Source organism: Rhodococcus sp. 05-339-2, assembly GCF_002258965.1.
GTDB lineage: Bacteria > Actinomycetota > Actinomycetes > Mycobacteriales > Mycobacteriaceae > Rhodococcoides.
In genome coordinates this window covers 57,375-171,469 of sequence record NZ_NOYW01000002.1, presented here as the reverse complement: position 1 = coordinate 171,469, position 114,095 = coordinate 57,375, and the positions used below count along the sequence as shown (strand labels likewise).

At 61.7% G+C, this 114,095-nt stretch carries 114 protein-coding genes and 4 pseudogenes (2 of these 118 cut by a window edge); 58 read left to right on the top strand and 60 right to left on the bottom strand.

Translation table 11 applies throughout. The features are described from left to right. The 3 genes from CH273_RS27520 to CH273_RS00875 form a co-directional block, all read left to right on the top strand. Positions 1-117, top strand: the final stretch of a protein-coding gene (locus CH273_RS27520) for an ATP dependent DNA ligase (RefSeq protein ID WP_052049167.1). It extends 354 nt beyond the left edge of the window; 117 of the gene's 471 nt are visible here — the last part of the coding sequence; its start codon lies off the left edge, out of view; it ends in the stop codon at positions 115-117. 88 nt (positions 118-205) lie between these two features. Continuing rightward, on the top strand, positions 206-574 hold the full coding sequence (locus CH273_RS00880) for a histone-like nucleoid-structuring protein Lsr2 (RefSeq protein WP_032393550.1): 369 nt from the start codon (positions 206-208) through the stop codon (positions 572-574). Positions 575-580: 6 nt separating this feature from the next. Then, on the top strand, positions 581-901 hold the full coding sequence (locus CH273_RS00875) for a hypothetical protein (protein WP_032393549.1): 321 nt from the start codon (positions 581-583) through the stop codon (positions 899-901). A 38-nt stretch (positions 902-939) separates the two neighbouring features. Here the strand turns inward: CH273_RS00875 and CH273_RS00870 are convergent, their stop codons facing one another. From CH273_RS00870 to CH273_RS00860, 3 genes are all read right to left on the bottom strand, one after another. After that, complete coding sequence (locus CH273_RS00870; protein WP_052049166.1) at positions 940-2,664, bottom strand: ParB/RepB/Spo0J family partition protein; 1,725 nt, start codon at positions 2,662-2,664, stop codon at positions 940-942. A gap of 99 nt (positions 2,665-2,763) precedes the next feature. Next, positions 2,764-3,051, bottom strand: coding sequence for a hypothetical protein (locus tag CH273_RS00865; protein WP_032393548.1), 288 nt, complete (start codon positions 3,049-3,051; stop codon positions 2,764-2,766). 365 nt (positions 3,052-3,416) lie between these two features. Further along, on the bottom strand, positions 3,417-4,343 hold the full coding sequence (locus CH273_RS00860) for an ArdC-like ssDNA-binding domain-containing protein (RefSeq protein ID WP_032393673.1): 927 nt from the start codon (positions 4,341-4,343) through the stop codon (positions 3,417-3,419). Between the two features lie 875 nt (positions 4,344-5,218). Between CH273_RS00860 and CH273_RS00855 the strand changes: the two genes are divergently transcribed. After that, a complete protein-coding gene (locus CH273_RS00855) occupies positions 5,219-5,422 on the top strand; it encodes a hypothetical protein (protein WP_094634685.1) in 204 nt (67 codons plus the stop codon). A gap of 69 nt (positions 5,423-5,491) precedes the next feature. Here the strand turns inward: CH273_RS00855 and CH273_RS27515 are convergent, their stop codons facing one another. The 3 genes from CH273_RS27515 to CH273_RS00845 form a co-directional block, all read right to left on the bottom strand. Beyond that, positions 5,492-5,647, bottom strand: a complete 156-nt coding sequence (locus tag CH273_RS27515; protein WP_155290773.1) for a hypothetical protein — start codon at positions 5,645-5,647, stop codon at positions 5,492-5,494. A 71-nt stretch (positions 5,648-5,718) separates the two neighbouring features. Continuing rightward, complete coding sequence (locus tag CH273_RS00850; RefSeq protein WP_032393547.1) at positions 5,719-6,024, bottom strand: hypothetical protein; 306 nt, start codon at positions 6,022-6,024, stop codon at positions 5,719-5,721. A gap of 195 nt (positions 6,025-6,219) precedes the next feature. Next, positions 6,220-6,828: a hypothetical protein gene (locus CH273_RS00845; RefSeq protein WP_052049165.1), complete on the bottom strand. Its 609-nt coding sequence runs from the start codon at positions 6,826-6,828 to the stop codon at positions 6,220-6,222. 370 nt (positions 6,829-7,198) lie between these two features. Between CH273_RS00845 and CH273_RS00840 the strand changes: the two genes are divergently transcribed. Together CH273_RS00840 and CH273_RS00835 are read left to right on the top strand one after the other, a co-directional pair. Beyond that, positions 7,199-7,774 carry a TetR/AcrR family transcriptional regulator gene (locus tag CH273_RS00840; RefSeq protein WP_032393546.1) on the top strand — a complete coding sequence of 192 codons (576 nt, stop codon included), beginning with the start codon at positions 7,199-7,201 and terminating at the stop codon, positions 7,772-7,774. After that, positions 7,771-8,745: a DMT family transporter gene (locus CH273_RS00835; protein ID WP_032393545.1), complete on the top strand. Its 975-nt coding sequence runs from the start codon at positions 7,771-7,773 to the stop codon at positions 8,743-8,745. The genes CH273_RS00840 and CH273_RS00835 overlap by 4 nt, the downstream gene beginning before the upstream one ends. A gap of 48 nt (positions 8,746-8,793) precedes the next feature. Here the strand turns inward: CH273_RS00835 and CH273_RS00830 are convergent. The 8 genes and pseudogenes from CH273_RS00830 to CH273_RS00800 form a co-directional block, all read right to left on the bottom strand. After that, a pseudogene (locus CH273_RS00830) lies at positions 8,794-9,192 on the bottom strand (IS110 family transposase); the annotation flags it as partial. Positions 9,193-9,321: 129 nt separating this feature from the next. Beyond that, positions 9,322-9,486 (bottom strand): hypothetical protein, encoded by a 165-nt coding sequence (locus CH273_RS27510; protein ID WP_155288773.1) that lies wholly within the window; start codon positions 9,484-9,486, stop codon positions 9,322-9,324. Continuing rightward, entirely contained in the window at positions 9,483-9,812 is a 330-nt protein-coding gene (locus tag CH273_RS00825; protein WP_032393544.1) for a hypothetical protein, read from the bottom strand. The genes CH273_RS27510 and CH273_RS00825 overlap by 4 nt, the downstream gene beginning before the upstream one ends. A 67-nt stretch (positions 9,813-9,879) precedes the next feature. Further along, positions 9,880-10,179, bottom strand: coding sequence for a hypothetical protein (locus tag CH273_RS00820; protein WP_032393543.1), 300 nt, complete (start codon positions 10,177-10,179; stop codon positions 9,880-9,882). Positions 10,180-10,232: 53 nt separating this feature from the next. Next, entirely contained in the window at positions 10,233-10,469 is a 237-nt protein-coding gene (locus CH273_RS00815; protein WP_032393542.1) for a hypothetical protein, read from the bottom strand. Between the two features lie 576 nt (positions 10,470-11,045). After that, on the bottom strand, positions 11,046-11,387 hold the full coding sequence (locus tag CH273_RS00810) for a hypothetical protein (protein WP_032393541.1): 342 nt from the start codon (positions 11,385-11,387) through the stop codon (positions 11,046-11,048). A 3-nt stretch (positions 11,388-11,390) separates the two neighbouring features. Continuing rightward, entirely contained in the window at positions 11,391-11,660 is a 270-nt protein-coding gene (locus CH273_RS00805; protein WP_032393540.1) for a hypothetical protein, read from the bottom strand. Positions 11,661-11,933: 273 nt separating this feature from the next. Beyond that, complete coding sequence (locus CH273_RS00800) at positions 11,934-12,845, bottom strand: DUF2637 domain-containing protein (RefSeq protein WP_082322322.1); 912 nt, start codon at positions 12,843-12,845, stop codon at positions 11,934-11,936. Here CH273_RS00800 and CH273_RS28030 point away from each other — a divergent pair. Next, on the top strand, positions 12,845-13,594 hold the full coding sequence (locus CH273_RS28030; RefSeq protein WP_230596585.1) for a tyrosine-type recombinase/integrase: 750 nt from the start codon (positions 12,845-12,847) through the stop codon (positions 13,592-13,594). The genes CH273_RS00800 and CH273_RS28030 overlap by 1 nt on opposite strands. A 442-nt stretch (positions 13,595-14,036) precedes the next feature. On the opposite strand, the gene CH273_RS00790 is transcribed toward CH273_RS28030, so the two are convergent. From CH273_RS00790 to CH273_RS00780, 3 genes are all read right to left on the bottom strand, one after another. Then, the gene (locus CH273_RS00790; RefSeq protein WP_052049164.1) at positions 14,037-14,915 is read right to left on the bottom strand and encodes an alpha/beta fold hydrolase; all 879 of its coding nucleotides are present in this window, start codon (positions 14,913-14,915) and stop codon (positions 14,037-14,039) included. An 85-nt stretch (positions 14,916-15,000) separates the two neighbouring features. Then, positions 15,001-16,188, bottom strand: coding sequence for an MFS transporter (locus CH273_RS00785; protein ID WP_052049163.1), 1,188 nt, complete (start codon positions 16,186-16,188; stop codon positions 15,001-15,003). Positions 16,189-16,210: 22 nt separating this feature from the next. After that, the gene (locus CH273_RS00780; protein ID WP_032393539.1) at positions 16,211-16,579 is read right to left on the bottom strand and encodes a Rid family hydrolase; all 369 of its coding nucleotides are present in this window, start codon (positions 16,577-16,579) and stop codon (positions 16,211-16,213) included. 84 nt (positions 16,580-16,663) lie between these two features. Here CH273_RS00780 and CH273_RS00775 point away from each other — a divergent pair, with 84 nt between their 5' ends. Then, a complete protein-coding gene (locus CH273_RS00775) occupies positions 16,664-17,479 on the top strand; it encodes a TrmB family transcriptional regulator (RefSeq protein ID WP_032393538.1) in 816 nt (271 codons plus the stop codon). Positions 17,480-17,657: 178 nt separating this feature from the next. On the opposite strand, the gene CH273_RS00770 is transcribed toward CH273_RS00775, so the two are convergent. Further along, positions 17,658-19,130 (bottom strand): MFS transporter, encoded by a 1,473-nt coding sequence (locus tag CH273_RS00770; protein WP_094618290.1) that lies wholly within the window; start codon positions 19,128-19,130, stop codon positions 17,658-17,660. A gap of 86 nt (positions 19,131-19,216) precedes the next feature. After that, positions 19,217-19,429 carry a hypothetical protein gene (locus CH273_RS00765; protein ID WP_094618289.1) on the bottom strand — a complete coding sequence of 71 codons (213 nt, stop codon included), beginning with the start codon at positions 19,427-19,429 and terminating at the stop codon, positions 19,217-19,219. A gap of 403 nt (positions 19,430-19,832) precedes the next feature. On the opposite strand from CH273_RS00765, the gene CH273_RS27305 reads away from it, so the two are divergent. Both CH273_RS27305 and CH273_RS00760 read left to right on the top strand, forming a co-directional pair. After that, complete coding sequence (locus CH273_RS27305) at positions 19,833-20,093, top strand: hypothetical protein (RefSeq protein ID WP_141216014.1); 261 nt, start codon at positions 19,833-19,835, stop codon at positions 20,091-20,093. Between the two features lie 913 nt (positions 20,094-21,006). Beyond that, positions 21,007-21,375 carry a histone-like nucleoid-structuring protein Lsr2 gene (locus tag CH273_RS00760; RefSeq protein ID WP_032393735.1) on the top strand — a complete coding sequence of 123 codons (369 nt, stop codon included), beginning with the start codon at positions 21,007-21,009 and terminating at the stop codon, positions 21,373-21,375. A gap of 158 nt (positions 21,376-21,533) precedes the next feature. Here CH273_RS00760 and CH273_RS00755 read toward each other — a convergent pair whose 3' ends face one another. Then, positions 21,534-22,016 (bottom strand): hypothetical protein, encoded by a 483-nt coding sequence (locus CH273_RS00755; protein ID WP_032393665.1) that lies wholly within the window; start codon positions 22,014-22,016, stop codon positions 21,534-21,536. Positions 22,017-23,111: 1,095 nt separating this feature from the next. Here CH273_RS00755 and CH273_RS00745 point away from each other — a divergent pair. From CH273_RS00745 to CH273_RS00705, 8 genes are all read left to right on the top strand, one after another. Continuing rightward, complete coding sequence (locus CH273_RS00745) at positions 23,112-23,480, top strand: hypothetical protein (RefSeq protein ID WP_141216013.1); 369 nt, start codon at positions 23,112-23,114, stop codon at positions 23,478-23,480. Positions 23,481-23,591: 111 nt separating this feature from the next. Further along, the gene (locus CH273_RS00740) at positions 23,592-24,440 is read left to right on the top strand and encodes a hypothetical protein (RefSeq protein ID WP_032393662.1); all 849 of its coding nucleotides are present in this window, start codon (positions 23,592-23,594) and stop codon (positions 24,438-24,440) included. 167 nt (positions 24,441-24,607) lie between these two features. Next, a complete protein-coding gene (locus tag CH273_RS00735; RefSeq protein ID WP_032393661.1) occupies positions 24,608-26,365 on the top strand; it encodes an Eco57I restriction-modification methylase domain-containing protein in 1,758 nt (585 codons plus the stop codon). Continuing rightward, entirely contained in the window at positions 26,362-27,450 is a 1,089-nt protein-coding gene (locus CH273_RS00730; protein ID WP_032393660.1) for a BsuBI/PstI family type II restriction endonuclease, read from the top strand. The genes CH273_RS00735 and CH273_RS00730 overlap by 4 nt, the downstream gene beginning before the upstream one ends. Positions 27,451-28,282: 832 nt before the next feature. Beyond that, on the top strand, positions 28,283-28,780 hold the full coding sequence (locus tag CH273_RS00720) for an NPCBM/NEW2 domain-containing protein (RefSeq protein WP_179274791.1): 498 nt from the start codon (positions 28,283-28,285) through the stop codon (positions 28,778-28,780). 77 nt (positions 28,781-28,857) lie between these two features. Further along, positions 28,858-30,144 (top strand): pentapeptide repeat-containing protein, encoded by a 1,287-nt coding sequence (locus CH273_RS00715; RefSeq protein ID WP_032393657.1) that lies wholly within the window; start codon positions 28,858-28,860, stop codon positions 30,142-30,144. 657 nt (positions 30,145-30,801) lie between these two features. Then, positions 30,802-31,971, top strand: a complete 1,170-nt coding sequence (locus CH273_RS00710; protein WP_052049216.1) for a PucR family transcriptional regulator — start codon at positions 30,802-30,804, stop codon at positions 31,969-31,971. Positions 31,972-32,028: 57 nt separating this feature from the next. After that, a complete protein-coding gene (locus tag CH273_RS00705; protein WP_052049227.1) occupies positions 32,029-33,189 on the top strand; it encodes a cytochrome P450 in 1,161 nt (386 codons plus the stop codon). 770 nt (positions 33,190-33,959) lie between these two features. Here the strand turns inward: CH273_RS00705 and CH273_RS28420 are convergent. The 10 genes and pseudogenes from CH273_RS28420 to CH273_RS00660 form a co-directional block, all read right to left on the bottom strand. Beyond that, complete coding sequence (locus CH273_RS28420; RefSeq protein WP_369679413.1) at positions 33,960-34,055, bottom strand: DUF1330 domain-containing protein; 96 nt, start codon at positions 34,053-34,055, stop codon at positions 33,960-33,962. Beyond that, positions 34,031-34,165, bottom strand: coding sequence for a DUF1330 domain-containing protein (locus CH273_RS28015; RefSeq protein WP_254925546.1), 135 nt, complete (start codon positions 34,163-34,165; stop codon positions 34,031-34,033). The genes CH273_RS28420 and CH273_RS28015 overlap by 25 nt, the downstream gene beginning before the upstream one ends. 173 nt (positions 34,166-34,338) lie before the next feature. Continuing rightward, complete coding sequence (locus CH273_RS00695) at positions 34,339-35,961, bottom strand: FAD-dependent monooxygenase (RefSeq protein WP_052049215.1); 1,623 nt, start codon at positions 35,959-35,961, stop codon at positions 34,339-34,341. Positions 35,962-37,643: 1,682 nt separating this feature from the next. After that, positions 37,644-39,137 carry an adenylate/guanylate cyclase domain-containing protein gene (locus tag CH273_RS00690; protein ID WP_179275397.1) on the bottom strand — a complete coding sequence of 498 codons (1,494 nt, stop codon included), beginning with the start codon at positions 39,135-39,137 and terminating at the stop codon, positions 37,644-37,646. Positions 39,138-40,190: 1,053 nt separating this feature from the next. Then, positions 40,191-40,472 carry a muconolactone Delta-isomerase gene (gene catC / locus CH273_RS00685; RefSeq protein WP_032393654.1) on the bottom strand — a complete coding sequence of 94 codons (282 nt, stop codon included), beginning with the start codon at positions 40,470-40,472 and terminating at the stop codon, positions 40,191-40,193. A 19-nt stretch (positions 40,473-40,491) separates the two neighbouring features. Then, positions 40,492-41,615 (bottom strand): annotated as a pseudogene (locus CH273_RS00680) (muconate/chloromuconate family cycloisomerase). A 51-nt stretch (positions 41,616-41,666) separates the two neighbouring features. Then, positions 41,667-42,418, bottom strand: a pseudogene (locus tag CH273_RS00675) (dioxygenase family protein). Between the two features lie 293 nt (positions 42,419-42,711). Beyond that, positions 42,712-43,686 carry an amidohydrolase family protein gene (locus CH273_RS00670; RefSeq protein ID WP_032393653.1) on the bottom strand — a complete coding sequence of 325 codons (975 nt, stop codon included), beginning with the start codon at positions 43,684-43,686 and terminating at the stop codon, positions 42,712-42,714. A 66-nt stretch (positions 43,687-43,752) separates the two neighbouring features. Next, positions 43,753-45,024, bottom strand: coding sequence for an FAD-dependent oxidoreductase (locus tag CH273_RS00665; protein WP_032393652.1), 1,272 nt, complete (start codon positions 45,022-45,024; stop codon positions 43,753-43,755). A 33-nt stretch (positions 45,025-45,057) separates the two neighbouring features. Then, on the bottom strand, positions 45,058-46,308 hold the full coding sequence (locus CH273_RS00660; protein WP_052049213.1) for an MFS transporter: 1,251 nt from the start codon (positions 46,306-46,308) through the stop codon (positions 45,058-45,060). 34 nt (positions 46,309-46,342) lie between these two features. Between CH273_RS00660 and CH273_RS00655 the strand changes: the two genes are divergently transcribed. After that, positions 46,343-47,362, top strand: a complete 1,020-nt coding sequence (locus tag CH273_RS00655; RefSeq protein ID WP_230596600.1) for a LysR family transcriptional regulator — start codon at positions 46,343-46,345, stop codon at positions 47,360-47,362. A 199-nt stretch (positions 47,363-47,561) separates the two neighbouring features. After that, a complete protein-coding gene (locus tag CH273_RS00650) occupies positions 47,562-48,422 on the top strand; it encodes a hypothetical protein (RefSeq protein ID WP_230596599.1) in 861 nt (286 codons plus the stop codon). Here the strand turns inward: CH273_RS00650 and CH273_RS00645 are convergent. The 4 genes and pseudogenes from CH273_RS00645 to CH273_RS00625 form a co-directional block, all read right to left on the bottom strand. Then, positions 48,419-48,886: a DUF488 domain-containing protein gene (locus CH273_RS00645; RefSeq protein WP_032393729.1), complete on the bottom strand. Its 468-nt coding sequence runs from the start codon at positions 48,884-48,886 to the stop codon at positions 48,419-48,421. The two genes, CH273_RS00650 and CH273_RS00645, sit on opposite strands and share 4 nt — an antisense overlap. A 68-nt stretch (positions 48,887-48,954) precedes the next feature. Next, positions 48,955-50,126 (bottom strand): annotated as a pseudogene (locus CH273_RS00640) (site-specific integrase). A 334-nt stretch (positions 50,127-50,460) separates the two neighbouring features. Next, positions 50,461-51,261 (bottom strand): DUF2637 domain-containing protein, encoded by an 801-nt coding sequence (locus tag CH273_RS00635; RefSeq protein WP_052049211.1) that lies wholly within the window; start codon positions 51,259-51,261, stop codon positions 50,461-50,463. A gap of 992 nt (positions 51,262-52,253) precedes the next feature. Then, positions 52,254-53,174, bottom strand: coding sequence for a ParA family protein (locus CH273_RS00625; protein WP_230596598.1), 921 nt, complete (start codon positions 53,172-53,174; stop codon positions 52,254-52,256). Positions 53,175-55,344: 2,170 nt separating this feature from the next. Here CH273_RS00625 and CH273_RS00615 point away from each other — a divergent pair. Beyond that, a complete protein-coding gene (locus CH273_RS00615) occupies positions 55,345-56,520 on the top strand; it encodes a site-specific integrase (protein WP_032393649.1) in 1,176 nt (391 codons plus the stop codon). 58 nt (positions 56,521-56,578) lie between these two features. On the opposite strand, the gene CH273_RS28415 is transcribed toward CH273_RS00615, so the two are convergent. From CH273_RS28415 to CH273_RS00600, 3 genes are all read right to left on the bottom strand, one after another. Next, entirely contained in the window at positions 56,579-56,908 is a 330-nt protein-coding gene (locus CH273_RS28415; RefSeq protein ID WP_369679412.1) for a DUF6527 family protein, read from the bottom strand. 101 nt (positions 56,909-57,009) lie between these two features. Next, a complete protein-coding gene (locus CH273_RS00605) occupies positions 57,010-58,188 on the bottom strand; it encodes a ThiF family adenylyltransferase (RefSeq protein WP_032393648.1) in 1,179 nt (392 codons plus the stop codon). After that, positions 58,163-58,432, bottom strand: a complete 270-nt coding sequence (locus CH273_RS00600; protein ID WP_032393647.1) for a multiubiquitin domain-containing protein — start codon at positions 58,430-58,432, stop codon at positions 58,163-58,165. The genes CH273_RS00605 and CH273_RS00600 overlap by 26 nt, the downstream gene beginning before the upstream one ends. Before the next feature lie 65 nt (positions 58,433-58,497). Between CH273_RS00600 and CH273_RS00595 the strand changes: the two genes are divergently transcribed. From CH273_RS00595 to CH273_RS00585, 3 genes are all read left to right on the top strand, one after another. Beyond that, the gene (locus CH273_RS00595; protein WP_082322353.1) at positions 58,498-58,938 is read left to right on the top strand and encodes a helix-turn-helix domain-containing protein; all 441 of its coding nucleotides are present in this window, start codon (positions 58,498-58,500) and stop codon (positions 58,936-58,938) included. A 37-nt stretch (positions 58,939-58,975) separates the two neighbouring features. Beyond that, positions 58,976-59,521: an ImmA/IrrE family metallo-endopeptidase gene (locus CH273_RS00590; RefSeq protein WP_032393646.1), complete on the top strand. Its 546-nt coding sequence runs from the start codon at positions 58,976-58,978 to the stop codon at positions 59,519-59,521. A 216-nt stretch (positions 59,522-59,737) separates the two neighbouring features. Continuing rightward, positions 59,738-60,247 (top strand): hypothetical protein, encoded by a 510-nt coding sequence (locus CH273_RS00585; protein ID WP_141216010.1) that lies wholly within the window; start codon positions 59,738-59,740, stop codon positions 60,245-60,247. A gap of 278 nt (positions 60,248-60,525) precedes the next feature. On the opposite strand, the gene CH273_RS00580 is transcribed toward CH273_RS00585, so the two are convergent. Beyond that, positions 60,526-61,488 (bottom strand): YVTN family beta-propeller repeat protein, encoded by a 963-nt coding sequence (locus CH273_RS00580; RefSeq protein WP_230596604.1) that lies wholly within the window; start codon positions 61,486-61,488, stop codon positions 60,526-60,528. A 455-nt stretch (positions 61,489-61,943) separates the two neighbouring features. Between CH273_RS00580 and CH273_RS00575 the strand changes: the two genes are divergently transcribed. From CH273_RS00575 to CH273_RS00565, 3 genes are all read left to right on the top strand, one after another. Continuing rightward, positions 61,944-62,855: a DUF2971 domain-containing protein gene (locus CH273_RS00575; RefSeq protein ID WP_032393644.1), complete on the top strand. Its 912-nt coding sequence runs from the start codon at positions 61,944-61,946 to the stop codon at positions 62,853-62,855. 258 nt (positions 62,856-63,113) lie between these two features. Next, on the top strand, positions 63,114-64,088 hold the full coding sequence (locus CH273_RS00570) for a hypothetical protein (RefSeq protein ID WP_094618329.1): 975 nt from the start codon (positions 63,114-63,116) through the stop codon (positions 64,086-64,088). A gap of 359 nt (positions 64,089-64,447) precedes the next feature. After that, positions 64,448-65,620, top strand: a complete 1,173-nt coding sequence (locus tag CH273_RS00565; RefSeq protein WP_032393642.1) for an ATP-binding protein — start codon at positions 64,448-64,450, stop codon at positions 65,618-65,620. 205 nt (positions 65,621-65,825) lie between these two features. Here CH273_RS00565 and CH273_RS00560 read toward each other — a convergent pair whose 3' ends face one another. Together CH273_RS00560 and CH273_RS00555 are read right to left on the bottom strand one after the other, a co-directional pair. Then, positions 65,826-67,655: a hypothetical protein gene (locus CH273_RS00560; protein ID WP_141216009.1), complete on the bottom strand. Its 1,830-nt coding sequence runs from the start codon at positions 67,653-67,655 to the stop codon at positions 65,826-65,828. Between the two features lie 213 nt (positions 67,656-67,868). Continuing rightward, positions 67,869-68,081, bottom strand: a complete 213-nt coding sequence (locus tag CH273_RS00555) for a hypothetical protein (RefSeq protein WP_032393640.1) — start codon at positions 68,079-68,081, stop codon at positions 67,869-67,871. Between the two features lie 124 nt (positions 68,082-68,205). Between CH273_RS00555 and CH273_RS00550 the strand changes: the two genes are divergently transcribed. The 4 genes from CH273_RS00550 to CH273_RS00535 all read left to right on the top strand — a co-directional run bounded on the left by CH273_RS00550 (position 68,206) and on the right by CH273_RS00535 (position 70,838). Further along, positions 68,206-68,412: a hypothetical protein gene (locus CH273_RS00550; RefSeq protein WP_176457422.1), complete on the top strand. Its 207-nt coding sequence runs from the start codon at positions 68,206-68,208 to the stop codon at positions 68,410-68,412. A 218-nt stretch (positions 68,413-68,630) separates the two neighbouring features. Next, positions 68,631-68,840, top strand: coding sequence for an allene oxide cyclase barrel-like domain-containing protein (locus CH273_RS28410; protein ID WP_176457434.1), 210 nt, complete (start codon positions 68,631-68,633; stop codon positions 68,838-68,840). Beyond that, positions 68,837-69,832 carry an aldo/keto reductase gene (locus CH273_RS00540; RefSeq protein ID WP_032393639.1) on the top strand — a complete coding sequence of 332 codons (996 nt, stop codon included), beginning with the start codon at positions 68,837-68,839 and terminating at the stop codon, positions 69,830-69,832. Before CH273_RS28410 ends, CH273_RS00540 begins: the two co-directional genes overlap by 4 nt. Positions 69,833-69,971: 139 nt before the next feature. Further along, positions 69,972-70,838 carry an AfsR/SARP family transcriptional regulator gene (locus CH273_RS00535; protein ID WP_217901726.1) on the top strand — a complete coding sequence of 289 codons (867 nt, stop codon included), beginning with the start codon at positions 69,972-69,974 and terminating at the stop codon, positions 70,836-70,838. 42 nt (positions 70,839-70,880) lie between these two features. On the opposite strand, the gene CH273_RS28405 is transcribed toward CH273_RS00535, so the two are convergent. Next, positions 70,881-71,048, bottom strand: coding sequence for an SbtR family transcriptional regulator (locus CH273_RS28405; RefSeq protein ID WP_369679411.1), 168 nt, complete (start codon positions 71,046-71,048; stop codon positions 70,881-70,883). Between the two features lie 10 nt (positions 71,049-71,058). On the opposite strand from CH273_RS28405, the gene CH273_RS00530 reads away from it, so the two are divergent. Next, positions 71,059-72,015: a cytochrome P450 gene (locus CH273_RS00530; RefSeq protein WP_052049208.1), complete on the top strand. Its 957-nt coding sequence runs from the start codon at positions 71,059-71,061 to the stop codon at positions 72,013-72,015. Positions 72,016-72,251: 236 nt separating this feature from the next. Here the strand turns inward: CH273_RS00530 and CH273_RS27290 are convergent, their stop codons facing one another. After that, positions 72,252-72,977 carry a hypothetical protein gene (locus CH273_RS27290; protein ID WP_143546154.1) on the bottom strand — a complete coding sequence of 242 codons (726 nt, stop codon included), beginning with the start codon at positions 72,975-72,977 and terminating at the stop codon, positions 72,252-72,254. 599 nt (positions 72,978-73,576) lie between these two features. Between CH273_RS27290 and CH273_RS00525 the strand changes: the two genes are divergently transcribed. Further along, positions 73,577-73,999, top strand: a complete 423-nt coding sequence (locus CH273_RS00525; RefSeq protein ID WP_032393638.1) for a hypothetical protein — start codon at positions 73,577-73,579, stop codon at positions 73,997-73,999. Positions 74,000-74,605: 606 nt separating this feature from the next. Next, the gene (locus tag CH273_RS00520) at positions 74,606-75,451 is read left to right on the top strand and encodes an alpha/beta fold hydrolase (RefSeq protein ID WP_052049207.1); all 846 of its coding nucleotides are present in this window, start codon (positions 74,606-74,608) and stop codon (positions 75,449-75,451) included. Positions 75,452-75,534: 83 nt separating this feature from the next. On the opposite strand, the gene CH273_RS00515 is transcribed toward CH273_RS00520, so the two are convergent. After that, complete coding sequence (locus tag CH273_RS00515; protein ID WP_052049206.1) at positions 75,535-75,978, bottom strand: MerR family transcriptional regulator; 444 nt, start codon at positions 75,976-75,978, stop codon at positions 75,535-75,537. A 91-nt stretch (positions 75,979-76,069) separates the two neighbouring features. Between CH273_RS00515 and CH273_RS00510 the strand changes: the two genes are divergently transcribed. Genes CH273_RS00510 through CH273_RS00500 form a run of 3 tightly spaced genes read left to right on the top strand, consistent with a single transcriptional unit; the run spans position 76,070 to position 79,844 of the window. Next, on the top strand, positions 76,070-77,302 hold the full coding sequence (locus CH273_RS00510) for an MFS transporter (protein WP_052049205.1): 1,233 nt from the start codon (positions 76,070-76,072) through the stop codon (positions 77,300-77,302). Further along, positions 77,302-78,663: an NtaA/DmoA family FMN-dependent monooxygenase gene (locus CH273_RS00505; protein ID WP_032393637.1), complete on the top strand. Its 1,362-nt coding sequence runs from the start codon at positions 77,302-77,304 to the stop codon at positions 78,661-78,663. The genes CH273_RS00510 and CH273_RS00505 overlap by 1 nt, the downstream gene beginning before the upstream one ends. After that, the gene (locus CH273_RS00500) at positions 78,642-79,844 is read left to right on the top strand and encodes an LLM class flavin-dependent oxidoreductase (protein ID WP_032393636.1); all 1,203 of its coding nucleotides are present in this window, start codon (positions 78,642-78,644) and stop codon (positions 79,842-79,844) included. Before CH273_RS00505 ends, CH273_RS00500 begins: the two co-directional genes overlap by 22 nt. Here CH273_RS00500 and CH273_RS00495 read toward each other — a convergent pair. After that, positions 79,812-80,306, bottom strand: a complete 495-nt coding sequence (locus CH273_RS00495; protein WP_052049204.1) for an aspartate racemase/maleate isomerase family protein — start codon at positions 80,304-80,306, stop codon at positions 79,812-79,814. The genes CH273_RS00500 and CH273_RS00495 overlap by 33 nt on opposite strands. A 141-nt stretch (positions 80,307-80,447) precedes the next feature. Here CH273_RS00495 and CH273_RS00490 point away from each other — a divergent pair, with 141 nt between their 5' ends. Further along, a complete protein-coding gene (locus CH273_RS00490) occupies positions 80,448-80,861 on the top strand; it encodes an NAD-glutamate dehydrogenase (protein WP_052049203.1) in 414 nt (137 codons plus the stop codon). A gap of 82 nt (positions 80,862-80,943) precedes the next feature. Here CH273_RS00490 and CH273_RS27505 read toward each other — a convergent pair whose 3' ends face one another. After that, positions 80,944-81,102: a hypothetical protein gene (locus CH273_RS27505; RefSeq protein ID WP_155290779.1), complete on the bottom strand. Its 159-nt coding sequence runs from the start codon at positions 81,100-81,102 to the stop codon at positions 80,944-80,946. 555 nt (positions 81,103-81,657) lie between these two features. On the opposite strand from CH273_RS27505, the gene CH273_RS00485 reads away from it, so the two are divergent. Further along, positions 81,658-82,098 carry a nitroreductase family deazaflavin-dependent oxidoreductase gene (locus CH273_RS00485; protein ID WP_032393634.1) on the top strand — a complete coding sequence of 147 codons (441 nt, stop codon included), beginning with the start codon at positions 81,658-81,660 and terminating at the stop codon, positions 82,096-82,098. After that, positions 82,095-83,264, top strand: a complete 1,170-nt coding sequence (locus CH273_RS00480) for an iron-containing alcohol dehydrogenase family protein (protein WP_032393633.1) — start codon at positions 82,095-82,097, stop codon at positions 83,262-83,264. The genes CH273_RS00485 and CH273_RS00480 overlap by 4 nt, the downstream gene beginning before the upstream one ends. Positions 83,265-83,609: 345 nt before the next feature. Here the strand turns inward: CH273_RS00480 and CH273_RS00475 are convergent, their stop codons facing one another. After that, on the bottom strand, positions 83,610-84,611 hold the full coding sequence (locus CH273_RS00475) for a MarR family transcriptional regulator (protein WP_179274793.1): 1,002 nt from the start codon (positions 84,609-84,611) through the stop codon (positions 83,610-83,612). Positions 84,612-84,671: 60 nt separating this feature from the next. Then, positions 84,672-85,562, bottom strand: a complete 891-nt coding sequence (locus CH273_RS00470; RefSeq protein WP_306436875.1) for an alpha/beta hydrolase — start codon at positions 85,560-85,562, stop codon at positions 84,672-84,674. A 186-nt stretch (positions 85,563-85,748) separates the two neighbouring features. Here CH273_RS00470 and CH273_RS00465 point away from each other — a divergent pair, with 186 nt between their 5' ends. Further along, the gene (locus CH273_RS00465) at positions 85,749-86,942 is read left to right on the top strand and encodes an acyl-CoA dehydrogenase family protein (RefSeq protein WP_082322339.1); all 1,194 of its coding nucleotides are present in this window, start codon (positions 85,749-85,751) and stop codon (positions 86,940-86,942) included. A gap of 116 nt (positions 86,943-87,058) precedes the next feature. Here the strand turns inward: CH273_RS00465 and CH273_RS28010 are convergent, their stop codons facing one another. Further along, complete coding sequence (locus tag CH273_RS28010; protein WP_256986476.1) at positions 87,059-87,181, bottom strand: hypothetical protein; 123 nt, start codon at positions 87,179-87,181, stop codon at positions 87,059-87,061. Between the two features lie 111 nt (positions 87,182-87,292). Between CH273_RS28010 and CH273_RS00460 the strand changes: the two genes are divergently transcribed. The 4 genes from CH273_RS00460 to CH273_RS00445 all read left to right on the top strand — a co-directional run bounded on the left by CH273_RS00460 (position 87,293) and on the right by CH273_RS00445 (position 91,324). Beyond that, on the top strand, positions 87,293-88,015 hold the full coding sequence (locus CH273_RS00460) for an acyl-CoA dehydrogenase family protein (protein WP_179275395.1): 723 nt from the start codon (positions 87,293-87,295) through the stop codon (positions 88,013-88,015). An 8-nt stretch (positions 88,016-88,023) separates the two neighbouring features. After that, complete coding sequence (locus tag CH273_RS00455; RefSeq protein ID WP_032393629.1) at positions 88,024-88,455, top strand: CoA transferase; 432 nt, start codon at positions 88,024-88,026, stop codon at positions 88,453-88,455. A gap of 118 nt (positions 88,456-88,573) precedes the next feature. Continuing rightward, positions 88,574-89,263, top strand: a complete 690-nt coding sequence (locus CH273_RS00450) for a GntR family transcriptional regulator (protein WP_254925543.1) — start codon at positions 88,574-88,576, stop codon at positions 89,261-89,263. Between the two features lie 105 nt (positions 89,264-89,368). Next, entirely contained in the window at positions 89,369-91,324 is a 1,956-nt protein-coding gene (locus tag CH273_RS00445; protein WP_052049201.1) for a flavin-containing monooxygenase, read from the top strand. Positions 91,325-91,406: 82 nt separating this feature from the next. On the opposite strand, the gene CH273_RS00440 is transcribed toward CH273_RS00445, so the two are convergent. The 3 genes from CH273_RS00440 to CH273_RS00430 are packed head-to-tail and all read right to left on the bottom strand — an operon-like array spanning position 91,407 to position 93,900. Next, positions 91,407-91,832 carry a nuclear transport factor 2 family protein gene (locus tag CH273_RS00440; protein WP_254925542.1) on the bottom strand — a complete coding sequence of 142 codons (426 nt, stop codon included), beginning with the start codon at positions 91,830-91,832 and terminating at the stop codon, positions 91,407-91,409. Beyond that, positions 91,829-93,010, bottom strand: coding sequence for a serine hydrolase domain-containing protein (locus CH273_RS00435; protein WP_032393627.1), 1,182 nt, complete (start codon positions 93,008-93,010; stop codon positions 91,829-91,831). Before CH273_RS00435 ends, CH273_RS00440 begins: the two co-directional genes overlap by 4 nt. Next, positions 93,007-93,900 (bottom strand): SDR family NAD(P)-dependent oxidoreductase, encoded by an 894-nt coding sequence (locus CH273_RS00430; RefSeq protein WP_032393626.1) that lies wholly within the window; start codon positions 93,898-93,900, stop codon positions 93,007-93,009. The genes CH273_RS00435 and CH273_RS00430 overlap by 4 nt, the downstream gene beginning before the upstream one ends. A gap of 125 nt (positions 93,901-94,025) precedes the next feature. Between CH273_RS00430 and CH273_RS00425 the strand changes: the two genes are divergently transcribed. Both CH273_RS00425 and CH273_RS00420 read left to right on the top strand, forming a co-directional pair. After that, entirely contained in the window at positions 94,026-94,784 is a 759-nt protein-coding gene (locus tag CH273_RS00425) for an SDR family NAD(P)-dependent oxidoreductase (protein ID WP_032393625.1), read from the top strand. Then, entirely contained in the window at positions 94,781-95,212 is a 432-nt protein-coding gene (locus CH273_RS00420) for a VOC family protein (RefSeq protein ID WP_052049199.1), read from the top strand. Before CH273_RS00425 ends, CH273_RS00420 begins: the two co-directional genes overlap by 4 nt. A gap of 91 nt (positions 95,213-95,303) precedes the next feature. Here CH273_RS00420 and CH273_RS00415 read toward each other — a convergent pair whose 3' ends face one another. Both CH273_RS00415 and CH273_RS00410 read right to left on the bottom strand, forming a co-directional pair. Next, positions 95,304-96,464, bottom strand: coding sequence for a CaiB/BaiF CoA transferase family protein (locus CH273_RS00415; protein WP_052049198.1), 1,161 nt, complete (start codon positions 96,462-96,464; stop codon positions 95,304-95,306). After that, a complete protein-coding gene (locus CH273_RS00410) occupies positions 96,461-97,255 on the bottom strand; it encodes an enoyl-CoA hydratase-related protein (RefSeq protein ID WP_032393624.1) in 795 nt (264 codons plus the stop codon). The genes CH273_RS00415 and CH273_RS00410 overlap by 4 nt, the downstream gene beginning before the upstream one ends. Positions 97,256-97,411: 156 nt before the next feature. Here CH273_RS00410 and CH273_RS00405 point away from each other — a divergent pair, with 156 nt between their 5' ends. From CH273_RS00405 to CH273_RS00380, 6 genes are all read left to right on the top strand, one after another. Continuing rightward, positions 97,412-97,879 (top strand): MaoC family dehydratase, encoded by a 468-nt coding sequence (locus CH273_RS00405; RefSeq protein WP_032393623.1) that lies wholly within the window; start codon positions 97,412-97,414, stop codon positions 97,877-97,879. Between the two features lie 518 nt (positions 97,880-98,397). Beyond that, the gene (locus tag CH273_RS00400) at positions 98,398-99,333 is read left to right on the top strand and encodes an SMP-30/gluconolactonase/LRE family protein (RefSeq protein ID WP_032393622.1); all 936 of its coding nucleotides are present in this window, start codon (positions 98,398-98,400) and stop codon (positions 99,331-99,333) included. Positions 99,334-99,381: 48 nt separating this feature from the next. Then, a complete protein-coding gene (locus tag CH273_RS00395; RefSeq protein WP_032393621.1) occupies positions 99,382-100,287 on the top strand; it encodes an SDR family NAD(P)-dependent oxidoreductase in 906 nt (301 codons plus the stop codon). Positions 100,288-100,324: 37 nt separating this feature from the next. Then, the gene (locus tag CH273_RS00390) at positions 100,325-101,557 is read left to right on the top strand and encodes a cytochrome P450 (protein ID WP_032393620.1); all 1,233 of its coding nucleotides are present in this window, start codon (positions 100,325-100,327) and stop codon (positions 101,555-101,557) included. 10 nt (positions 101,558-101,567) lie between these two features. Then, positions 101,568-101,888: a 2Fe-2S iron-sulfur cluster-binding protein gene (locus CH273_RS00385; protein WP_032393619.1), complete on the top strand. Its 321-nt coding sequence runs from the start codon at positions 101,568-101,570 to the stop codon at positions 101,886-101,888. Beyond that, positions 101,885-103,228 (top strand): NAD(P)/FAD-dependent oxidoreductase, encoded by a 1,344-nt coding sequence (locus tag CH273_RS00380; protein WP_032393618.1) that lies wholly within the window; start codon positions 101,885-101,887, stop codon positions 103,226-103,228. The genes CH273_RS00385 and CH273_RS00380 overlap by 4 nt, the downstream gene beginning before the upstream one ends. Before the next feature lie 195 nt (positions 103,229-103,423). Here CH273_RS00380 and CH273_RS00375 read toward each other — a convergent pair whose 3' ends face one another. Genes CH273_RS00375 through CH273_RS00365 form a run of 3 tightly spaced genes read right to left on the bottom strand, consistent with a single transcriptional unit; the run spans position 103,424 to position 106,460 of the window. Further along, complete coding sequence (locus CH273_RS00375) at positions 103,424-104,788, bottom strand: FAD-dependent oxidoreductase (protein ID WP_032393617.1); 1,365 nt, start codon at positions 104,786-104,788, stop codon at positions 103,424-103,426. Continuing rightward, entirely contained in the window at positions 104,785-104,973 is a 189-nt protein-coding gene (locus CH273_RS00370) for a ferredoxin (RefSeq protein ID WP_371828350.1), read from the bottom strand. Before CH273_RS00370 ends, CH273_RS00375 begins: the two co-directional genes overlap by 4 nt. After that, complete coding sequence (locus CH273_RS00365) at positions 104,970-106,460, bottom strand: flavin-containing monooxygenase (RefSeq protein WP_032393710.1); 1,491 nt, start codon at positions 106,458-106,460, stop codon at positions 104,970-104,972. Before CH273_RS00365 ends, CH273_RS00370 begins: the two co-directional genes overlap by 4 nt. A 236-nt stretch (positions 106,461-106,696) precedes the next feature. Here CH273_RS00365 and CH273_RS00360 point away from each other — a divergent pair, with 236 nt between their 5' ends. Then, complete coding sequence (locus CH273_RS00360) at positions 106,697-107,044, top strand: DMT family transporter (protein WP_032393615.1); 348 nt, start codon at positions 106,697-106,699, stop codon at positions 107,042-107,044. 38 nt (positions 107,045-107,082) lie between these two features. Then, a complete protein-coding gene (locus tag CH273_RS00355) occupies positions 107,083-107,361 on the top strand; it encodes a DMT family transporter (RefSeq protein WP_441347153.1) in 279 nt (92 codons plus the stop codon). Here CH273_RS00355 and CH273_RS00350 read toward each other — a convergent pair. From CH273_RS00350 to CH273_RS00335, 4 genes are read right to left on the bottom strand one after another with little or no spacing between them, the layout of a single operon-like run. Continuing rightward, entirely contained in the window at positions 107,315-108,025 is a 711-nt protein-coding gene (locus CH273_RS00350; RefSeq protein ID WP_082322337.1) for a TetR/AcrR family transcriptional regulator, read from the bottom strand. The genes CH273_RS00355 and CH273_RS00350 overlap by 47 nt on opposite strands. Positions 108,026-108,072: 47 nt before the next feature. Further along, entirely contained in the window at positions 108,073-108,873 is an 801-nt protein-coding gene (locus CH273_RS00345; RefSeq protein WP_082322336.1) for an SDR family NAD(P)-dependent oxidoreductase, read from the bottom strand. Positions 108,874-108,892: 19 nt separating this feature from the next. Further along, on the bottom strand, positions 108,893-109,816 hold the full coding sequence (locus CH273_RS00340; RefSeq protein WP_230596593.1) for an alpha/beta fold hydrolase: 924 nt from the start codon (positions 109,814-109,816) through the stop codon (positions 108,893-108,895). Continuing rightward, the gene (locus CH273_RS00335; RefSeq protein WP_032393612.1) at positions 109,813-111,180 is read right to left on the bottom strand and encodes a cytochrome P450; all 1,368 of its coding nucleotides are present in this window, start codon (positions 111,178-111,180) and stop codon (positions 109,813-109,815) included. Before CH273_RS00335 ends, CH273_RS00340 begins: the two co-directional genes overlap by 4 nt. A 123-nt stretch (positions 111,181-111,303) precedes the next feature. Here CH273_RS00335 and CH273_RS00330 point away from each other — a divergent pair, with 123 nt between their 5' ends. The 3 genes from CH273_RS00330 to CH273_RS00320 all read left to right on the top strand — a co-directional run. Then, positions 111,304-112,506, top strand: a complete 1,203-nt coding sequence (locus CH273_RS00330; RefSeq protein ID WP_032393611.1) for an MFS transporter — start codon at positions 111,304-111,306, stop codon at positions 112,504-112,506. Between the two features lie 528 nt (positions 112,507-113,034). Further along, positions 113,035-114,012: an SDR family oxidoreductase gene (locus CH273_RS00325; RefSeq protein ID WP_032393610.1), complete on the top strand. Its 978-nt coding sequence runs from the start codon at positions 113,035-113,037 to the stop codon at positions 114,010-114,012. Next, on the top strand, positions 114,009-114,095 hold the beginning of the coding sequence (locus CH273_RS00320; RefSeq protein ID WP_143546152.1) for a YceI family protein. Its footprint extends 420 nt past the window's final position; the window shows 87 of its 507 coding nt (coding positions 1-87); it begins with the start codon at positions 114,009-114,011; the stop codon falls past the right edge of the window. Before CH273_RS00325 ends, CH273_RS00320 begins: the two co-directional genes overlap by 4 nt.

Genomic DNA, 114,095 nt, shown 5'->3' with positions numbered 1-114,095 from the left:
ACACCGGAATTGGTGGCGACCGTGGAATACCGCGAACAATCAGCGACGGGACGTTTACGGCATCCCGCATTCAAAGGTATCCGATCCGATATCGCTCCCCGCGATGTCGTGACATGAAAGGGTGCAGCTCATCGCCACATTCGTTGGTTACGCTGGCTGTTACCCGAGTCCCTGACATTGCGTGTGATCGAAAGGTTTTCCGGCTGTGGCCAAACGAGTGACAACCCAATTGGTGGACGATATCGACGGGTCGGTCATCGACGACGAATCCGGCGAAACGATCGAATTCGCGGTCAACGGCGTCGAGTACGTGATCGACCTGAAAGCGAAGAACGCCAACGAGTTTCACAGGAAGCTCGACTACTACATCGAGCATTCCACTCGGGTCGGTGGCCGCAAGCGTAAGCCCTCCCCCGCCGGCGCGGCGACGCCCGCGAAGACCGGGACACCGGCCACCCGTGATCCGGCGCAGACGCGCGCGATCCGGCAGTGGGCCGCCGACGAAGGCTACGAGATCAACGATCGGGGCCGCATCCCGGCCGCCATCGAAGAGGCGTACAACGCCGCACACTGACCGTTCGTGAGCCGCCTGCCCGTCGTGAGCAGTGCGGTGGTGGGGCGTCGAGCGGGGGAGCTCGAGGGGCTGCCGCAGGCCCCCTCGACCCGGGCCAGGGACGCTCCCCTGCCTGCGCTGTGGGGCCGATACTGTCCGGCGATGGACAGGTATCGAAGTGCCGCCCTCGGCCTGTACGGGCTCGCTGTTATCGCCAGGCTGTTGACCTGGGGTGAGCTCAGCGCGCCCGAACGCAGCGAGAGCGCAGTGATGCTGCTGCTCGTCGGTGCCGCCATAGCGGCGGTGCTCAGCCTCGGCAGTACTCGCACCGACCGCAGCGACGAATGAGGGGTGGCGGGCACATGATGCCCGCCACCCCTGCTCCGTTACTGGTCGGCGGCGTTGTCCTCACTGGGCGCGGTGAGCGCGTCGTACGCCTGCTCCGGGGTGAGCATTCCGGCTGCGGCCTGCTCGACCACGGTCAGCACGTGGCCGTGCTGGTCGAGGAAGCCCAGGTAGTTGTCCTGGTTGCCCCAGGACGTGCGACGCCAGGAGTCGTTGCCCTTGCCGCTCACTCGTGCTTCGTAGGCGGCGAGGATCTGCGCGAGCAGGATCACTTGCGCGCGGGTCTCGCTGGGCGTCTTGTCGATCGTGGCGGCGAGCGCTCGCCGCGCGGCTTTGTCCGCGACACCGGGGTATCCGGCGCTGGGGCTGGTGTCGGCGGGCACGGTCACACCGAGCAGCTCTGCGAGGTACTGCGGCGCTTTGTTCTCGGTCAATAGTCCCGGCTCGTCGACGAGGGTTTCGGTGATCCACTTCCCTGCCCCCTTCGGCAGGGTCTTGCGGGTGAGGAACTTCGCCAGCCATTCCTTGCGGACGATCGTCGCGGCGGCGCTGGCCTTGTTCAGTGCGACGGTGCGCCGCCGAGTGGCCTTCTCGGCTTCCTTGGCCGCGAGCGCTGCCTGCGCTGCCTTCTTCTCGCGTGCCTTCCTCTCGGCTACGGCCTGGTCGTCGGACGCGTCGGGTTCACTCGACGCTGCGGCGAGGATCGGCCCCAGTTTCACACCGGCCGCGTCGGGGTCGGCGGTGAAGTACTCCGGCACCCACACCTGGGCGACGGTGACGTCCTTGTGGTGGTGGTAACCCTCTGCGGCGACGGCTTTCGGGGCTCCCTCGGTCGCCCAGTCGATCGACTCGGACTCGATCACCTCGCCGCTGGCGGTGAGGGTGATCTGCTCATCGGCAGTCAGCCACACCGCCCAGTGCTCGGCCGCGCCGTCGATGATGGCCTTGGTGACCGGGTCTCCGTGTGCGGTCACCAAGTCCTCAGCGGCGACGTAGGGGCTGTCGTAGTCGGGCTCGTCTACCAGGACGGTCAGGCCCTTGTCCGCGTACGGGGTACCGGCTTCGGCGCGGGCCTTGCGTTCGGCGCGGTCCGCGATCAGCTCCTGCGCCACAGAGTGGAACCACGACCCGGCGTCGAGCAGCCTCTCGACGGCCTCGGTGTCGCCGTCGGCGTCGAACACCGCGACCACTGCCGCCTGCTCGAGGTCGAGCTGCCCGGCGTCGAGCGCCTCGCGAGCTGTTTGCGAGCGACCCGCTGTCCCTGCGGCTTTGGCGGTGTCCCGGTTGTCGTACTGCATCGTCTTGGCGATCTTGGTAGCCGACAGACCCAGCTCGAACATCGCGGTCACGGCCTTCGCGCGTTGACCGTCGGTGAGCGCGATGCGGCGGTCGTTGGTGTTCACCTGCTGCGTGAGTCGTTCGATTTCACGGTCCTTGGCCTTGCTCGCAGTCGGCCGGATCAGCACCGGCACACTGTCGACCCCGGCTTCGAGAGCGGCGAGGGTGCGGACCTGGCCGTCGATGACGACGATGCGGTCCTCGTCGCGGCGCGCGAGGATCGGAAGGAGCACACCGTGTTCGGTGATGGAGGCGACGACGGCGCGGAACTCGTCCGAATCGGTGTCGACCTCGTCGCGGACGTTGGGGCCGACTTCGAGGGCGGTGGGGTGCAGGCGGGCGAACTCCTCGCCCGCCCCCACGACCGGCGTGGTGCCGGTCGTGGGGGCTTCGGTTGCGGCGGTGGTGGTTTCGATGCTTGCGGTCATGGTGGTGTCTCTCCCTGGTAGATTCTTCGGTTGGAGACACCGGGCAGTTAGGAGCTGTCCGGTGTTTTCTTGTTTTCCGGGCCTGTACGGGCCTGGGGGTTATTGCTGAGCGGTGGCTGCCTGGTGGTGGCCTGCCTGGCGTGCGGCGCGGATTTCGGCCTCACTGGCTCCGTTTTCGCGGGCGGTGCATGCCCAGAACGCGGCCCGCTCGAGGTGCGCATCGACGGTGGTCGAATTTGCATCCTCAGCAGCTCGGTTGACCTGCTCGGTGTAGGCGGTGACCTGCGCGAGCGCGTGAGCCTTGACCTGCCCCGGTACCTGACCGATCGCGGTCATGATCGCCGTGTGCAGTCCCACCGTCCTCGGTCCTGTGATGGTGTCGTGCATATCGCTACGTCCCTTCTCAACTGATGGCCGGACCCTGATGCCCTGCCACGTTTTTTCGCCGCTTCTGGCGTGAGGAGAGAAACCAGCGCACGGGGACGACGGGGCAACCCTTCGGCCGGGCAGTTTTCGTGGGAGCGCAGCGACTGCTCGACGAAAAGTGGTCGGAGCCTTGGCCGTAGCGCAGCGAAGCGAGGGGTTGAGCCGGCGGTCACGGGTGATGGATGCTCGCCGGTAGCCAGAACCGCAGTGAAAAAACGTTTTTGCTCTTTCGAGTGCGGAGCGAAGCGGAGCTCGATCCGGCGGACACCGCAGGTGGCCTGATCCGCCGGCCGGAACTCACGGCCGGCGAACCTGCCCCCACCTGGCTAGGCGGCCTCCCCGGTCCTGGTGTCCTCGCCGTCGTCCGCCGCGGCCGCGGCGGTGTCGAGGGCGTCGGCCAGCTCGTGGACTGCGGTCAGTACTGCTTTCGCGGTGGCGGTGACCTGCTCGAGGTCTCCTGCTGCCCATCCGGCGATGTAGCCGACGCTGTAGGCGCTGGTGTCGACTCCGAGCATCCCGGCCATGACGTAGGCGACGGATTCGGCTTCGACTTCCATCCGGCCCCGGTGCAGGTCTTTGCGGGCTTCGGGGCCGATGAGGTCGGGTGCGTGCATGATCGCGTGCGCTGCCTCGTGGATCATCGTTTTCGCGGCCGCTGCGGGTTCTAGGGCTGCGTCGACGACGATGCGGTGCGATCCGTCGGTGGTGGTGTAGCCGTTGGCGCTGCTGGCGATCGCCTCGCGGGTGACGGTCCAACCACGTGCGGTCATGATCGCGGCTACGCGGTCGTAGATCGCGTCCGGATCGGCGCCGGTGAGAAGCTGCGCGATCTCTTCGGGCTGGGGGTGTCCCTCGATCGGGTCGGTTTGGGAGTGGTCGAACACCGACAGAATCGGGAACGTGGGCACCTTGCGGGTTTCTTCGTCGCCGGTGGCGGGGTCGGTCTCGGTGACGGTGCGGGAGCTGTAGCCGTAGATCCGGATCGCTTTCTCGCCCTTGCGAACCTGCCGCCCGCGCTGCTGCCAGGCACGGAATCCGGCGACCTGCGTTGCCTCTGGTTTCTGACTGAGGATCAACAGGACGTTGTTGAAGCTGTAGGAGTGGAACGAGGCCACGTGGTCGAGGTACGCGCGCCAGGTGTCGGAGCTGGTCAGCTCGGCTACTTTGTCGGTGATCGAGGCGTGCAGTGATGCCGCCAGCTCGCGGCGTGCTTCGGCCTTGTCCGCTGCGCTGATCTTGGTTCGTGTGGCCATGACTGGTGCCTCCTCCGTCGTGACCGGTCCCCCGGCCTGCTCTGCCAGTTTCTTGTCGCCGTCATCTGGCGTGAGGAGAGACAGCAGCGCACGGGAACGACGGGGCAACCCTGCGGCCGGACAGTTTTCGTGGGAGCGCAGCGAGTACGGGACGAAAAGTGTTCGGAGCCTTCGGCCGTAGCGCAGCGGAGCGAGGGGTTGAGGCGGCGGGCACGGGTGATGCAGTATCGCCGGGAGCCAGATGTGCGACAAGAAACCGATGTCTTTTCGCGGTGCGGAGCGCAGCGGAGTTCGGTTTGGTGGACGCCCGCAGGGTGGCCGGCACCGCCGGCAGGCGGAATGCGAGACCGCTCGTCGACGTCGGCAGGTGACCACCTCCACCTGAGGAGCTCGCCCGGTGACTGTGCGGGAGCGACGGAGACCGGCCACGCTCGGTGTCGCGGCAGCTCGTAGACCCTGGATAGATTCTTTTGTCGAACATTTATCTATTCCACGCAATTAATCGCGAATATCCGGAAAGGAATCAGAGATATCCGCTGCTTTATTCCGGTAATAATTCGCACTTGATAAGTACGCGATTAAACTTATAAACCGGCCTTGACCTGCCGATACGGGGCCACCGTGCATTCATTTGGGGGGTTGCGGAAAGGCCCTTCGATATGGGACTCTAATGGAGGCGAAGCAACCGCTGAGCCAAGATATCGAGAATCCAACCGAAAGGCCGATATGCCACACGTGTGCGCAAATCACCCCAACAACGGGACGGAATTTCACTACGAAGGGAAAGTATTGTGGCTGCAGAGAAGAATGATGGGTCCGAGACCGGGCGAGCAGGCTGGAGAGGATGGTTCGCGAGGTTCAGGGGTTCACGACCCGTGAGGACCTTGTCGACACTGGCGCAGGTGCACTGGCGGATTCAGCTGGTGTGCAACGTGTTCGGTGTCGATGTGCCGTGGCAGGGTGACGAGGTTTCGCCTCCTGTGTGGGCAGTGCTGCTGGCGGTCTGGGATGTGGTGGGTCCGTGGGTTCACGGGGCCGTTGACGTGCTGATTGCTTTGTTGCAGTTGTTCTATGGCTGATAGGTAGAAGCGCCAGGAGCCGGTGGCCGTTCGTGGTCACCGGGCTTTTGGTTGTAGGGGTTGGCGGATTCAGGAGTGTCGCGCGTGGGGACTGCGGTCGTTGGCCGTGGCGTTCGGTTCCGGTTGGGGCCGGGCGTTGTTCAGTTCCACGAGTGCGAGGAGTCGCGCTGTGTTCGCTGCGATTTCGGCTGGCAGTGGCGGTCCGTCGAGGGTTCTGATTCGCATGACGTCGAGTGTGGCAGTGGGTACCGACAGAGTTGTTCTCTCGCAACGCTTTCAGGTCTGCAGTCCCCTGATCATAGGTAGAGCAGGTGGGTGGCGGTGCCGTCGAAGTGTTCGAGGTTGTCGAGCACGCCGGTGTAGTTGCCGGGTCGGCAGGCTCCGAGACTGACGATAAGGGCGCAGGCTTCGTCGATAGTGACGAGGTAGGTCGGTGGGGTGTTGGTGGGGCTGGCGTCTGCGTGGGCCTGGGCGTCGAGGAGGGCGTAGCGGACTGCGTCGGCGGCGGCGCGTTTCGCTGCGATGAGGCTTGGTTCTGATCCTGCGGCGGTGATGGTTTCGGGTTGGCGGTCGGGTCGTGTGGTGACGGTCCAGGTGATCATCGGTGTCGTGTTCCTTCGGGTGGGTGAGCCGGGCGGCCTGTGGTGCGTGGTTCTTCCAGCATCGCGTACCGAGCGCGAGCGAGGTCCGCGATGCGCAGGCATTTTCCGGAATCTGGGGACAGAAGATTCGCCTGTGGATGGAGATGACTCGGCCCCGGAACCGTGTCGGGTCCGGGGCCGGGGGCTGAGAGCGTCTTAGAGGCGTCGACGCCAGGGTGCAGCCATGTCTTCCTGGTGTTCGCGTTCGGCGTCGTCGAATGCGTCGGTCAGGGTGGTCGGGTCGCTCGTGTACTGGTCGCCGTCGGTGAAGATCGCGACGGCCATGCGGTGCACGTTTCGGAGCTCGTCGAGCATGGTGACGTAGCCGAGGCGGTCGATGATGCGCCAGGTGACCGGTCCCATGTGGACCTCGACCCAGTGCATGGTGCGCCGCCGGGCGGGTACGTACTGCTCGCGCGGCGTGACGGCGGTTTCCGGTGGCGCGATCCATACAACGGACATGGCGGCGCGGGCGTAGTCGTCGCCCGGCCCCCCTGGCTGGGGTGCCTGGTTGTCGATTCGACCGATAAGGGTGCGGGCGTCGGCCAGTCCAGCGATGAACGCGTGCACGGCGGCGGCAGAGCGGAAGGTCATCATCAGGCGGTTGAAGGTGACGATCATCTGGGCGTCGTCGGTGGCGGCGGCATGGACGTTGACCACGGCTTTCTGGCGTCCGACGATGGTGGCGGTGGTGTGGGTGACCACTGCGCCGTAGTTGTCGGTGTCGGTGATGCTGTGGGCTTTCTGGGCGGTGGTCTTCGACATCTCGCGCTCCTCTGCTCAACGTGGCGAACCTCGGTGGCCCGCCAATTTTTTGCCGTTCTGGCAGAGGAGAGTTGGACCGGCAGGAGGGGGCCGGAGTGCAATGGTCGGGCCGGAAAGTTTTCAGCCGCAGGCGTCTGTGAAAAGTTTCCGGAGCCCTTCGGGCCGGGAGCGCAGCGGACGCCGGCGGTTGCGCGGAGGTCACCGCCGGTCAAAATCGGAAGGCCAGAAGGGAATCTCAATAGGTTTTGTCAAGCACGGCCGCAGGCCGTTCTGCTCGGTCGCCGCCGGAGGGGGCGAAACAGTCTGGCGTGACGCTACGAGGTGCCTGTTTAGGTAGACAGGTCTACCCAATGAGTGGCATGGTTACCTCATGACATCAACTCGATCCCCGTCGGCACGCACCCGGATCCTGTCCGCTGCCGCAGAGCTGTTCTATGCCGACGGCATCGCCGCAACCGGGATCGACACCATCACCGCCGCGGCGGGTGTGGCGAAAATGAGCTTGTACAACAACTTCGAGTCGAAAAACGATCTGGTTGAGGTCTATCTCGGTGAGCGGCACGAGGAGTGGCTCCGGCTCCATGCCCGCCGACGTGCGGAAGCGACGACGTCAGATGATCGGGTGCTGGCAGTGTTCGACGCCTACCTCGATCACGCACGCATGGCGTATCCGCACGGTTTCCGCGGCTGCGGCCTTCTCAACGCCGCAGCCGAGTTGCCCGCCGACGCCCCCGGGAGGGTCGCCGTCCGCACGCACAAAGAGCAGGTCGAAAGCATCATCATCGAAGAGCTGAGCTGCGCACACCCGGTATCGACCGCCAGAACAGTGGGCGAGCAACTGTCCTTCATCCTCGAAGGCGCGATGTCGCGGGCCGGTCTCGAAGGAAAGCCGGACCGCGTCCTCGCCGCCAGGGCCATCGCCGAGAACATCCTCGCGACGCTGTGAACAGCACAATGCTCGGCTCGGCGGCCGTACTGGGTGCCTCCGTGCTGTGGGGAACCACCGGAACCGCCGCGTCGCTCGCCCCGACGATCAGCGCACTCGCGATCGGTGCTGCGGCGATGGGCATCGGCGGTCTCCTCCAAGCGGCACTGAACGTCGACGCACTCCGCCGCGCTCGCCCCACGTTGATGGCCCGATGGGCAGTCGTGCTCACGGGTGGGCTGTGCGTGGCGATCTACCCGTTGGCGTTCTATTCCTCGATGAGGATCGGAGGCATCGCGGTGGGCACTGCGGTGTCTCTGGGATCCGCTCCCCTGGCCTCGGCTGTCGTCGACCGTGTTCTCGACGGGACACGCCTGACCCGCGCCTGGATCGTCGCCGCTGCTCTCGGAATCGGCGGGACGGTGCTGATGAGCAGCGGCGTCCACTCACCCGGCGACACCTCCGCCGCTGCCGGTGTCGCTCTCGGGCTGGTCGCCGGACTCACCTACGCTGGCTACTCCCGATCACTGCGGGACCTGATGAGCGGCGGCATCAATCGCGGCGCATCGACAGGGGCCGTCTTCGGCGCCGGCGGCATCGCCTTGCTTCCCATCGTCGTCGCCGCGGCATTCACCTCTGACCTGTCGGGACGACCCCTCACGGTGATCGCCTACCTCGCGATCGTCCCGATGTTCGGCGGCTATATATTGTTCAGCCACGGCCTCGCCAGGATCAATGCCGCGACCGCCACGACACTGACACTCAGCGAACCCGTATTCGCCACCGCACTCGCGGTCATCTTCGTCGGTGAACGACCCACGACCGCGGGATGGCTCGGTGTCGCGCTGATCATGGCTGGACTCGCCGTCCTGATGAGCTCCGCCCGGCCGGCGAACGAACCGCACCCAAGGTCGATTGCCAACCGCCCCGACGTCAGCGACCGTTGGACTTCACGACAACCGGTCAACGGCGGTGACCGGTTCGCTAATTAGCGCTGCTACGCACTCCAGCTCACGCCGCAACATCTCTGTATTGCGCTGCGCAGCGGAGGATTTGGGGTGGTACGGCGTGTCGTCCCGCAGCATTGCCCAGAGCATGTTCGATCTGCGTCGGGCAAGCGCCAGAACAGCTTGGGTGTGTCGCTTGCCCTCCGCTCGTTTGCGGTCGTAGTAGATGCGGGACTCCGTGCACGATCGGATGCTGAGCTGGGCGGAGAGATAGGCCGCCCTCATTAGCCGCCGGTCATAGCGCCGCGGCCTGCGGAGGTTGCCGCTGATCCGGGCGGAGTCGCGTGGGACCGGAGCAAGACCGGCAACGGCGGCGAAACGATCCGCTGTGCCGAACACCGACACGTCGCCGCCTGCAGCGGCGAGGAGCTCGGCACCGAGCAGCGGGCCGAATCCGGGCATTGACTCGATCACCGCCGCTTTGCGGTGGCGAGTTCGATTCGGTGGACGCCCGCAGGGTGGCCCGGTCCTACGCGAGCCGCTGTGCCCCTCTTGGGCAACGGACAAGGCCCGCACCCTGTGTCGGGTGCGGGCCTTGTCGGTCTGCGGCTGGTGCCTGTGTCAGGGCTGCTCTGCCGGTGGGGTGGTCGGGCGCCCTTCGGCAGCGTCGCGGATCCACTGGGGTACCTCGAGGCCGTCACGTTCGTACAACGCGACCGATGCCCGTGCTGCGGCCCGCGCTACCTGTGGGCGGGCGGCGGTAGTGCGCTTCTCGGTGGTGGTCATCGTGGGTCCTCCTGCTCGTTCTGGTTGTCAGTGTCCTCGGTTTGTGCCGGTGACGCCAGTGCTCGCCACAACGCCCGGGTCGCGACGGCGCGCAGCACGTCTCGTTCGGTTCGGGTGATGAGCGGCGAGTCGGTCACCGGTGTGTAGATATCCCAGCCCAGTGCGGCTTCGGCCTCGTTCTCGCTGGTGGTGCGTTCTAAGCACCAGGTGATCCGTTGCCAGGCCTGGGCGCGTTTGTCGGCCACGGTGCGTTGACGGACGGTCAGGGCGACGCCGACGACGGCGAGGACGCCGACGATCAGGGTCACCCATGCTTGAGCGGGCATCAGGGGCGTTCCTTCCAGGTGGTGCGGGGTTGGTGGCCCCGGTGCCGTCTGGCACCGGGGCGGTCGGTTACCGGCGTGAGGTTCCGCGGACGATGTCGCCTTCGATGTAGGTGAATCCGTCTCCGCGGCCGTCACGGAGTGCGAAGTGGTAGTCCGCGTGGATCCAGACGGTATCGAAGTGTCCGGCGTCGGTGAGGGTGCCGAGTAGGTCTCGGTCGGCTCCGTTGGGGAAGAACGCGACTCCGGACGAGGGCGGGTAGTAGCGGTTCAGGGTGTCGATCAGGGTTTCGACGCTCCGGCATTCTGCGGCCGCGTCGAGGGCCTTGTCGTAGGTGGTCCAGTAGTCGTCGATGTCGTTGGTGGTCATGGCCTTTGCTCCTCGGTCGGTGCGGGTCGGGTGGGGGTGGTGAGCGTGGCGGGTCAGTAGTCCTCGTCCCAGTGCTCGCCTGCGTAGGTGGGGTCGAAGTCGGCGGGTGCGTGGGCCGGGTAGCGGCGGCGGATGTCGTCCTCGAGGTCGAGCCGGTCTTGCCAGTGCTTGTCGCACCTCGGATGCGATACCCCGGTTCCGGACAGTGCGTCCCGGTATTCGACGTCGCCGGTGCAATCGGGGCCGTCCGCAATGCAGGTGACGGCGTCGGTGTTCGTGGTCTCGGTCATAACTGTTGCTGCCCTTCGGAACTCGTGCCGGGTCGGTCTTGCGTCCTACCCCGCGTTCTTTCGCCGTCATCTGGCGTGGGGAGAGTAGGCGGCGCACGGGAACGTCGTCCCGCCCCTGGGCCGGGAAGTTTTCAGCCGGAGGCGTTCGTGAAAAGTTTTCGGCGCCCGCAGGGCCGGAGCGCAGCGGAGTCAGGGGTGGGTAAGGCGGGCACGGGTGACGCAGACTCGCCGGCAGCCAGATGCCCGAAAGAACGATGCTCTTCTACGGTGCGGAGCGCAGCGGAGCTCGGTTCGGGTGGACGCCCGGAGGGTGGCCGGCACCGCCGACAGGCGGACGCATGACGCTCGTCTCCGATCGCGGTGTGGCCACCTCCCGGTCGTGGAGCTCGTGCGGTGACTGTGCGGAGCGACGGGGCGTGGCCACGCTCGGTGTCGCGGTAGCGCGTCATGTCGGTGTCGCGGTACGCGCTGGGCGTCGGCCACGCCGGTTGCCGCTGCCGATCGCGGATCCGTTGACAGGCATGAAAACGGCGCACGACCCGTTGTTCTCGTGGGTCGTGCGCCGTCTCGTGGGTGTCAGATGCGGTCGAGCTCGAAGACCAGGGTTCCTGACGAGTTGTAGACGCCGAGGTGGTCGTCACCGTCGGGTTGGACGAGGTAGGTCGCCGTGTTCTCGCTCTGGCGGACCTTCATCGTGTAGTAGCCGTCGGCTTCGTCGTCCGAGAGTGTGCAGTACATCGGGCCGCCGATGTCGACGCTCATCATGCCTTCGCAGCTTCCGTCGTCGTAGAAGTAGACGGTGCTCGATGGACCGGTGGAGTCCCACATACCGGTGATCTCGGGTGCCGAGGAGCAGCCGGTGAGAAGGGCGGACCCTGCGACGGTGAGCCCTGCGAGCAGGGTGGTTGTCTTGTTCATCGGTCAGCCCTTCGCCATGCCCGCTGCGGCCTTGCCCACGAAAGTGGCCAGAGTCGCAGAAGTGTCCTGGAAGTTCACATCGGTGTAGAGGCCGTGGTACCAGCTCTTCTCGGCGGCCTCTTTCGCGTTGATGCCACCGAGGCCGACGGAGTTGAGGTCGCATACGGGATCTCCGACGATGCATGCGGACAACACGGGTGCGCCCGCAGGGTATGCCTCGCGTTTGCCGAGCGAGCCACGAACATTCCACCCCCGGCCAACTGTGGAGAACACAGTGTCATCGCTCGGATCGAAGTCGGACGAGGTCGGCGATGGACCATTGTATTGATACAAAGCCGACCGGCCAGTGACGCCGGCCTCCTTGATGACGCGGTTGAAGGCGGGGTCGGCGAGAAGGGCGGACGCTGCGAGGCGGTCGGATCCGATCGGGCCGTTGGTGGATGTGGAGTTGGCGATAATGCTGTTGATCGAAGCGCCGGCGTAGCCGCGGTCGGCGAACTCGTGTGCGGCGGCGGCGTTGACTGAGGCGCGAGTCTCGTTGCTGCGTCATCGTGTCGCCTCCGCGTACTCACCGGTGGCCGCCTGTTGTTCTACCTCGTACGGGGCATCCGAGCCGGCTGCTACTTGTGCCTCCTTCGAGCCTTCATGCAGGGCGAGGAGATGATTGGGCACTTTCGATTCCGCGACGTCTACGACGAGTTGGACCAGCTTGTCGTAGCGCCGGGTGACTGTTGAAGTTTTGACTTTCAGCATCCGAGCGACTGCTGCAAAATTTCCCTGCGCTTCGGGATGCTTGTGATAGAGGTACGCTGTTGTCCAGACGTCGTCGTGCAGGGCTCCGTGTGCGTCAAACAGGTCGCTGAGCTGCTGGGTACTGGCTTCGTCTGTAGGTTCGGCGACCGGCTTCGGAGCGCCTTCACGGCTCGGCAGACTGCCAATCACATTCTTCGGCAACGACGTTTCCAGACGGCTGGCGCGTGGTGCTCGGAGTATGACGGCGAGAACTTCGGTCATCGCCAGGAGGAAGACTAGGGCGATGGTGGCGATGCCGGCTGCAACGAAAGCGGGCATCACGGTTGAGGTCAGTGTTGCGTGGTAGGCGTTGCCTGCGATCGAGGCTCCGGCTGCGACGGCAAGAACGCAGAGGACGAAGCGGCGCCCGCGCACTGTTCGTGGGTCGGTGTGGTGAGACAGTGCGATTGCGGTGACCGTGGTGGCGACGATTGCGCCGTCGAGGACGACGGGTATCACCCAGGCTCTCCCAGGCTCGGTACCTGCCATTGTGGCGAGATCCCGCAGGGCTGCGAAGGACAGCCAGAAGGACGCCGCGGCTATACCGACGGTGAGGACGATGGCAGTGGCCAAAGCCCCGGTCAGCACTCGTGGGTGGATTAAGACCGTATTGGCGTGGCCGACGTGGTCTTCGGCCGGTTCGATAGAGGTACTAGCGTTATTCATTGATCGCAGGTCCAATCTGTGATCGACCGGCCGCGCTACTCACTGCCACCGCGTCGGTGGCGGTCGGAGAGACCTTCGAGCATCTCGGGGTGTGCTACCGCCGGTCCATCGCGCCCTCGTTCACGAAATCCAGCTACCAGCACGATCATCCACCGGTGCTCGCCGAAGTCATCGACACCGGTGAGATCATCGAAATCGAAATAGAAGAGCACGACGCATTCTGGGCATGGGCTGTGATAGAGACGTTTCGCCACACCGGAATTCGAGTGGAGGAACTCCTCGAACTCACCCACCTCGCAGTCGTGTCCTACACACTGCCATCGACCGGCGAGATCGTGCCGATGCTGCAGATTGTCCCGTCCAAAACCGGCGAAGAACGCCTTCTGCTGGTCAGTCCGGAACTCGCGAGAGTGCTGGCGACGATCATCGCGCGCCTGCGAACCACCAACGGCGGAGCAGTGCCCCTCACGGCGCGATACGACGGCCACGAGCGCATCAGAAATCCACCGCTACCGCATCTGTTCCAGCATCGAATGGGCTGGCAATGGGCGGTCCCAGCACGGACCTTGATCCAGAAGTGGCTCAACCAAACTCTCGCCGGGACACGGATCGTCGACAACGCCGGCAACCCGCTTCGGTATACCGCGCACGACTTTCGACGCATGTTTGCCACCGAGTCGGTCGGCAGCGGACTGCCCATCCACATCGTCGCAAAACTGCTGGGGCACAAGCATATTTCGACGACGTAGATCTACACCGCCGTCTTCGACGAGAAGCTCGTTCGCTCCTGTCGAACTTTTCTCGATGCCCGACGTGCGCAACGACCGGACGACGAATACCGCAGCCCCACCGACGCGGAGTGGAACGACTTCCAACATCACCCCGAGCATCGCAAGCTCGAACTCTGAACCTGCGGTCGCCCCCTACAACACTCCGTGCAAACACGAACATGCCTGCATCCGATGCCCCAGCCAGCAGGTCGATCCGACCGCTCGAACGAGGCTGACCGCCATCATTGCCAACCTCCGCGACCGCATTCACGAGGCACGAAACAACGGCTGGACCGGCGAAGCCGAAGGTCTCCAGACCAGCCTCACTGCGGCAGCAGCGAAGCTCGTCGGCCTCGACCGGACGACAGGATCCGGCACCGCGACGTCGCTTGGAATCCCAGCGATGCCGTGACGAGCTGTATCAGCGCTCAGTGAACTTGCGGCTGCCATTGTGACGCAAGGTTGGGGGCGACGCTGCCTGGTCCAGCGGCGTGAGCAAGTGCGCGAGCAGCCGAGCGGGGGCATCGTGCTGCACCATGTGTCCACTGCCTTCTATCCAGTGGAAATTACTGCGAGGCAATCGCTTACGCAGTCTCAGGGCGTATTCTGCGTCGAGCCATCGATCGCGTCGGCCCCACAGGATCGTTGTTGGGGCCGCGAGATCACCCAGTAGTTCTTGAAATTCGTCGGTGTCGGTTTCGTCGGCTTGTTCGTACTGTCGGTAAAAGGCATCCTGACCTGCAGTGCCTGTCCATGGGTCGACGAACGCGTCGAGGACACCTGCACTGAGACCGACATGGCTTCCGTCGCTGATCTTGCTGGTCACCAATTCCTTGTGTGCGTACTCGGGAAGGGCCGAGAATGCTGCCGCATCGTTTTTCACAGTGCTGAAGAATCCCCCGGAAGACCAGCTATTGACGCTAACCGCGTTGACCAGCGTCAAATCACGAAACATTCTCCCTCCCAACAGAGTTGCTCGAAGAGCGACAGCACCTCCGACGTCATGGGCCACCACGCTCGGGCTGCCCAGACCCCATTCGTCGAGCAGGTCGCCGAAGATGTCGGCTTGCTTCGCCAAACCGACGTTCTGGCTGATGTTCTTGTCGGATTGCCCGAACCCGAGCATGTCCCACACATACACTTGCCGGGTAAGGGCCAAACCGTGAGCGATGTCTTTCCAGATCAGCGACGAGAACGGTGTTCCGTGAAGTAGAACAATGGGATCACCGGTCCCGAAAGTGGACCATCGCACTGCGCCTTCGCCTGTGCGCAATTGACGATCCAGGTTCCATGCGGTCATGCTGATTCTCCTGTCTATGCCCTCGATGAACAAACCCCGGTGTCCGGAACGCGGGGCGTGGCCCCTGGGGCGAGTCGGGTTCACGTCAGGGTCGTGCGGATACCAGACGGGTGCGTGGTGAGGGGTACGTGAGCGCTGTGGCTACGGCCACAGCGGAGGTAGCGGCCACGGTCGTTGCAGGCCATTCGCCGAAGGTCGCCAGTAGGCTGGCGACGACGGTTCCCAACGCTCCTACGCTGTAATAGATCAGCATGTAGACCCCGAGGAGAGTGCCCGCGCGACGGTCGTCGACAGCGACGACCGCGGCCTGGTTCGCGACCTGGGCACTGAAGCATCCTGCGTCGAAGGCAGCGAGTGCCAGCGTCGTCCAGACCGGATTGCCGAGGGCCACGGTGAGAAGGAGCGCAGCAATGGCTGTGACACTCAGCGAAGCCAGCATGACTCGGCGGCTTCCCCAGCGGTCAGTGAGCTTGCCCGCCGGCCATGTCGCGGCCAAACCGAGAAGCCCTGCCAGGCTGTACAGACCGATAGTCCTCCCGTTCAGTGAATACGGCTCAGCCGACAGTGCCAGGGACAAGCCGACCCAGATGAGATTGAATGCGAAGAACCAGAGTGCTCCACTCGCAGCCGCCAGCCGCAACGATCGGTGACGCATCAACAGTGCCGGGGCGGTCCGCACTACCGACTGCCGACGACCTGCGCCCGACGGCACCTCTCTCGGTAGGATTGCCAAAGCTGCCGATGCAGCGACCAGACAACATCCGGCGAAGATCGCCAGCATCGCCCTCCACCCCCACGCGGATGCAAGTATTCCTCCGACGAGTCGACTGGAGACGATGCCCGCCGAGATCCCAGCCGCGACGACGCCGAGCGCGGTACCCCGCTTGACCGGGTCGGCCAAGCGGCCGACAAGTGCACTGGACTGCCCAGCCACCGAGGTCAGCACCCCGATCAGGACGAACACTGCGATCAGCACCGCAGCGCTGCGAGCCAACGCAGCACACGACAGAGCCGCTGAGAGTGCCAGCAACTGCACCGCGATCACTACAGCGGGCCGCATCCGATCGACGAGCGGAACCAGCATCAGCACACCGACGAGATACCCGACGAGCGATCCGGAGGTGACGAACCCGACGACCGTCAACGATGCGTCCAGATCGGCCGCAACCTCGCCCAACGCCGGTGCGATGGCGTAACCGTTGGCGATCGCGATCCCCGCTACTACCGCTGACACTGCAAGTTCGGCGCTGGTCAGTGGGCGATCTACGGCCACATCATCAACGCGTGCAACACTTTCAGACGGCACGGTGACGTACCGCGATGCACTCGACTTCCACGAGTGTCTCCGCGTCGACGAACGGCAGCGCGTGCACCAACGAAAATGCCGGCTTGACCTCGCCGTACACCTCGCCGTGAGCACGGGCAGCGTCTTGCCAATTCTCGAAGTCAGCGACGACGAGGCGACTCTGCACCACCTCCGACAATTCGAACCCTGACTCGGCGAGGACCGTGGCCACTGTTGCGAGCGCGGAGAGAGTCTGCCGGTACACATCCGGGCCCTCTCCCGCAGTGCCCGAGATGTAGATGGTGTCGCCTGCCATCACGGCACGTGAATAGCCCACCGATGATTCCCACGGCGATCCCGACGAAATACGTGTATGCATCAATTTCCTTTCACTACTTCGGTAGTAACATAGACAGTACTACCAGGGTAGTGAAGAGATGGGCAAGAGGAATACACTGCTCATGTGAACGACAAACCGACATCGAAGCTGCAGTCGGCCCTGATGCGGCTCGGGTTTTCCCAATACGAAGCCAAGGCCTATACCGCTTTGGTGGGGCAGTCTCCGATGAACGGCAGCGAAGTCAGTAAGCGAGCAGGTATGCCGCCGTCGAAGGTGTACGAGACCCTCGCCCGCCTCGAAACCAAAGGCGCGGTTGTGGTGAACAGATCAGAGCCTGTTCTGTACGGAGCTGTTCCGCACCGCGATCTCCTCACCGGGCTCGCTGCGCGATTCGAGGCCGATGTCGCAGCGGCGATCGACGAGCTCGATGCCATGCCCGCTGCCGACCGCGCGGGTTTGGTGTGGTCGCTCTACACGCGAGAATCGATTCTCGACGCATTCGTGCGCCTCATCGACACTGCGCACTCGCAACTGTTCGCCGGCATCTGGGACGAAGAGCTCGACGCTACAGGCCCTGCCCTCGAGCGTGCAGCACAGCGTGGGGTGCAGACGCATGTTGCAATCTACGGTCCACGTACCCTCCGCGGTCCGAAGGTCTATGACCTCTCCGAATGTGGGGCGAGCGCACGACTGAGGCTGTCCGGTCGACGCCTCGCTGTGGCCGTCGCCGACGATGTCGACACCGTCGTGGCCGAATTCGGCGACCGCTCACCAGCGGAAGCAGTGCTGACCACCAATCCGGTCACAGGCCTGCTCGCCGTCGAATACATCAAAGCCGACATCAGTGGACGGCTACTGATCAACGCAATGCCCGACGCAAACTACCGACAACTGCTCGAGACCCACGACATGCAATCGATACTCGCAACCACACCCTGATCAGATGGTGAATTCAGGAGCGCCATCGACGACACAACTACTACCGGATCAGCCGGCTCCACGCACCGCACGGCGCTGCAGTGTCGACGTCCCCGCCTAGTCCGGATAGGGCCGCGCCTGCGGGCCGTCAGGGCTCGCAAGCGCGCAGGGCGGCGGGATCGCGTCCCGGCACGGCCTTTCACGACCGACGCGCACCGATAGCCGCAACGGTCCCGAGCGCACAGAAAACCGCTCCGAGAGCTATCGGCGCTATGGGTCCGAGCACATCGATACCGACAGCACCGGCCAACGCGCCGCCGGCGATCGAGACGTTGAACACCAACACGTACAACGACGTCGCCGCTTCGCGGCAGTCCGGTGCGGCATCGAACACTGCAGTTTGCAACAGCACCGGTAGCGCCGAATACGACAGCCCCCACACACCGACCAACACGAACACGCTCAGTGCACCCATAGGAGCAGCGAGAACCAGCAACACGACGGCCAGGACGGCAACACCCACCACCAGCATCATCGGCGAGCGCGCGGACACGAACCCGGCTAGCGCGTTCCCCGCAACCCCGGCAATCCCATAGATCAACAGGTACCCGCCGACCACGTCCGAGGAGACACCCACACCGCCGAGAAGGTAGGGCGCGATATAGATATAGGCAGCGCACTTTCCGATCACCACAGCTGCGGTGATCAGAAGAACTCGTCTGATTCGACTGCGTCGCAGAACATCTCGAATGCTGCTCGCAGCCTGGGCGGATCGCGACGCGGGCAAGGCCGGTATCAGTACGACAACGGCGGCACCGGCCACCGCCGTCAGACCGGCGAGGGCCGCGAATGCACCTCTCCACCCCACCCACTCCCCCATCCAGGTTCCTGCCGGAACACCGAAGACGAGAGCAAGGGAGATGCCCGAAAAGGTCACCGCGGTAGCTCTCATCCGCTGAGGCTGCGGAACCAGAAGCACTGCTACCGCAGCGACGATCGACCACATCAACCCGTGCGCAATCCCGACCACGAACCGCACCGCCAGAAGCTGCGCATACGACGTCACCAGAGCGGTCGCAGCGTTACCGAGTACGAACACAGCGACGATGATCAGCACCACGGTGCGGCGGTCGACCGCACGCGTCCACCTGGTCGCCACAGGGGCGAGGACGCCGGCGACGATGCCGTACAGGCTGACGGACAGACCCGCGACACCGACACCGACACCCAAGTCGTCCGAGATTGCTGGTAGGACTCCGATGGGCAGCATCTCCGTAGCGGTCACCGCGAACACCGCCAGCGCGAGCACCGTGACGGCAGCCCAGGCCCGAACCGGTGTCAGCATGGACCCGGCACCGGTGACGGAGACGGCGGTTCCGCGGGTCAGGGCTCGGCGTGGGAGCAGCGCATCTAGCGGTGGGGGTACGGGGCATGGTTCGCAGGGTTTGCCGCGTACAGCGGCGCTGAGTGGTTCCGGATCGTCGGTCTTGCCCGTGAGGTCCGTACCGCTTGCGGTGGGTGGCGCTGGTTCGGGTGCGGTGATGGTGGGGAGTTCGGTGGGTGCGTGGTCGCGGCGGCCGCCGGGGACGGTGGCCATGCGGCGGCGCAGGACGTCGAGTTGGGTGGCTTTGTCGAGTCCGGTGAGGTCGGGGATGGCGTTGACGGTGGCCATGGGGATCGACCTTTCGCCGTGCCGGTAGGAACTACCGTCAGACTATCGAACGCGTGTTCGACTGTCGAATGTGCTGGTGAGCCGGTTCAGCGGGGAACGGCGTGGCCGTCGAGGTCGGCCGCGGTGAAGGTCCAGGCGAGGTGCCGATATAGCCGGAGGTCGCGTTTCACCTGGTCGAGGGCGTGGGAGACGGCCGGGTGGTCGGGGTCGTGGCCTTCCGATCGGATGGCTGCGCGCTCGTTGTGGTCCATGTCCGGTTTGGACGCACGGGGCGGTGCGGCGATTCCGGCAACAGTCATTCGTTCGAATGACTGGACGTTCGATGTTGGTGACGGTGTTCGCCAGTGCGCCTCTCGGCAGGTGGCCGCTCGTAGCGGCTGATGGTTGGTACCCGGGGCATTGGGATCGAACGCCGTCGAGTTCTACCACGACAGTGCTGTCGGTGATATTCCAGCCCGTGTGGGAGGCGAAGAAAGGGGGTCCGTTATGCGTAGACCGCACATAGACGACTTCGCTGACGCCGCCGAATTCACGCCAACCTTACCCAACTGACCGAATCCCGCGCCCGTCCACCGCGTCAGGGTGCCGTTCATTCAATCGTTCTAACTAGCTCGGCAGAGGGCTCCGATGCAAAGTCAGCGCGGTACAAATATCCGGCGGGAACCGCTCCCGTGTGCCTTGTCAGATAGTGGAGGGAATTTCATGAAGAAGCGAATCTCAACGGTCGCAGTCCTTGTGGGCCTGCTTTTCGTCCCCGCGGTGGGTGCGACCGCCAGTGGCCAGCCCGCATCACGTCCGGCCGCAACACCAAGCGTTGTGGCCGACAACGTTCACCTCGCCGCTGACAAAATCAAGTGGTGCGTGTATTCGAAGAACAACTACTCGTCGTTCCACGACTACAACTGGGCGGTCGCTGCTTACTGCTGGGCCACGGGAGGCAAGATCCAGGACCGCCGTCCGTGACGGCGGGTCATGGGGGCGGCGCTGTTTCGACAACTTGGGTTCCCTGGCCGTGTCGCCGGTACAGGGCTAGCGCGGCTCTCTAGCGCACTGCGCAGCAGTGTGTTTCGAACACGGGTTTTATCGTGTCTTCGTCGGTATCGCGCTCAGGTCGCGAGTGCGGAGGGTCGGCGTGCCCTGGCCTGGGCTCGACCGGTGCGGGGTTCCCGCGAGTCGACCTGAGCCAAGTGTCGGTCCCGTGAGGCGTTCACCGTCTCGGTTCAGCGCGACCGCGTAGTGGCTGGTCTTGCCGACGTCGATGCCGCAGAACACCTGATAACTACTGTTGTCCAACGTCTCCCCTGCCCTTCGGGTTGTGGTGGTCGGGGGCACCGTTCCCGTCACCCACGTTATGCAGACCCGTCGTTGTAGCCATGCCTCTATCAGCGGTGAATCGGTGCCTACCGATCCGGCGGCGTCACTCGCCGAGACCTGAAGTCGGCCGGTGGCCTGTAAGCCATACCGGATCAGTCGACCAGCCCCCACTGGCCAGGGGCTGGGAAGAAGATAACGGGTGGCCTGTCAACCCCGAAGAGGGAGCTTGCGACCGTGGGTTGACTGGTCGGGGTCCCCGGCATGTCAGACTCGGGCGACTCGTACGACCAAAATGGTGACCCATATGGGGCGGCCCCGAAGGGGACGTGCGGACGCGTTCACGCGACCGAATATTGTTGCACTGCAATGTCTGTGGCTGATTCAATAGCTGACCAGCGGCCCAGCTGTCTTACTTTCTCGCAGCCTGTATGTCCTTTTCCGGGAAATCGAATGCGGCTCGAATTACCGTGTCGATGAAGAATGCGGATATCGACGCTGGTTATCCTTGAGAAGACGAATGCGGTTGCGCATTGCGAATGTGTCGATGAAAGGTTTTCCGGCTGTGGCCAAACGAGTGACAACCCAATTGGTGGACGATATCGACGGGTCGGTCATCGACGACGAGTCCGGCGAAACGATCGAGTTCGCGATCGACGGCGTCGAGTACTCGATCGACCTGAAAGCGAAGAACGCCACCGAGTTTCACAAGAAGCTCGACTACTACGTCGGGCATGCGACGCGGGTCGGTGGCCGCAAGCGTAAGCCCTCCCCCGCTGCCGCGTCGACCGCGACAGCGGCCGGCGGATCGGTCAAGCGTGATCCGGAGCAGACGCGGGCGATCCGGCAGTGGGCATTCGACCAAGGTTACGAGATCAGCGAACGCGGCCGCATCCCGGCCGATATCGAAGAGGCGTACAACGCCGCACACTGACGGGCGGCGAGCCGCCTGCGTCGACGCGAGCGGGCGCCGGTGGTGGTGCGCCGAGCGGGGGAGCTCGAGGGGCCGCCGCAGGCCCCCTCGACCCGGGCCGGGGACGTCGAGCCGCCGGTGGCGGGCACCGTAGGGGTACCCGCTACCGGTTCCGATTTCTAGTCGGTGATGCTCTCCTGGGTGGGGGCGGTCAATGCGTCGTAGCCCTGCTCGGGGGTGAGCGTTCCGGCTGCGACCTGCTCGACCGGAGTTAGGTCGTAACCGTGCTCGACCAATAGGTCCAGGTAGTTGTCCTGGTTCCCGTAGCCGCTGCGCTTCCACCAATCCTTGCCGGTTCCGCTCATCCGTGCCTCGTAGGCGGCAAGGATCTGCGCGAGCAGGATCACCTGCGCGCGAGTGTCGCTGGCCTTGTCGATCACCGGTGCCAGAGCATCGCGTGCGGCGCGTTCTTTCCAGTCGCCCCACCGCTCGGTGGCGGGCTTGTCGACTGTGACACCAAGCAGCTCCGCGAGGTGCTCGGAGGCTTTGTTCTGGGTGAGCAGTCCCGGCTCTTCGACGAGAGTGTCGGTGATCCCCTTCGCGGCACCCTTCGGCAGGGTCTTGCTGGTGAGGAACTTCGACAGGAACTCCTTGCGGACCACTGTCGCGGCGAGAGATGCGACGTTGAGCGCCTTGGTGCGCCGACGCGCGGCCCTCTCGGCTTCCTTCGCTGCAGCCTCGGCGGCGAGCCGCTTCTGCTCGGCGGCCTGGGCGACTGCCTCGGCGTCGGCGGGTCCACGTCACCGGCGGGTGCGGCCAACGCGGCCGCGAGGATCGGCCCTGGCTTCACACCAGCGGCGTCGGGGTCTGAGGTGAAGTATTCCGGCACCCAGACCTCGGCGGTTCCGATGTCCTTGTGGTGGTGCAGTCCGGCCTCGGGCTCTGCCGACAGGTTGTCCTCGGTGTCCCAGTCGATGCTGTCCTCTTCGATAATTTCGCCTGTGGCGGTGAGGGTGTATCGCTCTTCCTTCGACAGCCACAACGCCCAGTGCCCCGCTGCGCCGTCGATCACGGCGTCGGTCACTGGGCCACCGTCGGCGGTCACCAGATCGTCCGCGCGCAGGTACGGGTCGCCGTAGGCCGGTTCTTCCTCGAGGACGGTGAACCCTCGTTCGGCGTAGGGGATGCCTGCTTCGGCGCGGGCTTTGCGCTCAGCGCGGTCGTTGAGCAAACGCTGCGCGGTCCACCGGAAGTCGTACCGCGCTCCTAGGAGCTTCTCGATGGCGGCGGTGTCGCCTTCGGCGTCGAACTCCGCGACGATCGCGGCCTGATCGAGGGTGAGCTGCCCGGCGTCGAGGGCCGCGCGGGCGGTCTGCGAGCGGCCCGCTGTACCTGCGGTTTTCGCGGTCTCCCGATTGTCGTAGTGCACGCAGCGGGCGAGAACGGCCTGTCGACTTCAACATCACGCTCAGCGGCTTCGCCACCATCCGGAGCGGACCAGCGGTGTCGGCGTTCGGAAAGTTGGACTGCCACCACGAGCTGGAGGTCAGACTGTCGACGAGGGCTTGGCAAGCGTCGATATTGTCGACGACTTCGCCTGAACCGACGGCTTGCTCCGCAGAACAGACTCGCCAATCGGACAACCCTCGTCAAACGGCATTCGATGATCGTAGCGATCGATCTGAGCATCGCAGTTGGTTGTGTCCGCTCAGCCAGTTCAGCGATACGTGTCGGCACCTACCTCTACGGTGTCGCGTGTGAGCGAGAGCGACGACATGGGGGTAACTCCGGTGCCCGATCGTGTGCTTGACGAGCTCGCCGACGTTCTGGTGGACAGGGTCGATCAACTGCTCGACCGGCTGACCGATCGAGCAATGTCGGCACCGGTGGCCGGATCGCGTATGTGGGAGTCGACGTGGAAGCAGCGGGACACTGCGGTGGGGCGTGCCCGCGACCAAGAAAGATCTCGCGTGCGGATTGAATTGACGCACCTGGCGGTCGCAAAACTTAGCCCGAAGCACGCTGCAGCCCTCCACGTCCCAGCTCGACAACGGCAGGTAGTCAGGCCCCGCGCTGCGAACACCGGTCGCAATCGGGTCGACGATGCACAGCTGGCCTTCTTCTGAAGATTGCTCTTGTTTCGTGAACGCATCTCGGACCCGGTCGTCAAGTAGCGCGGCATCCCATGTACTTCACTGGACTACAGCAACTTTCGAGCTCGCAACTAGACTCGCGCAATGGATACTTCCGAAGTTGCTCTCATGGTCTCGGGCGCGAGTGCTTTCATCACGCTTGGCGGACTGTTCTGGCAGCTCATGCTGTATCGATTATCAGGCGCGCGGTTGCAGGTTCGACTCATGCCCGACTACCTGGACAGACATCACACTATCTACAGAGGAGCAGGGCGGAGTGGCCTTACAGCCAACTTCGATATGTTCGACGGCCCCGAGGTGTCCAAGATAGGGGTCGAGCTGGCCCTGATCAAGGTCACCAATGTTGGCCGAATTTCCGTGTCAGTCGAGAATATCTCGCTTGATTTCGGGCGCTCCTCATCCTGGCCGTGGAAGAGGGGTCGAAGGAACACCGAGGGGGTCGTCGTCCAAGCATATGAGGGACACGATTCCACGTCGGCTCGACTGGATCCAGGTAGCACCGTTACCGTCATGTTCCCGTTCTGGTCACTCGTCAAGGGGTCCAAGCATCTGACCAGTAAGAGGAACTTCACTGTGCGCGGAAGCGCTACAGCAGCAGGCCGCAGAGCGGACCTGTCGTCGCGACGGCTGTCATGGAAGTTGACGCCGCAGTCAGCGTCGCTGTTTGCGGATTCCGGGGAACCTGACGCGGAATTGCGGGCGTATCGGATGTTATGGCACCAGACCCGAGATAATGAGGGACGCACGAAATTCGGTTCCCACTGGCACGAGATCAAGACTGCGTTGGATAACGGCGTGAGCGATGACGAGCTGGTGGAGATTTTCGATAATGCTCACCCAGAGGGGGGCGTTTACATCAGCCTCCCGTACGACGTGAGGGCTGCGTACAAGGATGCGGACTTGCGAGAACAGCTTCTACCGCTGGTCTACTAGAACAATAGGGGCAACCGGGGGCGGCCGTCAGTGGCGCGTTCGAGGGGGAACGTGACAGGGCTTCTAATCTCTTCGCAACCCGGGCGCCGGTCTTGCCACGAATTTGACGTGAGACCGTCGGCGGCGGTTGTGGGATTCCTGTGCGAGGAGCAGTTAACCTCCTTGGCATGGAACCGTCGACCGCCATCTCATCTGCGGTGTCCGCACGAACTCTCGGCGCGCGAGGTTCGCGGTCTTTGGTCGGCTCGTCCGACCCCGCCGCTGAGCTGACTCCAACAGCTGCTGCAGTGCTGGCGGCCATTCCGGCATGGTGGTCGGCCAGAGCGACGATGGCGGGTCTGAGCGGTGACTGGCTTGATGTTCACTGGGCACTGGGCACAGAACCGCCTTTGATCCTGTCCGACGCCCCGCCGCTGGAGCTGGAGTGGGGTCCGCTCACCCCCGAGGCTGTCGGTGCTGCGTACGTTGACTCGCTCGCACCGGAGACCCGGGCGCGTCATGGTCGGCATTACACCCCGCATGAACTGGCCGACCAGTTGTGGTCGATGGCGCGTTCGGCGGTCGGCTTCAAGGCACCGCTGCAGCCTCTCCCCGGGCTGGTGCTCGACCCCGCGTGCGGTGCTGGAGCGCTGTTGCTGCCAGCGCTTCGTGAGCATCTTTCAGCGAGCATTGACGGCGGCACCGACGGCCAGGCGGTCTTGAGTGGCTTGTCCAGCGTCATCGAGGGGGTCGACACTGACCCTGCCGCGGTGTGGGTGGCCAACGTGGTGATGGCAGCGGAGATGCTTCCGCTACAGGCACGAATTCCTGAGGAGCACCGACGGCCGTTCCCGCTTCTCGCAAAGACGGACGACGGTCTGAGGGAGCGCACCGACAAAGCTCGAATTATCGTGATGAACCCTCCCTACGGCCGAGTCCGACTGAGCGCGGACGATCGAGTGCGCTTTGCTGATTCGCTCTACGGCCACGCCAACCTGTACGGCATCTTCATGGCCGCAGCGGTGCAGTCGATAGACGACAAAGGTGTCGTCGCGGCACTGGTGCCGACATCGTTCACAGCCGGCCGATACTTCGAGCCGCTCCGGCGACTGTTGGCGCAGCGAACACGTCTGCAGGAGATTGCGTTCGTAGCCGACAGATCGGGCGTGTTCACCTCCGTCCTTCAGGAAACCTGCCTGGCAACGTTCACGTCGCGCAAGATTCGTCGTACGACTATTCAGACAATTGGGTCACAGACCACCTACGTCGCGACAGTCGCGACGCCCACCAGCGGTCGGCCCTGGGTACTTCCTCGACGTTCGGACCTCGCGCCCATCGCCGCCGCCGCAGCCGCACTGCCGCTGTCGGTCGCAGCCGCTGGATGGAAGGTGAGCACAGGCCCTCTGGTGTGGAATCGCAGGAAGGACGATCTTCACGCTCGTCCGGCGAACGATCGTCATGTGGTGTTGTGGGCAGCAGATATCGATGGAGGCGTGCTTCACCGCGATGCTGCTCGCGCCCACATGCGTTATCTAGCAGTCAAATCGCCCGCAGACTCGAAGACGATGCTCACCTCTGACCCTCGCATCCTGGTGCAACGAACCACTGCACCCGAGCAGGTCCGACGACTGGTCGCTGCCGAACTGACCCAGGAGCATCTCGACAGCTTCGGCGGCTCGGTGGTCGTGGAGAACCACGTCAACGTCCTCCGACCCGCTACACCGGAGCCACTACTCTCGTCGGCGCTGCTCACGCGACTACTGGCAACCGACACCATGGACAAACTGGTTCGGTGTATCTCGGGATCAGTTGCGTTGTCTGCCTACGAACTCGAATCGGTGGCGTTGCCTGCCGTAGAAGTTCTCGAGCAATGGGAGACCTTGTCCGGCGAAGCTCTCGAGTCCGCCGTCAAGGGTGTCTACGGATGTGCGGAAGCCACGCTGTGAGACCGATCATCACCGCGTCAGGCGCTACCGAACGTTTGCTGCTGATCTTCCCCCGGGAAGCATTCGATACCGTGATGTCCAGCCCGCTGGCAGGAGCCGCGGTGTCCGCGATGATCTACGTGGACTCGATCGCGACCGGCAACGATTCCACGACCTTTTGGGCCCGACCCTCGATGGTCATGTGGATGTCCGAAGAGATGCGTAGTCGCGACGCCGAAGACGATCGCATGCAGTGGCGCGAGGCAGCCGCGAAGACAAACAAGGATCTCGTGAAGGTTCTCGACGAGTGGGGAGTGCCCACAGCCCCTGGATACGCCGACAACTCACGAGAAACATTGCGTGACGAAACCTTCCGAAAGTGGCGCGAGAACAGCGCGATTCGAGAAAAAGCAGGTGTGCCGAAGAATTCGGGCAACGGCCGCTGGGCGCTCGAACCGCATTTCGCCGACCTGTTCGACCCTGGTCTATCTGGGGATCAACTCGTCTTGCAAGTTGTGCAGTGGAGGGAGCGTCACCTTTCTCCGGCCGCCAAACTGAAGGTCCAGTTCGCAGCGCAGGGACGCCAGACTGAGCACGCAGTCTCTGTCACACTCCCGAACGGGGGTGGCGTTCGCCCATTGGAGTCCGGCAAAGCGTCCTTGATCCTCAAGAGCGTGGTCGAGGAGTGGGCGGCCGTGCGACTGACGACACCGTACGTGGTCACGATCAGCGAGCCGGGTGACAAGGTGTTCACCGCCGATGCCAAGCTGCTCACCTACCTTCAGATCACGATCAATACACAGGCGCTCCTACCGGATGCGTTGATTGCCGACGTGGGCGGCGACGATGTCCAGTTCTGGTTTGTCGAAGCCGTCAACACGGACGGTGAAATCAACGAGGCGCGTAAGCAGTCGCTGCTGACGTGGGCGACCAGTCAAGGCATCAACCCTGCGCACTGTCACTTCCTGACCGCATTCACCTCCCGAACGGATCCAGCTGCCCGCAAGAGGCTCAAGGACCTTGCCTCGGGAACGTACGCATACTTCGCCGACGAGCCAGGACACGAACTGGCCTGGTACCGGCTCGTCGACGGCACGGATACGTAGGTCGCTTCCTGACGTTCACGCCGCGATCGCGGTGGGGTTTCCCGAACGGTAGGGCGTACCTCGGTGGGGCATTGCGTAGAGCACGTTGGTTCGACGCCTGGCCAGACAGATCAGTGCCGACCGGTGATCTTCGCCCTCTGCCCGTTTTCGGTCGTCGTACTCACGGGAGGCTTGATCGCGCAGCGAGGCGAACGCCGAAAGATAGAGTGCACGTTTGAGTCTGATGTTCCCACCCCGTCGTCGGTGCTCACCACGGATGGATGTCGCAGAGAAGGTCGTGAGCATGTCTGCGCGCAAGTATTCCGCCACCCTATTGATGGCTTTAGGGAGCGGACCCAACGCTGGAAGGCCAGGCCTTGAGCCTCGCCGCCCCAGCGTCTCCGACTCCGCCCCGCGCGGTGTTTGCTCCGCCGCCCAGCACGCTGATGGCGGAGGGAACCTGCGCAGTGGGTCACCACAAAAGACGCTCAGGACAAGCGCCACGAGTTCCGATTCCGAGCGCCACAGGTGCGCGGACGGCGGGTGCCTGAGATCGAGCGGAGCGGCCTGGGAACTCTCGGACATCCACTTGAGGACCGTGTCAGATTCAGAGTTGGGGGGCAACCACACACGAAACCGATTCAACAGAGCGCGCATCCGCGTTCGGGGCGGTTAACATGAGCCATGAATTCCGGGGGGGACAGAACACAAGCCGACCAAAAATCAATGGATTGCCGCGTCCATCATCATTCCTGTCGTGGCCGCTATCATCGGGGCGGGCGCGCTCATCTACGTGAACCGGGACAAGGACAACGCCGCATCGCCGGAACCAAGCCCACCAATATCGGAACCGGTGACTTCACCTGTCACACCACCCCCGACCAGCACACCCCGATCGTCTGTGCCGAGAACCTCGACAACGACGACCACACCTCGCCCACCAGCGCAGATCTATCTCGATGAGCTCAAGGCGATCGACGGCGGAGGACTCCGCACCGGATCCGCCGAAGTCAACGGCGACGTCTATCCGCACTCTCTGTACGCGAACATCGGCGGCTGCCGAACTTCCGGCCGCTACACCTACAACATCGGCCGCGACTGGACGACGTTCGAGACCACAGTCGGACTCCGCGACGACACCGAGAGCCAGACGGTCGCGCAATTCGAGATACTTGCCGACGACGTACCGGTGTACACCTCCGGCAACCTGTCCGTCGGGCAATCCGTGCCCGTCAGCGTCCCGGTCGACAACGTGCTCCAGCTCAAGATCGGCTACGTCTTCGTCGATGGCGACATGGGCCTGTGCAGCGACGCCGGGAACGTCGTCTGGGGGGACCCAACCCTGCGGTAGCAAGCGCCAAAACACACGGCGTTCGTCGCAGGCACAGCTTCGATCACACCCTGGGAACGGGTAGTAGGAGACAACTGATGGCTCTACGTAAGCACCCCGAACAACCCGAGCCATCGGAACCGTTGCTGTCGTTGATCCTGTTGGGAATCGGCGCGTCCACCCTTGTTGGCGCGACCTTCTTCTACTTGTTCGCCTGGCAGCAGCAGGGTCCGTTCGGCAATTTCTTCCTCACCGGCGTGGCCGGCCAACAACTCTTCGACGCCGCGCGAACGACGCTCACGCTCGTCGGCATCGTCGGCCTCGGCGGTGCTTCCTTCATCGCCTACCGCCGACAACGCACCACCGAGAATGCACAACAGACGGCACTGAGAGCTCTCGCACTGGGCCAGCAGCAGTTCAGTCAAGACTCCGTACGCGCATTACGAGAGCGCTATACCGCTGCAACAGAGCAGCTCGGGTCCCACTCCTTCGCTGTACGGCTTGCCGGTCTCTACGCCATCGCAGCTCTCGCAGACGACTGGCGCGCGAGCGGCGAACCCGGCGAGCAGCAGACGTGCATCGACGTCATCTGCGCATACCTACGCACACCCACCATTCCTATGAGCGAAGTCCTCGACGACGCCCGCGAGTTGATTTCCGTCGAAGACGAACAAGCCGGCTCGAAGGCCGAATACGAAGTGCGGCGCACTGCCGTTCGGATCATCGCCGAACGAACGAGACCCCGAGCGACACCGCCTGCTCCCGGCTCGTACCCAGACTTCGTCGACGGACCGTGGTCCGACCGCCGATTCGACCTCACCGGTGCCGAATTGGTCGATGCCGACTTCTCGAGCTGCACATTCGACGACCTCGATCTCACGAACGCCCAGTTGCTCGGCCAAACGACTTTCAGCGCAGCCGAGCTTCGACGGGTGCGCTTCACAAATGCCCGGTTTCGCGCGCGTGGGCAGAGGAAGGGAGGTGCCGACTTCTCGACTGCACATCTGAGGGCCGCTATTTTCGAAGACGTGCGCATGTTCGTCCCCTGCGGGTTCGAGCGAACAAAGTTCAAGGACTCCGCTACCTTCCGAGGGGCCATGTTCACCGGATCGGTCTCGTTCGTCAGCGCCCGCTTCTCGGAATCGAGCGCAACGCTGTTCGACGAGGTCAACTTCGGCACCGACCACGTCACCTTCGCCCGCGCACGTTTCGACGGCCCGGTCGATCTCTCGAAAGTTGATTTCACGTTCACAAAAAGTATCGACTTCACAGGCGCGACCGGCGGTACTCCCCCGCGCATTGCGCGGGACACCCGTGATCGATTCGGGGGCTGGCCGTGGATCGACGCCGCCGATCCCGACACCGACGAGCCAGAGCCTACGTAGAGCGAGTGTGGTGACGCCACCGATTCGATAGCGTCACCGGTGGATATCGGGCAGCCGTGCGGGCCTCGGAGTTCAGCCAGAATTCGATGAGGACTGTCAAGGACACGGGCGCGTCCATCTCGGCGGGTTGATGGTTTCAGGAGTGTCGCGCGTGGAGGCTGCGATCGTTGGCCGTGGCGTTCGGTTCCGGTTGGGGCCGGGCGATGTTCAGTTCTACGAGTGCGAGGAGTCGCGCTGTGTTCGCTGCGATTTCGGCAGGTAGTGGCGGTACGTCGAAGGTCTGATTTCACATGCTTGCCGAGTGCGGCAGTGGATACGACAGAATTGTTCTCTCGCAACGCTTTCAGGTCTACTGCTCTTGATCTGTCTTTGGGTAGAGCAGATGGGTGGCGGTGCCGTCGAAGTGTTCGAGGCGCGCCGGCCAACTTCCAGTCCGAAGTGTGTTCGACGCCGACCGAATGAGAGAATTCCTCGGTTGCAGTAGATCGATCCACTTGGGGGTGAGCGGTGGCGGAAGATGGTTCGTGGATCCTGCACCTAGGCCCGGACGTTCCCTCGGCTATAGCGGATTCTGCGCTTCCGCAGGCCTGGGTTGGTCGGCTGTCCGCAAGCATCGGGACCGGGCCAACCGGCTGGGCGGTCGAACTGAGCAAGTCGATGGCTTCTCGTATTGTCGACACATTTCCCGAGCTCGGGGCCAACGGCGTCTACCACGAACTCCGTCGAGGCTGCGAAGCTGCGACGATGCTGGGGATTTCGCTCGCTTCTGGCATGCCTGTGTCGCCGTTGGAGGAATTGCCGGCACTGCTGTCAGCACCGTCGGAATTGGTGAGCCGAGGGCTCGGCGTAGATCACATGCTCCGGAGTATTCATATCGGACACGCCGTCGCTGTGCAGGCGTTGCTCGCGGCTGTCGAAAGCAACTTACCGGTCGAGGAACGGTTCGCCGAGGCCGGCCGATTGTTGACTCTGCTGTCCGCGGTTGCCGAACAGCTCGATGCGCGCCTGGCGCGCCGATTCGAGGAAGTTCGGGCAGCCTGGGAGGCGAGCTCGACGGCGCTTCGAAGTCGGTTCGTGAACGACATTCTGAGAGGCGGCCCCGTCTCGATGGATCAGGCCGAACGAGCCTTAGGATACGACTTGGCATCGCATCATGTGGGCGTCGTCGCATGGTGGGGCGATTCGGTGGACATGACACCTAATCGAATGGTCGACCTGGTACGCACGGCATTGATTACTGCCGGGTTCGGTCCGGTACTGACGCTTCCGGTCGGGCAGCGACGGGTATGGGCGTGGGGCGCAACACAGAACATGACAGTCCAACCAGAGCTCCCGCCGAGCCACCGGACCACGGGTGTGTACTTGGCGTTGGGCGAAGGAAAATCGGGGGTCGACGGTTTTCGTCAGACGCATCGTCAGGCGGTCGAAGCCTCCAGGGTCGCGACTGCATCGAGTCGAGGACCGCGAGCATTGACTCGATTTCGAGACGTCGATCTCGTCACGATGGTCTCTGCCGATCCGGCGGCCGCTTGGGAATTCGTTAACCGTGAGCTGGGTGAGCTGGCCGCCACGGATGAGATGACGCAGACCCTGCGATCGACCCTCAAGCAGTACCTGGAGTTCGATCGGAGTCTGCAAAAGACAGCACATCACATGCACATTGCGCGCGGAACCGTGGCCCACCGTGTGTCGAGGGCGGAGCGACTTCGAGGCCGAAGTGTGGCAGAGCGTCGAATGCAGCTCGAAGCTGCTCTTTCCTTGATCGTGGATTTTCCCGCCCTACTGACCAATGCGTCGCCGAATGGAACTCGAGACCAACCGCTGTAGAAAACGCGACACGCGAGTACATTGATTGACCCGCCGCCGTCCCGAAGCATGGAACACATGCGCCCTTCGCTCGATCTCGACCTGTACGGCAGAAAAGCTCTCGAATCTCCGCTCGGGACCTACCGGTCCATCCGCGATACAGGTTCAGCCGTCTGGCTTTCGCGTCACCGCATGTGGGCTATCGGCCGATATGCCGATGTCCGTGCGGCACTGCGGAACGATGCCGTGTTCGCCAGTGGCAAGGGAATCGCAGCGAACCGGCTCGTCAACTCACAGAGCTACGACACCGTCATCTGCAGCGATGGTGAAACGCACACCCGACGACGACGAGCGATGCTCGAATACCTGGGTGCCCGCAAGGTCGCTCCGTTGGAGAACGAGCTAATTGCTCGCGCAGAAGTCTTGGTCGACGACCTCGTCTCTCGGAAAGACTTCGACGCGGTGAGCGACTTCGCATCGGTACTACCGGTGGAGATCGTAGCCGATCTTCTGGGCGTCACAGTCAAGCCGAGCAGACTGCTCAGGTGGGGAGCAAGCACCTTCGATGCGGCCGGTCCGATCAACATACGCAGCGCTAAGGGGTTGCCGAATGCACTGCGTCTGAAGCGATTCGGTAGCAAGCTCCGACCGAGCGACGTCGCTCCACACAGCTGGGCGGCGAAGATGTTCGAGGCAGCCGATGCCGGGAAACTGACCCATGTCGACGTGCGCGGTCAGGTCATCGACTTCATGGCACCCAGTCTGGACACGACCATCCTGGCATCGGCAGAAATGCTCCGACTCCTCGGCGAGCGTCCCGAGCTGTGGGACCGAATCAGAGAAGACAATGAATTGATCGGGCCGATGGTCGCCGAAGCGGTGCGTCTGTCGTCTCCGATCAGAGCTTTCACCCGTGTCACCAAAGCCGACGTGGAGGTAGGCACTCAGCTCGTTCCGGGCGGCTCGCGAGTCGTGTTGCTCTACGGATCCGCGAATCGGGACGAGCGACAATTCGAGAACCCCGACACCGTCGACCTCAGTCGCTCTCCCAACGAACAAATAGGTTGGGGCGTCGGCGCACACGCATGTGCCGGAATGCACCTCGCCCGTCTCGAAATGCGCGCCCTGCTGACTGCAATGGTCCCGCGCGTTCGGCGTGTCACCTTGACCGGTCCCGGTGTGTCGTTGGTCAACAACACGCTTCAAGGGCTCGTGTCGCAGCCCGCAGCGTTTGATTGATCTTAAGCTGACCCCTGGAATAGGTTAAAATATCGACGCTGCCGCGTAAGAACTGCCGCACACATGAGAAATGAACTCCGAACCGTTGCTGATCGACGGCGCGCAAATGTCTCGTCCAATCCGCCGATGATGGTTCCGCGGCCGGGTGACTAGTTGACGTAGGCGTAGGTCCCAGTCCCAGGCACTCGGTCTAGCGAAGCCGGGAGATCTCTTGTCGCGCCGCCCATGACTCGCCCCGGCGACGGGTGTCCGCTATCGTTTGGTTTTGCGGGCGTGGTGGAGTTCGGCGGGGCCCATTCCGGGCTGCTGACAGTGTGGCCGTATCGGATTGGCGTGGTCGAGGTGGTACGCCCGACATGCTGACCATCGGTAGCCGTTGACGAGATCTGCAATTCATGATTGCTGTTGCTCAAGTACTGGTGGAGGAGGACGACCTCCCGAAGAGAAGCTACCCCGAGGGAAGTGTTGGTAGCCCTGTTCGGTGAAGGTCCCGACAGAAGGATTGCGGGGTGGACCGCGGCGTCGATGTTAAAGATCGAAGAGTTAATTCCCGAGGCTCGTGAACTGTCTTTTTCAGTTGTGTTAGATGTCCTCTTACTTCATGAGCCACTTCGCCTGCGAAGTCCGACAGCGCAGATTGCATCTATCGGCTCGGGTAGCGCGATTCACTGTTCGACACTCGGCGGTGTGAAGCCTTCGAAGACGGCAACGTTGCTGCTCGCAGCCTTATGCCGCTGGTCAATAACGGCTTGGTAGTCTCGACCGGTGTATCAGGCGTTCGCTGCGGCGACGCTTTCGAATTCGAGTATGACGGTAACGTCGCCATGCCAGTCTCCCTCGGCTACGAGGTGTGGTGGTCCTGCGATGATCGCTTTCCCCCGGCAGCGATCACGGACGGAACTGCTGCCGCACTGTATGCGGCGAGCCCGTCCGAGTCGCTGACCTTTTCGGTGAAGACGACGTATCCCTTGGGCACGGTGTGGGCTCTCCCTGTCTGGTCGTGACGCGGTTGAATTATGCTGTCTTGAAAACCTGTGGGACGCAATTCTAGGCTGCCGGCAGTGGAGTTGCCCTTGATATCTCTTGTCGGTGTCCAGGTGCCCTCCGGGCACAGGGATCCGGGAGCCCTATGACGAACTTGGGCCGCCATTACGGCACCGGCCTGATTCCGCTTGTGACCGAAATGATTCGCTCGTAGTCCGAGGCTGATATTTCGCGGTTACTGCAGTAGATAAACCTGTCGGGCCGAACAAGCACACCCCGGACCCGCGACCGACGCATCTGGCGCTCGAGCACTCCCTCACTGTCGACATAGTGACCGGACGTGGTCCTGTGTGCAGCAATTGCCGAAGAGTATTCAAGTTTCACTTCATTGACTCCGGCCGCAGCGAGTTGTGGCGGGATCGGTGCCGACGGGAACCCCATCCAGGTCCATTTGTTGTCGAGCAATGCGTCGAACCGGACCGGCGTCAGATCCGAGCCAGTAACCCAGGGTTGCTCGATGAAAGAACCTCGGGGGCTGCGCCACCTCGAATTGACGCCGAACAAGCCGCCGTCGGTTCCGAGTTCGTAGCGGGGCTTGAGTCCATTGCTAGTAATCAACGAACTCAGTACCGGAAGCCTCATTGCATTGCGAATCACGCTGTCGCGCAGACGAACCGCGGCACCGTTGTTCAGCATCACCAGCCCGCCGATGCGTAATGAAAATTGGGTCAACTTTGTCACGTTCGGACGTCGTTCCCTCTCGTACGTTGCTAGCAGATCGGGATCGGCGAAGGCATTAAGGACCGCGCCGATCTTCCAGCACAGGTTCGCAACGTCGCGGACCCCGGACGACACTCCCTGGCCGGCGAACGGCGGCATGATGCGTGCGGCGTCACCTGCCAAAAATACTCGGCCTTTGCTCCACCGTTCAGCCTGACGGATATGGAAGGTGTATCCCCAGCTTCGGTAGATCTCGACTTGGTCGAAGTCAATTCCACGTTCGGCCAGTAGGCCGCGCAGGCCCGTCTCGGTCTGTAGTTGCTCGATGGTCTCGCCCTTGTTGACTCTGAATTCGACGCGGTGGTAACCAATCGGGCATGGGCAGTCGACCCCGGGACGGCTCGGGTCGGCAATGAAGGTGAAGTCCAGTGGAGCGTCTATAGGCAGGTTGTACCAGGCGCGTAGTTGAATGTCGAACCATGGCTCTTCGATGTGTTTGCCGGGCAATGCAATTTCAAGGAGTTTGCGGATCGAGCTGGAACCGCCGTCGCACGCGATCACGTAGCGCTCGGTGATCGTCCGGTCCTGCCCACCGTCTGCTCGACGGAGCGTGATGATCGCGCACTCTTCGTCCTGCGTCAGGTCGACCGCCTCGTAGCCGGGCATAACAGTCACGGTCGGGAATCGATCGATACCCTGGCGGAGAACACGTTCGAGCTCGGGCTGATGGTAGTAGCACATCCCAGGCACGCCCTGCCCGTGGCTTTGCGACGATGTCATCGACAGAAACGTCCGATTGCCATTCTTGAAGTGCACCCGCACATCAGACGACATCGTGGCCAGCATCTCGTCGAACAGCCCGAGCCCCTGCCAGACCCGGTGCGCATCTTCGTCTGAGGCGATGGCGCGCTGGCGCGGATAGACAGAGATATCGCGCTCCACGACAACAGTCCGGATACCTAGTTGACCCAGCAAGTTGGCGGCCGTGGCACCAGTGGGACCGAGTCCGATGATGACCACGTCAACATCGATGCCGGGAAGGACGACGTCACCGTTTCTCCTGGTCATGCTTCCTCCTCGATAAGGGCCGAGCGCCTTGGTCTCGCGCAAGAGGCTGACTGACGCTAGCGCCATGCATGACGATAACGTCAACTACTAGAGAGTAGTGCACGGATCACTCGCACGGCACTACTCCCATCTGCTTGGAGGCGAGGACGGTGGGCAACCCGACTGCAACCTCGCCGAAGTCGGTCACCGTCTAGCCGGCAGAGGCCTGGCCCATGCGGGCCGCGTGATAGCCGGTCAAGTACACATCGGAGAGGCTGGGCAGGCCCGGAAGCAGCCTGGAGGATTCGTCGACGCCAGGCACTGCCACCAGGGTCCCGTCTGCGTGGACGATGCGTTGGAACTCGGCTTGGGTGCCGCCATCTCTTCCGCCGAAGAACTCCGCGTCACCCGGTGGGACGCCGAAACGGCGACCGGCTCAACGGAAACTACCGATCGAGCGCTTCAACTCGCACCATAGGCGTTTGATGGAGCATCTTGGTCCAGCCTGGCCATCCACGGCCCAGACCACGTCGCCACCGTCGGCGATGCCAAGTAGTCGTGAGATTCTTCGGCTGGAACCGCAGCTCAACCTTCCACCATCTGCACGTAGCCGCGTTCCGTCCCGGGGCCAATCAGAGTCGTGCCTGAGCAGACGACTCACCCCACTACGGCGGGTGGAAAGCCAAAGCGGAGCCGCCACCCGGCCCGGAATGGTGTTCGTTAACGACAACGGCCCCTACCACTAACCGAGTTCAGCACAGCGGGCCATCAGGCAAGTGCAGGTGTGAGTCCTGCGGCCGGGCGATGATTCACCGGTGGGACGGTACGGGTGACCGTTACGAGTAGCCCCATGTATGGAATCTGGTTGCCGAACAGTCCGGACAGTATTGCTCATCGTCACCGAGTGTCCAGCTTGAGGTCGGTGCGACAGATACCAACCCTTGATTTGGCTCGTATTCACCCTGGCCGCACGCGGTGCAGTCCCCGTTGCCAAGCTGCAGGCTGCTCGTTCTGTCAGCGCATGCGACCGCCGTTCTGACCGCGGCGGAAGCCGCGACCAAGGCCGGGAAGAAGGTCGCTACGTATACGGCAAGCGTCACCGATTGAGTACAAGTGGTACCGACGAGATCGTCGTTGCTTCCAGATCCAGGTGTCCCGCCACGTGGAATTCCTCTCGAAGTCGAAATACGTCCCCGGAAGGGTTCGATGGTACGAATCATAATACATAGGCGCTGGCACCGCGCCCACCGAACGCGCAAGCTAGCCAAAAACCAACAGATCATCGTCGGACCGCTCGTGGTCGCATTGGTAGGTGAATTTGCGCTCATCAATGTCGTCCGGAAGAGCACGACAACCTGGTGGAGGCCCCTACACCCGGCCCAGGCTCCTCGCACTCGGCCGATCCGGTTCGCCGACCTCGACACCGCCAAAGCCCAGCAACACAACGACTTTCCAACATCCCCCATCACCACTGGTCGAGATGGCGTTCTGCCGATCTGCGGTTCTTCCCAGGAGTCCTGACAGACCCAAGAATGGTCATGGGTGTTTGTCGTTTACTCCTCCTACCGGTTGCTTTGACTCGACAAGCCGGAAGGACGCTTGTTTGCGCTTACCGACACCGAGGGCAAAGCGCGTAAGGTCCTACGCGAGCCAGAGGTGGTGCGGTATGACGGCTCGGCGTGCTGCGTATTTTGCAGGTGTGTTCATCCGGCCGACCCGGCGAGGGGTACGGCTACTGTCGGACCTAGCGACACCCCGTGTGGTTGTTCGGGCAGATCTAGGACGTGCCATTGCGCGGCTGTCTCGTTCTCGGCAGCATCGATAGTGCCAGAGGAAGCGAGTATTCCCCCCGGGAACGACTTGGCTATCGTGGACAACTCGATCGCTGCTGCCACCGGCTGACCGAAGATTGTGTACTCGTGCCGTTGGGCTGTCCCGATGTTCGCTGCTATCGCATCCCCTGTAGCGACTCCGATCGACACTCGACAGGCCGGGAGTTCGACCCGCAGCCGAGCCCTCAGCGCTAGGGCACAGCGCAGGGCCTGTGCTGCGTGGTTCGATGACGAACTCCCGGAGACTCCGAAAACCACTCTCGCCGCATCTCCCTCAAACTTGTTGATGAATCCGTTATGTAGGGATACGGCTTCGGCAACCACTCCGAAGAAATCATTGAGTATCTCGACAACCTCAGTGGGTGAGCGCTCCAATGTGAGCGACGTGGACCCGATTATGTCGACGAAAAGAACTGATACAAAACAGGATTGCCTTGTGAGACTGTATCCGCTTTTCACTGCCTCTTTGACGACCTCTGATCCAACATGTTTGCCAAAGAGATCATAAATCCGTGCACGTTCCTCTAGGCTTTCCGCCATCGTGTTGAAGCCGACCTGCAGATCCCCAATTTCGTTCCGCTCGGATATCTCCACCCGCGTAAGTTGGCGAGTGTGACTATCTTCGACAAATCTCATCGCGCTTCGTACTCTGCGGATCGACGATCGAACCGCTAATTGACCGAGCACGGCGAGCAGAAGACCGAAAACCAACACGACTGAACCCAGACTCAGTATCGAAATAGCCAGCACCGTCTGGCCGCCGTCGGGCACGGCTTCCACGCCGCGCCACGCGATGTCCCGAACATAGACGAACAGCGCTATGAGCATCAGACCGACAACCGGAAGTCCGGTACCCAGAACCCAAGAAAAAACCGTGTGGTGCATCAACTTCTGCGATACAAAGCCCGCGCTGGGGGGTGCCCCCGCCAAGGCTCTGACTGCCGTAGCCCGTAGCAGGAAGACACTGGTGTAATAGTTGACGGCACAGACTACAGTCCCCGCAAAAAGAAGAGTGATTCCAACCTGCAAGATTGCTCGCACATCGATAGCTCCGCACAGGACGGTAAGCAGAGTGCATGCACCTAACCAGTACGCCATCTGGATGCGCGTGAGTACCGAGGGAACCGACAACGCCCGTTCACGCTGAATTAATGTCGGCTCGAAGTCATCTTTGAAGGTCCAATCCACTCTGCGCAAGGCAGTTGCGATGCCCACAGGGATACCTACCGATAATGCCATTAGCATATAGATGGGCATGACCAGAATCGTTATCCAGAAGAACTCTCTACCTCGTAGATCTGCACCAGGCACAACCCACCGCAAGAGCACGAACGCGATGACCGCGCCGATCAGGTTTGAAATCACAAGACAGGCCGTCAACACCAGACGAAGCAAAGATCGTCTACCCATCACACATCCGCCCCCCTCGCCAAACGCCTCCGGCACCGTAGTATCACCATCTTGTACCCACAAGCGGCGGCCCGTGCGGGGGTTGCGGGAGTTCGTCACCCGATCCGGGACATTGGAAGAGTTCGATTGCTCGCAATTCGTCACTTTCGCAACTATCGGTGATCGCGTACAAGTCAGAAACGTTCCTTCTCTCGCCGATTGACTTGTCGAGGTAGACCCGATCACGGGCGATGCCGATCAAGCAGAGAAACCCGATCTTGAATGCGATATCCCGTCGGGTGTTGCTGCTCGTCACGCACATCTGGCGCGCATTCTCGTCGACCCGAGCGTAATAGTTCCAGTGGGAGGCTAGGGGGAAATGCAATATTCCGGTGGACGCTTCCAAGGGTCTGTCTGGAGCCTGGAGTAAGTCACCATCACTTGCGTCAGTTTCAGAAGACCCCACTTCAGAAATTGACAGCCTGGCCAAACGCCGCAAGGGGTGACTAGAGCCTCGAAGGTATTACCGAGGGATCTCCACCCCACACGAGCCGCGACGTCAGACGAGATGGGACGACCGGGTAGGAAGTGCATCGCAATGTCGAGTGGAGACTCGTCGAACGAGGTTCGTACGTTCTCGAGGACTTCGTTCGAAAGTGCTGTCCCTGTTCGTAGTCGACGTAGACGAAGAGGTCAGGACGAGATTCACGGCGCCGGCCGCTGGCAGGTCGAGGTAGTCGTCGCCGACCCAGACACCATTTCGCTCCCAGTGATCAGGTATGTTGTCGCCATCGTCATCGGGCCATTCCCACCACCGCGATTCAGGCGACTGACTTTGCGGGACGTTGCGCACATCGTTGAGGCTCGGGACACCATCGGTGACAGTGACCTCTTCACTCTCGTGGTTCGGACTCCAACCGTGTGCGTCGGCGTTGGACGACGCCCAGCTGCCGTATCTGAACGCATCGGCTAGTTTTCAGCTCTCCGATAAGTGGAGCGGCAAGTCGGGTTCTCGCCCGAACGGATCGGCTACTTGACGTCGGATGCGTGGCGTGTGAGGGGCAGGACCTCGATGGTCATGTACGGAAAAAGCGGCAGGTTCCACAGAATCTCGTGTAGCTCGTCGGCGTCACGGACGTCGAAGATGCTGAAGTTACTGAACTGCCCTACGATTCGCCAAATCTCGGGCCATTTGCCGTCACGCTGTAGCTGCTGAGAGTATTCCTTCTCCCGTGCGACCGTGTCGGCCCTTACCGCCGGGTCCAGGTCGTGCGGGATAGCTACGTCCATCCGGACGTGAAAGAATGCCATGGGTCAATCCCCTTGTTCCTTAGTTTCGAGTCCACGTCTTGACGGCATCCAGGTTGAGTTCCACTCCGAGACCTGGACCTTCCGGCAGAGGTGAACTTGTCCGTTCTCGTATCGAAGCGGAACCTGAAGAAGTTCCTCATCGAACAACAACGGCCCGAACAACTCGGTGCCGAAGTCGATGGCCGGCTCGGAGCATGCGAACTGGATCGATGCCGCCGTACCGATAGGGCCCTCGATCGACGTGGCGCCGTGGCAGGCAACACCGGCAGCCTTCGCTATTGCTGCGATCTCCGCACTCTTCTTCAGCCCACCGCTCTTGGTCGTCTTGATCGCGATGATGTCGGCCGCGCGCCGCTGCACGATCTCGAGCGCGTCGTGAGGAGTCCGGACACTCTCGTCCGCCATCACCGGCACCGGCAAAAGCGCGTTGAGCTCGGCGAGGACCTCGAATTGGTCTGCGGGGGTAGGCTGTTCGATCATCTCGACGCCACCCGCGGCCAGTCTCGGCAAGTATTTCAGAGCGGTGAGACGATCCCACCGAGCATTCATGTCAACGCGCACCCCCGCCTTGCCCTCTAGCGCCTGTGCAATGCGAACAACACGTGCTATGTCCTCGGCCGGATCGAGTGCCCCCATTTTCAGTTTGAAGCTGAAATTGAGGTTGGCGTCGAGCTTCTCCTGCGCCTCTCCGACGATCTCGTCGGCCGATGCCGCACCGAGTGCCCATGTCACGTCGACACTACGGCGAAACGCTCCGCCGAGGAGCGTATGCACCGGGATATCGAGCGATCGCGCCCACGCGTCGTGCAAGGCGACGTCGACCGACGCCTTGGCGAAACGCGCGTTGGTAACGACCCGCTCGATGTCCCGCTGGATTCCGGTGATGTCGTCGACACGACGACCGACAAGCACAGGCACGATGTACTTCTCGACGATCGCCTGCATCGTCTCGACCGACTCACCGCCCCACCATGGGCCTCCTGGCACGACACCTTCGCCGTACCCCACTGCCCCGCCTCTGGTTCGGACGGCCACCAACAGGAGCGGCTGCGCCGTCATCGACGTTGTGGCGAACTTGTGTGGCCGGACAAGAGGAACGTCGAGGATGGTGGTGGTGACGGATTCGATCGTCAGATCGGACATCGGCCTTCTTTCCAGAGGTGGAGATAGCTTCGATTTCGGCGCCGGCGACGGTCAGGCCGGGTCGAGGACGAAGTCGTAGCTGACGTAGTCCTTGCCGCCGCCTCCCGGAACCGGGTCGAGGATCAGCTCGGGCTTGGTGGCCGTCGCGACATCGTCGTCCACGTACTCGCCACCGCGGAAGTACAGCTGAGTGGTCACCGACGCTTTACCGGGGGCCGAGACGATCAGGTGTAGGTGCGCCGGACGCCACGGATGCGCCGCCTGTGCCGCGACGAATGCGCCGGTCGGGCCGTCCGTCGGAATCTGGTACGGCGCAGGCTGAATCGTTCCACGTGTGCACCGGCAAGGCCGTTGCCGTCCAGATCTTTGACCTGGCCGGAGAAGACGAGCGGGATGACCTTACGATCCTCGTCACGCATCGGCAGCGTCGCAACGGATCCGAGCTCGGGAGCACCTGCGATGTAGTACGGACCTTCGATGCTGCCCTTGGTGCCCTTGCGGCTCTTCGCAAGAACCTCTTCGACGGAGTGCTCGATGAACACGTCGAGGAACAGCGGCCACTCCCCGCCCTCGCCGACGTCGATGAGCCACTGCTTGAGCACTCGGTACTCCGGGTAGGTCACCTCGTGATCGATGATTACTTGATTGAGCGCTGCTAGAGCATCTTTCGCGATGGCGGCGACACGCTCGGGCGGAGTGTCCGCGGAGACACGCTCGTTCTTGAACTTGTCGGTTGCAGCGCTACCGGACCCGGCCGCGGTCGGAGTCGCGACGGTGTCGCTGCGGGCTTCTGCTGTGGTCATTGTGGGACTCCATAAAGCTGAGGTTGCAGGAAGGCGTAATGGCTTATTGCTCACCACCCATACGCGATGCTCTGGCGGCTGTGGTGCGGCGTTGGTTGCCATGGGGTGTGCGACGATCGGGTGCCGACGAGCAGCGGTCGCACATGGTGTGGGTTCCAGTCGAGGTTTGTCGACGATCAGTCCGACCCCTCTGCGGGGGGCGACGCACGGACCGGGTCGTCTACGGCTCAATGTGCGCTATGGCGGACTTTTGCAGAGCGCGATCCGTGCGTCGTCCACGTCGTGCCAGTTAGCTAGATTTTCAACAGCCGCTGTGCATTGGTACGGGCAATCTTGATGTGGTCGTTTTCGTTGAGTTCGAGCCGGTCGAACCATGTTGCGGCTTCGCGCATGTCTTCGAAGGGATAGTCGGCGGAGAAGAGCAGCCGGTCGGTTCCGACTTCTTGGATGGTGTTGAGCAGTGCCGGCGACCGAAAGTTTCCGCTGGTTGTGAGGTAGAAGTTGTTGCGTAGATAGTGTCCGAAGGATCGTTCGATCTTTATACCTCTCGGTGCCACCGCCACTCGGTGGTCGGTTCGCCAGATGTTGTACGGCAGAAGCTCACCGAGATGGCCGAGAATGATCGATAGGTTCGGGTGCCGGTCGAAGAGCCCGCTGCCCATCAGGCGTAGTGCGTGGGTTCCGGTTTCGACAGAGAACGCCCACGCTGAGCCGTAGAGCCAGGGATGCCCGTTGTACTGAGGGCTCGTTGCTTCGAGCGGGTCGCGTGGGTGTAGGTAGACGGGGACGTCGAGCTCTGCGACGGTGGCCCAGAATTCTGCGTACCGCTCGTCGTCGAGGTAGACGACGGTGTTCTCGTCCCCGATCTGAGAGAATCCGTTGACCAGCGCCCCAACCAATCCCAATTCGGTTACTGCTCGTCGGATTTCACGAGTTGCTGCGTCGGGGTCTTGCATGGGCAGCGCTGCGAAGGACGCAAATCTGTCGGGGCGCTGCGCGACCTGCTTGGCTGCGTAATCGTTCAAACGTAAGGCCCAGTCGACAGCGTGTGCGGTGTCGTGGAGGGATTGGATTCCTGGTGAGAGTAGTGAGAGGACAGCTTTTTCGATGTCGCATTCGTCCATCAGGTGTAGTCGCGACTCGTGAATGTCGAGCAGCATGTCACGGTGTGCCGGCCATGCATCGGCGGTGAAGTGTGTAGCCGATTGCTCGACGATGTTCGGATCGGTGGCACCGAAGTGCTCCTCCAGTGCGATCTTGGCGACCATGGGATTCGACTCCTGTTTTCGTTGTTGCGATAGGACTTGCTGTACGGGCGGCGAGACGGGCAGTGATCAGGCGTGAACGTGTTCCGGGAGCCGGGCGCCTTGGCGTTGGAGTTCGCCGCGCACCGATTCGGTAGTGCACTGCGTTGTCAGGGCTTGTTGGGCGGCGGCGACTCCTGATGCCTGGCCGGTGGCGAATGCTGTCCCCATCACTCGGACCGATGCCCCTGCTTGACGGTCTCCGTCGAGGGTGCGCCCGGCGGCGTAGAGGTTGGAGCGGTTTGTGCTTTGCAAGCAGCCGAGCGTGATCGGGAAGTATCCGGGTTCTCCGATGAATGTCCATGTCGAGGGTCTGCCGGCTCCTGGGTGGTATTCCATGGGCCAGGCGCCGATGGCAACAGCGTTCTCCGTGGTGGTGGGGTGGAGGATGTCGTTTTCAGTGAGTTTGTCCCTGGCGATGATGTGCCTGGATTCGCGTGTGCCGAGTTCGGGTCCGGTGGTGACGATGTACGCGTTCTCGGCGCCGGGGATCGTACGCAGCGCATCGAGGTAGGCCTGGGCTTGTACACGGGCGTGACTCTCGGCGCGGCTGGTGTCTCGGGCGGACCGCGCGTCGTAACCCTCGTCGACGAGGTAGGCAATCACGTCCCCCGAGATCGGCATTCTGGCAACCAGGCCGGACTCGGCTAGCAAGTTCGTCTTTCCTGATGCTTTGGCATCGCGGACGGCCGCACCGAGGGTGGCGACGGTGACGTCGGCGTCCGCGTCGATGCCGCCGAATCGGACTCCGAGGCTGCCGTTTTGGACCCAGCCGTCGGTTCCGTAGCGAACGTCGGCGGCAGCGTGATGGGCCAGATCGGCGTCACCGGTGGCGTCGACGAAGGCGTCGGCGGTGAACTGGTGAAGACCTTCGTGGTCGGCGACGTCGATGGAGGTGATGCGGTCTCCATCGGTGTGGGCGCCGATGAGCAAGCTGTGCAGGCGCACGTCCACACCTGCGTCGCTGCAGAGTTGGTCCAGGACCACTTTGACGTTTTCCGGGTCGAAGACGACGGTGACGGCGTTGTACTTGCGCGGTGCGCTGACGGCGCCGCGTGCTTCGAGTGCGGCGACGACTTCGTCGGCGACCCCGAAGACCATTTGCGTGAGGTCGTCACGCGTGTAGAGACCCGCGTAAGTGACGACATTGCGCAGGGTAGCTGCCCCACCGAGGCACGGTCCGCGCTCGATGAGCAGTGTGCGAGCCCCTGCCCTTCGGGCGCCGATTGCTGCAGCTACTCCGCCAGAGCCGCCGCCAGCGACGATGACGTCGTAATGATTGTCGTTGCTGGTCGATATCATGAGATATATGTCAACTTTCCGTGTTCAGGTTTCTCAGTGTGCGGAGACGGGCTTGGTGGAGGTTGTGGCTGCGGGGATGACTTCGTGGATGTCGCTGCTTCGCAGGAACAGCAGCGGAAGGACGGCCAGCAGCGGTCCGGCAGCGAGGACGACGAAGACCGTCTGGAACGAGCTCGTCGCTCCGTAGACCAAGCCGACAACAGTGGGCACGATGGTGCTGCCGAGCTGCCAGAATGCGTTGACCCCGCCCGTGGCGGATCCCGCAAGTTGTCCTCCGGACAGTGATGGAATCATCGCCATGAGCACGGGACTGTAGACGTAGGCCGCGATCCCCAAGAACGGTGCGATCCAGAGGAATTGGGTTGCGGTCGTGGCGAAGCTGAAGACGATGAGGCATGTGGCGAAAGCAACGAGGATGGCGATGGCAAGATTTCTGCGGCTCAACCCGAGTGCGTCACCGATGTAGCCGATGACGGGTTTGGAGAACACTGCGACTGCTCCGAAGATCACCACGACCGTTCCGGCTCGGACCGGATCGATTCCGGCGCCTTTGACCATCAGCAAGTTCGACCACGTCACGAATCCGTAGGTACCCCAGAGGGCACCGAACCCGGCGAGACCGAGCATCAGCAGGCTGCGGTTGCGAAAGAGCGGGCGCAGGTTCGGTTTGTTCGATTCGCCATCCCGGCGAAGGATCAGCGGACCCTGACGCAAACCGAGCAGGCAGACGACGCCGAGAGCGATCGAGATGAACCCGAATAGGTGGTAAGAGGTGCGCCAGCTGTGCGACCCGATCAACGAGGGAACAACGGCGTTGGCGATGACGAGTCCGAGGGAGGTAGCGGTCATGAAGATACCCATCGCGAAGCCGCGACGTTCGGGTACGAACCAGCTGGTGATCAGTTTGACGCCGGCGCCGACTTCTGCGCCGGCACACAGTCCGATCAGGGCCTGAAACAGCAGCCCCAGGGCTTGACTCTCGGCTTCGCCGAACGCGAGCATGAAACCACCGGACATCAAGATCGACAGTCCGACCGTTCGGCGGCTTCCGAACCAGTCGGCGATGAATCCTCCGACAGCCGTCGAGATGACATAACCGATGTAGTAGGTGGTGGCAAATATTCCGAGACCGGCGACCGCCACTCCGAGATCTTCGCCGACCGAGCCGGCTGCGGGTCCCCATGTCGCCCGGTCCACCGATGTCATAGTGAAAGCCGCCCAGCACAGCGTCAGCACGACCCAGCGATACCTGGGGTCGGATGCGACGGGGGTTACTGCAGCCATTGTGATGTTCCTTTCGATTCATTGAGAGCTCCGCATGAACTCACGATTCGATGTGGCGCCCGCCACAATGAAAACTCAGATTTCGGCGCCGATCCAATGCCGATGTCCACTTGGGGGTATCAGGCAAAGTTATAGAGTGGTTCGGAAGAGGAGAGTCAGCAACATGGAACTACGTCAGCTTCGCTATTTTGTGGAGGCGTTCGACCGCGGTTCGTTGTCGGCCGCCGCCAAATCGTTGGTCGTTTCGCAGCCTGCTCTGACCCGGCAACTTCAGCTGCTCGAGCGTGAGTGTGGTGTGGCGTTGTTCGAACGAGTGCCCACCGGATTGCTACCTACCCGATCCGGGACAGCGCTGTATCAGCACGTGGTCACAATGCTGAGATACGCAGACTCCGCACGAGATGCGGCACGCGAAGCCGGGCCCGTGCGGGAGACAGTCGAGATCGGGTTGGCACCTGGGCTGGCGTTGCCGTGGCTGGACAATTGGATCAACGCCGTTCATCTTCGGCATCCAGAGGTGTATCTATCGCTGTCCGACTCCAGCAGCAATACTCACCTTCACAGGATCCGCTCCGGCCACCTGGATATAGCGTTCTTGCATGAACCACCGCCGCAGGATCTGTACCAGCAGCTCGTCCTCGAAGACGATTTCGGAGTGGTGATGGCCGGCGACCCTCTGACTACGGGCACCGACGACACATTCGAACTTCGGGAACTCGATGCTCTCGATGTACTGGTTCATTCGCGCGAACAAGTTCCCATCGGCCACGACCAACTCGTCGCCGCCGCTCACCAAGTCGGTGCGAATCCACGATGGCATTACGCGAACTACACCGAAAACGCTCATGCCTGTATGCGTGCCACCGGCGCCACAGCGGCGATCATGGCCCAAGTCAGCGCCGACAGATTACTCCCCGGATGGACGTGGAGACGCCTGGTGAACCCATCTTTGGTCATGCACACCTGGCTTGTCCGGCAGAACGTTGTGCGGCGGGCAGTCGTCGACGTCTCCACCACCATCTCCGATGCCGTACAAGAACAAGCGAAACAATGACACTCGGGCATGCTCGCTTCCGTGTCTACTTGATCGTAAGAGGGTGCATGGTTGCGGCCCGCTCCTATGGGCACAGTTGGCTTGAAGATGCTGGCTGCCCCGGCACTGACGGGGTACGCCACTAAGAGCGGAGCGGGCATTGGTGCCGCGCAGCTTACTTCGCTGAGAAGCCGCCTGATCGAACCGATACGCTGCGTCGATGGACAAGATCAGGGAGTTGGTGATGCTCAAAGCGCCTCGGCCCGGAGAGGAAACGGCCGAATTGATGGTCACCGTCAAGACTTATCCGAACCCGAGCGAGACATATGGGGAGACGGTCTGTGTGGCGGGTGTCCGACTCGACCGCGGGCGTCCTGAGTGGATTCGGTTGTACCCGGTAAAGTTTCGGAACGCAGACTTCGACAGTCGCTTCAGGAAATACGAGATCATTCGAGTCAACGGTACCTACCATCAGGCCCGGGACAATCGTCCCGAGTCTTTCCGTCCTCGTCAAGACGAACTAATACACGTTGAGCAGCTGGACACGAGCAGTAACTGGTATCGGCGGCGACAAAATCTCGACGGTTTGATTGGTAGCACGACGATGTGTGATCTGCTCGATCGAAACCCTCTGGGTGGCATGGGAAAACCATCTCCGTCGCTGGGTTTGATCAAACCGAGCGACATTGAGACCAGCGTGGTCGAGGGAGATCGTTGGACGGTCAACGAACAGGCAAAAATCGACAAGGCCTCGGCTCCAGACCTTTTCGGAACGTCCGTTCAGCCTCTGGAAACTGCCCCGTTTGCGGTGCGGTACAAGTACCGCTGCGAGGCTCGGAAGTGCAGAGGTCACAAGCACGACCAGAAAGTTCTGGACTGGGAGGTAGGCCAGGCAGGGCGACGTTGGCTGCGCGAGTACGGCGTTGACGGGGTCAAAGAGGCGATGCTGAAGAAGTGGCGCGATGACCTGTTGTCTTCAGGCAACGACGTCCACTTCTTCGTTGGTAATCAGAATCGTCGCCGACGCTCATTTTCGGTCCTCGGGGTGTGGTATCCAAAGGTGGAGGACACGTTGTTCTAGACGTGCACCACTTCAGCGTTCGGACGCGTCCTGAGAAGTCGGTCTACCACGATGTTGCGATGGCACTCGGAATGGTTGTCTTCGAAGCACAGAAGCGCCACTGCACCACCGTCCATGAGCTCACACACGTGGGCAAGTGCGTCGGTTGCTGCTGCCGTATCGAGCACCTGGTGGTAGCGAATCAGCGACTTAGCTTCGCCAGCGCGGAATCCGGCTCGATTGTCCTTGGGGTTGCCTAGGGCTCTGTGATGAACATAGTCGATACCGGCAGCGCGAAGGGCTTCGCCCAATTTCGTCTTCGACAGCCCCGGCTTGCGACTGAGAGGGGTTAGGCGCACGTCGACCAGAACGGTCACGTTCTGCCCAAGCAGCTGGTTTACTAGATCGCTGACTGTCTTACCTTCGTAGCCAATGCTCACGAGGGTTCCTACTGAGGTGTTGTAGCTGGAAGCAACGGTTCCCACGGCACTATCGTGCACCATCCGCCAAACGCGCTCGATAGCACCCAGGATGCGGCGTGACATCTCTTACCTCACAGGCCGATGTCGGTCACGGCGTTTCCGACCAGAGGGGCATGCTCCCGGCGGTACACCTCGACGGAGTCGAGTCTGGCGTGACCAGTTTGACGTGCGATGGCGGATCCGTCGGCGCGCCGTTGCGGGTGCTTTGAGTAACGAACCGGGCGCGAAGTGAATGCCCACCGAGTTTGGCGATGGCCGTGGGGTCGTAACCGGCGTGTGCGGCGCGGCGGCGAATGGTCTGGTGGATGGCAGCCCCGGACAGCGGCGTGAGGCCGAGGTTGCCGTTCTTCGCGACAGCCCGCAGCAGCGGTGCTCGGGCGGTGCGCGGCACTCCCCCGCGACACACATGAGCGTCGAACGGTTTCAGCTTACGCAGCAGGCGGATGACGGACGGTCGGCCGCCGGTGTCGAAGGCGGCGAGGACCTGCATCCAGCGAACGCAGGCGCAGGGTGGACAGGTTTCGTAAGACCCTGTGTAGGGCAGGGGTTCACCGCTCCCCTGCCCTCCTGATCGGTCTTCGACTTCCGTATTCGCACGTGTAGACCGTCGTGCCGGTGCACGGTGGTCGCCCCACAGCAGCTCGGAGAGCTCGCTGCGGCGGAACGCGCGCCGGCGAACCCGAGCAGCAGACTGGCTGAGTCGCGGCGCTCGAGCACCTCGTCGGCCCACGCCCGGCACCTTTGTCTGGCAGTACCGACAAGGATCTTGATGTCGTCGACCAGAAGCGGGTCCCGGGGGGGTGCGGGGCCGGTCGCCCGCTGAGGCGTACTCCCGACGGATCCCCGACATCGTCGCGGTCACGAGTTCGTGTGCGGATGGGGATAGGCGCCCTGTTGTGCGGTGCTGGTGGTTGATCGCGGCGATCCAGGTGCCGAAGGTGGCGACGGCGTAGGCCCGCTCCCCCGCTTCGGTGCGGGTGTCGGCCGCGTCGACGAGATAGGCGGCGACCGTGACCGGGCGCGCCGGCAACGCGGCGTACCCTTCGCGCTCGCACCAGCCGGCGAAGCGTCGCCACCCGGCGGCGTAGGTGCGCCGGGTGCCCTCGGACCGTGACGATTCGACTAATTTGGCGATCCGCGTGGCCACGGCCGGTGGGATCTCGGGCTCCGTTGCCGTCGACGCAAGCTCGGCAGAGGCTGCCGTTGCGCTCACCGCAGGCGTTCGGCCTGGTCGGAAGGCCATAGCTCCAAGCCTAGCGCAGGTCACGGACAGGTCTGCAGAGAAGAACTGTGCTGAGGTGGCGTTTTGCTGTAAACGCTGCGGAAAATGCAATTTGCGTTCTAACATTCCGCCCGATTTGGACGCGTACCGCTAGGTTAAATTCTATTCTTCCGCAGCGTATTTAGAAATACAAGCGCGCACAATGCTGCCAGTCGAGATGTACGCTCTCGTAGATGTATTGCCGTTCAACGGATTTGCCTCTATCGAACGAGTCTTGACTTGTTGGCCGCATGTTCGGAGATGGGAGCTTCAACCACTTCCTACGCTCGACCCTAAGTGTGCGCGAACGGCACTGCTAGACAAGCGCAGGCAGGCTCTCTGGATGCCCGACTGCGGGTTTTTCGTTCAGTGCGGCAATCGTTTGTTGCGAGCCGCACTGCTTCGCTGTTGTCATCTGCAGGTCAAACCAAGCGGCGAGATGCACGCTCACAGTGGCCGTCTGGACGTCGAGTTCGGCGGCAACATCATTGTAGCTCCAATCAGGGTGTTGGAGGTACACGAGTACAGTTGCCCAAACATCGGGATCGAGTCCCCCGCTCACGCGCGCTGGAAAGGCCGAAGATACGGCGTTGGACCAATCCGAACCCAGCTGCTGCTCGCCGTCGGCCGCGAATGGACGATGCGCTCTTGGCGCACGCAGAATGACCGCAAGCACCTCCGTCATCGCGAGGAGAAAGACTGGAGCGACAGTAGCGATTCCGGATGCCACAACGGCCGGGACCGAATCTGGGGTCAATGTTGCGTGGTAGCCGTTGCCGAAAATCGACGCGCCGGCGGCGACGGCTAGGACGGTAAGTATGAACCTGCGACCGCGAACCGTTTTCGGGTCGGTGTGGTGAGAAAGGGCCAGTGCAATTACCGTCGTTGCGACGATCGCGCCGTCAAGGACAGCGGGCAAAGCCCAAGCGAGCCGTGGATCGGTTCCGGCCATAACCGCTAACTCTCGTAGCGCCGCAAACGACAGCCAGAACGAGGACGCGGCGATCCCCACGGTCAATGCGATACCTGTCATCAACGCGGCAAAAAGCACCCGCGGTTGGACTGTTGGCTCTGCTGACTGGTCGACCGCGACGCTTAGCTGCTTGCGCGCGTCCATTCAAGGCTCCTTCTGTTGGCGACTGCGGGCGTCGATGCCCTGTAGGACTGTTCACGATTGTTTGCTGAGCGTCTAACCGCTTGCAGCAGTTGGAATCGTCGTAGTACAGCGGAAAGCCCGCCGCGCCAGTTTGCAACTTCAGTTGACTCGCAGGTACAGACGTAACGCCTGCTCGACGAGAGCGCTTCGACTGCCAGCGCCCCAATCGCCAGCTAACTGGTCGAGGATCGCCGCGTCCGAATTGATCACGCCCGCGAGCGGAACCCGAGACAGCGGTGCGCTGTGCCGCCTGCGGGTGGGCCTTCCCACCTCCGCGCGTCTAAACATGCCTGTGCCCGCTGTCGCGGCTGCGTCTGCCCAGTGCGCCTTCAGGTCGTCGGCGTGCTTTTCGACGGCATCCAGAACGACCTGTCCGTAAGAACGCGCTGTTGTGGGGTTTGCGCCCCGCTCTTCTAACGTGAGCGTTCGGAGAGCGCTATAGACCTCGTGTGGAAGTGCCACTTCAGGTGGAGCTACACGACCTGCGTTCGTCGTCGAGTCTCGTTTTGAGTTTCGCCGTCGCGCATCAGTACGACGTGGGGCGACGGTTTGTTTCTCGTCGGTGTCCTGAGGTGCAGCAACCTCTAAAGCGGCTTCCCCGACTGCAGAGGGAGTGGCGTCCTGCGGATTCGGGGCAGGTTCGTCGTTTGCCGCGGGTCCGTCTTCGAAGCCAACCGAAGCGCCTTCTCCCGTCACAGAAGCATCGTCCGCCCCCACGATTGCCAGCGCCTGGGGTCGCTCCTCGCGGAGCGGATCGAACGCTACGGGCCTATCAGCTGTGTTTCCACCCGTGCTTTTCTTCTGAGGGTCGGCGTCTGCACTCTCAACCAATTGCGGAGCGTTACTCCCGCCAGCCGCTGCGGCATCACGTACCAGGTTGAGAGGGGGAAGTAGATCGTCGAGATCGTTAAGAGCGTTCGGATCGAACGCGGCGGCACGACGCTTCCTTGTGCTCATGCGACGCCGCCCGCAACCGCGTCACGTTCAACGTTTGCAACACGACCTAAAATCTCGCGGGTGAGCCCTTGATAATCCGACGCAAGGCCGGATGGATCTCGCGACCACAACCGGTCAGTGGACTTGTTCTTCTGACGTAGCCTCTGCAATCGATTTTTCTGGTCCGATTCGGCGACGTCCACGAGCTCCAACGGAGTGAGATGGCGGGTCCGAAGGTCAACCGCGGCAGCACGGTCAGATCGAATGAATGTCTCGAACGGGTCCGCGCCGCTACCTTCGAGGAGCTCGTTGACCTGTTCGAAAACCTCACGGTTTCGTGCAGTCGCGCGGGGGTTTGTGTCGAAAAGGACCACGCCCAGCAGCTGAATAGACGACCCGGCTTTCCGTGCTCTGAGGTAGCGCATCGCCAACAGTTCGACGCCAGACAAGCTGGCGTCATCGTCCTTTGTGGGGACGACGAGGTAGCGGGCTGTACCTAGCAGGGCTTCAAGGAGTGGGGCATCACCCGGCCCGGAATCAATAAGCACCAGATCGTACTTTTCAGCGTCGTTCAGATTATTGAGCGTTTGAGTCAGATTGCGGCGCAGGTCGATTCCCGTTTGCGCGGCGGTCGCTGCGACAGATGCGACAACCGCCAGTGCAGGCCCACCAGCGATGACATCCAGGTTTGGGCGGACATCTCGAACAGGGGTGAGTGCCTGCGCAAATTGCAGCGCCATGCTGAGACCGCGTCCACCGTCTCCTTCGACTCCCAGGTCGGATGCCGAGACATTGGCCTGCTGGTCCGCGTCTACGACAAGTACGCGCCGCCCTGCGGCGGCGACCATGCCCGCCACGGCGGAGACAATTGAACTCTTACCGACACCGCCTTTCTGGTTCGCGACCAGCACTGTCCGAGAGATTCCGGTTGTCGTCACCCGTATGAAGGTACCGGAGAGCTGCAGTCCATGGGTACTGCGACACGCGCTGTAAAACGACTCCTTGTGGGGACGCATTTGAGGCTGTTGATCGGGTCGTTGACATTGCTGGCTGTAAGGTCAGTCTGCCGACCGAGTATGTGAACGCTGAAACGACTTGTTTTCAGTATTTGTCAAGGTACTTGCTATCGGTTGTGGTTGCAGCCCGACCAATGTCAATAGGTGCTGCTTCAAAAACAGCCGTTTCAATATCCTTGCACACTTCCAGACCAGTGGTCTTTAGCACGCTTGGTTGCACAGTCTTGGCACATTCCTGAGGTGTCGCTGTACGTAAGAACTTTGATGCTGACAGCAAAGCGGCTATTCATAAGCGCTTTAAAACGTACATATCACAGACCTATTCGCAGGTCATGGTTCCGACCCGACGGATGTCTGTATCTACGGTTTTAGATACGGACCCTCATATAGACGCTTGCATGGGCTTGTAACTGAACATTCCAACGTACAAACACATGACCGTATGAATGTTCAGTTACAGTACCTGCTGCGCGTCCATTCTTCCGCTCGTCGGTATGAGCATAGACGCGGCGATACATATGGTCTTATGTATGGGCTTGCGTATGGCCATATGTACGGCAGCAGGCAAACATGCAGGTCGTGTGCGCTATATCGTCCATATCATAGCACCGATGAGGTCGGTGAACGTCGGTTCTGTGCACCCGTGACACTGCGGCCATTGAAGCTCAACTAGACCCTATGCGGAAGTCTCGGGCCCCCCACCCTGTGGATGTCACTGCTCAGCGGCACGAGCGGGCAGAGAGGGCCTATGTTGGCACGCCACCCGTCGAGACCTTCACTATTCGGAGTCCCAGCGACGGAGACGCGGAACCAAGTACCGCCCTTGACCGGAACGAGCTGGACATCAGGCGTACGACGGAGACCACGACCCTCGGTGATGAGATAGGCGAAATGAGCTACACCCTCGACGCCGACCGCTGCCGAATGCGTGAAAATTGGACGACACAGCTCTGAACCGCAGCGGCTCGGCCGAGACGACCAGAACGGTAGCCAACAAAGCGTCGTTCGATGGGGAGGCGAGCGCTGCGCAGAACCAGCGCTGTCTACGTGACCTAATCTCAAGAGCTCTAGATGCGCCACCGTTGTACGCCTGGCAATAAGCATGGGTCTGTCCGGGCCTTAAGAGCGCGTAGTTAGGCGTGACCATCACGACCCCCATCGGAGCGTTCTTTCACTGCAACAAGCACACTCAGCGGAAGAACTCATGGACATATCTACAGCCCGACTTGTGGCCATACGTATGGCACGTTGTATGGCCGTGCGTATGGTCTTCTGCACTTTACGACGGCGTTTGGCGAACATGTGGGGCAAGTGGCAGCAAGCGGCGTCTGCGGTGTGGATTGACGCGCCTGCGACGGGGGAGCGGGGCGAAGGTGACGCAACGTCACAGTGACGAATTGTGCGTGTCGTCGCCCAACTCCTTTCTGCACCCATGCCTTCACGGAAATTCTCTGAACACCACCACGAGAGCCGTCGTAATCTCACCGATATTGGCCGCCGCTCACCTTAACGTCATGGGGTCATGAGATTCCAACGGTGATCGGTCAGCCACGCGCCTCTTTCCGTAGGTGCGGCGTGACTCCGTAATCGCCTGTTCGCTGACACGATCGACTGCAGCAGCATCCGGCATCCGGCATCCGGACGCTACGCCTGTGCGGCGCGAGGGACTTGGTGCAGGGGTCCCGTGGCGCGCGGTGCTGGGCTTCGCAGCAAGATCGAACCCATCACGGCTCAGATGCACCCCAGCCACCACCACAGGTAGTGCGGCACTGAGTCAGTTTCACGGACATTTTGCGCCGGAAACTTAAGATACCGCCCTCAAGCCTCACACAGCATCTCGTTGCTACTGACACAGACTGGGGAAACTCTGCTGGCTCGTTAGGAAACCTGCAGGTAAAGCCACTTGCATCTGGTAGTAGCTCTCGGACCAGGATCACCGAATGTTTGGGCCGTTTCGAGCTGAGAAAAGTAACCCACGGTTTTATAGATATTGAATCTGTAAATTGCATTTTCCGCACCATCTTGGACAAACCACCAGTTCAGACTAGTTTTACACTGCGAACGTGTCGGTGACCTACGCTAGGCTGCCGATATGGACTTCCGACCGAGCCGAACGCCTGCGGCGATCACTGCCGTTGATCTCCCTGACGGTTCCCGGTCGGTGGCCGTCAAGCCGGAGATCCCGCCGGCCGTCGCGAAGCGAATCGCGACCGCTGTGCAGTCCTCTCGTTCCGAAGGAACACGCAAGACGTACGCCGCGGCGTGGAGACGCTTCACCACTTGGTGCGAGACGAATGGTCACGTGACGCTACCGGCGCACCCGATCACCGTCGCGGCCTATCTCGTCGACGCCGCAGACACCCGAAACGAAACAGGGGAGCGGGTTTACGCCGTCGCCACCTTCGGCACCTGGATCGCCGCGATCAACCACCAACACCGCACTACCGGACATCTGTCCCCGACGGCACACGAACTCGTCGCCGCAACCCTGTCCGGGATTCGGCGGGAGTACGCCGCCGCGGGGGACCGCCCCCGCACCCCACGAGATCCGCTGCTGGTCGACGACATCAAGCTCCTTGTCGGGACGGCCCGCGAACGTTGCCGGGGTTGGGCGGACGAAGTTCTGGAGCGCCGGGATTCGGCTATCCTGCTGCTCGGCTTCGCAGGCGCATTCCGCCGCAGCGAGTTATCGGAGATAGTCTGTGCAGACATCGCTGTGCATCGACACGACGGACTGCACGTGCGGCTACGGAAGTCGAAGACCGACCAGGAGGGCGGGGGAGCGGTCAAGGCGCTGCCGTACACCGACTCTCACGAGACCTGCCCGCCGTGTGCGTACGTCCGATGGGTCCAGGTTGTGGCCGCGTTCGATGCCGGCGGCCGTCCGTCGGTAATCCGCTTGCTCCGGAAGCCCGAGCCGTTCATCGGCCACGTGTGCCGCGGGGGAGTACCCCGCACTGCCGCCCGCGCACCACTACTCCGCGCCGTCGCCAAGAATGGGAATCTCAGTGCGACCGCGCTGTCCGGGGCCGCGATCCACCAGACCATCCGCCGCCGCGCTGACCACGCGGGCTTCAACCCGACTGCTCTCGCCAAGCTCGGCGGGCACTCGCTCCGCGCCGGGTTCGTTACGCAGGGCACCCGCAACGGTGCCGACGGATCGGCTATTGCACGCCAGACTGGACATGCCAGCCTTGACTCCGTCGAGGTGTACCGCCGCGAACACGCGCCCCTGATCGGAAACGCTGTGACAGACATTGGGCTCTAGTAGGTACGCAACGCTCTTCATCCGGCCCATACGGACCCGGTGATTGATACACGCGAACTTATGCAAACCAACGACGGACCCCGCGAACCCAGGCGCGCGGTGACCATGGTTCTCCAGACGCAGCGTGAGGGGTGTCGCAGTTCAGCTGAGCTCGGTCGTATTTCTCGATCGCGGCGCGGTCTTCGGCTCGGTTGTCAGCGATCTCTTTAGCCGTGAACTGGCGTCGCTGCATCACCTGATTGCGTCGTATCACGTAATGAGAACGGCACTTCAGTGACCAATTCCCAATCGATGGGTACATCGATACCGTCTCGCCGTCGAACACGAGCGACCACTGCGCTGGCGCGAGTGGGGCTATGACCTCCTCGCCGCACCCGCAGCAGCACATATGCCCGGTCGTCCGATATGTAATCGACACGTACAACACACCAGACCGCATCGGCGATGGAAAGGTGTCGATGAACTCCGGCGTCAGAGCCAGGACAGCGGTCACCGTCGCTCCTCGTTCGCGATCTCGTTGGTCGACAGGGCGTATGTCGAGAATCCCTCGTCGGTCAGATCGGCGTAGTAGCCGAGGTACCGCTTGAACCGGATGACGGCCAGCATTCCGTTGAGACAGTTCAGGTCTGAGGTTTGGATATTGCGGCCGTAGTCGTCCAGCCCGGGAGCGGCGGCCGGGATGAGTCCGCGGTCCCGGACATGATCACGGTGGCCTGGGACACTCGTAGTAACCCGGAGCAGTCCCGTGAGGTGGCCGTCGACCTCTTCTATTCCCATGCCGACATCGATGAACGGGACGTCGTGCTCTTCGAGCCAGTCGATGACGGGCTTCTTACTCGAGGCATCGTCGGACGCGAGAAACACGAACGTCGCTCCCTCTAGAATCCGGTCCACGTTGTCAACGTCGAGAAATTCTGGAACTGCACTGACATGACGGTGCATGCGGGAATAGATGTCGGCGAAGTATTTCGCTTTGTTGGGTCGCGTCCGCAGCATGGCCAGGTCCGGTGCGCCCGGCGCACGGAAGGCATTGTGGTTGTCGAAGCTGTCGCCATCGACGAGCGTCAATGCATCGATTTCGATCTTGGCCATCTGGTCGGCGATAAAGCTGCCGGTGCCTCCAAGCCCGACGACGACAACCCGCTGACCGCGATAGCGAGCGTTGAGTGCCGCGAGCCCTGCTCGCGATGATGCAGTGTCGCGGTAGTGGAACACGCTGTCATCCTCTACTTCCTGCCACGCGGCACCAGGGGTGGCGGTTGCGGTGGGATCGAGCGCCTGCGCGTGCTGAGCGACTATCCGAACGTAGGTCGTAATCTTCGAATACTCGTCCGGGTATCCATCTGGTGCCGGCTTGGACGAGAGCATGAAGTTCGCCACCTCGGTGGCGGTCATCTGATGGACCTCAGGTTGTGCAATGGTCAGCGGGACCCCGTGTTCATCGCACGGGGTGGACGCGCCAAGCCAGATACGGTGGTCAGTTCCTGAGACAACGGTATCCCCGGACACAGTGACCGGGTAGGTGAGAAACCCGTACGCGATGGTCCGCCCGGTCGTGACATAGGGGATATGCCGAACGATGAGGTGTCCCTGCTGAATGACGACGTCGTAGCCGTCGTCCAGTAGGCGCGCAAGGTCCGCGTCATGAGCGAGTGGTGCGGTGGACATCGAACACCATTCCGTCCTTGACTGCGACGCTCCGGCCAGCTGTGAGGGTGCCACTGCCGTGGCCATCGTGTCCGCGTGAGTAGCGGACCGTGATGTCCGTGTTCGGCTCGATTGCCTGTCCAGGATGCGCGAGCTCGACTATTTGCTCGTAGCTGATCTTGTTTTCGTCCCACTGGTGCCGGCGTGTGTTGATTACCAAGGTGACGGTGCGGTGACCGGCCTTCTCGGGTTCCTTATCGGACATATTGCTGGGCCCTTCCTGGTCTGCGACATCCCAAGTGATGCGCGCTTTGTCGATCAGTGCTCGATATGTCGAGCAAGTGCTACAGTATCACGTGTGATCGACATGTCGAGCAATGCAGGAAGAACGCAATCTTGACCCCGCCACCAGCGGTAAACGTAAAGGCACTCCATGACGCGCTAGACGCCGCGCGCGTCGAGGCCGACCTGTCGTGGCGCCAACTCGCGAAGGAGCTCGGTGTAAGCGCGTCCACCGTGTCCCGTATGGCTCAGGGGTTAAAGCCGGATGTAGCAGTTTTTGCCGCCATGACCACCTGGTTGCGAATGCCGGCGGAAGCGTTCTACATCACCAATACCCCGGGCGACCCAAATACCCCCGAACCCGAGCTTGTTGCTTCACTCACCCCGCTGCTGCGAGCGCGGCGCGACCTATCGGAAACCGACGTGGAATACCTACAGGAGGTCATCGGGGCCGCAGCCAGACGCTTCAAGGCCGAGCGGAAGAGCTGAAGGAGCTGTCGACGTCGTGCGTTGGACACAGAAGATCATGCGTGAGGTCGCCGAGGACGAGCGCTCCGAGCTCACTCTTGGTCCGTTGGACCCGCTGGACCCGTATGACCTTGCTGAAGCCCACGGCATCCCCATATACAGCTTGACCGACTGTGTCGACTACGGCCTGCCGCCTGAGGTGTTCGGACGCTTCACCGAACGAAATACCAGCTCGTGGTCAGCGATGCTTGTACCCCTTGGAACGGCCCGCATCATCGTCGAAAATGACAAGCACGCACCGGTTCGCAGGCGCTCGAACATCGCGCATGAACTCGGTCACCACCTGCTCGAGCACAAGTTCGATCAAGTCGTCCTCGGCGAAGACCACAAGCGGGTATTCGACGAACAGCAGGAGAAGCAAGCGACATTCATGGCCGGCGAACTTCTCATCCCACTCCAAGCCGCCGAACGCATGGCATTCGACGGGTGGGACAATTCCCGCGTCGCCGCTCGCTACGGTGTCAGCGAACAGTTTGCACAGATGCAGATGAAGGGCCAGCGCGTACGCGCCGAGCGTGCAGCTAGAAAGTTCGCCCGCCCGTAACTCCGTCACGCACCTACGAATCAGCACGAATTGGTCTCATTCGTCGTCGTTGAGTACGTCGGTTTACTTTGAATCGATGCGTCAAGGATGACGAACCGCAACGGCTACCAATCGAGTGCTGCCACAGGTAGGTACTGACCTAGGTTTCGCGGACGCGAGGTGTGGGAAGTATCAGACCGGTAGGTCGGGGATTCCTACAGAGAAGAAGACGATTTCATGCGTAAGCTTGTCGCCACCGTTCTGACCGGTTCAGCCACTACTTGTTTGTTGTTCGCCGCAGCCGCTCCCGCGTCTGCGGAGACAGGCCAAGTCAGTCAAAGTTTCATTTCGACGCCGAATGGAGACGGAACAAACACTTTGACGGCCACCTTCACCGCGCTAGACGACAGCGAAAACCTGGGCTACTGCGTGATACTCGACTTCGCGGCGCAGGATGCCGGTACTTCGATCGAGGTCTATGCCGATGCTCGCCGTGAGTCGGGCCCACAGGTGATTACGGTGGTCGATCCCTCTGTTGCGGATGGCACGTACGTGGTTGACTTTTCATGCTTGAGAGAGAACTACTCGGTCCTTGAGCAGACCCTTAGGTTCGGTGGCGATACGCCGCAGACGCTTCTCAACATTCCCGAGATTGTCGGCGAGCCTCAGGTGCCTGAGGTCCCCCCGGCGACTGATCCGGGTTGCTTCGGTTCAGCGTGCTTGCCCACCGGGTCGTTCGGGCGATGACCCGCGCCAACGCGTCATCGCCGTGTATTGGGTAACCACCCGGTACAGCCAACACATGATCTTCTCCCCTCCCAGCTGAATAGCGCATTTTGCGGTTGCTCTGTCAACTCAGCATCACGGTGCGGTAACCTGTCGATCGCGCACCGCTGGCTTGGGATGGTCGACATCGAATCACGGGGTTCTTATCCGTTGGATTCGGTGAATTGTCATCGCGAGCTGCAGGTGTAGGTCGACTTCTACTGGCTCGTCTCATCGGTAGACACGTAAACGACCAATTCCTAAAATGCCGATCCGGTGCTCGGGAGATCCACCGAACCAAAAGGCGGAGGCGGTACAACGGGCGGACCAGTTTGCGGATTCTTGGTAACAATGGTCACGTTGTTGTCTTGGCTAGTAACGTAGGCATCACTGCCGTTCGGGGAGACTGCAACCAGTTGGGCGCTTCCAGGAATCTCGAATCGCGCCTCTACAGACCCGGATGCGACGTCGACGGCGATCAACTCGCTGGGGAATCCCGAGGCCTCCACGAAGGCGGTCGTGCCGTCCGGAGTGACCCCCACACTCCCCAAACCTCCCCAAGCACTGTCCGCGACTGGTAGCACTGTTGCTGTGCGCCTAGTGGGATCATTGAGGTCAATCGCGTACAGAGTGTCTTCGACGGCTGCGAACAGCGTATCGCCGTCGGCGGTGATCGAGGAATCAAGTGGACTGCCGCCGAGTCCGTCGATTCGGTCGACGATTTCATCTGAGCTTGTATCAAGTTTCGCGACACCTCCACCGACTGTGACGTAGGCGTACCGACCGTCCGGACTGAGGTCGATGAAGGGCGCGCCCGCCTCGCCGAGCGATATCGTTTTCACCACGTCCAGTGACGACCCATCAATGACACTTACAGAGCCGTCGTACTGGCTTGAGGTGTAAATCTTGCGACCGTCTGGTGTTGCGGCGATTCCAAGGGGACCATCTCCTACTGGGATCGTGCGGATGACGGCGTTCATTCTCAGATCAACGACAGAAACTGTGTCGTCGACGTTGTTGGCGACGTACACCCGTGTGCCGTCAGAGGTGGGGGCGATTCCGACTGGGAATGTCCCGACTTGAACATCGGCGAGTAACGCTCTCGTACGGGTGTCGAAAATTCCGAGGAAGCCCGGTTCACCGTCAGGACCGTGAGTTACATACGCGCGTAATGCATCTGGCGAAAATGCGATTCCTTCGGCTAGACCTGGGGCGTCGAGCATGCCGGTCACAGCATAGGTGTCGGTGGGTGCCGCCGTGGCAGGCGATCCGACTAGGGCCGCGCCTACACTGAGAACTAGGCCAATCGACCAAGCCGTTGCGGAACGGCAGCTGATGATCCGACCCGGGAGTTCTGGGTTCTGTAAGCGCATCTGACTACTGTAACCAGCGACGACGTCGAGCCTCGGAGGCTCAGTGCGAACGTTCTCCTCGACTTAGGCGCATTCCTCGTTTTCGCGGGCATTCGCGGTGCAAATTGCTGTGTCCGCTCCTTTGACGGTGCGGTATCTGTCGCGGACGCCCCTTGAACAGTCCGAAAACCCACCCGACGGCCTTGGTGGTGAAAGTTGGCGACGCCAGGCCGCATCAGGAAGACACCGACCGAACGGTCGACCATGGCCAGCATGTGCTCGATCTCGCCGACAGCGGATGCGATTAACTCAGGCATCCTGGCTCTATGACCCATAACACCCTTGCCCAGCGCTCTCCCTCGCTCTATCACTACACCGACATCCACGGCCTGTTCGGCATTCTCGACAATCAGGTCCTGTGGGCTACCGATCTGAGATTCCTCAACGACCTCAGCGAGCAGAAACACGGGGAAGAACTACTGGACAGAGCGTTCGCAGACTGCATCGCGCAATATAGTTCAAAGTCCGTCCCAGTAGATGGCAGCAGCGATTACGGGATGGTAGACGCACTGAAAGACATCTGGGGCATCTCCCGACAAATTCGCGGTGACTACGAACCCACAGCCGTCCAGTACTCCGTCAGCTGCTTTTCCGAAGCACGTGATCAGCTAAGCCAATGGCGCGCGTATGCAGCCGACGGATATTGCTTGGAATTTGACACGTCCGATCTACTGGAACATCTGAAATTTGTCCCGCAGACCGGAACAAGCGCCGACCACGCCTTGGCCGCCGACATTAGGCCCGTCCACTACGGCGATACCGGTTACGAAGAACTGAAAGAGTTGGTCAAAACCACCGCGCGAGAATGTATCCCGCTCAACGAAACCGAATCCCATGGATCCTATCGTTCTGGACATAATATGAGCTGGGCAATGCGCATTGCTGCATATGCCATCTTCCTGAAAAGCGATGCGTTCACGGAAGAACGCGAGGTCAGAGCACTAATCAGCTCAGGCGACGCGATCACCACACCCGGAAGATTTGGCCTCGTCCCTCGAAGGGCCATTCCGATCCCGCGCAACCTCGTAAAGGCAGTCATGGTGGGCCCCAACGCGTACGCGGACCTTCAGGAGGCCTCGCTGAAAACCTACGGGGCTACCCACATGACAATGAATCAAAAAGGAACAGGACCTTACCGATTTCGAGTCGACAGGTCGGCGATACCCTTTCGACGGTAAATAGGCTTCTCGAAACGCGAAGACCCACACGATGCCGACAACAACCAGTGGCCTGCCCATCTCCGCTATAGCCTGTAGCTGCCGCTGGCCGACCCTTGGATTACCAACTGGAGGTTGGTCGGCTCTACAAAGACGCGGTCGCGGAAGTTGCTCGTCAACGGGTGTTGCCAAGGACCGCTCTGGGGTTTTCGCGTTCACTGGGCCAGACCGGTCGGCCGTCCCGGTACCGTCGCACCTGTGACACCGAGAATGAGCACGGTGAGCAGTTACAGCTACCAATGGTCGCTGTTCGTCGACTGGTGCGCCGCGGCCGACGTCGATGCGCTACCCGCGTCGCCGATCACGCTGGCCGAGTTCCTCGCCGAGAACCCCGCCGGCGACGCGGTTCAGCTGCGCCGGGTCTCCGCGATCAACCGCGCTCATCTCGACGCCGGCCTGCCCGCTCCCGGACGCGTCACCTCGATCCGGATCGCACTGGACTCGGCACGTAGCGACAGAACGATCCGGCGCGGCACGCAATACCAGGTGATCGCGGCTGGACTGCCGACCTCCGGATCGACGGCAGCACTGTTCGGCCGCCGCGACGCCGTCCTTCTCCTTCTTGCTGGAGTGGGCCTGTCCCACAGGGCTATTGCAGCTCTCGACCGCACAGACATCACCACCGACGGCGACAGTGTGTGGATCGGCGGCCGTCACCGAATTCGCATCGCTCCCAACGACGCCACCGATTTCGTGCCGGCCGCGATGTGGCACCGGTGGCACACGGTCCTGCAGTTCTCCGAGCGCTACCCCTCGACAGCTTTGCTGGCAGAACACTTGCAGCGCAACACTTTTCCCGATATGGCCGGGTTACCGGAGCGTCTCGGTCCGGTCGCGGTGCCGATCGACCGGTGGGGCCACCTGCCCCTGCCGGTCACGGCGATGACCGCGGCCGAGGTCGGAGCGGTGATTGCGGGGCACCGCACCGGCGATCCTCCACTGCACACTCCACGCCGACCCATCATCAGACCCAACGACAGTGCCGATCGGAGCGACCCGATCGCCGCGCCGGAGCCGGTATCTGCAGACCTCGACTCCGCGTATTACCGCGCGGGCGTCGAGGCACGTCGCCGCGCCCACACGGCGCTGGCCGACGTACCGGACATGGTCGACGACGTCGAGGACCGCATCGAACAGCTCCTCGAACGCACCCTGCAACTCCTCGACTCATCCGACAGCGGTGGTGGCACCTGACACATCGGGACCGAGATCCGGCGCACGGAGACCCCCGCCGTCGTACACCTCATCGAGCACAGCGATCGGACACCAACTCGTTGCCCCAAACGGGACCCAACACCTCAACGCAAAACCGCGACAAATGGCGTGTGGCCTACGGGCTCAGTCCCGGCACCCCTGTCAACATTTCATGACTACGAGGTAGCCACTTCCCACCCATCAGCCAACATCGACACCGCACTCCTCCGGTGGACCCAGGTGCAGCTTGTCGACTCAATGCATACGGATCTACGCCGAGTCACTTTACCTATCAGGTTGTATCCGCATATATAAGACTATGTCCGATACAACTAGATATAATCCGATAGCCTGAGGCCATGGAGTATGGACTGAACCCCTTCACCCCAGGGTCTGGCACCCGACCACCCGAGCTCGTCGGACGCACCGCCGAACTCGAGCGATTCGACTTGTTGGTCGCGCGGGCGAAACGGCGGCGCTACGACCGTGGGCTCATGCTGCAGGGACTCCGAGGGGTAGGCAAGACCACACTCCTGGCGACCATGGCGGACCAAGCTCGCCGCCACAACTGGGTGGTGATCGAGGTCGAAGCTCAGACCAGCGTAGAAGGTGCCGAAGCCCTGCGGCGGCGCATCGCCAAAGATATCTCCCGCGCTGTACGCCGTCGCCAGTTCGCCGGCCCGGTCGCGAACAAAATCCGGCAGTTGACCGAAGAGTTCTCCGTGTCCGCCACCGCGTTCGGTGTCGGAGTCGAGCTCGCTCGCTCAGCCGGTACCGAGAATCCGACTCTGGGGGTCGAATTCGAGGACCTCGTCGAAGATCTCACCGAGGAACTCCGCAAGGACGGCACCGCGCTGGGGCTGTTCATCGACGAAATGCAGGAACTCGAGCCGGCTCTCCTGCAAGTGATCCTGGCGACCCAGCACCGCGCGGCCCAGCGTGAATGGCCGTTCTTCGTGTGTGGTGCAGGCCTGCCGAACCTGGCGCAAGCATTGGCGGACGCGCGGTCGTACGCCGAGCGCCAGTTCGATTACAGGACCATCGGTCCGCTGGCCGACGATCAGGCCCGCGATGCGCTCGTCACACCCATCACCAGGCTGAACCAAGACATCTCTGTCGAAGCGACCGACTACATCGTCGCGGCGAGCGATGGATACCCGTACTTCCTTCAGGTGTTCGGGCACGAGCTCTGGCAGGCAGCCCAGCAATCCCCGTTCACGCTCGCCGACGCCGAGGACGCCGTCGACACCGGCCACGCCTCACTCGATTCCGGCTTCTACAGCTCGAGGTGGCTACGGGCCACCGAAGCAGAGAAACGGTATCTAGTTGCCATCGCACGCAGCGGAACCGACACTCCGCGGACGGCAACCCTCGCCGAAGCCCTCGGATCGAACCCACAATCGATGGCACCGCACCGTGACTCCTGCATACGCAAAGGACTCATCTGGTCTCCCGCCCGCGGCTTGGTTGCCTTCACTGTCCCCGGAATGGCGGACTTCATCCGCCGTCAACCCAACGCACCGGTCATCTGATCTCATACAGAACGTCACCTGGGCCGAAGTGGAGCACGTAGACGGATCGCGCAGCACCGGCATCACACAGCGACGTCGGTGTAGGAAGCTAGTTCGGCCCACTATTGCAGCGTGTAACCGCGCGGTGGGCGGGCGAGAGCGAGCAACGCGAACACGGCCAGGCGCGCCCACGTCTGCCCTAGACGGGTGACCGGTACACAGTGCGTCAGAACGGGTCAGGTGGGCCGGTGTTCATCACCGCCAGGATGTAATCGCGGTCGGGCGGATCGGCCGGGTGATCGTCGGCGATTGCGAACAACGACCGATCCGGCTCCGGCGGGGTGCGTACCTCCTCCCGGGCTGCGAGCCATTCTCGCCAGACTATGCGCTCGGCGCGGTGGCGCACGATGCGGGCACGGACAGCCGATGTGAGGCCATGACGATGGCCGATGTCGTCCAGTTCGATCGGCCCGACACAGATCCGGGCGTTCTCGACCGTGAGCAGACCGGCGACGCGCAGATCCAGCAACGCCTCGTACCCGCTGGTCCGGCCGACCCCGATAGCTGTGAACAACTCATCCGGGGTGAGGGGTTCTGCTGCGGCGACCACTGCGTCGTAAAGGACGCGGTGACGCCATCCGATGACGCTCCACGCCGGGTGTACGGACTCCACCTCTGCTGCCTCTGCAACGGTGTCCATAGCCGCCGCTCGACCCGCGTGTGTGGACACCAGCGCGTACCGGTCGGGGTTCTGACCCACGCCGCGTTCGATCAGCAACAGCGGTGAGCCCTCCATATCCCTCAGCCGCTCCAGAACGGACCACACCGTCGATTCCGGGAGCATGCCGGCCGCAATGGATAGCGACCGGCCACCGACACCCACAGTAGGAACACCTTCGACTATCTGCCCTGAGACTGCAGCAGCCCACGCCAGTGCTTGAACGACTGCATGAGTAGTCCATCGATCTTTTCGATGAACGAACTCGGTAGCGACCCAGGTTTGAGCGTGGGTAAGCCATAAACGAATTACCGGATCGTAAGTACCCCCTGTGTGCTTTATCTTGTGCCCGATATCCCGGACTGGGTCGGGCAAGGTTGATGCGGCCCAGTCGAGGGCGCGGGCAGTGTCGCGGCGGATGGCGCGTTCAGGTTCGGCGTAGCGGGCGTACGCGGCACGCACGCCCGCCCAGGCGGGTTCGGTGACGCGGGTGAGGATGTCGGCGGCGCTGGCACCTGAGAGAACTGCGTGGGTGATGACGGACTGGCGCGCTTCCGAGCGCGAGGGCCACCGGCTGGTGTCGATGCGGCCGGTGCTCGCGAAGTCGAGGACGCAACGCGGCGGCGGGGCGGAGCGGCAGAAACGCGGATGCAACCGGGCGTCATCGCTGCTGCCGAGGACACGCTCGGCGGACGTCTCGGCGCGGATGTGGGCGTCGATCGGATTGCTGATCGATCGGCCCGTTCCTCCGAGCAGGGCTTCGAGCCGCGGCAGTGTGCCGGCATCGGACCCGACGGTCAGGATGTCGGACGCTGCAGGCGGGTCCAGGTCGACGAGGGTGCGGTAGCCACCTTCTTTGCACTGCGAGCCCGGCACGGTGATGCAGCCGGTTTTGTCGTTGGTCATCGGTGTGATGTCCAACGTGGGGAGTCGCGCTGCGAGAAGGCGCAACAACGGTCGGATTTCGTCGACGGTGACCGTCTTTCCCGGTGCCAGCGGTATCAGTACGTGACGGCCGCCGCTGGTCGATTGGTCGACTACCGCACGGCCACCGCATTCGGTCAACCAGGCGAGCAGCCGCGTCACGTCGGCAACAACGGAGGCCTGGCCGTGGTGTTTGGTGTCGAAGTCCAGGGCAACGATGCCGGCGCTACCGCGTGAGAACAGCGGTACGGCCGACGGTAATGCCGGCCGTTTGACCGTCAATGGCCCCGCTGAGACGTATTTACGCGTCGTCGGGTCGTAGAGTCGCATCGACCGGCGCGCAGCAATGACCGGCGCGAATCGATGCCACAGCCGGTCCGCAGTCGCATCCGAGTGGACGACACGAGCGTTCAATCTTGTACCTACTTCAGGGCACGATGTACCCTGAGACATGTCCGCCAAGACAGTCCCTTCGGGGAAGAGCACCACAGAACGAGTTGCGAGCTAGTCACTCGCTTCTCTGACTTCAGAAGCCCTCGGCCCGCACGCCGGGGGTTTTTGTCATCTCAAGGTGCTGCGTAGATTTAGTTGGATGTATGACCCGAATGTCGATTCAGGTCGAGACGGCTACGCAGTCAGCGGCAGTACCCCCTGTTCGCGCGCGTGATTAAGTTCGCGCGCAAGATCTTCGCGGTCGCTGGCGATCGCGATCAGATCGGCGACGTATTGACTCAGAGATGTCGCGCCAGCCGAGCTCCGCTGCGCCTTGAGCGTGTCAATCAGCTCCGACGGCAGTCGGACAGTCAGCGACGTCCGGTCACCCTTACTGGGCATCGGCATGGCACGGCCTCCTTCGTCTACGTCCGCGATCCCAACCGGTGTCTATCCTGAACCAGAATCATCTTCACCGCCCTGTGACACGCCGTTGGTATCAGAACGAATTACACGTCTGTCATTTGAGTGGATGAGTACCACTGCAACGTGCCGGCCCATCGAAGGAGCCATCGCCCCACCCGCCGATATGCGAACGGTCATCGTCGACCTCGAATGCCGACAACAAGTCCTTCACGCCGACGGCTCCTCGACACAGCGTCCCATCGAATCGTGGCGGACCACCGTCATCACCACCCCGAACGGGTGGAAACTGTCTGCCTTCCGATACCGCAGATGAAACAGGGCAGTAATGCCCCTGCGCCTTGTCAGGGGCCGGGCCGAACAGCGCAAACGTGGCGCGGGCACGCACGTGTATCGGAGACAGCCGTAAGACATAGTCCCCATGCGCGAATCGTGCTCTGGGGCAGGCGATTGGGGCGTCTCGCAGACAATCCGGCCGTAAAATAGCCACGATCACCGGCTCGCTCCGCGTAAAAAAGCGAAACAAGCACCACGATATTCACCCTTTTCGATGGCAACGTCATCCGTGCGGGCGGACTGGTCGACGACGGTCGCCTGACGGCCGGGGAGTGGGCTACGTTTCCGGCAGTGGTGACCGATGGGCCATTACGAGGTGCGATCGGATACCGCGCGTTTCGGCCTATTGTCGGACAGGAGCACCGCAGCTACGAGTCGGTGATCGTGGTCTACCGGGTAGTCGAATGAGCGTCACGAGACTGGCCCAGCGGACCGTACGGTCACTTCGCGTGGGGGTTCAGGGTCTGGGTTGTCTGGGAATGTCAGAGTTTTATGGGCGGCCAGATGAGTCGCAGTCGATCTACACCGTTCAACGAGCGTTGGATCTCGGCGCAAACCTTCTCGACACGTCGGACGTGTACGGACATGGTGCCGGTGAAGAATTGATCGGCAAAGCCATCGCTGATCGGCGTGATTCGGCAGTAGTGTCGACGAAATTCGGAGTGGTACGTCTCGGGGCTGGAGTCGGGACCGGTATTCGCGGCGACGCGGCGACGGTTCGGTCTAGCTGTGAAGACTCGCTGCGCAGGCTCGGGTTGGAACACCTCGACGTGTTCACATTGACTCGGATTGATCCCGAAGTGGGGATCGAGGAGACCGTGGGCTCCGTCGCGGACCTAATCGAAGAAGGAAAAGTACGCGAAATCGGCTTGTCGGAGGTCAGCGCAGATACCCTGCGGCTGGCTCAGTCGGTCGCACCGATCGCAACGCTTCAGACCGAATGGTCGTTGTGGTCGCGTGGCATCGAGGCGGAGATCGTCCCTGTGTGTCGCCAGTTGGGGATCGCAGTTGTGCCTTACGCGCCGTTGGGCCGAGGGTTTCTCAGCGGTCGCATCCGGTCACGCGGGCAATTCGGGGAAGGGGATATTCGCCTGCTACTGCCGCGATACCTACCCGAGAACTTCGCAACCAATCTCGCTCGCGTCGATAGATTCGGGGTTCTTGCCGAGGCTGCCGGTGCCACCCCTGCGCAATGGGCTCTCGCCTGGCTTCACAGTCAGGGCCCCGATGTCATCCCAATTCCCGGGAGTCGTTCGACAGCACACCTCGACGAGAACATCGATGCGTCTTTCCTGACTCTGTCGGATCGCGAAATCGCAGCAATCGAAAATTTGTGGCCTGTCGGCGTCGTGGCGGGCGAGCGATGGACCGAGGCCTGCATGAGTTTTATCGAAAACTGATGTGTGAGTTAACGCACATTAGTTAAGATTTGGCAGCGGGCCGGGGAGACCGTCCAGCGCTGTGGGCTGCAGAGGAACAGCAGGCACGTCGCGGATGTCTGAATTTCGTACGCACACCATACGTAGGCAATAAGCATGGATGTACGTATCTTCGCTGATGCGTTGCCGATCAACCCTGAATCACACTGATGGCCTCGAACAGCCGTTAGTGGAATCGGAGAACCAGATGCGCTTTATGATTCTCGGCCCGTTGCAGATCGACGCAGGCGACAACACGTTGACGATTTCTGCGCCCAAGATAGAAAAGTTGCTCTTGACGTTGCTCATTCGCGCCAATCGGGCCGTCCGAGTCGATGAACTGATTTCAGAGTTGTGGGGCCAGGCACCGCCACGACGCGCGAGGGCGGCTCTTCATGTCTATGTGTCGCAGATACGTAAGTTGCTTGCCGAGCACGACGTAGTTGGCAACGGCGGTACCGAGGTCGCCTTGTTGACACGAGGGACAAGTTACCTACTCCAGATCAACCCGGACCACATCGACGTAACTGCCGCACAACGACATTACGCGCAGGGTCAGGCGCTACTTGCCGATGACCCTGCGGGTGCATTCGCTGAATTCTCCCGAGCCGCCGACATGTTTCGCGGACCAGTGGCCGACGGCGTGACCGATGGTGGCATCGTCGGAGGGTTTGCGCATGGGGCCGACGAACTAAGGCTGGAATGCCTGGAGGCGATCGCGCACGGTTCGCTGCAGATCGGTCGACATCGCGAACTGGTCGGGCAACTGGCCCAATGGATCGAGGAGTACCCGCTGCACGAGTCGCTGCGGGAGCAGCTGATGATCGCCCTCTACCGGTCAGGAAGACGAGCCGAAGCATTGGCCGAGTTCCAAACGGCCCGCCGAGTGCTCCGCGAAGAACTGGGCCTCGAGCCCCGCGAGTCTATGCGACAGATTCAGGCTGCAATCCTGGACGGAGGTTCGCAACCTACTTCACGCGTGGCGTAGTCGTAGCTCTGGGCCTAGCTCGTGAGCGCTGCTGCAGCCCAACTACCTCCGGGTCAATCCCTCGAGGACCAGGCCGAGAATTCGGTCTGACTGTTCCCGGTCGGAGCGCTCGCGCAACCACGCAGCCGCACTGAGAAGATCGAATAGTTCGGTCGGTGTCAGGTCGGGTCGGATATCACCAGAGCGTTGGGCGGCAGCCAACGCCGACATCTTCAAGCCCTTGGCGCTGATTGGTTCCGACGCCCCGCGACACGATGTTCATCGCAAGTTGGTGGCACCCTACTTCAACCTCAAGCAGGCCAGGCTCAACCGACCCGCCGTCGAGCGAATGGCTCACGAGTTGATCGACAAGATGGAAAGTGACGGATCGCCTGCAAACCTCCTGAGCAAATACGCCCTGCCGATTCCATCGAAAGTGGTGTCGGACATTCTAGGTGTGCCATACCTAGATCACGACTTCTTCGAGACCACCTCCGCGGCATTGTTGCAGGCACCTGATGCAGAGCATGCCAAGCAGGCTGGACTCGAACTGATGAACTATTTGGAACGGCTCATTGCAATAGAGGTGTCCGAGCAAACAGGCAATGGCTTGATCGGAGACCTTGTCGCGGCAATCGACGGTGCCGATGTCACCCGCGACGACGCGATGCGAATCGCGTTGGCGTTGTTGCTGGGTGGTCACGACACCACTGCGCAGATGATCACGCTGGGCGTGATCACGCTGCTCGAACATCCGACGGAGCTGGCCCGTGTACAACAACATCCAGACGAAATGCCGGGCGTCGTCGACGAACTGCTTCGTATGGTCTCTGTGACCGATGTAGCCGGCGTTCGTGTAGCACCATCGGATATCAGCCTCGGCGACGTCATCATCAAGTCGGGGGAGGGCATGGTCTTCTCGTCATCGATGATCAACCGCGACGAATCAGTCTGGACATCGCCGTACGAGTTCGCGCCGCTCGGTGACCACGCAACATCCGCACGGCGCCACCTCACCTTCGGTTACGGGCCGCATCAATGTCTGGGCCAGAACTTCGCTCGTATGGAACTGGAGGTTGCTTACACGGTGCTGTTTTCTCGATTGCCGAACTTGCACTTGACAGTTGATCCCGAAGACATTCCTTACCGGCTTGGTGGAACGATGCAAGGCGTGCACGCTTTGCCGGTCGGCTGGTGACCTACACCGTTGAGGTGGGCTCACGGCCGGGTGGTGAGTGCAAAAGGATAGCCGGTAAATCCGTTCCTGACACCACTGCGGTCTGATCAGGTCAAGAGCGTCCTCATACCGAGTCTCCGCCTCGGATGCCTGATCGCGAAGGAACTCACAGCGGGGCGCTGATAACGGACCCCAATAGCGCTCAGGAGCGCTACACGACAACACTCGGCCCTACAGTCTTTAAGCTTCGATGCTTCCTAGCCAGGCCCAGGCGTAGGTGCGGTTGTCTCTGTGGCTGCAGAAATGTCACCGGTAACATTTGCGCCCTCTGGTTTTGCTACCTTCCAAGCTTGAACAGCAGCTTCCGAACCGAAATAGAACAAAATTATCCATCGAAATGACGTGATGAGTTCGGTCCGTACGTCGGCTGGTATTCGTGCAGTGAATTCGCTCGGAAACAACACGATACCCAGGAATACGAACGTTAGCGCTGCTGCCAGTCCTGCCCGTAAAGTTCCTGTAGCGGTCGAAAGTACGAAGAACGCAATGATTGCGGCGGTGCCAATTCCCAGGGCGAACCAGAGGTCGTATGTCGCCATAGCATTCCAGACAACATCAATTGCAGCATCCCTTGTTGGCGGAAATATTCGACTTCCACTGACCCACTGCACGTCATCGGGGTATGAGGGGCCGATCACCTCTGTACTCGTGCAGTACTGATATGCGACGTCCGGCGCGTTCTCGACAGCTCTCGGGTTGATGTCGCCGCAATAGCCGATGGTTCGTCCTTCGGAGGTTGTTGCGAACGCCTCTCTGATGTCTATACGTGACGCCAAGACCCCGAGAATCGATGTCAACCACCAGACACCGAGCAATGGAGCTATCCAGAGATTTCGCAGCTTCATCTGTTCGCTCGCCAGATGCGGCACCGATCCTTTCGCCACGACCGCGGGGCCACTCTTCGTCGAACCTTCGTCTGTCATGTCACCCTCCGGGTGCGACCTTTGTCGACGGCCAGGACGAAATCGAACTTATTCGATCTTCATACACCAAGCGTCCGCATTTGGGAAGCAGCAGCATGGCTAGCCCTTTGCGCTTTCAGCGGGGCTCTGCTGGTAACCCTGCATATCAAGAATGGTCGTATCGCTCCGCGCTCCGTGCAGGCGGGAGCAGCTGCTGTCAAAATTCCGTAATGACGATGTGGCTTGGCAGGGCGGACGGATGCTCGGCCATGGTCGGGCAGGACGATAAACGTGCCGCTGACCATTGACCGACACGTTGTTCAGACATCGTCATCCTATCGACAAGATGGTCCCTGCCCTCGGTCTACGTTGATCCCGCACTGGCGCAGTCATTGCCGATAGCCTCGAGAGTGAGCAGACCCCCTCTCCGGTGGGGCGCGTATTCCATATCTGTTTACGACGAGAGTATGAGTGGGAATGCGGTTCGATTACTCGTCCTTGACCGAAGGGTTTCGGAGTGAGCGACCGATCCCTCTACCAAGCCCCCCCCTCCGGGGCTGAACAAGACAGGTAGCGCGGTCGTATGGCTATCCAGCGTCGAGATCTACTCGTTCGGAGTGATGTTCTCGGTGTCCGCGTTGACCAGGCAGTCGGATCTAGGGCTGATTCTCGGTGCCGAAGAGCACGTGGACTCCGCGCTCTATGCGTCGATTCTGTTCGGAGTCGAGCTGGGAGACGGAACAAAGCTGGCGATCGATCGACGCGCCCCGCGAGGAGTCGTTCTGGAAGTCGGGAGCTCCAACGGCAACCTTGGGTCGCTGCACGGCACTATCTTTCTCGGCCCCGTTCCGCCTTCCGGGCCCGTCCGCATCGTGACTGCGATTCCCCGACTCGGCGTACCGGAAGCGACCGTCACCATCGACGGCAATCAAATTATCGAAACATCCGAACAGGTCGAACGCCTGTGGACCGCACCGCCGCCCTCTCAGGGCCTCGGTGGTGCGGGCCTGCGCGGTGGTAGCTGGTTCAGCCGCCTCGACTGACCGGAGAACGATGGTGAGCTAGTTGAGATTCGAGCGTTCCTCGATCGTTGACTGCCGGCACGGCTGGTCTCCGACGAAAGCGGACGCACCACTTTTTGACGCCTGTCGACACCACAAGTTCTAGAGTCCGTAGTCGTCACTGCGATCTTGCTGATCCTGAAACCGGTTGAGCCACAGCATATACAGCAGTTTACCGGTAACCCTGCATATCAGAATTGGTCGTATTGCCCGACGCCCGACGCCCGACGCCCGACGCCCGACGCCGGGCGTGCGCGGGCAGCCGCTGCCAAGGTTCCCAGAGGGGCCAGATCCATCGGGATTGCCCTCCTTGCGCCATTCTGTACGCATCATCGACGAATTACTCAGTACTGAACACGCACCCGACCAGGCACACGGGCGTCTACTGACGAGTGGTTGCCGTCGACGGCTTTCACTCGGTTAAAGACTGTTCATACGGCACGTCCGCGACGATCGATGACCGGTAGGTCGCTGCTGTGTCAGCGGTAAACAATCTGGTCACGCAGTAGTCGATATTGGTGATTGCCGTCACAACTCACGGTGGACGTCTTGACCCTGCCACTGGTGTGAAGGTTCTTGGATCGTGTCATGCTCTCGAACGACGAGCGCGTAGGGCGTATATCTTCGTACGCGCGTGTACGCGGTACAGGTACGCCGGTTCTGCTGCTGCACGGGTTCACGATCGATCACCGCATGATGTTGCCGCTGGACCGGCACTTCTCCGACCGAGAATCGGAACGCCATTACCTCGACCTGCCCGGGTCCGGTCGTTCACCCAGATTGAAGACGATGAGTTCCGGAGGAATCGTCGAGACTGTCTCGAAGTACATCGACACCTATTTCGGCGACCAAGATTTTGCCCTGGTCGGGGCGTCGTACGGCGGATTTCTCGCCCGGGCACTGCACGTTCGATATCGGTCGCGTGTGCTCGGGTCGTTCCTCATCGCGCCGGCGGTCAGATCTGCTGAACACAGGACTTTAAGCGCCGATGTCGCAGTGGTCGAGCGCGACAACTTCGAGCTCGATGTCGATGAGTCCGATCGCGTCTTCTTGGACTCGTTCAGGGCAATCAGCCCTCGTCACACCCGTGCGTCGTGGTCCGAGTATCACCACCATGTCGTGCCCGGCTATCGAGCGCATGACCGCGACGCCGCGCAGGAACTCCTGCTCCACTACAACGTGGAACCGGTCCCGGAGGAATCACTGACATCGCCTCTGGGCGGAATCAACGTAGTGATCACCGGCAAGCAGGATTCGGTGGTGGGGTGGCGCGATCAATTGGCGCTTGTCGATTACTACGATCGCCACACGTACGTGGCGCTCGACGGTGCCGGACACAATGTGCACTTAGATCAGCCGCTGCTGGTCGGGGCCCTGCTCGAGGCGTGGCTCTCGGAGCTGTCGTTGGCCCACTCGGCGGACGGTTGTCCCTGACTTCTGCGGTTGTGACACGGTTACCGTAGGTCGGCGCGGGTGCGATATGTCGAATGATCCAGACTTCGAATGGAATTCGACGGTCAGGATGCAATCGGGCTGGGTGCGGTGTTGTCGTCGTCGGTTCGAGTGGGGAGAGATTGCGGTGTTGCGGTCGATCCCTCGTTGGCGATGTCGATCACCTCGTCCAGGTACGACGCGATGGCGTCTCGGTTCTTCATCAAGTTCAGGGCGCGTTCTTCCATCCGATCGCGCTCGTGTGTGAGCAGAGCAATCATGTCCGGTGTCGCGTCGGCGAAGTGGATGACGCGGGGCTTGTCAAGGCAGGGGAGGATCTGCTTGATTATTCTGGTGGGTAGACCGGCATCGAGCAATCCTCGGATCTGCAGGACGCGATCGACGAATCGATCGTCGTAAGCGCGGTACCCGTTCGGTTCGCGGGTGGAGACGATGAGCTGTCGCTCTTCGTAGTATCGGAGCAGTCGTACCGATGTATTTGTCGCGGAAGCCAATTCGCCGATACGCATCGTGCCTCCTGGACTCATCGAGTGAATGTGATGTAGGCCATAACCTTCGCCCTTGACCCTCACATCTATGTCAGGGTTTAACCATACTTGCATGACCAGAAATTCAGAACCCGAATCTCGGACAGAACGGCTCCCATTGCTATCGCTTCTGGCGCTGGCAACCGCCGTCTTCGTCACCAGCCTGACCGAAACTCTGCCTGCGGGACTACTTCCCGCAATCAGCCAGAGCCTGTCCGTCAGCGAGTCCGCCGCGGGGCAGACGATCACAATCTATGCGATCGGGACTGCTCTGACCACCATTCCGCTCACGGTGATCACAGCAGGGTGGCGTCGTAAGCGACTTCTCCTGCTGTCCATCATCGGATTCTTGGTCGCGAACTCGGTGACTGCCGTGTCGTCGAACTACGAGTTGACGATGGTGGCACGATTCGTCGCAGGTATGGCCGCCGGAGTGGCTTGGGCGCTACTTGCCGGCTACGCCAGACAGCTTGTCCCCGAACACTTGCAGGGACGCGCGATCGCCGTAGCGATGGCCGGGATTCCTGTGGCCCTCGCCGCAGGTGTGCCCCTCGGAACATTCGTCGGCAAAGAGTTCGGGTGGCGCGTGGCCTTCTGGGCAATGACCGTGATCGCCGTGATTCTCGTGGCCTGGATCGCAGCCTTCGTCCCCGACTTCCCCGGACAGGAACGCGGAAACCGCGCATCGTTCAACCGCACCATCACCACCCCTGGCGTAGGCGCAGTTCTGTTCGTGACGCTCACGTTCGTCCTGGCGCACACCATCTTCTACGCCTACATCGCCTCGTTCCTCGACAGCGTAGGAGCAGGAGATCAGGTTGATGTAGCACTTCTCGTGTTCGGCATCGCATGCTTGATCAGCATCTGGGTCGTCGGTGCCAAGATCGACCGGACCCTGCGCCTGCTCGCCATCACCGCCACCGTCCTGTTTGCCATTGCGGTGACCGCTCTCGGACTGGCCGGCGATACCCCGATCGTGTTGTATGCCGCGTTGTTCCTCTGGGGTCTGGCATGGGGAGGGGCACCGACCCTTCTGCAAACCGCAGTCGGCGTAGCCGGCGGCACGGTGGCCGACGAAGCACAGGCCATGCTGGTCACATTGTGGAACGTTGCCATGGCCGTCGGAGGTGTCATCGGGGGACTGCTCCTCAGTGGTGTGGGGCCGAACTCCTTCGCATGGGCGGCACTCGTGCTCCTTGCACCGACGTTGCTGGTGATCGTGCTGGCCAAGCGCCACGGATTCGCCGCCGCGCCGAAACTCACCGATGCAGGCAACAAGCTGGACGTCGACGAAATCCACGCGTGATGAGCAGAAGTACGAGAGTTCATCTGGCCGCACATCTTCCGGGTGTCGACAGCACCGTGGTGTGGGCGGACCCGCGGTCCCGCAGCCAAACCGAATTCGAGACATTCGAGACCCTGGCCCGATCCGCGGAACGTGGCCTCTTCGACTTCCTGTTCCTGGCCGAAGGTCTTCGTCTCCGCGAATTCAACGGCAAGATCTACGAAAACGACGTGGTGGGGCGGCCGGACTCGCTGGTGTACCTCGCAGCGATCTCGGCCGTCACCTCTCGACTCGGACTGGCCGCAACCGTCAACACCACGTTCAACGAACCGTACGACCTCGCGCGCAAGCTCGCGACGCTCGATCACGTCAGCGGCGGCCGGGCAGCGTGGAACGTGGTCACCACCAACGACGCGTACACCGGTGCGAATTTCACCCGAGGAAGCTTCCTTCCCGACGATGAAAGATACGAACGGGCCCATGAGTTCCTCGCTCTCACACACGATCTGTGGCGCAGCTGGTCGTCGAGCCCGCTGGCACCGGACCCGAGCCGCGGGTGGTTCACCGACTCCAGTAGCGGCGCCTACGCCCACCGCGGGCGGCACTTCGATATTGCGGGCCGCTTCAATGTCCCCACTTCGCCTCAGACGTCGCCGGTGATCATTCAGGCCGGCGACTCCGAGGAAGGCCGCGAACTCGCGGCCGAAACTGCCGACATCGTGTTCAGCAAACACACCGCCCCGACACCCGGGCGCATCTTGTACCAGGACATCAAAAATCGCCTCGCCCGGTTCGACCGCACTCGCGAGAGCCTGTTGGTCTTCACTCGCGCGAGCGTGGTGCTCGGCGACAGCACAGACGATGCACAAGCCAGGTCCACCTCCCTGCGGCAGCAACAGATTTCGCCAGCGTCCGCTCTGGAGACATTGGGCGGAATCCTGGGCCTGGACCTGTCCGACCACGACCCTTTCGGGCCGCCGCCACCCCTCGACAGCAGCTACCGCCAGGTCGCGGCGCAAGGTCACACCGCGATCAAAACGAGCGGACGAGCCGATACCGTCCTGCGCCTCCACCGTCTACACGAGAGCGATCCCGGAAGCATCGTCGATCTCATGCGCCGCTTCGCCGGCCCGCACACGTTCGTCGGTACACCGCAGCAGGTTGCACACCAGATCGCCGAATACGTCCGCACCGAGGTTGCGGACGGCATCATCGTCGATCCCGCCATCGTTCCCGACTCGGTGGCCGACTTCGTCGACCGGGTAGTGCCCGAACTGCAAGATTTCGGTGTGTACCCCGACCGCTACCGCGGGGAGACATTGCGTGAGAGCCTCTTTCCCGACGATCAAGGACGCACCCCATGCATCTCGCAGTTGCCCTGACAGGAACCGGATGGCACCCGGCAAGTTGGCGGGACACTGCCGCCCGGCCCGACAGAATCATCGACATCGCCTACTGGACAGAAATCGTGCAGCTCGCCGAAGCAGGCGGCGTCGACTTCGTCACCCTCGAAGACGGTCTTGCACTTCAGAGCTCGACACTCGATCGCGCCGATGATCGCACCGACGAACTGCGAGGGCAGCTCGATGCAGTCCTCACCTTGGCGGCCCTGGCACCGCGAACGTCCGAGATCGGACTGATTCCCACCGTCAACGTCACGCATTCGGAACCGTTTCACGTCAGTTCGCAGATCGCCTCGCTGGACTGGGCCAGCCATGGCCGCGCCGGTCTGCGGCCCCAGATCACGTTCCGCGCTGACGATTCCCGCAATATCGGACGGAGGGCGACGCCCCAGCTCACCGACGACGACATCACCGACCCGGTCAAAATCAGCACCCGTCTCACCGATCTGTTCGACGATGCCGCGCACTACCTAGCGTCGGTGCGCGACCTGTGGGACAGCTGGGACGACGATGCCGTCGTTCGTGACGCGTCGACGTTCCGCTACATCGACCGAGATCGACTGCACCGCTTGACGCTGGAAGCGAACAGGTTCAGGCCACTCGGCCCGTCGATCACACCTCGCTCTCCGCAAGGCCAGCCGATTGTCGTTGCGCTGGGCCATGCCCCCATCCCGTACCGGCTCGCCGCCCGCGAGGCCGACATCGTCTTCATCACGCCTCACTCGGACGCAGCCGTCATCGACACCGTTCGAGAGGTCAGGGCAATCGAAACCCTCGACCGGCCGAGCCGATATCTACCCCTCGCGATCTACGTCGACATCACGGTTGTGCTCGCCGACGACAAAGCCTCGGCAGCCGAACGCCGCGCCGCGCTCGATGCCGACCATCCGGACACGTGGACCTCGGACAGCCGAATCTTCAGCGGCACAGCAGAAGAACTCGCCGATATCATCGCCGCCTGGCACGCCTTCGGGATCGACGGCTTCCGACTACGACCGGCGGTGCTTCCGACCGACCTGAGCCGCATCACGACAGCGTTGGTTCCGATACTGCAAGACCGAGGTCAACGGCCCACGGTGACACCGCCAGGCACCCTGCGCAGCCGTCTCGGGCTGGCCGTACCCGAGTCACGGTTTCGCGGATCCGTCACCGCTCGCTGACTGCGATCTCAACCACCACGTCGATGCCATGTTGGACGAGACCATCGGCACTCCGGTACCTCGAAGAGAATCAATCACGCGCAGGGTGCCCATCCCGGTACCGGTGAACAGCACTGGATCGGAACCGGTAGGAGCTGATGTCACCGCGTCCACGAGGTCGTCGTGAGTGACCACGTAGGGGTCGTAGTCGGCGGCTCGCCGCACCGAGATAACTGCGCTGACCGCGATGCCACTGGCCTGCCAGTACGCCCGCGACAGTTCGGTCAACCACGGTTCGTACGGACTTACCAACGTGATCGACGCACAGTTGTGGGCATGCAGATACAGCGTGGTGGCCAGCGCCGATGACGCAACGGGGTAACCGACGGATTCGGACAATTCCCTGCAGACAGCATGATCACCGTCCGCCGAATGGAGGTAATGGGATGCACTGCATGCGACGACAGCCGCGTCCAACGGCATCGCGCCGAACCTCGACAGCGCCTCAGGGGTGTCCCGGCCCCATTGAGCCAATACCTCACGAAGGGCACCCTCCCGGGCAGGGAGCCGTGAAGTGAAGAACTCCGACTCCGTGTCGGCGAGCAGCTATCGAGCACAGCGACCTTGTCCTCGGAGCCGGACGCATGGCTCGACATCAATGCCGACCTGCTGATCTTGGCGGCGCAGAAACACGCCCTGACCGCCGATAACGTCAACCGACTGCGTGCGCGATTCGTTGTCGAGGGCGCGAACCTCGCGTCGACCCCCGACAGTCGAGACGAAGCTGCACGAGCCGGAACACTCCTGATACCCGGCGTCATCGCCAACATCGGCGGCGCCGGATCCGCCGCCCTCGCTGTCACTCGAGTCGTTCCTTTCGACCTACCAGCGCAAGCACGTAAGCAATGGGTCTTCGATTGGATCGCCGACAAGGTCCGCACGAACACTCGCGACTTGCTCGAACTCGCCCAAGATTCGCCGACCACCGCCCTGGAAACCCTGCTCGCTCAACGACGTACGGAGAGAGACGGAACATGAGCCTGGCGACCGACCGCTGACCTTTGATCACTTGATTCCCGACTACCCGGCCGCACCTGTTGCATGGCCAGATGGTCGGGTATCAGGTCATCGACGCGGTCGACGGCACCAGTTGCCGGGCCGCGAGGAAGCCGCTCCATCGCGAGAGCTGCGCACCGAGACCCACCGACGTGTAACTCGTCGACGCAGGATTGGAAATCCACCCACGCTGCCACACCTCGCGCCGAGCACGTGAACTCATGACGGCGACCAGCCTTCTACTGCTACAGGGCTCGGTCTCGACGCACTGTCAACAATTCTTGACGATGCGGCAATCGCGCTTTTCTGAACCTGACGACATCAAGCCCTCCGAGAGGTGGTACTCCAGCGCCCTCCGACATCCATCATTCGGCCGCCGTATCCTGTTGACTGTATGCGCGCAGATCTACGCCGAGCCGCATCTCTATCAGATTGTATCCAATACTATAAGGTTCAGTCTTATAGTATTGGATACAGTCCTATAGTGTGGGTGCATGGAGTACGGACTGAATCCCTTCACACCCGGGTCTGGCACTCGACCACCCGAGCTCGTCGGGCGCACTGCCGAACTCGAGCGATTCGACTTGTTGATCGCGCGGACGAAACGGCGGCCGGTTCAGCGTAGACCTGGCCAGAGCCTGTACCCAGCAACAGGGAACCGAGCGCAAATAGCGCATCCTCATCAATGTTTTCGCCTCGATTCGTCGTAACAGAAATATTGAATCCAAAATTGGCTATCATTGTGGAGGCAAGTGCCTATCCGACGGAGGGAACACAAGTGGCATTGGACGGCATCTATGTACCCAGCACAAACGAGTGGGTCAGGAATCAGGTGGCAGAGTATGAGGCAAGCAACGGTGCAGAGGCGAACGAACTGTTCGGGAGGCCCGTCGTTATCCTCACCACGGTCGGTCGAAAATCAGGGAACTTACGTAAGACTCCACTGATGCGCATCGAGCATCTTGGGGCGTACGCGGTGGTGGCGTCACAGGGTGGCGCACCGACGAACCCCGCCTGGTACTGGAATGTCAAGGCCGATCCGCTTGTCGAATTGCGCGATCGGGATAATGTCGAACAGTACATTGCACGAGAGATGGCAGGCAACGAACGCGATCTGTGGTGGGACCGTGCGGTGACGGTATATCCGGAGTACAACGACTACCGCGCTGCGACAACACGGACGATACCGATACTTGTGTTGGAAAAGTGCTCGGAATGAACCAACTGAGAATGAAGCACCTTAGTCCGCCATTTCGCACGTACGTCGGTAGCAGCGCTCTCGCTTCGATCGACAATGAGCTAGGCCGTACGGGATGCCGTCGGGTGGTCGTCGTGTGCTCACCGTCTATGCGCAGTCACGCGGCGCTCGCGAAAGTCGAGGCAGCAATCGGCGCACGCATGGTCGGTCGATTCGACGGTGTACGGAAGCACAGTCCGACCGACGTGGTCGAAAGAGCATGTGCGGCACTGGCAGATGCGAAAGCAGACTCGGTCGTCGTAGTCGGTGGCGGATCTGCCATCGTGACAGCCCGGGCTGCAACTGTGCTGCTAGCCGAGGACCTCGGACTGCGTGAGTTGTGCACCAGCAAACGGCCTGACGGCACAATGGTCAGCCCGCGGTTGCGCGCACCGAAAATACCCCAGTGGGTGGTCCCGTCGACACCTACTACCGCCTTTGCCAAGGCGGGCAGCGCAATCCTGGATGTGAGCACAAACGAGCGGCTGACGCTGTTCGATCCCAAATCGCGTGCACAAGGAATCTTCGTAGATCCTGATGTCACGCTTACCGCTCCGGTTGCGTTGATCGATTCCTCTGTCTCCAACGCCCTATCGATGGCAATTGCCGGATTACTCTCCGGCGTCGATGATCCAATCGCATCATCTCAACTGGAGGGAGCAGTGCAAGCGATAGGCCATTGGTGGCCTCGGCTTCGATCCGACCCTGAAGATCCGGAGGCGCGGATGCGGTTGGTGTTGGCTGCGTTGTTGAGTGGGCAGGGGAGCGATCACACGCACGGCGGGATTGCCCAAGTGCTGGGCCACACTATTGGACCGCAATCGTCTGTGGCGAACGGGGAAATCGAGGCCATCGCACTTCCTGCAGCGATGCGATTCGCACCTTCCAACGCCGAATTTGGCTACCGCGCGATCGCCCGAGCTTTGGGTGCACCAACCGCCGGTGCCGGGAGCCAACGTCAGACTGCAACAGACGCTGTTCGGACGCTACTTGAGCCGGCAGGTCGGCGCAGGCTCAGAGACGTAGGAGTGGGCCAGAGCGATCTCTCCTCGATCGCCGACAGGCTCACCTATGACTGGTTCTTCACAAATTTGGCTCGAACCATCACACGCGACGAGGTCGACTCCCTCTTGATGGAAATTTGGTAGTTCTGCTCTCGACTTCGGACACGCCTCGAGCGCCAAGTATGTTCGCGGATGGCTGGCGCAAAAGTACAGCAACTGTGACCGCTCCTCAGGCACTCGGTTGCTGGCGATGAGAGTTTTTAGCTGAACTCTCGTTCGGCTGCGAAGTCCACTGTTGTGATTGGGACTCCCCGACACTCGTGGCCCTGAGTGATGACCGGTGACCGTTGTATCGACTATCCCCGTCGAGAGAAAAGCTGCCGAGTGTCCCAATGTCGATGACAGGTGCACCACTGATGCCGGAGACGGCGATTTGCGACGCGAGACAAGTGACGTGCGAGTGCAGCCGTGGCCGGGAGTCGACTCGCGTTATAGGTAGCGACTGGCTGCGGGATCAGCGATGGACAGCAATTGCTCTACATAGGCATTGGTCAATTCCGTGTATCGCTCCCTGTCCTCAGGAGTTAGGTCACTGAACAGCTCTTCAAGGTCGCGCAGACGCGATTGTGTGATGAGATTGGCAGTCTTCATTCCGTCAACTGTGAGGTGCAACCACATGCGGCGTCGGTCCGGTCCCGCTTCGCCGTAGATCAGACCCATTGTCCGAACTGTTCGTACAGCACGTGATACCACAGCCTGCGGGACATCGAGTCGGGTGGTGATATTGCCGACGGTGGTCGGTCCCATCTTCTCGACGTCCCGCAGTAGAAGGTACTCGAGTTCGTTCAGGTGTACCCCTGCTGATTCCAGGGCTGCATCGAAATGCGTCGAGCCGATAAGGCGTACGAGAGTGACTACGTTTTCCAGGCAGCGTTCTAAAGTGCTACGAGATTCGGGCTCAAGGTGGGGAATCTTTGCACCTGCGGAGGGTTCGCAGTCGTTCTCAGGGCGTATCCGGACGGTCGCGTACGGTGCGAGCCTTCGTCCAAACGTGTTCAGCAACTTTTCGAAGTCGTCAATATCGGCTTCCACCCACAGTTCGAGCGGCCGGCGCACCTGCTCGCGCCATGAGTCGCCCCATCGATTCATGGCATCGATTCCGCGGTCGGTAAGCGCGATCCGCACCTGTCGTCGATCGCCTGGAAACGATTCCCTGGTCTTGACCACTAGTCCGATCCGGACCATCGCCGCTATCTGCCTGCTTGCACGCGTCATGTCGACCTCAAGTGCGGCAGCGAGATCGCTGACCGTCGCTGGTCCCACGGTCAAGCTGTCGAGCAAGGCCAACGCCATACGACCGAGCGAGATGCGCGTCGCTGACTCGAATCTCCGGCGCGCCGCGTTCGAGTTGGCGGAGAAGGCAATGAGATCGACCAACTCGATCAATGCTTCGCCGAGAGTCGTGCTGCGTTGAGGTGGTCGATCCGTCACCATCAAGACGTTACCGATGCAAATACCCCTCGTACGCAATCCCCGACGTTGCGGACCAGGTCACAACCGACGGCCGGACGTTGCCATAGCAAAACGTGCTGCCGCAAGCGCGCATACGTCCGCCATGGCCGCGCGGGCGCGGGCGATGGTCGCAGTCTGCATGAAGAAACCGTGAGCAACCCCGGGGTATCGGATTATTGCCGTGGGTACCTGCGCATCCTGAAGTCGGCGTCCGTACTCTTCTACCCCGTCGCGGAGGGGGTCACCATGCGCGGAGACAACGATCGCGGGAGGCAGGCCCGTCAGGTCGCGGGCAATGGCAGGTGTCGCATACTCGTTGTCGGCGATGGGGTCGTCACCTAGGTATGTGTTTTTCATCCAATCGATGTCTTCCGCGAGCAGCAGTGGGCTATCGCCGAATTCCCGCATCGACGGCCGGTCGCGTCGCCTTTCCAGACCCGGATATATGAGCACTTGCTGTATGAGCTGCGGGCCTGACTCATTGCGCGCCCGCAACGCCGTTGCGGCGGCGAGTCCTCCGCCCGCACTGTCGCCACCTACACCGACGGCCAGCGGTGAAACTCCCCACTGGTCAGCGTTCCGAACCATCCATTGCGTGGCAGCGTAAGCCTCATCGTTGGCAATCGGGAAGCGATACTCCGGCGCCAATCGGTAGCCGACATTGACGACCACAGAACCGGTGCCATCCGCCAGTTCACGGGCAAGGCTGTCGAAGGAGTCGAGTGACCCCATCATCATTCCTCCTCCGTGAAACCACACAAGTGCAGATGCAGCACCGGATGAAGCGGAATGCGGCCTGTACACCCGCACCGGAATCGAACCGTGCGGGCCGTTGATGTCGACCGCGGTGACGGAACGCATGTCCGGGCCGGGCGGGCGAGCTATCGATTCCATCATCGACCGTGCCGCCTCGACGCCCATTCGATGCATGGGTGGCACGTTGTGGTTGCGCATGGCGTCGAGCAAGGCCTGGACGTCTGAGTCGTATGTGTACGACGCCGAGTTGCTTGATTGCGGTTGCACGTCCGTTGGACCTCCACTACTCGGATACAGCCCCTTCGGAGTGCACCCAAACTGTATGATGAAATAGTATCCAATTTTGAATCGGATGATTCGATGCTAGCAGGACTTCGGAAAGGGGACCCTGTGTCTACAACTATCGTTGACAGTCCGAAACCAAGTGCGCGTGAGAACGACTCCCTTCGTACGCTCCGCAGCGAGGTACGAGGATTCTTGCGGTCCGAGATTGCGGCGGGTGGGTTCATTCCGACCTGCGACAGCTGGATGTCAGGATTCGAGCCCGAGTTCAGCGCCAAGCTCGGAGACCGCGGATGGCTGGGCATCACGATTCCTGTTTCATACGGCGGCCACGGTGGAGGTCAGCTTGAGCGCGTTACGATCGCCGAGGAGCTGCTTGCCAACGGTGCTCCGGTCGCGGCTCATTGGATAGCCGATCGGCAGATGGCCCCGAGCCTGCTCAATTTCGGAACACCCGAACAAAAGGAAATGTACCTCCCGGGCATAGCGCTCGGGCGAACATTTTTCGCGATCGGGATGAGCGAACCGGAGGCAGGATCCGATTTGGCCGCCGTGCGTACACGCGCGATCAAGGACGGAAACGGCTGGCGTTTGACCGGAACGAAACTGTGGACTACCGGTGCCCACCTCGCACACGCCATGGTGGTGCTGGCCCGGACCGACGGCGACGTACACGATCGGCAGAAGGGTCTGTCTCAGTTCGTCGTGGATCTGCCGCACCCGAATGTCGAAATTCGACCAATACACAGCATCGACGGCCAGGCCCATTTCAACGAAGTTGTTTTTCACGATGCAGCACTCTCATCTTCGGCGCTGCTGGGCGAACGGGGCGCGGGATGGAGTCAGGTCATGAGCGAGCTCGCGTACGAGCGCTCCGGCCCGGAACGGTACCTGTCCACCATGCCTCTGCTGAGGGCATGGGGCGAGATACTTCGCATAAACGGTTCCACCGCCGAACAACGACAGACTTTGGGAACGCTGACCGCAAGGGCGTGGACCCTGCGTCAGATGTCGCACCAGGTTGCACACGAACTTGCCGCCGGGCGCAGGCCGGACAGCCTCGCGGCCATGGTCAAAGACCTCGGATCCACTTTCGAGGGGGACCTGGTCGAAGGGGTGCGCCGCTCGAGCCGCACCGAACCCAGGATCGGTGCCGACCCTTTTGCGGAGCTGCTGGCACAGAGCGTCCTGCATATGCCCGCCTTCACCCTACGGGGCGGTACGAACGAGATCTTGCGGTCCATCATCGGCCGCGGAATGGGATTGCGATGAACAGCCACAGAAGCGACATCCGTCTCGCTGTAGAACAAATTGTTGCAGCGTCTGACCCATCCGCGGGTGCTCCGATCACATCGTGGGACTCCCAAGCCTGGTCGAATCTTCGGGAGTCAGGATTCGCGGACCTCGGAGTGCCAGAAGATCAGGGTGGGGCGGGTGGTGAAGTAGCCGACGTCGTCGACGTGGTGTCGACGGTTGTACGGCGGGGAGTGTGCACACCCTTGATCGAACACATGCTCGCAGGCTGGCTAGCCAGTGAAACCGGAGCCGAGAGGCTCGCGGGTACGGGAACCATTGCGCTCGGTACGTCCCTCGCCGTCGAGCGATCCGACGGCGAGGTCCGCTTGTCGGGCAGACTCGATGCCGTCCCCTGGGCCTCCGCAGCCGACTGGCTGACTATTATTTTGCCGCCAACCTCCAGTTCGCTGGTCGAGGTGGCGACGGTGAACCTTCGCGACGATGCGGTTGACGTCCAAGACGGATCGGACATCGTAGGTGCCCCCCTCTGTGATGTCGTGCTGGCCAATGCCCTCTCACAGAACGTCGGCCACAACGAGACCTCGATCGACCACGTCCGCCAGCGCGGCGCACTTCTGTACGCGGCGGCGATGACGGCCGCCGCACGAGCGGTCGTCGATGCAACGGTCCTGCATACCTCCGACCGCAGCCAGTTCGGGCGACCGCTATCTAAATTTCAAGCCGTTCAGCAACGCATCGCCCAGCTCGCGATGACGGCGGTGGCAATGGAACGTGCGGTGGAGGCGGCGACCGACGCGGTTGCCGCCGGTCTTCCCGACGCTGAAGTGTCCGTTGCCTCAGCAAAAGTGATCGTGTCGGGGGCGGTCGCCGCTATTGCAGCGGGCGGTCACCAGCTTCACGGTGCCATCGGATTCACCAGCGAACATTCACTCGGCAGACACACGGGGTCCATGCAGAGCTGGCGAAACAGGTGGGGCAGCGACGACGAATGGGCCCGAACGTTGGCGTCGATCGTGCTCGACGATGACGTTGATGTCTGGGACGTCGTGTCTGACGGTACCGGTCACGTCTCAAGCGTGCCCCGTTGACGACGTCGATGGTTGCCACGTCTGAAGGCTCCGATGACGGGACCGACGACCGAATTTGGATCCACGGCTGCGCTGCATGGCCGAAGACCCATTCGGGTGGTGCGTTGTTCCGGACCCGAGTCCTCGACCTGAGCAGAGTTCTGGCCGGTCCGTGCACCTCTCAGATGCTTTCGGACCACGGTGCCGACGTTCTGGAGGTCGAAGGACCCGACTTGGAGAGACCCAGGGGTGGGCCACGGTTCAATGTCCACGGTGTCAGTGCATTGTGCCGCGAGCTTGTCGAGACCGAAACTGCCGCAGACTTTGGCACCTATCGAGTTCAGCCGCTCGGCGATACGAACCCGTCGCACCAGGTCCTCATATACAGAAACTCGTTGTCGGCAATGGGCTTCTCCGTCACGGACAACGCTCGGATGAACAAATCCAGCGGTATCGACTGATCCCGTGCGACGCTGAGAGATGACAATAGTGTATCCATTGTTGAAGAAAGTTGTCGTTAGACGCAGTGACCACTCGACGAGTATCAGGAGGTGTCCGATGCCAAGGAAGTCGACAGCGGTGACTGACACCAAGCAACCCGCACCCACAACAGCCTCCGATCGAGCTGCATCGCGTGTCGTGGACGAGATACAGCGCATGATTATCAGTGGCGAGCTGCTACCAGGTCAGCAGGTGCGGCAGGAATTGATGGCCGAACGACTCGGAGTAAGCCGACTACCGGTCCGCGAGGGCCTTCGCCAACTCACCGCCGACGGATTGGTCCGGCACGAGCACAACGTCGGATATGCCGTATCACGGCTCGAACAGTTCGAGTTCGACCAGATCTATCTCATGCGCGCGGCACTGGAGAATGAAGTCCTCAAAGTTCTCCCACCGCTCGACGACAAGGCTCTCGCCGAAGTGCGCGAACGTGCGGACGAGGTGGCCGCAGCATCGAAGCGGGTGGATATACTGTCCATGCGACTGTCCAACCAAGCTTTCCATTTCGCTATGTTCGACCGATCACCGATGAAGCTGGTTGTCCACGAACTGCGACGGCTGTGGACTCTGGCCATGCCGTACCACGCAGTACACCTGTACGACCCCGAAGCTCGTGTCCGAATTCTTGCGGAGCACGAGGCGATGATCGACGCCCTATGTGAGCACGACAACGAGCAACTGGTGACACTGATGGTCGAGCATCGCAAAGGAGGGGAGTCCGGCACCAGCGTGATGCTTCGCGCTGGCGGCGTCCACCTCGCAACCTGACCTGGAGCGACGTCGGCGAAAGCGGTATCCAGCGGACGCTACCTCGGCTATCCTCGGTTTGGATCCAATTATGCAGCCACTTTAGAATATGAATGCGGAGACCCCATGACAGATTCCTTCGACGTGCCGATCACCAGACGGTTCGAGCGCGAGCCCATTCAACTCGATCGCGGGCAGCTGCTGGCGAACCTCGGCGAAGCGGACCCGGCGATCATGGTGCTGTGCGCCGTTCACGCCACCGGTGACTCCAGCCTGTTGGATCGATTCGGCGGGGCAATTCACCGGTCCATTCCGTCGGGCCCTGCCGCCACACTGCCCGTGGTGACAATGGACGACCACCTTCGATCAGAGCTGAAGGAGGTGCTGGCCGATGCCTTGTGCACGAAGCCGGTGACTCCACACCTCGTGGTGGACGACCAACAGGCGTTTTTGGCCATGGCGTCTCTCGCCGTGGGTGAACCCGTCGCAGGGGAATTCGCCTCACTTCTGTTGGAGCAGAGCGGTTTTGTCCCCACTCAGCCAGTCGTGCCTCGTACCCGGCGGCCGTCTCCCGCCCACCGGATTGCCGTATTGGGTGCTGGAATGGCTGGTATCGCAGCCGGCGTCTACGCCGATCAGAACGGTTTCGATTACGAGATCTTCGAGCGCAGCAACGACATCGGCGGCACATGGCGGACCAATACCTACCCTGGTGTCGCCGTGGACACCCCTAGCCTGTACTACTCGTATTCATTCGATCTGAACGCGCAATGGAGCCGGTATTTCCCGATCGGAACCGAATACCAGGAGTACCTACGGCGCGTTGTCGACGCATTCGATATCAAGTCGCACATTCGATTCGAAACTGAAGTCACGGGCCTGCAGTGGATCGAGGTGGATCAGGAATGGGAGGTTACCAGCACCGACTCTGGAGGTACGCAAATCAAGTCCAGATTCTCCGCCGTGATCACGGCATTCGGGTATCTCAATCGTCCGAAATTTGCGGACGTTCCCGGCCGAGAATCGTTCGGCGGTACCACCGTTCATACGGCCGACTGGCCCGAGGATCTCGATGTCACGGGCAAGCGAGTCGCGGTGATCGGAGCCGGAGCGACGTCCGTCCAGGTCGTCGGAGCTATCGGCGGCCAGGTCCAGGAAATGAGTTTCTTTCAGCGACAACCACATTGGGTAATGCCGAAGAATGCAGGTTCGCCGGACGTACCAGAAGGGGAGCGCTGGTTGCTCGCTCACTTACCCTTCTACAATCAGTGGTTCCGCCTCAAGACGTACTGGGGTGCCAGTGACAACATGTACGACGTAGTCCGCGCGGAGCCGGAGTGGATGAAGGATCACCTGTCCATCTCCCCAGCAAACGACGCGGTCATGCAGTACTGCCTGAACCACATTGCGAAATCATTTGCTGATCGACCCGATCTCGTGAAAGCAATGACGCCGGACTATGCACCGGCGGGCAAGCGTTTGGTACGAGATCCCGGCAACTTCTATTCGACATTGAAGAAGCCGAATGTCGAAGTGGTGACCGAGCGCATTGAGCGCATCGTCCCGGAGGGTATCGTCACCGCCGATGGGCGCACGCACGAGCTCGACGTGATCGTTCACGCTACCGGTTTCACGCTCGACTATTTGGCACCTATCGATATCGTCGGGCGCGAGGGACGGACGTTGAACGAAGTGTGGAAGGGCGATGACCCGTTTGCCTACCTGGGCGGTACGGTCCCCGGGTTCCCGAATCTGTTCGTCACCTCCGGTCCCAACACCAGTCCCGGCCACGGAGGCGGACACAACTTCACAGTGGAGGCGGTGCTGCACTACATTTTCGAGTGCTTGCAGTTGATGGTGGAGAACGATGCTTCGGCTATCGAGGTGACCACCGAAGCCACCGAAGCCTACAACCAGCGCGTTACCGATCAGCTGGAAAATTCGGTATGGACGACCCAGACCGGCGCGAACACGTACTACCGCAACAAGGCAGGTCGGGTTACGTTGCCGAGCCCGTGGAGGATGGTGGACTTCTGGACCATGCTGCGGGCACCCGACGCCGCTTCGTTCACCGTGAGGTGATGTGAACGCACACGCTGCGCCGAAAGTGGGAAGGGGTCCCCTGGGGCTCCTTCCCACTTTCGGGTTCCCTACCTAGGGATCATCAGTACTCGACCGCACGGTGCGCAATGCGCCACACACCGTCCACGCGCCGATATCGATCGCGGTACCGACCGGCGGAGAGCACGATGGGGAATGCCTCGTCTGCTGCTGAACGGATCAGCATCCACTCGCTCTGCCCACTCGCCGTCTCGTTCGATTCGACGGTGACGAGGCAATTGGTGACGATGTGACGAGTGCCGGCTGCGGGCCCGGCAAACCCGGCGTCGCGTGCACCCTGCAGGTAACGAGCAATCGCGGATGTGCCCTGGTGGAGTTCTCCCCCCATGTCGAACACTGCGTCGTCGACGAACAACGCGACTACCTCGTCCACGCTGGCGGCATCATCTGCCGCGGCAGCGAATTCCATCATTAGCTTTGTCAATGCGTGCTCGTCGCAAACAGTGCCGCAATCATGCGAAGTGATCACGATGTGACTCCAGCCCGTTCGGCCGCAACTTCGCGTACAGCCTCTGCGATCGGTGTGAAGGGATGAAGCTCGGTGGGTAGCGCCTGGTCATGCATTGCGTTGTGGTTGATCGACACAGCCAGGCCGGTGTCTAGCTCGGCCCATCCGAGCGCGCCGCCCGCCCCAGGATGGTGCACAACGTTCGGGTTGTCACCCAGCACCGGATACCCCGCCGGTTGAGGGCCACCGAGCCAAAACCCGTGTGCGCTGACCTGAGCCGGCTTGCCCATGTACAGGTCCGTGTCTTCGACGTGGTCGCGGGTCTCCGTGAACGCCCGGACACGGTCCTCCGACAACAAACGAACTCCGTCCAACTCGCCGAGGCCGGCGAGGAGGGCGAAGAATCTTGCTATTCCTTCAGCCGTGGCGATGACACCGGCACCGGGGTTGACAGTGCGGCGCGACAGTTCGGTGTTGTATACCCTCGAGCCCGGAAAGACCGCTTCGGGCATTCCGAGAAGATACTGCTCTCCGACCCCTTCTGGTACGTCGCCACCGTTCAGTACGGCGACTCGGTCGTCGAGTGCCGCTGGCACTCCGAGATGGACACCATCGATCCGCATTGGCGTGAAGATTTCTTGTTGCAGAAACTGCGCGAAATCGCGCCCGCCGCCATCAGTCCGCAGGACGATTTCCGCAACGACCCAGCCCCACACCAATGCGTGGTAGCAATTGGTGGTGCCGGGCTCGAAAGCGGGCTTTGCATTTTCGATCCGATCGATCATCCATGACCAATCGGCTTGTTTGGCCGGGGTGACACCGTCGGGCATCCAAGGAATACCGCCGCGGTGACTGAGAAGCTGACGGACGGTCATCGTCTCTTTGCCCTGTTTTCCGAACTCCGGCCAGTACTGAGCGACGGGCGCATTGTAGTCGATCAGGCCCTTCTCCGCTTGCAAATGCAGAGCGACGGAGGTGATGGCCTTGGTGACGGAGAAAACGGGGAAGAGAGTGTCGATCGTTGTCGCTGTTCCGGCGGCGGCGTTGCCGGCGGCGGCGTTGACAATTAGCTCACCGTTGAGGTAGGCCGCGACTTGTATCCCTGTTTCCCCGCGTCGACGAGATTCCTCCAGGGCCGCGGTGATCCTCGGGTCGGTTGCTGGAACAGCGTTGCTTCTCTGGTCGTATTCGGTGCTCATGCGGAAATCTCGACTCCCATCAGTGTCAGTTGCTCTCGTGGGTCTTGCGGATTCGTGAGTTCAGTGAGGTGGTGACCTCGGGCAGCTGCCATGGCGGAACACACTGCGTCGTCTGAGAAGATCCAGAAGTCACCACGTGCGATCGCCTCCACCATGTGCTCGGCGGCGGCGACGGCATCCAAACCGGCAGCAACATTTGCCGATTGCATGACATCGAAGACCGCGTTGGCGACTGCATTCGATGTAGGTGCTTGTGTGCGTGCGGCGTTGAAGATGGAACTCTTGATCGAATAGGGAAGTACCGCGGAGACCTGGATCGGTGCCTCGACCAAAGCGATCTCCTGATGCAGACATTCGGTGAGCGAGAGGACGGCGTGTTTGCTCACGGTGTACGGAGCCTGTACGGGGGTGACGGAGAATGCGGCCACTGAGGACAGGTTCGCAATCACGGAGGGCTTTCCTGCTGCGATCATTCTCGGCACGAATGCGCGGATGCCGTGAAAGACGCCATCGACGTTGACCGACATGACTTTTCGCCACCGCACGGGATCGACCTCCCAGAGCAGGCCGGCGTTCTCGAGACCTGCGTTGTTGATCAGAAGTTCCACGCTGCCGAATCGGCTGTAGATTTCCGCAGCGAGAGCGTCGACGCCGGCTGCATCGGTGACGTCGACCGTGTGCGCCGTTGCGGAGCCTCCTGCGCCTACGATGTCGTCGGCGACGCGTTCGGCGGCCGCGGTATCGATATCGGCGACGACGACGTGCATTCCGAGGGTCGCCAGGTGACGGGCCAGCCCTTCGCCGATTCCGGCTCCAGCACCGGTGATGACGGCAGTGCCTGAGGCAAAGCGCGTTCGCGCAGCCGCTGTGACTGTAGTTGTGGGTTCCATGCATTGAGTCTAACTATTGGATCCAGGAAATTATGCAAAATGTTGACAACACGGTCATCGTTCAAGTCCACTGACGGGGAAACGGGATCCGCTCGGTGATCCCAAACGAGAGCAGGAGGAGTCAAGTGTTCGACTTACAAGGTCATATCGCACTGGTCACGGGTGCAGGACAGAGCGTGGGAGCGGGAATAGCCACAGTCCTCGCGCGTCAAGGCGCGTCGGTGATCGTCAACGACCTACACCCCGACAGGGCCGAGAGGGTTGCAGCAGCTATCGCTGCGGAAGGGCACACCGCCGTTGCGTCGGCGTGGGACGTCACCGACTACCAGTCGACCGTCGATCACGTCCGGTCCGCCGAAGCCGAACTGGGCGGGCACGTCGACATCCTCGTCAACAACGCGGGTGTTGCCGAAGGCAAATGGAACCTCCCGTTTCGCGAACTCACCCCTGAATTGTGGCGGTTGCCAATCGATCTCAACATCTACGGATCGTTGAACTGCACGAAAGCAGTCATCGACGGTATGTGCGACAACGGGTGGGGTCGCGTGGTTCAGATTTCGTCAGGTTCGGCCAGAACCGGACAGAACATCAACGTTTCGATGTACGCGACGGGCAAGAGCGGGATCGAGGGGTTCGTCCGTCATCTGGCGGCAGAATGCGGCCAGTACGGTGTCACCGCGAACGTGCTCGCGCTCGGCCAGCAGAGCAACTTGGCCGATGTCATGCCTGCCGACATGATCGAGCGGATAGTCGCCACCATTCCCATCGGTCGTCTGGGCGATGCGGAGGAAGTTGGTGCGGCATGCGTCTATCTCGCATCTCATGAATCCGGTGGTTTGACTGGGCAGACCATCGATTTCAACGGCGGGACCCACACCCGATGAGCGCGTCGCCCGACGACAGCCGGTCACCCGCACTTCGGGCACCTGAAATCGCATTGACGGCACTTCGAGTGTTCGATCTCGCCAGGTCCGTGGCGTTCTATGTCGACGGGTGTGGACTGTTCCGCGTGCACGATATTTCCACGGACACGTTCGATGCCATCATCGTCGGTCAGCGCAATGGTGCAGGCGGCGGCGTCGAACTGATTCGTGAACGTGATCCCGCCGCCGCGATCGAACCTGGCTCCGGATTCGCGAAACTCGTGATGTCGGTCGACGATGTGGAGGGCACGACCACAGCATCCGTCGAATGCGGCGGCACAGTGGTGATGGCTCCCCGTGCCCTCGAACACCTCGGCGGTTTGGTGCTATCGACGGTCCGAGATCCCGACGGGTACATCGTCGAATTCGTACAGCGAGCTTCGTCCTAGCGTAGATCGACTCGAATGAGCGTAAACGTTTGCAGCACAACATGATCAGGTCGCGCCGCCCATCTGATAACAGGTGGGCGGCGCGACTTGATCACACCGGAGTCGTGGCCTGCGACCAGCGCTCGGCGGCATCTCGTCCGCTGTCGAGCCTGGACGGACCAGGACGATTGCGTGGGTCGGCGAGCGGGGTGTCCGAGAACAACATCGAGGACCGATTGGCTACGAAAGATCCGCTCTCGGAAGTCACCGTCTGAAAGAAGTCGACCGACTCGAGGTGCGGGTCGGAAAGTACGTCGTTCAGGTCGAGCACCGGAGCTGCGGGAACATCGATGCGGGAGAACAAATCGAGCCATTGCTCGGTGGTTCTTTCGGTCAATATGGCTTCGAGGATTGCGTAGAGCGAATCGATATTGCGGTTGCGCGCCTCGACGCTGCTGAAGCGTGGATCGGCAAGGACTTCGCTGCGTCCGACTGCTTCGAGGAAGCGCTCCCAATGACCTTGGTGGTACACCACCACCGCCACCGACGAGTCCGCAGTGCGGTAGGGCTTGCGGAATCGCGACTGCATTCGTGCATACCCTGGAGGTCCTGTCGGCGGGTCGAAAACCTGCCCGCCCCACTGCTCCATCAAGGTGAATCCGACCAGTGTCTCGTACATCGGGATCTCCACGGCTTGACCGCGACCCGTTCTCTCACGTGCGAACAGTGCGGCCAAGATAGCCTGTGCCGCAGTCATTCCAGCGACCTTGTCTGCGATTGACGTCGCCATGTACTGCGGTTGACCGGCGTAGTCGCTCTGCAGCGCGGCAAGACCGCTGGCGGCCTGGATGCAGTCGTCGTAGGCCGGCCGGCCGGCGTACAGACCGTTGGTCCCGTAGCCTGTGATCGACGCGTGAATGAGCCGAGGGTTGCGTTCGAGGGTCGTCACTGCGTCGATTCCGAGTTTCCGCGCTGCGGCCGGACGCATGTTATGTACAAGGCAGTCAGCGCTGTCGACCAGTTCGATCACCTTTGCGTGCTCGGGACCAGCCATGTCGATCTCGATGCTGGCCTTGTCACGATTGCACGCGGCATACACACTACCCATGCCCTCGCGAATCGTTCCGAGTCGACGGGTGATGTCGCCGGATGGCGCTTCGACCTTGATGACGTCTGCACCGAGATCTGACAGTGATTGTGTGCAGTACGGCCCCGAAAACGTAGTCGTGAAGTCCAGGACACGTATTCCGGTGAGTGGCCCTGCCGCTGTCATGGGGTGACCTGCTCGACGACCGGCTTGCTGGGTTTGTTGTTCCATCCCGCTCCTCCCTTGCGGCCGAGTGACCACATCTGGACGCCACGTTCGATCTCGAGCGCGGATGCGAGTGAGACTCCAGGCGGCCCCAACTCCAGTCGGACGCTGTTCTTGATTGCTCGTGCGAGATCCGGGTCTGCGGCAGCATGGAGGGTGAGTTTTGCTATCTCGCTGGACATCTCGTCGGCCTCGACGCATACGTAGGCAAGTCCGCGTCGGACAGCCTCGGTTCCCGACATCGCTCTGCCAAGCCCCGCCATTGCCATGGTCCCTGCTGGACCGAGGGCCCGTCCGACCAGGGTGAGGTGGCCACCGCCAGGATGGATCCTGCGTGCGAGAAACCCGCTGTCCAAGACGGCGTCGGGGGTGACCAGCATGACGTCGGCAGCGAGGGCGAGATTGAGTCCGGCTCCTACCGCGCCTCCGACGACCGACGAGATCGTCGGGGGGGTCAGTTGACCGATTCGGACGAAGCTGCGATAGATGGCCGAGGTTCGTCGAACCGAATCGTCGGACGCTGCGTCCGTCGAGGATGCCGCGAGGTCTCGAGTATCGGCTCCACTGCAGAAGTAGAGGCCTTCGGCCCGAACGATCACAGCCCCGATCGATGTGTCGCGGTCGATGTCGGCGCAGATGCTTTCGATCGCTGCTGCCATGTCGAGGGTTATGGCGTTCTTCCGCGTCGGGTTGTCGAGGGTGATGTATGCGACGCCGTTGTCGCTGGTGAAGTTCACGGTTGCTTCGGGCACGAGTTGAGGGTCCTTCGTTCAGGCGAGCTACTTGTGTATGCGTCCGACCACAGGAAGTCGGTCGGAACCTGGCATTGGATCCAATACTAGAGTACAAAATTGGATTGCGGCCACTGGTTGCGACAAGAAGCTGCACCACACCGGAAGAGGAGTGCCATGAAGCGGTCGATACCCGAGGTGAATCCAACCGATCTTCCGCAGATGGTGGGTGCCGTTTATGGACCGTCCGATTGGATGGCGATCGATCAGGGCCGCGTTGATAGGTTTGCAGAGGCGACAGGGGATCGGCAGTGGATCCACATCGACCCCCAACGTGCCCGGCGCGGCGCACTGGGCGGAACTATCGCACACGGCAACCTGACCCTCGCCCTGATCACGCCTATGTTCGACTCACTCGTGATCGTCACCCCGTGCGAACAGGTAATAAATTACGGATACGACAAGATCCGCTTCCTGACACCCGTACGGGTCGGATCTTCCATCCGACTATCTGCCGAGCTTCTCAACGTCGAAGAAAGACCATCGGCATTGCTGTGTTCCTGGAAGTTCTCCGTTCACGTCGACTACGGATCGAAACCGGCGCTGGTAGCGCGCAAGCTGCAGCTGTTCGTGCCCGAGACATGAACATCTAGTTTTGTGAATCACTTCACACAATCGAGATCCACCTATACGCTTCTATATCGGATCCAATTCTGTATGCGCCACGTTGAGTGAAAGGTTCATGTGACACCAACTGACACGTCCGCGCCAGGAAGCGACCCGCTGGGGTTCGCCGCGCCTGTGCGCGGAACCATAGATGGCGTCCGCGCCTCGACTGCAGGGAGCCCCACTCGCCCGCAATCTCGCCACTAGGACGCCTTTCTCGACAAAAAGTGCCTACAACATGATCTTTCCGCTGAGCGTTGGCTGCTGCGGTAGCCACCCAGCCACTGTCGACCCGACGCCAAAACGGCGTCAACAGCTCGCCTCACGGCTCCACCCGAACCAAATTAGTTGACATTATGGATGAATTGAATAGTGTGAACCACATCACTAAAGCAAGCTGGCGTGATCACGGATCGATTCCCACATCTCCGTAGCCACCCTGAACTCCTCCGGCAACCCCAGCCGCCCACCCCGACCCCGTCAGAAAGAGCGCATTCATGACCAACGCAGTCACTAACGCATTCGCTGGAGTCCCCACCACCACCGCGCGCGAGATTGCCCGCGGGTTCTCCTGGCCGGAATGTCCGAGATGGCACGATGGAACCTTCTGGTTTTCGGACATGTACACCGGCACGCTCAAAACGATCGATTCCGCAGGACAGGTCGCCGTTGTCGTAGACGCGAACGCCCGATCGGCAAGTTCGCAGGTACCCATCGTGCTCGGTGGCTTCGGCTGGCTGCCCGATGGCCGATTGATTGTCACCTCCATGCACGAAAAGCTCGTCCTCGTGCACGACGGATCAGCACCTGACGCGCTCACCGAATACGCCGATGTCGCGGCGCACGCACCGGGGCCGATCAACGACATGGTGGTCGATTCCACCGGGCGGGCGTATGTGACGCAGCTCGGCTTCGATCTATATCACGGAGCCGACCCAGCGCCATCACCAATCGTCGTCGTCGACCCCGATGGCGCTGTGTCCGTCGCCGACAAGGTCGGGCCGCTCATGGGTGCCAACGGAATCGCTCTGTCAGCAGACGAGAAGTCCGCGTACACAGCCGAAGCCTTCCTCGACAAGATCCTGGTCATGAACCGCAGCGAGGACGGGACACTGTCCGATCACAAGGTGTTTGCAGTGACACCGTCCCTTCCCGACGGCATTGCCCTCGATGATGACGGGGGAGTGTGGGCCGCGATGCCGGGCAGCGGCTACGTCGCCCGGTTCGGACCCGACGGAGCGATGACCGACGCCGTCTTCGTTCCGTTGGAATCAGGAACAGGATCGGCATGCATGCTCGGTGGACCGGACCGAAAGACGCTCTACATCACCGTAGGCGTCGAGGTCTTCGACTTCGAGAAGTCCGCCCGAGAGGCTCGAGCATCGATATGGATTGCAGATGTCTCGCACTCGGGCGGCAACTCGAGACCCTGACAGCGAGCACGCCCTCAATCCCACCTCCGAAACCTGAAGGACCTTCTCATGACAGAACTACGTTTCGACGACAGAGTCGTCGTCATCACCGGCGCCGGCCGCGGTATCGGCCGCGCTCATGCCCGACTTCTCGCCCAACGCGGTGCCGCGGTCATCGTCGGTGATCTGGGCGCACGAACGGACGGCTCCGGCGTCGAAGCCGAGAATCCGGCTGACGCAGTAGTCGCCGAGATCAAAGAAGCCGGCGGACGTGCCGTGGCATGTACCGCCGACGTCTCAACCGACAGCGGTGCCGTTGCTCTTGTCGAAGCGGCGATCTCGAACTTCGGACGTCTGGACGGACTCGTGAACAACGCCGGGATCATCCGCACGGCGGCATTCACGGACGTTCCGGACGAGGAATACCAACGTCACCTCGATGTGCACTACTTCGGCGCGCTACGCCTGTGCCGCGCAGCCTGGCCCCACTTGCAGGCATCGGGATCCGGACGCATCGTCAACACCATCTCGCAAGCGATGCTCGGCAACGCCATGATGACGCACTACGGAAGCTCCAAAGGCGCAGTGTTCGGTCTCACTCGCAACCTCGCTGTCGAAGGACTCGAACACGGCATTCTGGTCAACGCTCTCGCCCCGGGTGCCGGCACTCGCATGGCAGAAGCCGGAGCGGATGGCCTGAGCGACGAGATTCTCCATTACATGCGCACCTCACTGACCCCAGAACACGTTGCCCCCGTGGCGGCCTACCTCTTGCATCCGAGCAACACCGTCACCGGCGAAGTGTTCAACGTCGCCGGTGGCGCGGTGAACCGGCTGGCCATTCTCAACACAACCGGCATTACCGACCCGAACCTCACCATCGAATCCGTCTCCGACCGATTCGACGAGATCATGGCCATCACATCCGAGGCCATCCCCCAGGTGATTCCCCCGGCACCTACTCCCGTCTCCTGACCACCGATCCCCTGACGATCACTACCACCGGAGAACCATGACTACCATCGACGAGCACCTTGCAGACACCGCGTACCCGTTCCCCGCGGTCGAGCCCAGCGAAGCAGCGCGGCGCTACGCGGCCATCTGCGCGGACCGCCCCATGACCAAGATGACAATGCCGGTCGGCGGCGAAGCGTGGATCATCCACCGCAACTCCACCGCCCGGGCAATGCTCGGCGATCCACGTTTCGTGCGAGAGCCGTTCCGTAACGGCGAGCGGACGGTGCCGTACTTCATGGAGTTTCCCGAGTTTCTCAAGTCGACCATCCAATTCGAGGATCCACCACACCACACCAAGCTACGCAGACTGGTTCAGAAGTCGATCTCACCGAGACGTGTACGCGGAATGCGCGATTCGGCAGTGTCATTCGCCAACGAATTGATCGACAGAATGGTCGCCAAAGGGTCACCATCGAACTTGGTCGAAGACTATTCGATTGCCTTGCCGATTCAGATGCTGGCCAATTTACTCGGAGTGCCTCCCGAGGATAGGCCGAAGTTCGAGTCGTGGAGCGCGTCGACGCTGTCTGTAGCGAACATGCCACCCGAGCAGATCGCGGCGAACATGAGCGAACTCGTGCAGTACATGACCGACCTCATCGAAGAGCGGCGTCGCGAGCCGCGCGAAGACCTGATCAGCGACCTCGCTAACGCGCGGGACAAGGACGACACCCTCACCGACGCGGAAATCCTTCCCATCGCGCTGATTCTCATACTCGGTGGTTTCGACAACACCGCAAACTTCATCGGACAGGGAGTGTTCTCACTGTTCAACAATAGAGATCAACTGGCTGTCTTGCTCGAAGATGTGGACGCTGTCGCACCGACCGCGGTCGAGGAAATTCTGCGTCACGCGGCATGGGAGATAGGTAATCCGGTCGTCGGAGCAGGTGCACTCGTACCCTTCGTCGCTACGGAAGACGTGGACCTCGAAGGTCAGCTCGTAGCGAAGGGGGAAGCAGTCTTGGCCGACCCTAACGGGGCCAACCACGATGGGATCGCCATCGCCGAACCTGCGCGATTCGATGTTCGGCGCACCGACAACCCACATCTGACGCTGAGTTTCGGACTACACCACTGTCTCGGTGCCCCCCTGGCGAGAATGGAACTTCAAGTGGCGATAGCCGAACTCTTCCGACGGCTCCCGGGGCTCCATCAGGACGGACCCGTCGTCATCAACTACGACAACCTCACCCAACCCATCACATCATTGCCGGTTGCTTGGTAGGAGAGCAGAAATGCCGAAAGTGTTCTACATGCAGCCCGACGGTGTCGAGAAAGTCGTCGAAGGAGACGCCGGCGAATCGGTCATGACGACCGCCGTGAAGAACGGGGTGAGCGGAATCGTCGGGCAGTGCGGAGGCGTGTTGTCCTGCGCCACCTGCCACGTATTCCTCGCAGAGGACGAGCTCGATGACTTCCAAGCACCGAACGAAGACGAGGATGACATGCTCGACTGCGCGGCGGCGGACCGCGAAGGCAACTCCCGCCTGTCGTGTCAGCTGCTTCTACGAGAAGGATCGGACATACACGTGACAATCCCCTCGAGCCAGCTATGACCAAGTCAGAACTCGACTCCACGAGAACTGAGAACCTCCCATCTGCACCGCGAACGGTTGTTGTCGTCGGTGCTTCGCATGCCGCCGTCCAGTTCGCCGAGTCTCTACGATCGGCCGGCTTCGACGGAACTGTGCGATTGATCGGCGAAGAGCCCCATCACCCGTACTACCGTCCGTCATTGTCGAAGGCGTACCTGAAAGGCGAGGTGGCCGCGGAGTCGTTGGGACTGCGCGGACCACATTGGTACGCAGACAATTCGATCGACCTTACGCTCGGCGAGCGAGTTCTACGGATCGAGCAAGCGGGGAACGGGACCGGTCGCGTCCACACCACCAAAGTTGGCTCGGATACATACGAAGCGTCGACATATCCGTACGATCGGCTGGTCCTGGCGACAGGTGCCCGCCCACGCAAGCTGCACATCGCCGGTGCCGACGCTGAGGGCGTGATCGAACTTCGCTCAGTCGACGATGCCCTCGGCCTTCGCCAACGGGTGAACCTGGGCCCGGTCGTAGTGATCGGCGGTGGATTTATCGGACTCGAGGCCGCTGCGACCATACGCGGACTGGGAGGCACAGTCACGGTACTGGAAGCGGGACCGCGTCTGATGGGCCGCGCGATAGGTGACGCTACCGCCTCATTCTTGCTGGCGGCGCACCAGGGGATGGGTGTGGACGTTCGCCTGTCCACCGCACCCGAAGCAATCCTCACAGATGACGGCGGCTCGGTCACGGGCGTACAGGTTGCACAAGATACCTTCATTCCGGCCGCGACCGTACTCGTCGGCATCGGCGTCGAGCCGAACATCTCTCTCGCGGAGCAACTCGGATTGTCGTGTGCAGGCGGAATAGTCGTCGATCATCGCGGGGTGTCCTCGCAGAGAAACGTCTTGGCCATCGGCGACTGCACGATTCAACCCCATCCTGGGCCAGCACCCGACAAGTCCCGACCTGTTCGTCTGGAATCAGTCGACAATGCCGCAGAGCAAGCCGCGTCAGCGGCGCGAGTCATTGTGGGCCAACCAGATTCAGTCCGCAACATACCGTGGTTCTGGTCCGATCAGGGTGACTGGAAGCTGCAAATCGCAGGACTGACAGGCTCTGACGATACGGTCGTGATCCGCTCCGAACCGAACCGTCCCCGACGTCTGGTCGTCGGGTTCTTCGCGAACGGACGGCTCAGCGCAACCGAATGCGTGAACTCACCAGCCGACTTCCTCGCTCTACGAGGTGCACTGAACAACGGGACACTCGTGACAGCCGAGGCGTTCGCAGATACCTCCGTACCTCTCAAGCAACTTCTGAGGTCTCCGGCACCCAAGGCACACACACCCGCTTAGCACACACGGTGACCGATTCTCGGCAATGCACAATCCCAACTCCCACGTGTGGTGAGGTTGCCGGTCAGGCCAGGCCGGGCTTGACCGGCTGGTAGAACCACCTTCGGACAAGATCTTCTTCCGCTGAGGACCCGTTGGCGCGATGAGCGCTTAACCCGTCGTCGATGGTGATCACGATCATGAACGGCCCGTTCACTACACGCGATTTGCCACGCAAATACTTACCATCCGCTCGCGGTCGACGACCTTGATCCGCTCGCGACCACGAGCGGCACCGAGCCGACGTTCGTACGCATCCAGTCGATACCACCCCTCGCGGGAAGTCACGTCGACTACATTCTCACGCACGAATTTCAGGAACGCGTCGTCCAGGTGTTCGGCCACGTCGGTCGACTCTTCCACGTCGGCAAGGAGGTTGGTAACAGTTTCGTTCGCGTCGCTCTTGGTATGCCCGATCAGACCAACCGGTCCACGCTTGATCCACCCGGTGACATACACCTTGTCGACGATCACTCCGTGTCGGTCGATCACACGCCCGCCGACGTTCGGAACCACCGCGCGAATCGGATCGAACGGCAGATCCCGGAGTTCTCGCGACCGGTACCCAACCGCCCGATACACGGACTCAATCGGCCAGTCGGTAAACCGGCCGGTACCTGTCGCTCCGCCCAGTCCATCGAGCGTGGTTCGCTCGGTACGTAAACCGATCACACGTCCATCGCGACCGAGCACCTCGACCGGGTCCTCGAAGAAGTGCAGGAAGATGGTGCGTGCCACGTCAACAGACTGACGTTCGGACCACGTCCGAAGAGTGGACACCACAAGCTGGAGCTGTTTCGACTGCTCAAGCGCTGCGATCGAATGAGTGTCCAGAACCATGTCTGCCGGATCGACTACGACCTGAAAATTGTTGCTGTGATCCAGCTCTCGTAACTCAAGCGGGCTGAACTTCGCCTGAGCCGGTCCGCGTCGACCGAACACATGCACCTCACGGGCACGACTCAAACGCATGCAGGCGGCAACATTGTCGGGGATGTCGGTGCCCAGCAGCTCGTCGAGAGACTTGGCCAGTACGCGTGCGACATCGAGAGCGACATTCCCGACGCCGAGGACGGCTACCCGCTCGGCGTCGAGGTCCCAGTTCGGCGGTGCGTCGGGATGGCCGTCGTACCAGGCGACGAAGTCCGCAGCTCCGTGCGACCCAGAGAGATCGACTCCCGGCATGGCCAGTTCTTGGTCTGTATCGGCTCCCGTGGCGAAGACAACGGCATCGTAGTGACGACGCAGGGTCTCGAGGTCGACATCTTTTCCGTAAGTAATATTTCCGAACAAACGAACCTGTGGTCGGTCGAGTACACGATGCAGTGCCGAGACAATTCCCTTGATTCTCGGATGGTCAGGAGCAACACCGTACCGAATGAGTCCGAAGGGTGCGGGCAGGCGTTCGAGCAGATCGATGGAGACGTCTCGACCGGAGTCCATCAGGGCGTTCGCGGCGTACATCCCGGCTGGACCCGCGCCCACGATGGCGACCCGAAGCACCCCGCCCCGAGTGGTCATTCGGTACTCGCAGTCAAAGCCTGGTGCGGGCAATAGAGAACGGCCGCTTCGACTTCCGCACTCAGGCTGGAGTCCGGGTGCGCATTCAACACAATGACCTGAAAATCCTCACCTATTCCGAAGACGTCCGGGGCGGTCACGGCACAGATACCGGCTCCGGCACAAGCGACCTTGTCTGCCTTCACGAGCATGTCATCTCCTCCTCGGAGCGCTGGCGGGTGGCGACCTCGAAGTGAAGGACTCCGTCATCGATCGGCCGGTGCCGTAACACCACGACGTCGCGGTAGTAGTTCATGCTCTGGCGCCAGGGGGCGCGTGGACCACTGCTCGGCATACGATCGATCGCACGAGTGACGTACCCGGCGTCGAAATCGAACAACGGTCGGCGATCCATCTCAGGGTCTGTGGGCACCGCAACGACGCTGCGATACGAGTGCTTGTCCATGTGTGCGAGGAGGCGGCAGAGATACTGGCTGACCAAATCGGCCTTGAGAGTCCACGACGAGTTTGTGTATCCAAGGGTGTAGACGAGGTTGGGCACGCCGCTGAGCATCAGACCTTTGTACGAGAAGGCATCGGCAGGAACGACGCGCCGGCCGTCTACGATGAGATCGATCCCACCGAAGAACAGAAGGTCGAGTCCCGTTGCCGTCACGACGATGTCGGTGTCGATCCGACGGCCCGAGGCCAGTTGGATTCCTTCGGGATCGAAGGTGCGGATCGTGTCGGTCGCCACGGATGCGTGACCCGAACTCAAGGCTGCGAAGAAGTCACCGTCCGGTGCAGCGCACAGACGCTGATCCCACGGCTGATAGTCGGGAGAGAAATGGGTGTCGACATCGAAGCCCGCGGGCAGTCGCTCCACGACATTCTTGCGCACCATTGCCTTCACCATGTCCGGTCTACGACGACTGAGCTCGTAGACCCCCCATGCAGTTGCCACGTTCTTCCATCGCGTCACGCGATAGCCGAGTCTGGATCCGAGCATGCGCCGTACTGCGTTCGCGAACTTGTCCACGGACGGTACGGACATGATGTAAGTAGGTGACCGTTGGAGCATGGTCACCTGTGCGCCGCTCTTTGCCAGAGCCGGTACGAGGGTGACAGCGGTTGCACCGCTACCTATTACGGTGACATGCTTGTTCGAGTAGTCGAGGTCAGCGGGCCAGTGCTGCGGATGAACGACCGTACCCTCGAAGGAATCGATGCCCGGAAACGTCGGGGTGTAGCCCTTGTCGTAGGAGTAGTAGCCGGAGCACAGCATCAGAGCAGAACACTCGAACCATACAGTCTGCTCGGAAACTCGAACCTCCACGCGCCACACCGCCGAGGTCGATGACCACCGTGCTGCAACCACACGGTGTCCCAGACGCGTGCGGGAGGCAATCTCGGTGCGAGCGGCGGTCGAGGCGATGTAGTCGAGGATCGACGGTCCGTCTGCGATCGCCTTCGCAGAGGTCCACGGCCGGAATCGGTACCCGAGAGTATGCATGTCCGAGTCGGACCGCACCCCCGGGTACCTAAAGAGATCCCACGTTCCACCGACGGCGTCTCGCGATTCGAGCACCGCGAAGCTGCGGTTCGCTGACGACGTACAGAGGTGGTGTGCGGCACCGATCCCCGACAGCCCAGCTCCGACGATCAAAACGTCGACGCGCTCGATGGTCGTCACGGCGTCATCCGATTCGTCCCGAATCCGCAACTGCACCTTCGGTTTTCGTATCCAAATTGCGCATTCATGAAATGTCCTTTCCTGCGAAGTTCCACGTGAGCCGCGATGGTGTCCAACCCGATCACGAAACCTTCGATATTGGGTACTCTTGAGTACCCTCGGTGGTACCGTACGCAGACGCACGGCCAGCAGTCAAGATTTTTTGTGATTCACACCACGTCCCGACAGGTGAACCTATGAACGTGTGGAAGTTGCTGTGTTGCGCCATCGTCGTGGAGGTGGGCGCATCACTCGCTATGCAAGCTGCGATCAACGAGCCTGCATGGTACGTCCTCGTAGTGCTCGGATACACCGCTGGGTTCTTGCTTCTCGTTCGAATCCTGAAGTTGGGCATGGCGATAGGTGTCGCGTACGGAATCTGGGGCGCGAGCGGGGTCGCGTTGACTGCGCTGTTGGCCGCGCTGATCTTCGGCCAACGGTTGACAACGACATCCACCCTCGGGCTGGCCCTTATCGCCGCAGGGGTCGTCATCGTCGAATGGGGTTCGCAGGCCGCAGGCAAGCCTCGGCAGGCTGGAGCGTGATGGTGTGGTGGATTCTGTCGTTCGCGATTGTGTGCGAGGTGACGGCCACTTTGAGTCTCAAGGTGGCCGTCGACCGAGGCCGACGCTCGTGGTACATCGGAGTCGTATGTGGCTACATCGTTGCCTTTTCCAGTCTCGCATGGACACTGTCCTTGGGCCTGGCGATCGGCGTCGTGTACGGCATCTGGGCCGCGTCGGGGGTCGCATTGACTGCGGTACTGGCCCGAGTTCTGTTGCGTGAGCCGCTGACACGGGTGATGGCGGCAGGAATCATGTTGATCGTCGCCGGCGTGTGGCTGGTCGAGGTTGGTCATTGATCGCTGGAAGGTTCGGGCTATCGGTCGATCCGGCCTCGACAGCGAGAAGTGCCGTAGTGCTTGCGATTGCCAGTGCCAAGCCGTCGCGAATGTGGCCGGATGTCTGAAGGATCTCGGCCACTAGTTGGTCGAGGGCTCCCATTACCATCATGGATTGCAATCGCGTCGCCGGAGCGAGCCCTGCCCGGCGAAATTCCTCGTTGTCGGTCATGCGGTGAATGAGCTCGGCGAAGGCATCACTGCCTCGTCTGATCACGGGTTCGGCAATGTCTCCGAGATAAGGGAATTCCTGCAACGAACACAGGTACACCGCCGGCCGTCGATCGATGTAGTCGAAATAGGTGGTGATAGCAGCGTCGACCTGGTCACGCCAGCGCGAATGAGGATCCACAGCCTCCTGCATGGCGACCATCAGAGTGTTGTTGAGATCGTCCATGAGGGCAACGAAGACGTCGTCCTTGGTGGCGAACACCCGGTAGAACGTCCGCCGGGAGGCCCTTCCCAGCTTGACGATGTCCGCGACCGTCGTGTTCCGATAGCCGTTCGACTCGATGGACTCCTCCAGGGCGCGGATCAGTCGCTCGCGCGCATCTGCGGGGACCGAGGCAACCGAGCGCGGCACCGCGTCATCGCTACGAGGTGGTGAAGATGCCGAATCCGTCATGGAACGAACAATATCGATAGCCGCCGATCCCACTCGGGCTGGCGAGCTCACGTTCCGCTGAGCCTCGCTTCCACGAAGCGCAACGCACGCGCCGCATGCGACGGGGCCAATCGAGACGCGAGGTCGACGGCCACCGCGTCTGGTCCTACGAGAATGCGCGATCGGCCACGATCGACGCCCCTGTGAATCGTCTCGGCGGCCCGTTCGGGACTGGTCATGGCAGCCGCATCGAACGCCTCGGCGATCTGCTCGGCGGTCCGGCCGCGCCCCTCGGGATCGACGGCCACACGTGCATCGCGGGCGATGTTGGTCTTGATGCCTCCCGGATGTACGGTTACCGATCGGACACCAGTTCCTGCCAACTCTTGACGCAGTGACTCGGTGTACCCGCGGACGGCGAATTTCGATGCGCAGTAAGCACTGTGGTGGGGGACCGCCAGCAAACCGTAGACGCTCGAGGTGTTCACGATCACGCCGTTGCCTTGGCCGATAAACAGGGGCAGAAAGGCACGGGTGCCGTTCACGACACCGTGAAAGTTGATGTCCCACAGCCACCTGTCGTCCTCGGGGTTCCCGTCAGCGACGGAAGCCTGCACCGCGACGCCCGCATTGTTGAACACCGCACCGATAGGCCGAGGACTCCAGTCGCGGACGTCGCCGGCGAACGCATCGACATCGGAGGCGCTACGGACATCGAGTCTGCGGATCAGGGTTGGCGTACCGATGGACCGAGCCGTCTCCGCGAGCCCGTGTTCGTCTACATCGGCAAGGGCAATCGGGCATCCGTGCGCGGAAAGTCGACGCGCGAGCGCCCGGCCGATTCCAGAGGCTGCCCCGGTAATCACCATTGTCCGCTCCGCGAGTGGTTCAGGTTGTCGACGAAACATCGGTGTACTCCTGTAGGTCGGCCGACCGTGCGTGGTCGACGATGAGGGATGAGAGCTCGGGCCACAGCGCACGGGGATAGTCGTGCCCCATCCCGGCGATGATGCGTAAGTGTGAACCCGCGATCGCGTGGTGGGTTGCGAGCCCGCCCGACGGTGCCACCATGCGGTCACGATCACCATGGATCACAAGCGTCGGTGCCGTGATTCGGGACAGCTCGGACGTACGGTCGCCTGTCGCTAGAATGGCGGCCAGCTGGCGTGCGATCCCATCGGTCCTCGGGTCCCGAGCCCAGGCGACGGTCGCTTGCTCTCGCACCCACGCCGTGTCCTGCTCGTATCCATGCGAGCCGATGTGGGCGAAGATCGCCACATCGGAATCGGCGGCTTCGCCCGCCGAAGTGGGGCCTGGACTCATCATGCGGATCCAGGTAGACCAGGCTGGTCGACCGATTCGAGCGGCTCCAGTAGTCGAGAAGATCGACGTCAAACTCTCCACACGGCTGGGCCATCTGCTCGCGACGGTCTGTGCGATCATCCCGCCCATCGACGCACCGACGACGTGGGCTCGCTCGATCTGCAATGCGTCGAGCAGCCCGACGGTGTCGCGAGCCATGTCATGCAGACCGTAGGTGTCGCTGGGGTAGCGTCCGGTCAGCAGTGCCCGCAGGCCAGGGGGTGCGGCAGCCGAGTGGGTAGATCTGCCGGTGTCGCGGTTGTCGAACCGGATGATCTGAAAGCCCCCTTCGCCGAGGGCGTCGCAGAGAGGAGTTGGCCACGAAACCAGCTGCTGACCCAAGCCGGCGACGAGCAATAGGGGCGAGCCAGCAGGGTCTCCGAGTCGTTCGAAACACAACCGCACGTCGCGACCGACGTCGGCGAACTCTTCGGTGCGCGGCTCGATCACGATCGTGTTTCCCCTACTGAACGGGCCTCGGCCCCTGTCGTCACGAACGAGGGTGATCGTCGATGCCATACAGCTCGGCCACCGTCGGCCGGCGTCCACGACACTCCTCGCGATCGCCACTTCTCGCTGCGCGCCGTAGTCGGCGACAGCTCGTAATCCTGCAACAGAGTTCGCAGCACGACGTTCATTTCCATGTCTGCGAACGCGGCACCGATGCAACGTCTCGTACCGCCCCCGAACGGGATCCACGAGTACATCCCCGCTTTGGCACCGACGAAGCGATCCGGATCGAATGCATGCGGTTCGGCGAATACATTCTCATCGAGCTGCACCTGGTCGATCGCGACGAGCACTTGGTACCCTCGCGGAATAACCCACTGTCCCAACTGCATGGTCTCCGCGGTGACCAGGCGTGTGACGTCCGTGATGACCGGCCGCAGACGTTGTACCTCGAGCACGGTGGCAGCCAGCAGCTCCGTGCCGCCGGAATCGACCTCCTCGACCAGACGATCGAGCAACGCTGGATGGCGACGGAGCCGCTCTACCGCCCACGACAGAGTGTTAGCCGTCGTTTCGTGGCCCGCACCCAACAAGGTGAACAGCTCGTCCGCGATCTCGAGGTCGGCCATCGACCCACCGTCTTCGTAGCGGCTCTGAATCATCATGGCCAGCATGTCGTTTCGCTCTGCCAAGTTCGGGTCTCGGCGCGTGGTGGAGATCAGATCGAGCACCACTTCGTCGTATTGCTTCCTCATGGAACGAAAGCGCGCCCACGCGCCCCAGGCGCGGTCGGGGTTCGCGAACGGGGACACCGTGATCTTGGCCCCAAGCTCTGCCATCGGCGGCATGATCGTCCGCAACCGCTGAAGGTGGGTGCCTTCGGCACCGAGGACTGCGCGCAGAATGATGTTGAGAGTGAGGTGCATGAACGGCGCCGTTGACTCCATTTCAACGCCGAGGTGCCATGTGGACGCTTCCCGCCTGGTCTCATCGACCATCAGTTGTTCGTGCGCCCTCATCTGCCGCCCGTGAAACGGAGGCACCAAGAGCTTGCGACGACGGCGGTGCGGTTCTCCGTCCAGCGCGAAGGTCGAACCGGGTCCGAGCACATTGCCGAGGTTGGGTGTCCCATTTCCGGTCACGCCGGTCTTGGCAGTGAACAGTTCTTTGGTCAGATCAGCCGATGTCAACACCACGCAACGGCCGAACGGTGCCATCGTCATCGTGAACGCCGAACCATGGCGACGCCGCAAGCTCTCCAGCAGGCGACGCCTGCCGAACGCCCACCCACCGAGCAGCACGGGTCCTGGCAGAGCGGTCGCGGGGGGTAGATGAACACGAGATACGTCTGTGATCGATGTCATATTTTTCCTTTCCAAATTGGGTACTGAGAAGTACCCTTCGAGGAGATTACTTCGATGTGAGTCCAATCACAATGCCTGTGCAACACATTCGGTGGCGGGTGGGACCTCGAGACCGGGAGCATCATGAACGAACGTGTTCGGTCGAGAACGCCTCGCGGCGTTGCCACTTCAGCCAAACAAGCCATCGCAGTTGCGGTCGCCTACGGTTTGTTGCTTGTCTGCACGCAGCTGCTGTGGTTGACCTACGCACCCATTACGGCGAGGGCCAGTATCGACTTCGGTGTGCCGGAGAGTGCGGTGGGTGATCTGGCCGTGGTGGTCCCGATCATGTTCGTCCTTCTGGGTTTGACGTCGGGTCGGTGGCTCGACCGCTACTTCACCACCACAATGGCGGCCGGGACATTGCTGATTCTTCTTGGCGCGGCGGTCCGGGCACTGGACTCCGACGACTACACCTTCGCGATCATCGGCCAGTTACTTTTGGCGGCTGGGCAGCCGCTGGTACTGAATGCGATTACCAAGCTTCCAGCGCAGTACTTCCCGTCCGAGCAACGAGTTCGAGCCATATCGCTACTCACTGCGGCTCAGGTGTTCGGCATTCTCTTGGCTTCATCCACCGGTGCGTGGCTGCACTCCTTCGGTGGGTTGAACTCACTCGTTCGGACGCACGCAGTACTCGCCGTTCTCTGCGGCGTTCTCATGCTCGCAGCATTGACGGTCAAACCGAGGTTCGCCGAACACGAGACGACTTCCGGCCCTGTCCGGCTCCGTCGACATCGACAGCTTTGGCTGCTGGCCGGGCAGGCTTTTGTCGGGCTCGGGTTGTTCAACGCGCTCGCCACCTGGCTCGACAGTATCGAGACCGACCTCGGCAACCCGGGCTTGGGCGGACCGATGGTCACGGTGATGACGGCCGCGGGGATAGGGGGGGCCGCTGTACTCCCCTCCGTGGCCGCGCGGTTCGGCCGCAGGCGACGAACCCTCGTCTTTATCGGTCTGGGTTGCACATTCGGCACTCCGCTGCTGCTCGTCGTCCGCGACCCGGTCGGCTCGATGGTGATCATCGCGGTCATCGGCATGCTGCTGATATCGGGCTTGCCCATTGCACTGGACTGGTCGGAGGCAATGGTCGGGCGCGAGCACGCGGGTGCCGCAGCGGCATTCATCCTGGTCGTAGCGAACCTCGGTGGATCGTTGTATACCGTGACCCTGCAATTTTTCGTGGATGATCCTGCCGTCGCAATCGCGGTGTTGGCCGTGTTGGTCCTGCCATGGCCTGCGTTGGCAAGAGCGCAAAGGGTGGATGCCCCTATCGGAATACCGTGAACTCTTAAGCGGCCTACGATCGGACTACTGCCTGCCCGGGGTGGGCGAATTACCTGTACATACGGTTTCCGGTTGAGCGAGTCATATCGACGGCGCGGGCAGGAATGGGTCCGAATTCTGTTCTCTGCCAATGCTTATCGGCCGTAGGAAGTGCTGCATTTCGGTAGAGGCGATGCGCATGTCGAGCATGTGGCTTCAGCGAACATCAGTGTGGTTCATCGACCGCGGGTTCGACCGTTTGACGATCAACCAGAAACGACCATGCCAGATCGCGCGGACCGAACCCTGGCACGTCATCACTCGTGGCCGGCGCGGCCCGCAGGGATCGGTGGGGTCGGTGGTCGGGCCCTCTCGCGTCACACGACCATTGTTGACTTCGAGTCAATATCTTTGCTAGCGTCCCCACGTGGACGACGGAAATAAGAGTCCGGTTTCGGCGTCGACGCGCCGGTACCGGTGGACCACAGCGTTCATCCGCACAACCGAACACGCCGCAACTACGTATGTCGATGGGGTGGGTGAATTCTCATGATTCTGGTGACTTCCGCAGCGGGAGGCGTTGGGCGCGCGCTCGTCAAGGATCTTCACGCGCGCGGCGCACAGGTACGCGCGTTCGTCAAGAACGACTCCCAAGCAGAGCTGTCCCGCGGAGACGGCGCGACAGAAGTCGTCGTCGGCGACATCGAGTCGTGCACAGATCTTGCGCGCGCCGCATCCGGCGTACGCGTGGTCTTCCATGCCACACCCACCAGCATCGTCAACGAGTTGGCACTGGCGCGTTCGCTCGTGGAGGCCACCCGCGCCTCGGACGTCGAGCACGTCGTATATCACTCGGTGATTCATCCGGAGATCACGGAGATGTTCCACCACCAGGAAAAGCTCCGTGTCGAAGGAATCATTCGCGAGTCTGGCATTCCGTTCACCTTCCTGCGTGCGTCGCATTTCATGCAGAACTATCTCGATTTCTGGGAATTCTTGCTCGCTGGAACGCTGCCCTATCCCACATCTCCCGATCAGCTCATGGGCGTGGTCGACGTCGAAGACGTCGCGGAGGCGAGTGCACTCGTGCTCACAGCACCCGAGGGTCACCGGGCCCAGACCTACGATCTGTCCGCGCACGAATTGACACGCCGCGAGATGGCCGTGGTCTGGAGTCGGGTGCTTGGGCATCCGGTCAGCGCGGTGCGGTTGCCGCCGTCCGTGGTGCAGAACCCTTTACACGCGGTGAGTGCAGTAGCCCCGATCCTCGCTCGGTCACTGTTGTCAACAAAACTCGGTGGCCTCCCACACGTCCTACGCGGAATGCAGGACTCGTCCAATGCGCGAGGAGTGCGGAAGTGGAGCCCCGAGTCGAGAGAGTGCTACCGACGAATGATGGAATACTACGACGGGCACGGCTTGCCGGCCGGTGACATGGCGGTTCTGCCCAGGCTGCTGGGGCGCAATGCCACGACTTACGAACAGTTTGCGCGCCGGGAGGCCACGCGACGGGTTGCTTCACGGTGACTGCGTCGAATGACCGCGAGGGAACGTGGATGTTCGACAGCGGCGAGTTCACGCGAATTCACTTCAAGGCACGGGGATTCTGG

What these genes read in the sequence shown, in the direction of transcription:
- CH273_RS27290 (WP_143546154.1), bottom strand. Translation starts at nt 72,977, where the DNA reads ATGACAGACGAAGGTTCGACGAAGAGTGGCCCCGCGGTCGTGGCGAAA.
- CH273_RS00495 (WP_052049204.1), bottom strand. Translation starts at nt 80,306, where the DNA reads ATGCCGTTGGACGCGGCTGTCGTCGCATGCAGTGCATCCCATTACCTC.
- CH273_RS00550 (WP_176457422.1), top strand. Translation starts at nt 68,206, where the DNA reads ATGAGTACCACTGCAACGTGCCGGCCCATCGAAGGAGCCATCGCCCCA.
- CH273_RS00505 (WP_032393637.1), top strand. Translation starts at nt 77,302, where the DNA reads ATGAGCAGAAGTACGAGAGTTCATCTGGCCGCACATCTTCCGGGTGTC.
- CH273_RS27505 (WP_155290779.1), bottom strand. Translation starts at nt 81,102, where the DNA reads ATGAGTTCACGTGCTCGGCGCGAGGTGTGGCAGCGTGGGTGGATTTCC.
- CH273_RS00585 (WP_141216010.1), top strand. Translation starts at nt 59,738, where the DNA reads ATGCGTAAGCTTGTCGCCACCGTTCTGACCGGTTCAGCCACTACTTGT.
- CH273_RS00815 (WP_032393542.1), bottom strand. Translation starts at nt 10,469, where the DNA reads ATGACCGAGACCACGAACACCGACGCCGTCACCTGCATTGCGGACGGC.
- CH273_RS00385 (WP_032393619.1), top strand. Translation starts at nt 101,568, where the DNA reads ATGCCGAAAGTGTTCTACATGCAGCCCGACGGTGTCGAGAAAGTCGTC.
- CH273_RS00845 (WP_052049165.1), bottom strand. Translation starts at nt 6,828, where the DNA reads ATGTCGAAGACCACCGCCCAGAAAGCCCACAGCATCACCGACACCGAC.
- CH273_RS28415 (WP_369679412.1), bottom strand. Translation starts at nt 56,908, where the DNA reads ATGTGCTGCTGCGGGTGCGGCGAGGAGGTCATAGCCCCACTCGCGCCA.
- CH273_RS27510 (WP_155288773.1), bottom strand. Translation starts at nt 9,486, where the DNA reads ATGACCACCACCGAGAAGCGCACTACCGCCGCCCGCCCACAGGTAGCG.
- CH273_RS00705 (WP_052049227.1), top strand. Translation starts at nt 32,029, where the DNA reads ATGCGCCCTTCGCTCGATCTCGACCTGTACGGCAGAAAAGCTCTCGAA.
- CH273_RS00670 (WP_032393653.1), bottom strand. Translation starts at nt 43,686, where the DNA reads ATGGTCGCCAAGATCGCACTGGAGGAGCACTTCGGTGCCACCGATCCG.
- CH273_RS27305 (WP_141216014.1), top strand. Translation starts at nt 19,833, where the DNA reads ATGAAGAAGCGAATCTCAACGGTCGCAGTCCTTGTGGGCCTGCTTTTC.
- CH273_RS00770 (WP_094618290.1), bottom strand. Translation starts at nt 19,130, where the DNA reads ATGGCCACCGTCAACGCCATCCCCGACCTCACCGGACTCGACAAAGCC.
- CH273_RS00650 (WP_230596599.1), top strand. Translation starts at nt 47,562, where the DNA reads ATGGACAAGATCAGGGAGTTGGTGATGCTCAAAGCGCCTCGGCCCGGA.
- CH273_RS00360 (WP_032393615.1), top strand. Translation starts at nt 106,697, where the DNA reads ATGAACGTGTGGAAGTTGCTGTGTTGCGCCATCGTCGTGGAGGTGGGC.
- CH273_RS27515 (WP_155290773.1), bottom strand. Translation starts at nt 5,647, where the DNA reads ATGCGAATCAGAACCCTCGACGGACCGCCACTGCCAGCCGAAATCGCA.
- CH273_RS00395 (WP_032393621.1), top strand. Translation starts at nt 99,382, where the DNA reads ATGACAGAACTACGTTTCGACGACAGAGTCGTCGTCATCACCGGCGCC.
- CH273_RS00465 (WP_082322339.1), top strand. Translation starts at nt 85,749, where the DNA reads ATGCTAGCAGGACTTCGGAAAGGGGACCCTGTGTCTACAACTATCGTT.
- CH273_RS00525 (WP_032393638.1), top strand. Translation starts at nt 73,577, where the DNA reads ATGTTCTCGGTGTCCGCGTTGACCAGGCAGTCGGATCTAGGGCTGATT.
- CH273_RS00580 (WP_230596604.1), bottom strand. Translation starts at nt 61,488, where the DNA reads ATGCTCGACGCCCCAGGTCTAGCCGAAGGAATCGCATTTTCGCCAGAT.
- CH273_RS00510 (WP_052049205.1), top strand. Translation starts at nt 76,070, where the DNA reads ATGACCAGAAATTCAGAACCCGAATCTCGGACAGAACGGCTCCCATTG.
- CH273_RS00870 (WP_052049166.1), bottom strand. Translation starts at nt 2,664, where the DNA reads ATGACCGCAAGCATCGAAACCACCACCGCCGCAACCGAAGCCCCCACG.
- CH273_RS00345 (WP_082322336.1), bottom strand. Translation starts at nt 108,873, where the DNA reads ATGGTGATTACCGGGGCAGCCTCTGGAATCGGCCGGGCGCTCGCGCGT.
- CH273_RS00330 (WP_032393611.1), top strand. Translation starts at nt 111,304, where the DNA reads ATGAACGAACGTGTTCGGTCGAGAACGCCTCGCGGCGTTGCCACTTCA.
- CH273_RS00405 (WP_032393623.1), top strand. Translation starts at nt 97,412, where the DNA reads ATGAAGCGGTCGATACCCGAGGTGAATCCAACCGATCTTCCGCAGATG.
- CH273_RS00455 (WP_032393629.1), top strand. Translation starts at nt 88,024, where the DNA reads ATGGTTGCCACGTCTGAAGGCTCCGATGACGGGACCGACGACCGAATT.
- CH273_RS00380 (WP_032393618.1), top strand. Translation starts at nt 101,885, where the DNA reads ATGACCAAGTCAGAACTCGACTCCACGAGAACTGAGAACCTCCCATCT.
- CH273_RS00840 (WP_032393546.1), top strand. Translation starts at nt 7,199, where the DNA reads ATGACATCAACTCGATCCCCGTCGGCACGCACCCGGATCCTGTCCGCT.
- CH273_RS00865 (WP_032393548.1), bottom strand. Translation starts at nt 3,051, where the DNA reads ATGCACGACACCATCACAGGACCGAGGACGGTGGGACTGCACACGGCG.
- catC (WP_032393654.1), bottom strand. Translation starts at nt 40,472, where the DNA reads ATGGCATTCTTTCACGTCCGGATGGACGTAGCTATCCCGCACGACCTG.
- CH273_RS00825 (WP_032393544.1), bottom strand. Translation starts at nt 9,812, where the DNA reads ATGCCCGCTCAAGCATGGGTGACCCTGATCGTCGGCGTCCTCGCCGTC.
- CH273_RS00325 (WP_032393610.1), top strand. Translation starts at nt 113,035, where the DNA reads ATGATTCTGGTGACTTCCGCAGCGGGAGGCGTTGGGCGCGCGCTCGTC.
- CH273_RS00615 (WP_032393649.1), top strand. Translation starts at nt 55,345, where the DNA reads ATGGACTTCCGACCGAGCCGAACGCCTGCGGCGATCACTGCCGTTGAT.
- CH273_RS00810 (WP_032393541.1), bottom strand. Translation starts at nt 11,387, where the DNA reads ATGAACAAGACAACCACCCTGCTCGCAGGGCTCACCGTCGCAGGGTCC.
- CH273_RS00500 (WP_032393636.1), top strand. Translation starts at nt 78,642, where the DNA reads ATGCATCTCGCAGTTGCCCTGACAGGAACCGGATGGCACCCGGCAAGT.
- CH273_RS00695 (WP_052049215.1), bottom strand. Translation starts at nt 35,961, where the DNA reads ATGACCAGGAGAAACGGTGACGTCGTCCTTCCCGGCATCGATGTTGAC.
- CH273_RS00415 (WP_052049198.1), bottom strand. Translation starts at nt 96,464, where the DNA reads ATGACAGCGGCAGGGCCACTCACCGGAATACGTGTCCTGGACTTCACG.
- CH273_RS00565 (WP_032393642.1), top strand. Translation starts at nt 64,448, where the DNA reads ATGGAGTATGGACTGAACCCCTTCACCCCAGGGTCTGGCACCCGACCA.
- CH273_RS00540 (WP_032393639.1), top strand. Translation starts at nt 68,837, where the DNA reads ATGAGCGTCACGAGACTGGCCCAGCGGACCGTACGGTCACTTCGCGTG.
- CH273_RS00740 (WP_032393662.1), top strand. Translation starts at nt 23,592, where the DNA reads ATGGATACTTCCGAAGTTGCTCTCATGGTCTCGGGCGCGAGTGCTTTC.
- CH273_RS00660 (WP_052049213.1), bottom strand. Translation starts at nt 46,308, where the DNA reads ATGGCTGCAGTAACCCCCGTCGCATCCGACCCCAGGTATCGCTGGGTC.
- CH273_RS00735 (WP_032393661.1), top strand. Translation starts at nt 24,608, where the DNA reads ATGGAACCGTCGACCGCCATCTCATCTGCGGTGTCCGCACGAACTCTC.
- CH273_RS00850 (WP_032393547.1), bottom strand. Translation starts at nt 6,024, where the DNA reads ATGATCACCTGGACCGTCACCACACGACCCGACCGCCAACCCGAAACC.
- CH273_RS00375 (WP_032393617.1), bottom strand. Translation starts at nt 104,788, where the DNA reads ATGACCACTCGGGGCGGGGTGCTTCGGGTCGCCATCGTGGGCGCGGGT.
- CH273_RS00790 (WP_052049164.1), bottom strand. Translation starts at nt 14,915, where the DNA reads ATGACCGCATGGAACCTGGATCGTCAATTGCGCACAGGCGAAGGCGCA.
- CH273_RS00820 (WP_032393543.1), bottom strand. Translation starts at nt 10,179, where the DNA reads ATGACCACCAACGACATCGACGACTACTGGACCACCTACGACAAGGCC.
- CH273_RS00575 (WP_032393644.1), top strand. Translation starts at nt 61,944, where the DNA reads ATGACCCATAACACCCTTGCCCAGCGCTCTCCCTCGCTCTATCACTAC.
- CH273_RS00635 (WP_052049211.1), bottom strand. Translation starts at nt 51,261, where the DNA reads ATGGACGCGCGCAAGCAGCTAAGCGTCGCGGTCGACCAGTCAGCAGAG.
- CH273_RS00765 (WP_094618289.1), bottom strand. Translation starts at nt 19,429, where the DNA reads ATGACTGTTGCCGGAATCGCCGCACCGCCCCGTGCGTCCAAACCGGAC.
- CH273_RS00335 (WP_032393612.1), bottom strand. Translation starts at nt 111,180, where the DNA reads ATGACATCGATCACAGACGTATCTCGTGTTCATCTACCCCCCGCGACC.
- CH273_RS00445 (WP_052049201.1), top strand. Translation starts at nt 89,369, where the DNA reads ATGACAGATTCCTTCGACGTGCCGATCACCAGACGGTTCGAGCGCGAG.
- CH273_RS00655 (WP_230596600.1), top strand. Translation starts at nt 46,343, where the DNA reads ATGAACTCACGATTCGATGTGGCGCCCGCCACAATGAAAACTCAGATT.
- CH273_RS00590 (WP_032393646.1), top strand. Translation starts at nt 58,976, where the DNA reads ATGCGTGAGGTCGCCGAGGACGAGCGCTCCGAGCTCACTCTTGGTCCG.
- CH273_RS00535 (WP_217901726.1), top strand. Translation starts at nt 69,972, where the DNA reads ATGTACGTATCTTCGCTGATGCGTTGCCGATCAACCCTGAATCACACT.
- CH273_RS00800 (WP_082322322.1), bottom strand. Translation starts at nt 12,845, where the DNA reads ATGAATAACGCTAGTACCTCTATCGAACCGGCCGAAGACCACGTCGGC.
- CH273_RS00600 (WP_032393647.1), bottom strand. Translation starts at nt 58,432, where the DNA reads ATGTCCGATAAGGAACCCGAGAAGGCCGGTCACCGCACCGTCACCTTG.
- CH273_RS00555 (WP_032393640.1), bottom strand. Translation starts at nt 68,081, where the DNA reads ATGCCGATGCCCAGTAAGGGTGACCGGACGTCGCTGACTGTCCGACTG.
- CH273_RS00595 (WP_082322353.1), top strand. Translation starts at nt 58,498, where the DNA reads ATGTCGAGCAAGTGCTACAGTATCACGTGTGATCGACATGTCGAGCAA.
- CH273_RS00400 (WP_032393622.1), top strand. Translation starts at nt 98,398, where the DNA reads ATGACCAACGCAGTCACTAACGCATTCGCTGGAGTCCCCACCACCACC.
- CH273_RS00710 (WP_052049216.1), top strand. Translation starts at nt 30,802, where the DNA reads ATGGCTTCTCGTATTGTCGACACATTTCCCGAGCTCGGGGCCAACGGC.
- CH273_RS00435 (WP_032393627.1), bottom strand. Translation starts at nt 93,010, where the DNA reads ATGAGCACCGAATACGACCAGAGAAGCAACGCTGTTCCAGCAACCGAC.
- CH273_RS00665 (WP_032393652.1), bottom strand. Translation starts at nt 45,024, where the DNA reads ATGATATCGACCAGCAACGACAATCATTACGACGTCATCGTCGCTGGC.
- CH273_RS00470 (WP_306436875.1), bottom strand. Translation starts at nt 85,562, where the DNA reads ATGCATCGAATGGGCGTCGAGGCGGCACGGTCGATGATGGAATCGATA.
- CH273_RS00780 (WP_032393539.1), bottom strand. Translation starts at nt 16,579, where the DNA reads ATGCATACACGTATTTCGTCGGGATCGCCGTGGGAATCATCGGTGGGC.
- CH273_RS00430 (WP_032393626.1), bottom strand. Translation starts at nt 93,900, where the DNA reads ATGGAACCCACAACTACAGTCACAGCGGCTGCGCGAACGCGCTTTGCC.
- CH273_RS00520 (WP_052049207.1), top strand. Translation starts at nt 74,606, where the DNA reads ATGCTCTCGAACGACGAGCGCGTAGGGCGTATATCTTCGTACGCGCGT.
- CH273_RS00860 (WP_032393673.1), bottom strand. Translation starts at nt 4,343, where the DNA reads ATGGCCACACGAACCAAGATCAGCGCAGCGGACAAGGCCGAAGCACGC.
- CH273_RS00420 (WP_052049199.1), top strand. Translation starts at nt 94,781, where the DNA reads ATGAGCGCGTCGCCCGACGACAGCCGGTCACCCGCACTTCGGGCACCT.
- CH273_RS28405 (WP_369679411.1), bottom strand. Translation starts at nt 71,048, where the DNA reads ATGTCGGCGTTGGCTGCCGCCCAACGCTCTGGTGATATCCGACCCGAC.
- CH273_RS00350 (WP_082322337.1), bottom strand. Translation starts at nt 108,025, where the DNA reads ATGACGGATTCGGCATCTTCACCACCTCGTAGCGATGACGCGGTGCCG.
- CH273_RS00515 (WP_052049206.1), bottom strand. Translation starts at nt 75,978, where the DNA reads ATGCGTATCGGCGAATTGGCTTCCGCGACAAATACATCGGTACGACTG.
- CH273_RS00480 (WP_032393633.1), top strand. Translation starts at nt 82,095, where the DNA reads ATGAACCAACTGAGAATGAAGCACCTTAGTCCGCCATTTCGCACGTAC.
- CH273_RS00715 (WP_032393657.1), top strand. Translation starts at nt 28,858, where the DNA reads ATGGCTCTACGTAAGCACCCCGAACAACCCGAGCCATCGGAACCGTTG.
- CH273_RS00605 (WP_032393648.1), bottom strand. Translation starts at nt 58,188, where the DNA reads ATGTCCACCGCACCACTCGCTCATGACGCGGACCTTGCGCGCCTACTG.
- CH273_RS00390 (WP_032393620.1), top strand. Translation starts at nt 100,325, where the DNA reads ATGACTACCATCGACGAGCACCTTGCAGACACCGCGTACCCGTTCCCC.